We start from the raw sequence: 115343 nt of genomic DNA, 5'->3' as shown, positions 1-115343 counted from the left end.
ACGACGTTAGTACTGGAAGTAAAAGGTCGCAGCGGCGTTGCACCCGGTGGCAGCGGACGAACGGGCGGCGGGCGGGGACGAAAGGCATGCGAACGGTCTTTTCAGCCGAGGCGGGCCAGCAAGCCGTCGCGCACCGAAGGCCATTCGGCCGCGATCACCGAGTATTCGACGGTGTCCCGCACGGTGCCGTCCGGGCGGATCCGGTGCGAGCGCAGCACCCCGTCGCGCTTCGCGCCGAGCCGTTCGATCGCGCGCTGCGACCGCTCGTTGCGGTGGTCGGTCTGCCAGGCGACGCGGATCGCGCCGCGCGCTTCGAACGCGTGCGTCAGCAGGAGCAGTTTCGCCTCCGTGTTGAGCGGTGTGCGCTGCCACCGCTTCCCGAGCCAGGTGTGCCCGATCAGCAGCGCCCTGTGCGCCGGGTCGACCTGGTAGTACGACGTGGTACCGGCGACCTCGCCGGTGGCGGCGTCGACCTGGGCGAACGCCTGGCGGCCCGGCATCGCGAGAATGGTCTTGACCATTGCACGCGTGTCGCCGGGCGTCTCCGGCCGAGTCAGGCTGAGCCAGGCCCAGATCTCCGGGTCGCGGCCCGCTTCGTGCAGGCCCTCGGCGTGGTCCTCGGAAAGCGGCTCGAGGCGCACGTGCGCGCCGGTCAGGGTCGGGTGGTCGGTCCAGTCGGTCACCCGTTCACGGTAGAGCCGGGATTGGCTGCTCGTCATGTCCAATGTGGAAGCATTTCGCCAGGCCACTTCTCCGTTGCCTATGCTTCGCGGGACCAAGGCGAGGAGGACTGGATGGCCGAGGAGCGGGAAGAGCTCACCTGGGAGTTGTTCGGATCGGCCAGCAGGGAACTGGCGCAGGCGATCGCGGACGACGGGTTCGAGCCCGATCTGGTCCTTTCGATCGCGCGAGGCGGCCTGTTCGTGGCGGGCGCGCTCGGGTACGCGCTGGACGTGAAGAACCTGCACGTGATGAACGTCGAGTTCTACACCGGTGTCGACGAGCGGCTCGACCTGCCGGTGATGCTGCCGCCGGTGCCCAACGCGGTCGACCTGACCGGGGCCACCGTGCTGGTCGCCGACGACGTCGCGGACACCGGCGCGACGCTGAAGCTGGTGCGGGACTTCTGCGCCGACCACGTCGCCGAAGTGCGCTGCGCGGTCGTCTACGAAAAGCCGCGGTCCGAGGTCAAGTGCGAGTACGTGTGGCGGCACACCGACCGGTGGATCAACTTCCCGTGGTCGGTGCGGGCGCCGGTGGTGCGCCGCGCGGGGCAGGTGCTCGACGCATGACGGATCCGTTGCGCCCCTTGCTCGAACTCGACGGCGTCGCGGAGGCGGCGAAGTCGGCCCAGGACGCCGTGTTCGCCGTGCACCGGCATCGCGCGAACCTGCGCGACGGCTCGGCGACGGCGGCGGAGGCCTCCGTGCGGGCCGCCCGCGCGTCGGCCGCGATCGACGGCGCGGACCCGGAGATCCCGGCCGAGGGCGCGGTGTCCGATCCCGTGCTCGCCGGTGCGCTCCGCGTCGCCGAAGCGCTGGAAGGGCTGTTGCCGACCTGGCGCCGCGCCCCGTCGCAGGCACTGGCGAAACTGCACGTACTGGCCGCCGCCGACCTGGTCACCGACCCCGACGAGCTGGGCCGCCCGCGCGAGGACACGGGCACGCGCCTGGAACTGCTCGGCCAGCTCGTGACCGGGGCGACCACGGCGCCGGGGCCGGTGCTCACCGCGGTGGTGCACGGCGAACTGCTCGCGCTGCGGCCCTTCGGTACCGCGGGCGGTGTGGTCGCGCGCGCCGCGGCGCGGCTGAGCATGGTCGCGAGCGGTCTCGACCCGAAGGCGCTGACGGTGCCGGAGGTCGCGTGCTTCCGGCGGGTCAAGCAGTACCTCGACGCCGCCGGAGGGTTCGCGAGCGGGGAACCCGAAGGCGTGCGCGCGTGGCTGCTCTTCTGCTGCGACGCACTGGAACGGGGCGCCAAGGAAGCACGGGGGATCGCCGAAGCCGTCGGCTGACGGGTCCCGGGAAGGCCGCCTCCCGAGGCGGAGGCGGCCCCGCCCGTAACGGAGCTATCCGGCCCGGACGTGCAGCGAGTCGAGCGCGTTGCGCACGTGCCCGTCGGTTACGGAGAGCGCGTCCTTGGCCTGCTCGACGCCGACACCGCCGAGCAGGTGCACGAGCGCGACCTTGAGGTCACCGTCGGCCGCTTCGAGCGCGTCGGAGCAGTCCTGCGGGCTCATGCCGGTGGCCTCGCGAAGAATGCGCAGGGTGCGCCCGCGGAGCTTGGCGTTGGTGGCGCGCATGCTCACCATGAGGTTCGAGTAGGTGCGCCCGAGCCGGATCATCGTGGCGGTGGAGAACGCGGTCAGGATGATCTTCTGCGCGGTGCCCGCCTTCATCCTGGTCGACCCCGCGATGGCCTCGGGGCCGGTGTCGACGGCGATGAGCACGTCGACGCCCGCGGGCTTCACCGCGCCGGGGTTGCCGGAGACGAGGCCGGTCCTGGCGCCGAGCCTGCTGGCGGCTTCGAGCGCGCCGAGCACGAACGGGGTGCGGCCGGAGGCGGTCAGCCCGAGCACGAAGTCGCCGGGCTGGATGTGCTCGCGCATCTCGGCGGCGCCCGCCTTGGCGTCGTCCTCGGCGTTTTCGACGGCTTGGCGCAGCGCCCGCGCGCCACCGGCGTGGTGGGCGACGAACCAGTCCGGCGGCACGTTGTAGGTCGGGACGAGCTCGGCGGCGTCGAGGGTGGCGAGCCTGCCGGAGGTGCCCGCGCCGACGTAGTGCACGCGCCCGCCGCCTCGCAGCGCCTCGACGGCGTAGTCGACGGCGCCGGCGATTCTCGGCAGCACCGCGTTGACGGCGTCGGGCACGCGGCGGTCCTCGGCGTTGATCATGCCGAGGATGCCGACGGTCGACATGAGGTCGATGTCGGTGGTGCGCGGGTTTCGTTGCTCTGTCGGCGAATCAACGTGCACGACCTGGCGCGGCACGGTCATCATGCGCCTCACTTTTTCGCTCATTTCCCGGTCTCCCTCGGACGTCGTCTGCCGTCCGGCCTGACCCCGAGCCGGTGTGAGCCGACCGCGTCCCTGGTGGCGTCCAGCGCGCTGACGGCATCGTCCATGTGCCGCTGCGCGACGCCGATGAAGAGGCAGTCGATGACGGTGAGCTGCGCGATCCTGCTCGCGGTGGCGCCGGAGCGGAACGTGGTTTCGCGGGCGGCCGTGGTCAGCACGTGGTCGGAGACCTCGGTGACCGGGGACCGCGGGAAGTTGGTGAGCGACACGGTGATCGCGCCGTGCTCGCGCGCGACGCGCAGCGCCTCGACGGTGTCCGTGGTGGCGCCGGTGTGGGAGATGCCGATCGCGACGTCGCCTGGCCGGAGCACCGCGGCCGAGGTCAGCATGATGTGCGTGTCCGACCACGCGAAGCTGACCCTGCCGATGCGGTGCAGCTTCTGCTGGAGGTCGGCGGCGACGAACGCGCTGGCGCCGACGCCGTAGACGTCGATGCGGCCCGCTTCGGCGAGGGTGTCGATCACCTGCTGCAGGGTGTTCACGTCGAGCTGGTCCGCGGTCTCTTCGACGGCGCGCGCGTCGGCGAAGCTGACCTTGCCGACCACGGACGCGAGGTCGTCGCCGGGGCCGATCTCGCCGCCGAGGTTGCGGGTGGAGCGGGCTTCGGAGCGCGCGGTGTCCGCGGCGAGCGCGATGCGCAGCTGCGGGTAGCCGCCGACGCCGATCGCCTTGCAGAACCGGGTGACGGTCGTCTCGCTGGTGTTCGCGGACTGGGCGACCTCGGTGATGCTGCGACGGGCGACGCTGGACGGGTCTTCGAGCACTACCTTCGCGACGCGCTGCTCGGCCCTGGCGAGTCCCGGCAGCAGCGAGCGGATCTTGACCAGCGGGCTCGAGTCGGCGTCGCGTCCCGGCACGGCGACCGTGGTCACGGTGTCGGGGAGCGTGGCCACGCCGCCAGCTTCGGGCGACGTGGGAAAGTTACTAACCGTCGGCATTTGAGACAAGGTTACCCACATCCTTCGGGATGAATGCAACCCGCCGGGCGCGGGCCACTCTCGACTCAGTTGCCAAGAAAGTCGCCAACCAAGTCGAACTTGTTAACGTCCACTTGTTAACGACTTGGCAACTTAGTGTCGTGTTCGAAGAGTGACCCTTCGTCCTACCTGGTGCTCGGTCGCCAACCGGATGCGGTGAGTGATGACGGATCGTGTTCACCGTCGAGGATCGTCCGGCCGCCACTGGTGACGCGGATCCCATCGACGAGCACGCCGCGGCCGGTGTAGCTCTTGTCCGCCGAGTACCGCCAACGCAGGCTGACCGGCCCGTTCGCGGGAATTTCTCCCCGAACGTGCCACCACGAGCGGTGTCCGTGCCCGGACAGAGCGTTCACGACGCCCTCCGGCGCACCCGGCCCGGAGGCGCGCAACGGCACCGGCTGCCACGCGACGCCGTCGGTGCTCGCCTCGAGCGCGAGCGTGTCCGAGGTCTCGGTGTCGACGAACGCGGAGAAGCTCGCGCGCACCGAATCGTTACGCGGGCGCAGCGGCCCGGTGGTGAGGGTGGCGGTGCCGGTGTTGCCGATATCACTGAACCAGGCGTCGCGACCGGCGCGCGGGCGCACCGCCATCGAGCGCGAAAGCGCCGTCGCCCACGCCTCGCGCGCGTCGTTGATCGAGCCCCAGCCGCGGTTCGGGTGCACGCGGTTGGTGAGCAGGATCGCGACCGACCGCGATTCGGGGTCGAGCACGAACGTGGTGCCGGTGTACCCCGTGTGGCCGCCGGTGACCGGAGAGGACAGGCCGCCCATGTAGAACATCTCGTCGAGCTCGAACCCGAGCCCGTGCACCTCGGGAAGGCCCTCGATGTGATTCGTCAGCATCGCGCGGACGGTGTCCTCGCGCAGGATCCGGTGCCCGGCGTAGGTCCCGCCGTTCAGGATCGCCTGCCCGAGCACGGCCATGTCGCGCGCCGTCGAGAACACCCCGGCGTGCCCCGAGACGCCGCCGAGCGACCACGCGTTCTCGTCGTGCACCTGCCCGCGCACCATGCCGCGCGGCGGGGTCGTCTGGAACTCGGTGGCCGCGATCCGGGCGAGCTTGCCGGCCGGCGGGTTGTACCCGGTGTCGCGCATCCCCAGCGGGCCGGTGATCTTCTCGCGCACCACGGTGTCCAGGGTGGCGCCGGTGAGCTTTTCGACCAGGAAGCCGAGCGTCATCAGGTTCAGGTCGGAGTAGAGGTACCTGCTGCCCGGCGCGAACTTCAGCGGGCTGTCCAGCACCGCCGCGCGCCTGCTCGGGATGTCGGGGTAGCCCTGCCACAGCGGCGGCGACGGGTCCGCGTCGAACCCGGAGGTGTGCGTCAGCAGCTGCTGGACGGTGACCTGGCCCTTGCCGTGCACCGCGAACTCCGGCAGGTACCCCGCCACCGGCGCGGCCAGGTCGAGCTGGTGCCGTTCGACGAGCTGCATGGCCGCGACCGAGGTGAACAGCTTCGAGATCGACGCCATGTCGAAGATCGTGTCCTCGCGCATCGGCACCTGCTCCGACGGCGGCAGCTCGGTGCCGGTGCCGTCGGCGTACCGCAGCGCGCCGCCGACGGCGTGCCGGTCCACCACGACGCCGTCGTGCACATACAGCCCCACCGCGCCGGAGAACAGCGGGTGCCCGCTCGTGCCGGGTTTCGTCCACGCGTCGATGCGCTGCTCGACGGCGCGCAGCGGTGCCGGGTCGAGCCCGGCGTCGGCGGGCGTCCCGTCGCGCAGCACCGTGCGCGCGGGCGCGAACCCGTGCCACGGCCGGTCGAAGCGGCCGCTTCCGTGCTGCTCAGGTGTGGCGATCGCGCTCGCTCCCGCGGTGGTGAAGGCCAGTACGGCCGTCATGGCCGCGACCCCCAGTTTGCCAGCCCGCATCGCCGCTCCTCACCGGTAGATCAGGTACTGCCGCCGTCGATGCGCGAACCGCGCCAGCTCGTCGCGCCAGGCGCCGGTGACCTCCCCGGCGTCCGCGCCCGCGTCCACCATCGTGCGCAGCCGCGCGGATCCGCTGAGCTTGTCGATGAAGTGGTCCGGCCGCCAGCCGAACTTGTCGGGGTGCAGCCGTTTCGCGGTGACGAACATGGTCACCGCGGTGCGGATCGCGTCGAAGGAGCCGGGATCGGTCACGGCGAGCTGCACACCCCCGCACGTTTCGCCCGCGAACTTGCCGAACGTCGGCACGAAGTAGGTTTCGCGGAAGTCCACTCCGGACAGTCCGCTTTCGCCGAGCGCCTCGCGCCACCGCCAGTCGATTCCCGGCGCGCCGATCGTCTCGAACGGGCGCGTGGTGCCGCGGCCCTCGGAGAACACGGTGCCCTCGAACATCCCGGTGCCGGGGTAGACGAGCGCGGTGTCCGGCGTCGGCATGTTCGGGCTCGGCGGTGTCCACTTCAGACCGGTCCGCGCGAACACCGCGTCCCGCCGCCAGCCCCGCACTTGCTCGACGGTCAACTCCAGCGGCGGAACCCCTTCCGCGGGCAGGAACTCCCCGGCGAACAAGCGCGCCAGCTCGCCCGCGGTCATCCCGTGCTGCTGCGCGATCGGCTTGCGCCCCACCCCGGAGGCGAACGCCGGGTCCAGCACCGGCCCGGCCACGCCGCCGCCGAGCGGGTTCGGGCGGTCGAGCACGACGAACGCCGCGCCCGCCTTCGCCGCCGCCACCATCGCGGTGTACAGCGACCAGATGTAGGTGTAGAACCGCGCGCCGACGTCGGCGATGTCGAACACCACGGTGTCCACGCCCGCCTTGGTGAACAGGCTCGCGAGCTTCGGCGCGTCCACTCCGTACGCGTCGTAGACGGCGATCCCGGTGCGCGGGTCCGTGTAGTCGCCTTCGGAGCCGCCAGCCTGCGCGCTGCCGCGGAACCCGTGCTCCGGGCCGAACGCGGCCACCGGTTTCACCCCGGCCGCCACCATCGAATCGACGACGTGGCCGAGGTTCGCGAGCACGCCCGTCGGGTTGGACAGCACGCCGAGCTTGCGCCCGGACAGCGAGCGCCAGCCATCGGCCGCGGCGAAGTCCGCGCCCGTGGTCACCCGGCGCGCCTGCGCTTCCCGCGGTGTTTCCGCCGCCGTGGCGGGGACCGAGCCCGCCGCCAGCAACGGCGTCGCGATCGCCCCGCCGGCGATGAAGCGCCTGCGGTTGACCGTCACCACGAAAGCCCGTGGCCGAACGGGTACAGCACCTTCGCCGGGTCCGCGCCGGTCGGGACGGTCACCGGCAGCTTGCCCATCGGCTTGTTCTGCCCGGTCAGCACCTTCGCGAGCGACTTCATCGTCACGTCGCGCCAGTCGTAGGTGGCCAGCCAGGTCGGCACGTCCGCGAACCCGGGGTCGTAGGGCTCTTGCACGGCCACCGCGACCACCGGTTTCCCGGTCGCCTTCAGCGCTTCCACCAGCGCGCGCTGAGGAGCGCTGGTGCGCAGCCCGTTCGTCAGCACGACGACGGTCTCCGCGCCCTTCGCCGCCGCGACCGCTTCGTCGATCTTCGCCTGCGCGGGCGAGGCGCCGGTCGGCACCGCTTTCGCGCGCGGGCCCAGTGCCTTCGCGAGCGAGGTCACCGGATCCGAGGGGTAACCGGGGTAGGCCGGGTTGTTCCAGCCCGCGACCAGCACGGGACCGTTCCCGCGTAGCGGCAGCGCCTTCTTGTCGTCGCGCAGCAGCGTCGGCGTGCGGTCGGTCAGCTTCTGGATCTGGTCGAGGTTGCGGCGGGTGCCCACCGTCTTGTCCACCGCGGCCTCGTCGGCGAACGGCTTCGCCAGTATCCCGCGCTTGTACTTCAGCTTCAGGATGCGCGTGACGCTCTGGTCGACGCGCTGCTCGGTCAGCCGTCCACTGTGCACCGCGTCCACCACGCCCTTGACGGCGACGGTCAGGTCCGGCGGCATCAGCATCTGGTCCACGCCCGCCTCCAGCGCGAGCACCGGGACCTCCGCGTCGGGGTGCAGCTTCCGCACGCCCTCCATCTGCAGCGAGTCGGTCACCACCACGCCGTCGAAGTGCAGTTCGTCGCGCAGCAGCCCGGTCATGATCGGCTTCGACAGCGTCGCGGGCTCCCCTGACGGGTCGAGGCTGGGCACCGTGATGTGCGCGCTCATGATCACGTCGATACCGGCGTCGACGGCGGCCTGGAACGGCGGCATGTCGATCTTGCGCCACTCCTCGGCCGACCGCTTGATCACCGGCAGCCCGGTGTGGCTGTCCTCCGCCGCGTCACCGTGCCCGGGGAAGTGCTTCGCCGCCGAGGCCACCGTCTCCGTCGGCGCGCCCGAACGCTGGTAGCCGTCGATCTCGGCGGCCACGAGCTTGCTCGCCAGCGCCGGGTCCGCGGAGAACGAGCGCGAGCCGATCACCGGGTTGAGCGGGTTCGAGTTCACGTCCGCGTCCGGCGCGAAGTCCTGGCCGATCCCCATCGCGCGCAGTTCGTGGCCGCTGATCGCCGCCAGCGTGCGCGCGTCGCCCGCGTCGCGGCCCGCGCCGATCGCCATGTTCGACGGGTACTCGGTGGCGGGTGCGCCGATCCTCGTGACGCGCCCGCCCTCCTGGTCCGTCGAGATGATCAGCGGCAGGCGCGCGCCGGTGCCGAGCGCGGCGCGCTGCAACCCGTTCGAGAAGCGCGCGAGCTGGGCCGGGTTGTCCACGTTGTCGGTGCCCGCGTTGTTGAAGTAGATGACGCCGCCGACCCCGTAGCGCCGCACCACCTGCGCCGGTGTGTCGACGCCGTACTTCTTCTGGTTGCCCGCGTTCACCTCGTCCGCCGACTTGCCCCAGACGTCGGCGACGAAGAGCTGCCCGACCTTCTGCTCCAGCGACATCCCGGCGAGCGTCCGCGTGGCGTAGGCGGCGGCCTCGTCCGGCTGCCGCACCGCCTGCGGGGTCACTTCGCCCGCTTCCGGGGCCGAAGCGCAACCGGCGAGTACGACTGCGGCCGCGCAGGCAGCGGTGAGGGCATGTGTCCTCCGGGGACGGAATCCATCAGTGCGCAAGGCGACCTCCCAGTGTCGGGCGGCACGGGAAACTTCTGACCCGAATCCACCGGCACTGGGAAGCTAGTCACCGAACCCCGGCAGGTCAACGACCGGCTGTGCCGTTTGGCCTACTCACCGCTATCGATTCTCTCTTTTGCCCTAGACCCGCCCGTGCGGGCGACAAAAAGCTGGCGGCGCCCGCCGACGATGTCAGCGGGCGCCGCCCACTAGCGCGGACTGCTCAGGTGACCAAGCGTGCAACTCCAGTCGTACCTACCTGGACTCGGCGTCCGGCGTCCCGGTACGCAGTCCCTAGACGACAAGCCTCCCGCGGCGTGCTGCGCGTGGGTGCCTGGAGTCCGCGCACGGAGTTCTCAACGGGGTGGCTCAAGGCTTATCTTCGCCTTGTCCCTGGCCGAGAAGATGTCCGCACCTCACTTTGTACTCAGTGATGGCCGTCACTTCAAGAGCGCAGACGGGTGCACCGGTACAGACGCACCGTTTTGGTGACGGACCGCGTCCGAAGACGTCAGCGAGTGGGCGAAAACCCTGTTATCGCGGGAAAATCGAGGTCGTGCTTACCGCCGTGTGAGTGGCCGGGTGACCTGCCCGGCGACCGTCTGTACTAACTGGATCGTTTCCGGCTCCGCCGGGAAAGCCCGTACCACGTCGCGGCCGCGGCGATCGTCCCGGCGCCGAGGCCGATCGCGACCGCGGGCGCCACCCGCGTCCGCAGCGAGACCGGTTTCGCGAAGGCGAGCACCGGCCAGCCCCGCTCTTCGGCCGCGCGCCGGAGTTCGCGGTCCGGGTTCACCGCGTGCGGGTGACCCACCACCTCCAGCAGGGGGAGGTCCGTGCTCGAGTCGGTGTAGGCGTGGCAGTCGGCGAGGTCGTAGCCGTGCGCGGCGGCGAGCTCGCGCGCCGCGACCGCCTTGTGCTCGCCGTAGCAGTAGAAATCGACCTCGCCCGAGTAGCGGCCGTCCACCACGCGCATCCTGGTGGCGACGCTCCGGGTGGCACCGAGCATCTCCGCGATCGGCGCCACGACTTCCTCCCCGGTCGCCGACAGCACGATCACGTCGTGCCCGTCGGCGCGGTGCCGCGCGATCAGGTCGGCGGCTTCGGCGTAGACGAGCGGGTCGACCACGTCGTGCAGCGCCTCGGCCACGATCGACCGGATCTGCGCCACTTCCCAGCCCGCGCACAGCGCCGAGATCTGCGCCCGCATCCGCTCGGTTTTTCCCGCATCCGCACCGGAAAGCGCGAAGACGAGTTGCGCGTACGCGCTTTTCACCGCCGCCCTGCGGTTGATCAGTCCCTGCCGCAGCAGCGGTTTGCTGAACGCGAGCGCGCTGGACGACGCGATGATCGTCTTGTCGAGATCGAAGAAGGCCGCGACCGGCCTCGTCGGTTTCCGGGGTGCGCCCGGTGCGCTGGGTGTTCGGCTGGGTTCGGCCACCCCGTCAGGATAGGAGGTGCCCCGCCGGAGACCACGCGGCGTCGTCGCGCGAGGGCAAAATTAACGACAGGCAAAGGAAATCGATTGCTTTGTGCTGTTACCGAATTGTGGGTGCGCAGGTGAGCGCCGTTCCGGCCCGAACAGGGTTACAGTTGGGATATCCGGTGTTTCGACCGGCCCGGTTCAGTCCGACCCCCCGGGGCTGAACCCTCGGCGACCCCCGTCCCTCCCCCCTGGCGGGGGTCGCCCCCATAACCCCTTCGCCGTTGGTTTTCCGGGCGCATCCCGCGCGCGTGATCATGCCACCGCGCACCGACGATTCCGTCCCGGCTGCGCGTGTGCCCGCCGAGTTGTCCACAGCACCCCGGTTGTCCACAGGCGAGCCGGATCGCCCTTGTCCGCGTCACCGGATCGGCGCGACGGTGGAAGCCCGGACGCGGTGGCGGACCCACCGGACGGGCAGGCACCGGGCGATGGCGCTGATACGCCGTAACGCCCCGGGTGCCGCGGGAAGCCTTGGGGGAGCACATGACCGGGAACAGACCGCTCGTCGTCGCGAGCGATCCGACACTGCTCGACGAGATCCTGCGCCTCGCCGCCGCCGCGGGGTGCGAAACCGAGTGCGCGCCCGATCTCCTTGCGGCACGGGACAGCTGGGAGTCCGCGCCGCTGGTGCTCGTCGACGAGCGGGCGGCCACCGGCGGGCCGCTGCCGCGGCGGTCGCGGGTCGTGCTGGTGAGCAAGGGCCCGCCGGAACCGTCGACCTGGCAGCACGTTTTCCGCAATGGGGTGGAAAAGGTCGTCTCGCTGCCGGACGACGAGGCGGGGCTGCTCGCCGCGCTCGCCGAAGTCGTGGACGGGCCCGATGTTCCCGGCGGGCGCGTGCTCGCCGTCGCGGGCGGGCGAGGCGGCGCGGGCGCGTCGGTGTTCGCCGCGGCGGTGGCGTTGCGCGCTGCCACCGAGGGCGAGGCGATGCTCGTCGACTGCGATCCGCTCGGCGGCGGGATCGATCTCCTCCTCGGCGCGGAGTTCGGCGCCGGGCTGCGCTGGCCGGAGCTGCGCCTCGGCGCCGGCAGCGTGTCGATGCCCGCGCTGAGCGCGGCCCTGCCGCGCCGCAGGACGGCGCGCGGTGAGCTGCCGTTCGTCTCGTGCGATCACGACGGCCAGGGTCCCGCGGCGCAGGCGGTCGCCACCGTCGTCGAAGCGGGGCGGCGCGCCGGGTACGTCGTGGTGTGCGATCTGCCGAGAAGTCCCGGCGCCGCCGCGATGGCCGTGCTGGACAGGGCGGATCTCGCCGTGCTCGTGGTGCCGATGGAGCTCCGCGCCTGCGTCGCGGCGAAATGCGTGTTGCGGCGATTCGGCCGGTACGCGGGCAAAGTGCGGCTCGTCGTGCGCGGCCCCGCCCCGAGTGACGTGACCGCCGAGCAGGTGGCCGAATCGGTCGGGGCGCCGATGCTCACCACCATGGCCTCGGACCGATGGCTGCCGAAAGCGGTGGAACGGGGCGAGTTCGACCCCCGGCCCCGCAGCGCGCTCGGCAGGGCCGCGCGCACCGTCCTCAGTGAACTGACGACACCGCGCACCGCGGAACGGGTGCCGTTGTGATCGGGCCGGAAACCGCGGCCACCGAACTGGTCCGGCGCGTCCGGCTGCGCCTCGCGGGCTCCGGCACCGGCGACGATCCGGAAGCCGTCGCCGATGCCGTCCGCGCGGAGGCGGGCGGTCCCGTCGGCCACGGCGAGGTGCTGGCGGCGTTGCGGTCGGTGCGCAGGGAGTTCTTCGGCGCCGGTCCGCTCGAGCCGCTGCTGGCGGAGCCGGGCGTCACCGATGTGCTCGTCACCGGTCCCCGCGAAGTGTGGGTGGACGGCGATTCCGGCCTGCGCCGGGCGGACGCCGGGTTCGCGGACGAGGAGTCCGTGCGCAGGCTCGCGCAGCGGCTCGCGTTCGCGGCCGGACGGCGGCTGGACGACGCGCAGCCCTTTGTGGACGGCTGGCTGCCCGGTGACGGCCCGCACGGCAGGGTGCGGCTGCACGCCGTGCTGCCGCCGATCGCGGCCGAGGGCACGTGCGTCTCGTTGCGGGTGCTCCGGCCCGCCGCGCACGACCTGCCCGCGCTGGCCGGGCTCGGCACCTTCGACGGCGACAGCGAGCGCGTCGTCAGAGCGGTCGTCGCCGCCCGCCTCGCGTTCCTGGTCACCGGGGCCACCGGCGCGGGCAAGAGCACCCTGCTCGCCGCGATGCTCGGCGAGGTCCCGGAAGGCCAGCGCATCGTCTGCGTCGAGGACGCCGGAGAGCTTCAGCCGCGGCACCCGCAGTTCGTCCGGCTGACCGCGCGGCCGCCGAACGTCGAGGGCGCGGGCGAGGTCACGCTGCGCGATCTCGTGCGCCAGGCGCTGCGCATGCGCCCGGATCGCCTCGTCGTGGGCGAGGTCCGCGGCACGGAGGTCTGCGAACTGCTGGCGGCGCTCAACACCGGCCACGAAGGCGGCGCCTGCACGCTGCACGCCAACTCCCCGTCCGAGGTGACGGCGAGGCTGGAGGCGCTCGCCGCGCTCGGCGGACTGTCGAGACCCGCCCTGCACAGCCAGTTCGGCGCGGCCGTCCAGGTCGTGCTGCACATGCGGCGGCGCCCAGCCGGGAGGCGGCTCGCCGAGATCGGCATGGTGTCGCGTGTGGACGGTGCGGTCGTCGTCCGTCCGGTGTGGACGGACGGGCGGTGGACGGCGCACCGCGCCCGGTTCGAGCGGCTGCTCGACGCGAAGGGGGTGCGGCCACCGTGGTGAGGCCTTCGCTCCTTCCCGCCGATCGGACGCGTGCCAATTCCGTTGGTGCGCAAGGGTTTTCAAGCGGGGAGTGGTCGTCGTGGTGACCTGCTCGCTGTTGTTGTCCGGCTGCGCGTTGCTCTCCTGGCCCGCGGACGGGTCGGCCGCGCGCCTGCGGGGGTTGTGGGAAGCCAAGCCGCGTTCGTGGCAGGTACCGGCGGGCTGGTGGCGCGTCGCCTCGCCGGTGGCCGTCATCGCGCTCGCCGCGGTGGCGGGCGGCCCGGCCGGCGCGGTCGCGGCGGGGCTGCTCACCGCCGCGGTCCGGTGCCGGTGGCGTGCCGAGCGGCAGGCCCGCGTCCGCCGCGCGCTCGCCGCCGCACTGGCCGACGCGATGCGCGCGATGGTGACCGAACTCCGCGCCGGGGCGCATCCGGCACGGGCCGTCGAGGTCGCGGCGGAGGACTCCCCGCCCGCGCTCGCCGGCGAACTGCGCGAGCTGGCCGGGCACGCGAGGCTCGGGGTGGTTCCCCGTGGCCGCGGCACCGGAGCCACGGACGCCCTGCGCCGTGCGTGGGCACTGGCGGACGAGCACGGCGTCCCGCTGGCCGAGGCCGCCGATTCGGTGCGCCGCGGCGTGGTCGCCGAGGCCGCGTTCGCGGCCCAGTGCGAGGCGCGGATGGCGGGACCGCGTGCCAGCGCGGCGGTACTGGCGCTGCTGCCCGTGTTCGGGGTCGCGCTCGGCGAGGCCATGGGCGCGTCCCCGGTCCGGGTGCTCACCGGCACGGTCGCGGGCCAGCTCCTGGCGGTCGCCGGCTGCGCGCTGCTCTTCGCCGGTGTCGTGTGGAGTTCACGGGTGACCGGACGGGCGGTGACCCGGTGATCGCCCCGGCCCTGCTGGCGTGCTCGCTCGCGCTGCTCGCCGCACCGTCGCCGAGCTTGGCGCGGCACCGCTTCCGGCGGCTGCTCCCCGCCGGGCGAGGCCCTCTGCCTGGTGCGAAAGCCAGGTCGCCCGCGCCTCTGCTGGCCCTGTCCGCCGGTGCCGCGGCGTTCGGCCTCGGCGGCTGGCCCGCGGGCGCGGTGCTCGCGATCCCGTGCGGTGCCGCGGCCTGGCTGCTGATGACCAGGAGACGCGCCAGTAGCCCGGCCGGGCCGCAGCGGCTCGCGGCCACCTGGGACCTCCTCGCCGCGTGCCTGCGCGCCGGGTTGCCGGTGCCGACGGCGGTCGAAGCCGTCGCGGGCGGCGCACCCGGCGAGGTGGCGAACGCGTTGCGCGCCGCGGCGAGGCTGCTCGCGATGGGGGCCGACCCTGCCGAGGCGTGGGCGCCCGCCGCCGAGATCCCGGAGACGGCCGAACTGGCCAGGGCAGCCAGGCGCACCGCGAGATCCGGTGCCGCGCTCGCCTCCGTCGCGGCGGACCTCGCCGCGCGGGCACGGGCACGCCTGTCGGACGAGGCCGAGGCGAGGGCGCAGCGCGCCGGCGTGCTGATCACCGGGCCGCTCGGGCTGTGCTTCCTGCCCGCGTTCCTGTGCCTCGGCGTGGTCCCGGTGGTCATCGGGCTCGCGGGCACGCTCACCATCCCGCGGTGATCATCCGCTGCGAACCATCCACAAAGGACGAACAACGAGGAGTGAACACCATGCGAGGCAACCACCACCGGTCCGACCCGTTCGACCCGTTCGGCCTGTTCGGCGGCGACGACGGCATGAGCACCACCGAGTACGCGATCGGCACGCTCGCCGCGGCGGCGTTCGCGGCCGTGCTGTACGTGATCGTCACCGGGGACGGCATCGTCGACGCGCTGACGGGACTGGTGCGCGATGCGCTCGACTTCAAGCGCTGAGGTCCCGGCGAACGCGCGCGGGGACCCCGAGTCCGGCGCCGTGACGGTCGAGGCGGCGATCGCGGTGTGCGCGCTGGTCTTCGTGCTCGGGCTCGTCCTCGCGGGGTTCGCCGCGGTGTCCGGCCAGCTCCGGTGCACCGACGCGGCGAGCGAGGCGGCCAGGCTCATCGCGCGCGGCCAGCGCCCGCTCGCCGAACGGGCGGTCGCGGAGATCGCCCCGCCGGGTGCGGTGCTGACCACCAGCGGCGAGGCGGGCGGCATCCGGGTCGACGTCCGCGCCACCCCGCTCGGCGGGATGCTGCCCGTCGACCTGCACGGCACCGCCTACGCGGTACTGGAACCGGGCGAGGGCGGCGGCCGTGCGAGCGGGTGACCAGCGTGCCGCCGGGTACGCCACGGTGTGGGCAGCCACGGCGATCGCGGCGCTGCTCGCCATCGCGGCGCTGGTGATCTGCGGCGGCGCGGCGGCGGTCGCCCGGCACCGGGCGAACGGGGCGGCGGACCTCGCGGCCTTGGCCGCGGCGGGACGGGTGGCCGACGGTGAGCAGGCGGCCTGCGCACGGGCGGGCCTGGTGGCGGACCGGATGGGCACCCGGCTGGTGAGCTGCCGCCTGGCGGGCCGGGACGCGCTGGTCGAGGTCGGCTGCGCCCCGCCCCGCCCGCTCGACCGGTTCGGCACCGCCTCGGCGAGGGCGCGGGCGGGACCGGTCGCGAAGGCGGGACGAGCGGTCGCCGGGCGCTGAGGGGCCGCCGGGTGAACCGGTCGTCTGCGCGGCCGCACGATGAACGGTCGGCTTCGCCCGTACGAGTGTGATGCCCGACGCACGAGCAGCGGTTGCCCCTGCGCGGCGAACGGTCAGCGGTCCGCCGGCCGGTGCCTCGCTGTCACGGGCGTGGATACGTTGCGTGTCAACGAAAAGGAGGCCCGGTTCGAGGATACCGGACGGTCCGCTGGTCCAGACCGCTTGCCGCGCCTCGCCGGGCCCGCGCGGTTCGGCGGGGCGAACCCCCGCCGTGCGTTCACCGTCCCGTAACCGCCGGTTGTCGAGCGCCGCTTCCGGCGATCCGCACATTGCCGTTGAGTGAGATCAGACACCAACGGCGCACCACACCCGGCGACAACGGGTTCGGAGCGCCCCCCCCACAGGCGCAGAACCCAGAAAGGCAGAAGCAGGACGATGTTGGACACCGATTGGTCGGACAGCTGGCGTGGCGCGTTCGGGATCGAGCTGCGTGCCGAGGCCATCGGCCTCGCTTCCCGCGGCTGGCCGGTGCTCCCGGGCACCTGCCCGGCGCAGGGCCAGGACACCCCCTGGTTCGGGCCCGTCCCGGCGCACGAGAACTGGCGTGAGCAGCTCGGCGCGCACCCGCACCGGATCGCCGAGTGGTGGACCGGCACCCAGTACAGCCTGCTCGTGGCGACCGGCATCGTGCTCGACGCGGTCGAGGTCGACGCCACGGTCGGCAAGCGGGCGGCCCGGCTGCTCCGCGCGCTCGGCCACCCCGCGCCGATCGTCGCCATGCCAAACGGCCGCTGGCTGTTCCTGACCAAGGTCGCCGAGCGGGTCCCCGCCGAGCTGGTCGCGCACGACGGCGTCCACCTGCACGGCGAGGACGGCTGGATCCCGCTGCCGCCGACCCCGTTCCAGCACGGTGTCGTGCACTGGCGGGTCAAGCCCGAGGTGTGGGGCTGGCAGCTGCCCGAGGCCGACGCCGTGCACGAGGTTCTGGTGCGCGCGCTCGACGAGGAACCCGAAGCGGCCCTGGTGGCCGCGAGCCGGACCGCGGCCTGACCCGCACCACCCATGCAGTGACTACCACTCAGTGACCACCACTCAGTGACCACCAGATCAGTGACCACCAGAGTGGCCGGGCCGGCCGCCGTGCCGACGCAAAGCCCCCAGCACGGCATCCAGTACGGCCACCGCCCCCGCCTTGTCCAGTGGATCGTTGCCGTTCCCGCATTTCGGCGACTGCACACAGGACGGGCAGCCCGCCGGGCACTCGCAGGAGACGATCGCCTCCCGCGTAGCGGCCAGCCACGGGACCAAAGCGGCAAAACCGCGATCGGCGAATCCCGCACCCCCGGGATGGCCGTCATGCACGAACACCGTCGCCTCCCCGGTGTCCGAGTGCAACGCGGTGGACACCCCGCCGATGTCCCAGCGGTCGCACGTAGCGAACAGCGGTAGCAGGCCGATCGCCGCGTGTTCGGCGGCATGCAGGGCGCCGGGGACGCGCGCCGGATCCAGTCCGGCGCCCCCCGGCGTCCTGCCACTCTCCCCGGTCCCCGAAAGCAGCTCGTCCGAGATCGTGTACCAGACCGCGCGGGTGCGCAGAACCTGTTCCGGCAGGTCAAGCGGAACCTGGTCGAGGATCGCCCCGGACGGCAGGCGCCGCAGGTACCCCACCACCTGCTCGGTCACCGCGACCTCGCCGAGGCACACGGTCACCCCGCCGAAGTCCTCCCGCCGCAGCGTGGACAGCACCGAGATGTCCACGACCTCGCGCGGCGAGGTGTTCCAGTCCGGGTCCTCGGCGTGCACGAGCGCCAGCCCGCCGTCGAGGTCGAGCTCGTCGACCACGTAGGACGAACCCTGGTGCAGGTACACCGCGCCGGGATGCACGGCGGTGCACGCCGAACCCGGCGACACCGTGCCGAGCATCCGCGAGGTTTCCGACTCCACCACCGCGATCTGCTCGCCGCCCGAGCCCCGGATGTCCACCTCGCCGTGCGGGCGCTCGCGGGCCGTCCAGTACCAGCCGCTCGCCCGCCTCCGCAGCACCCCGTCCGCGACCAGGCCGTCGAGCACCGCCTTCGCCGCCTCACCGCCGAACGCGTCGAGCTCCGAGACGGTGAGCGGCAGTTCCGCCGCCGCGCAGGCGAGCTGCGGCGCGAGCACGTACGGGTTGCCGGGATCGAGCACCGCCGTCTCCACCGGGCGGTCGAGTATCGCCGCGGGATGGTGCACGAGATAGGTGTCGAGCGGGTCGTCCCGCGCGACGAAGAGCACCAGTGCCTCGTCACCGGAGCGCCCGGCGCGGCCGGCCTGCTGCCAGAACGAGGCCAGCGTGCCGGGGTAGCCCGCGAGCACCACCGCGTCGAGACCCGCGATGTCGACGCCGAGTTCGAGCGCGTTCGTCGTCGCGACCCCGAGCAGTTTTCCGCTCAGCAGGGCCTTTTCCAGTGCCCGCCGTTCCTCCGGCAGGTATCCGGCGCGGTAGGCGGCGACCAGCCCCGGCAGCTCGGAGTCCACTTCGGACAGTATTCGCCGCGCACCGAGCGAGGTGAGCTCGGCGCCGTGGCGCGACCGGACGAACGCGAGCGACCGCGCGCCCTCGATGACGAGTTCGGCGAGGATCCGCGCGGCTTCGGCACCGGCGGAGCGGCGGACCGGCGCGCCGTGCTCGCCGGAGAGGCTGTCGAGCAGCGGCGGCTCCCACAGCGCGACGGTCCGCGCGGCGCGGGGGGACGCGTCGTCCTGCACGGCGGCGCAGCCGACCCCGGTGAGCCTGCTCGCGAACTCGGCGGGGCCGGCCGTGGTCGCGGACGCCAGCACGAACACCGGTGACGAGCCGTACCGCTTCGCCACCCGCTGGAGCCTGCGGAGCAGCAGCGCCACGTGCGAGCCGAAGACGCCGCGGTAGCCGTGGCATTCGTCGACCACCACGTAGGCGAGCCTGCGGAAGAACCGCGCCCACCGCGCGTGCGCGCCGAGAATCCCGAAGTGCAGCATGTCGGGGTTGGTGAAGACCCAGCGGCCGTGCGCGCGGACCCAGTCGCGCTCCGCCATCGCGGTGTCCCCGTCGTAGGCCGCCGCGCGGACGTCGCGCAGGTCCAAAGAGGACACCGAGCGGAGCTGGTCCGCGCCGAGCGCCTTCGTCGGCGACAGGTAGAGGGCGCAGGCCTTGCCGTCCTCGGCGAGCGAGGTGAGCACCGGGAGCTGGTAGGCGAGCGACTTCCCGGACGCGGTGCCGGTCGACACCACGACGTGCTGCCCGCCGTGCGCGAGCGTCGCCGCTTCGACCTGGTGCTCCCACGGCTCGTGCACGCCACTCGCCCGCAGCGCTTCGACGACCTCCGGCGCCGCCCACGACGGCCACTCGGCGGTGCGCGCGAAGCGGGCGGGCTGATCGGCGACGTGGGTCACCGGGTTCTCGTCCGCCGGGATGCCCGCGGTGACCCTGCCCAGCAGGTGCCGTGCCCGTCCGTGCGCCGGAACCGGCGAGCCCTCATCCACCCGCCGAGCTTCGCACAGCGGCACGACAGGCAGCGCACGGCGGAACGGCACGGGAACGGGCGCGGAACGGCGCGGCGGCGCGGTACGACCGTCCGCGACGGCAACGGCACGCGAAAGGCGGTACCGGAGCGGGCCGAGGGCGCTCCGGAAGTCGTTGCGGCACCCCGGAAACCCGTCTCGTGAGCAGTCTCACACCTACTACGCTGCGTGTTCTGGCCGGGACGCCTTGCAGAAGCGGGATGCAGTACCAATACACTCCGGCGAACCACACTCCATGTGGCGAGCGTCATGCCGGATTGCCGGTGAGCTCCGCGGGCGGCCGCGCACACGTGCCGCGGCCCGTGGGCTTTCCGCCGTTCGGGGTGCCGCTCGGTATCCCAGGCCAGCGTTGGCGGGTTCCACGGCCGGCGCCGGCTTCAGGCGACGTTATCCAGGAGGACGGATGTCCCGGCAGTTCCTCGCGGAGGGCTTAGAGCTCTCCGGAGGTGACTACAGCATCGTGGCTGTGGTCGCCGTGGTCGCCCTTGCCGCACTCGTTGTTGGCTACTTCCTGCTGAAGGAGGTGCTGGCCGCCGGCCAGGGCACCTCCAAGATGCAGGAAATCGCCAAGGCGGTGCAGGAAGGCGCGGCCGCCTACCTCAAGCGGCAGCGGAACACACTCGCCATCTTCGGCGTCGTGGTGTTCCTGCTGCTGCTCGCCCTACCGGCCGAAGACGTCGGCGAGCGGATCGGCCGTTCGGTGTTCTTCCTGATCGGGGCGGGTTTCTCGTTCGCGATCGGCTACCTCGGCATGTGGCTGGCCACGCAGGCGAACCTGCGGGTGGCCGCCGCTTCGCGTGAAGAGGGCGGGCGGGAGAAGGCCACGCGCGTGGCCTTCCGCACAGGTGGCGCGGTCGGCATGGCGACCGTCGGTCTCGGGCTATTCGGTGCCGCGATCGTCGTGCTCGCCTACGCGGGCCAGGCGCCGAAGGTGCTCGAAGGCTTCGGGTTCGGTGCCGCGCTGATCGCGATGTTCATGCGTGTCGGCGGCGGTATCTTCACGAAGGCCGCCGACGTCGGCGCCGACCTGGTCGGCAAGGTCGAGCAGGGCATTCCCGAGGACGACCCGCGCAACGCCGCGACGATCGCCGACAACGTCGGCGACAACGTGGGCGACTGCGCCGGGATGGCCGCGGACCTGTTCGAGTCCTACGCGGTGACCCTGGTGGCCGCCCTGATCCTCGGCAGCGTCGCCTTCGGCACGAAGGGCCTGCTGTTCCCGCTGATCGTGCCTGCCATCGGCGTGATCACCGCGGTGATCGGCGTCTACATCACGAAGGCGAAGTCCACCGAGAGCGGACTGACCACGATCAACAAGTCGTTCTACATCTCGGCGCTGATCTCGGCGGTGCTGTGCACGATCGCCGCGTTCGTCTTCCTGCCCGGCTCGTTCGCCGGCTTCGGCGACTCGTTCGCGGGCACCGAGGGCAACCCCGCCGTGATCGCGACCTTCGCGGTGATCATCGGCATCGTGCTGGCCGGCATCATCCTGTGGCTGACCGGCTACTTCACCGGCACCGAGTACAAGCCCGTCAAGGACGTCGGGAAGTCGTCGGAAACCGGTGCGGCGACGGTCATCCTGTCCGGTCTCTCGGTCGGCTTCGAGTCCGCTGTGTACACCGCGATCGTGATCGGCGGCGCGGTGTTCGGCGCCTACCTGCTCGGCGGCACGGTGGCGCTGTTCGCCGTCGCGCTGGCCGGCACCGGCCTGCTCACCACGGTCGGCGTCATCGTCGCGATGGACACCTTCGGCCCGGTCTCGGACAACGCGCAGGGCATCGCGGAGATGTCCGGCGACGTCGACGAAAAGGCCGCGCAGACCCTCACCGAGCTGGACGCGGTCGGCAACACCACCAAGGCCATCACGAAGGGCATCGCGATCGCGACGGCGGTGCTGGCGGCGACCGCGCTGTTCGGCTCCTACCAGGACTCGATCAAGCAGGCGCTGCAGGACGTGTTCGCCAAGGGCGGCGACCCGAACTCGGTGCCGAAGTCGTTCATCGACAACATCGTCACGCCGAACACGCTGGTCGGCGTGCTGCTCGGCGCGGCGGTCGTGTTCCTGTTCTCCGGGCTCGCGATCAACGCGGTCTCCCGCGCCGCGGGCGCGGTGGTCTACGAGGTGCGCCGCCAGTTCCGGGAGATCGCCGGGATCATGGAGGGCACCGCGCGTCCCGAGTACGGCAAGGTCGTCGACATCGTGACCCGCGACTCGCTGCGCGAGCTGGCCACTCCCGGTCTGCTCGCCGTGTTCGCGCCGATCGCGGTCGGCTTCGGCCTCGGCACCGGCGCGCTCGCCGGGTACCTGGCGGGCGCCATCGCCACCGGCACGCTGATGGCGGTGTTCCTCGCCAACTCCGGTGGCGCGTGGGACAACGCGAAGAAGCTGGTCGAGGACGGCAACCACGGCGGCAAGGGCTCGCCGGGCCACGAGGCGACCGTCATCGGTGACACCGTCGGTGACCCGTTCAAGGACACCGCCGGCCCGGCGATCAACCCGCTGATCAAGGTGATGAACCTGGTCTCGCTGCTGATCGCGCCCGCGATCGTGCAGTTCTCGGTGGGACCGGACGCCTCGGCGGGGCTGCGCATCGCCATCGCGGTCGTCGCGGTGCTCGTGATCGCGGTCGCGATCGTGGTGTCCAAGCGCCGCGGCACCCAGATCGCGGACACGCCGAGCGACACCCCGGCCGGAGCGACCGCCTCCTGACCGGACGAACCACCGGAACGGGCCCGTCACGCGTCGTGCGTGCCGGGCCCGTTCCTTTCGTGCCCGCCCTCCTCCGGCGACACCTCGTGACGATCGCTCACGCCCCGTCGAGCCCGGCGACTTGCGTTAGGCCACTTGGCCGGTACCGTCGAGTCCGCTGCGCCCACAACCACGGGAGGTGTTCGCGTGCGGCCGGGAAAGACCGCTCTTGCCGCGCTGGTCTCGGTAATGGGACTTTCCCTTGTCGCCTGCGGGCAGCAGCCGCAAAGAGTTTCGCCGGGCGCCGCACCGGACGGCCCTGGCATTTCCCGTGGTGAAGCCGAGCAGCAGGCACCGACCGTGCGCTGGGCCGACGACTACTGCCTCGCGGTGGGCAAGCTCGTGCAGTCGCTGTCGTCGATGCCGGCGGTGGACCCGTCGAGCACGGAACGCGCGCTGCAGACCTCGAGCAAGCTCCTCGGCAGCATGCTGACCGGCCTCGACGACACGCTGCAGCAGCTCCGGCGGCTGCCGAGGTCTCCGGTGGAGGCGGGCGAAGGCGTGCGCGACACGGCGATCGAGACGTTCAGCGGCGCCCGCGCCAAGGTGGCCGCCGCGCGGCAGCGGGTCGATTCGACGCCGCCGGGCGATCCGTCCGCGAAGGACGCGCTGAGCGCCGCGAGCGGCCCGATCGACGAGGTGTCGAAGATCGAGCTTCTGGACGGGTTCACGAGCGTGCCGGAGCTGTCCACGGCGAGCGCCCAGGCCGTGTCGTGCCAGCAGCTGACGAACCACGGCGGGCCCTCGGCGAGCCTGAGCCGGCCGGGGACGCCCTGACCGCGATCCGCGCTGGCGTGGCGGCAGCCGAAATCGAACGGGTGTTCTATCCTGGCTGCCGTGGAGCAGCTGTCGTTCTTCTCTGCCGAGGCGAGCGGTCCGCGGATCGACGATCTCGCCGGGGTGCTGTGCGGGCACGGGCGGCTGGCCGTGTTCGGCCGGACGGCCGCGCGGCTGTCCGTGCCGATCGGTGACCGGTGGCGGGCCAGGGTGCTGGTCGGCGAGTTCGCGCTGCGCGGGGTGCGGGCCGAGGTCGTCGCGGCCGAGGACGGCCGCCTGCTCGTGCGCACCGCGTTCCGCGCCGATCTGCTGCCGATGTCCGCGGCTTGGGAGCGCGCGGGCGGCTCCGGGGGCCCAGAGGCGTCCGAGAAGGCCGTTCCGCCCGGTTTCCACCTCGATGGCGCGGTGCTGCGCCTGTGGGCGCTGGCGAGCGGCTGGCGGGCCGAGAAGGGGTACGTGCTGCCGCTGGACGAGGAGGCGCCGGAAACGCACGAACCGCTCGCCGCGGCGCTGCGGGGGTCCGGTATCGGCGGCAAGGCGCTCGGGCCGCGCGCGGGTGGCCCCGCGATCCGCGTCTCGGGACGCCGCCGGCTCGCCACGCTCGGCGAGCTGGTCGGCAAGGCCCCGCCGGAAGCAGAACTCGCCTGGCCGGAGGAGATCCCGGCCAGGCGAGCGGAGGCGTCCTGAAGACGTTTAGCGGGCTGAACGTCGCTACGGCTTCGGCAGCGTGCAACCCGGCTTGGCCAGGTCGATGCGGTTGCCGGCGGAAACGCAGTTCACGAACCAGTAGGTCTGCTGACCGTAGGTCAGGCCCTGCTCGTAGGTGACCTTCCCGTTCTGGTCGACCTCGCACGGGTTGTTGAGCGTGCACCGCTGGCCGTCGTCGTTGCCGGTGTTGTTGATGCCGACGACCTTGTTGGTGGCGTCGTCGGTGATCGGCGAGCCCGACGTGCCGTGGATCGTGTCGCACGTCGAGGTGTAGCGGATCGAGTCCTTCCAGGTCCAGGCGTCCTCGCGGAGCTGGTAGACGAACTTGTCGATCGAGCAGGACCAGGTGCGGGTGAAGTACCCGGACTTGATGCTGATCGCGCTGCCCGCGGCCGGCTTCGCGTCGGACAGCGTGAGCGCCTTGCCCTTGATCGAGCTCGCGATCGCGGCGTAGCTCTTGTCCAGCTGGTAGAGCGTCACGTCGGTGTCGGTCATCGTGCTGTAGGCGATCTTGCTGGCGCGCAGCGTGCCGAGGGACCGGCCGTTCTGGCCGAGCAGCGTCATCGTGCGGCTCGACGGCTTGTTCACCTGCACGACGCCGGGACCGGGCATCCCGTTCTCGTTGCAGTGCCCGTTCGTGAGCGCGAGCGCCGGGTCGGAGTCCTGCGACGCGGGGAGCCGCACGAGCGAGCCGGAGCAGTTGCTCAGCTTGATGATGCCGGTGTAGTCGACGGCCGCGGCACCGGGTCCCGGCGCGGCGGGCGCCGCGGCCGCGGTGGCCGGGATCGCGCCCATGGTCATGGCGAGCGCGGCCCCGGCGGTGGCGGTGCCGAGTACCCTGGCGAATCGCCTGGTCATAGTGGCTTCCTTTCGGGTGGTCGGTGCAGTCAGTCAACCGCTGGCCCGGCGGGGCCACCACCTGCGAACGGCGGGTATTCGCCCGGTCACGGCGGGCCCCCGCTGTCCTGGGTCGCTCGGCACGTGCTAGGTGTGGAATAGAAACGCCGTCGCCCTCGTGTTCGATGCGCAGGGAGTAACGCCAGACGGCGTGTTGCGCGACCTGAGCGCAGGACAGCGGCCTGATGAGTGCACACTGACGGGTCGGACAGGCGCCGCGAGGGCGGCGGGGATGAGCGGAGAGCGGGACAGCGTGGCTGGATCGGCACGGACCAACAAGAGCGGTACCGGTGCGAACGGCGCCGGGCGACGTCGGCTGGTCATCGTCGAGTCGCCGACCAAGGCCAAGAAGATCGCGCCCTACCTCGGCCGCAACTACGTCGTGGAGAGCTCGCGCGGGCACATCCGCGACCTGCCGCGCGGCGCGGCCGACGTGCCGGCCAAGTACAAGGGCCAGTCGTGGGCACGCCTCGGCGTCGACGTGGACAACGACTTCGAGCCGCTCTACATCGTCACCCCGGACAAGAAGGCCACGGTCACCGAGCTGAAGTCGCTGCTCAAGGACGTCGACGAGCTCTACCTCGCCACGGACCCCGACCGCGAGGGCGAGGCGATCGCCTGGCACCTGCTGGAGGCGCTCAAGCCGAAGGTGCCGGTACGCCGGATGGTGTTCCACGAGATCACCGAGCAGGCCATCCAGACCGCGGCGGAGACCACCCGCGAGCTCGACGGCGACCTCGTCGACGCGCAGGAGACGCGCCGCATCCTCGACCGGCTCTACGGCTACGAGGTCAGCCCCGTGCTGTGGAAGAAGGTCATGCCGAAGCTCTCGGCCGGCCGTGTGCAGTCGGTGGCGACCAGGATCGTGGTCGAGCGCGAGCGCGAGCGGATGAAGTTCACCTCGGCGTCGTACTGGGACATCGGCGCGACGATGGACGCGGGCGCCGACGCCACCCCGAGGAACTTCCCGGCCAGGCTGGTCTCCGTCGACGGCGCGCGGCTGGCCACCGGCCGCGACTTCGGCTCGGACGGCCAGCTCAAGGCGGCCTCGAGCAAGGCAGAGGTCCGGATCCTGGATGAGGCCGAGGCGAACCGCCTGGCCCAGGCCCTGCGGGCGCGCGACTTCAGCGTCACCAGCGTCGAGGAGAAGCCGTACACCCGGCGGCCCTACGCGCCGTTCATGACCTCGACGCTGCAGCAGGAAGCGGGCCGCAAGATGCGGTTCACCTCCGAGCGGACGATGCGGATCGCGCAGCGGCTGTACGAAAACGGGTACATCACCTATATGCGTACCGACTCGACGACGCTGTCGGAGACGGCGATCTCGGCGGCGCGCAGCCAGGCCACGCAGCTCTACGGCAAGGACTACGTCTCCGACAAGCCGCGCCAGTACACCCGCAAGGTGAAGAACGCGCAGGAAGCCCACGAGGCGATCCGGCCCGCCGGAGAGGTCTTCCGCACGCCCGGCCAGGTCGCGAAGGACCTCGACACCGACGAGTTCCGGCTCTACGAGCTGATCTGGCAGCGCACGATCGCCTCGCAGATGGCGGACGCCAAGGGCACCACGATGTCGGTGCGCATCACCGGAACCGCCACCAGCGGCGAGGAGTGCACGTTCTCCTCGTCCGGTCGCACGATCACCTTCGCCGGGTTCCTGAAGGCCTACGTCGAATCCGTCGACAGCGAGGCCGGCGGCGAAGCCGACGACAAGCAGAGCAGGCTGCCGAACCTGGTCAAGGACCAGGCGCTGACCGCCTCCGAGCTGACCCCGGACGGGCACACCACCTCGCCGCCGCCGCGCTACAGCGAGCCGAGCCTGATCAGCAAGCTCGAAGAGCTGGGCATCGGCCGCCCGTCGACCTACACCTCGATCATCAAGACCATCCAGGACCGCGGCTACGTGTGGAAGAAGGGTTCCGCGCTGGTGCCGTCCTGGATCGCGTTCTCCGTGGTCGGGCTGATGGAGCGGCATTTCGAGCGGCTCGTCGACTACGACTTCACCGCGGGCATGGAGGACGAGCTCGACCGCATCGCGGCGGGCGACGAGCAGCGCACGCAGTGGCTGTCGAAGTTCTACTTCGGCGGCGACATGGGCGTCGACGGGTCCATCGGGCGGCTCGGCGGGCTGAAGAAGCTCGTCGACGGCAGCGTCGAGGGGATCGACGCGCGCGAGATCAACTCGATCCCGATGTTCGCCGACTCCGACGGGCACGCGGTCGTGGTCAGGGTCGGGCGGTACGGGCCGTACCTCGAGCGCGAGGTGGACGGCGCGTCGCAGCGCGCGAACCTGCCGGAGGACCTGCCGCCGGACGAGCTGACCGCCGAGATCGCGGAGAAGCTGTTCGCGACGCCGCAGGAGGGCAGGGTGCTCGGCACCGACCCGGTGAGCGGCCACGAGATCGTCGCGAAGGAGGGGCGCTTCGGGCCGTACGTCACCGAGGTGCTGCCCGAGCAGGAGGAACTGCCGGAGACCGCCACCGCGGCCGAGAAGAAGGCGGCGAAGGCGAAGCGCCCGAAGCCGCGCACGGGCTCGCTGTTCAAGTCCATGGCGATCGAGTCGATGACGCTGGACGACGCGCTGAAGCTGCTCTCGCTGCCGCGCGTGGTGGGCAAGGACCCGGAGTCCGGTGACGAGATCACCGCGCAGAACGGGCGGTACGGGCCGTACCTGAAGAAGGGCACGGATTCGCGGTCGCTCGAGACCGAGCAGCAGATCTTCGACATCACCCTCGAGGACGCCCTGAAGATCTACGCCGAGCCGAAGCGCCGCGGGCGCCAGGCCGCCGCGAAGCCGCCGCTGAAGGAACTCGGCGACGACCCGGTGTCCGGCAAGCCGATGGTGGTCAAGGACGGCCGCTTCGGCCCGTACGTGACCGATGGCGAGTACAACGCGACCCTGCGCAAGGCCGACAGCATCGAGGAGCTGACCGCGGAACGCGGTGCCGAGCTGCTGGCGGAGAAGCGCGCGAAGGGCCCGGCGCCGAAGCGGAAGGCACCGGCCAAGAAGGCGGCCACGGCGAAGAAGGCACCGGCGAAGAAGGCGGCGGCCAAGAAGTAGTCCGCTCGTCCCTTCGGGTGATGCGAACACCTGTTCGACGAGAACTGTCGGTGGGGTGCGGTCTACTGTTCTCGTGGCAGAGAACCCAGTAACCGTGTTCGACCTGTTCGAGGATGCCGTCCGCCCGGTGCTCGAGGCGGTACCCCGGCGCGCCGTGGTGGAAGACTTGTACAACCCCGGAATCCGGGACGAGGACATCGGCAGGCCCGAGGCGGGGTCCGCCGATCCGGCCGATCTCGTCGCGGAGGCGGAGCGCTATCTCGTGCTGGCCGATTCCCTGGCGAGAATGGGCATCGGCGAGCACGGCGTGCTGAACGAAACGGGCCGCCGCGTCTATTCGGTGATGCTCAAGGGGCCGGTCAGGTCGGTGCTCAGCGGGGTGCACGAGAACGCGCCGTCCCCCTTGGACATCAGGGCGTACGCCGACGAAGAGGCGGGCATTCTCTGGTACTGGCGCGGCGACGGCACGGTGTCCATCCGCGGCAGCCTGTTCGAGGAGCTGCCGGACAAGATCGCCGAGCTGCTGCCGGAGCATCCGGCGGGGCACGGCAAGGCGATCCGGATCCGCGCCGGGCGCGAAGGCGTGGTCCCGGCGGCGCAGCGGCGCCAGGCCGACGCCGTGCGGGCGATGCTCGCGCGCCCCCGCACCGGCACGATCCTGCTCGACCTGATGGCGTTCGGCACGGTGTTCGCCGAGTACCCCCGCCACGGGTTCGCGGTGATCGACAACGACCTCGGCCGGTACGCGCTCGCGGTGCACGACACCGAGGGCGAGGGCGGCTCCCCGGACTGCTCGCTCGTGCTGTGCGAGTTCAGCGCCGAGGCGCTCGCGGGCTGGATCGACGTGTGCCTCGAGGTGGCGATGGGAGGTCGTGACGGCGACTGACGGAGTCTTCCGGCGCCGCGGAGCGCAGTGACGGTGATCACTCGTCCGGCCGATCCATTGAGGACAGTCCTGAAGCGACTTTCACGCACTGTCACCGGGTTCCCGCCGAACGGCCCAGTGCCCGCCCTTGCGCAGCGTAACCCCGGTGTTGCCCGATGGGCGGATGCGTCGCGCGGGGAAGTCACTACCCTGGAATACGGCAAAACCCGAGCCCGCAAAAGGTGGTCACCATGAGTCCCGCCAAGGACGCCGGTGAGTTCGGCCCGCTGTTCGACAGCGACGGCACCCAGGAAGCCAAGCCGGACAGGTCGTTCTCCGATCCGCTTGCCGGTCTGGTCTCGTCCAGCCCGGACTTCGGCGACCAGGACCGGTTCGAGCCGATCCAGGTCGCGGCGCCGGTGCAGCCGGACGTGGACGCGGTGAGGGCGATGGTCGATTCGACGCTCGCCGAGGAGACCGGCCGGCTGAGCGCGATCGCGACGGAGACGCCGGGCGAAGCGGCCGAGGACACCGCCGTGCCGCTGCAGGGCCCGGCGCCGCTGCCGGAGCATCCCGCGGGCACCGCGCCGGGCGAACCGCTGGGCATGCTGCCGCAGCAGCGCACCTGGCCGGCCCGCCAGGTGCTGCGGCCGGGCCAGCGCGCCGGCCGGATCGCGAAGTTCAAGCCGAGCGTCGCGCTCAAGGCGCCGAAGCCGTCGGCCGGATCGGCCGGGGTGATACTCGCCGTGGTGCTGCTCATCGTCTTCGGGGTACTCGCCATCCAGATGGTGTCCAGCCTGATCGACAGCATCACCGGCCTGTTCGACTGATCGTTCACCCCGCCGGGCTGCCCCGTTCGGCGTACCCCGCCACCGGTGCGCGGCGCCGGGCAGCGATACCCTGACGGCACGGTCGGCTGGCCTTGCGCGGGTCGCTGGCACGGCGGTGACGAGTGGGGTGGAGCCGATCAGCGAGGGCGTGCCAGGGGGCGCGACCGCCGGCGCGAAGGCGTCGGCGGTGTCCGGTGCGTCCACGATCTACCGGGTGCGCCGCGTGCTCGCCATCCGGTCCTTCCGCCGCCTGTGGGGCGTCACCTACCTCTGCAGCGTCGCCGACTGGCTGACCATCCTCGGCCTGACCGGCATGGTCACCAAGCTGACCCAGAACTACATGGCGCAGAACTTCGCCTTCACCGGCGTGCTGCTCACCGGCATCCTGCCCGGCCTGCTGTTCGCGCCGGTCGGGGGCATCCTCGCGGACCGGTTCGACCGCAGGAAGGTGATGTTCTTCGCCGACCTCGCCCGCTGCGGGCTGCTGCTGTCGATCGCGTTCGTCGGCAGCGGGCTCTGGCTCTACATCGCGAACTTCCTGGCCAGCGCCAGCGCGATCATGTGGATCCCGGCGAAGGACGCGGCGGTGCCCAACCTGCTGCGCAGGCCGGACCAGGTCGAGACGGCGAACCAGCTCGGCATGGTGATGACCTACGGGTTCGCGGTGATCACCGCGGGCGGGCTGTACGGGATCATCACCTACATCGGCCCGACGCTGCACATCTCGCCCGCGCTGCTCGGCCCGCTCGGCTTCGCCAGGGTCGTGGTGATCATCATTTCACTGCTCTACCTGGCCAGCGCGCTCATCGTGATCACCAGGATCCCGGAGCTTTCGCTGCGCGACGTGCACGGCACCGACGCGGCGAAGGCGGCCGAGGCCAAGCCGACCAAGGCCGACAAGAAGGCGGCCAAGGCGGAGAAGGCTGCCTCCGGTGAGAAACCGGGCCTGCGGGGGATGATCGGCGACGCGGCCAGGTTCATCCGCACCACCCCGCTCGTGCGGGGCCTGCTCATCGGCGCGTTCGGCGCGTTCGCGGCGGGCGGCGCGGTGATCGGGTCGGCCAAGCCGTACTCGTCGAGCCTGCTGGCGGGCGACTCCGCGTTCGGCTGGCTCGTGGTGGCGGTGTTCGCCGGGCTGGCGACCGGGATGGCCGGCGCGCCGAAGCTGGCGAGGCGGCTGCCGCACGACCGGCTCTTCGGCGCCGCGATCGTGGTCGCCGGGCTCGCGCTGCTCCTCGTCGCGTTGTCGCCGCACCTCGCGATCTCGCTGGTCACCGTGGCGGTCGTCGGCGCCTGCGCCGGTGCCGCCTTCCTCACCGGGGTCACGATCATCGGCTCGCAGGTCGACGACTCGATCCGCGGCCGCGTCAACGCGATGTACCAGTCGATGATGAAGCTGGTCGTGTTCGGCTCGACCGCGGTGGTCCCGCTGCTGATCGGCCTCGTCCGCCCGCAGGACGTCAACGTGTGGGGCAACGTCATCCGCATCGACGGCACCCGCCCGGTGATGCTCGCCGGCGGCCTGCTCGCCGCGCTGCTCGGCGTGATCGCCTACCGGCAGATGGACTCGCGGCGCACCGAGCCGATCCTCGCCGACCTCCGCAACGCCATCCGCAGGCGGCCGCGCCGCGTGAACGGCCTGCTGATCGCGCTGGAGGGCACCACCGCGACCGATACCGCGACGCAGGCCAGCAGGCTGGCCGAATGGCTGCGCGACGGCCCGCGCACCGTCGTGCTCGCCGCGGATCCCGCGCTCGACGACAAACGGCTCGCGACACTGGTTTCCGGCGCCTCCCTCTCCGGCGCGCGAGCGCAGGCACTGGCTGCCGCCGCGGTGCGCGCCGACATCGTGGAACGCGACATCCAGCCCGCGCTCGACGCCGGGGCCATCGTGGTGATGGAACGCTTCGTCGACTCGCCGCTCGCGCACCTGTCCGCCGTCGCCGGGCTGGACGCCGAGGAGCTCGAGGGCCTCGCCGACTGGGCGACCGGGAGGCTGCGGCCGGACGTCACCGTGCTGCTCGACGCCGAACCCGGCCACGAACCACCCGGCACCCGCACCGCCGACCAGCACTGGCGGGTGCAGCACCTGCTCGCCGAAATGGCGGCGGCCGATCCGGACCGCTACGTCGTCGTCGACGCCGAGGGCACCGACGACGAGGTGGCGGCGCGCGTGCGCACGGCCGTGCGGGCCGTGTTCGCTGGCAGGCGCGGCGGGCTGGTCCCGCCGGAACCGGTGCTGGCCACCGTCGACCGAACCCCCGAGGCGGACTCGAAATGACCGGTCCCACCGTCACCGCGCCCATCCGAGCCGGTGTCTGGTCCCAGCTCGTCGGGCAGGAGCCCGCGGTCGAGATGCTCGCCTCCGCCGCGACCGCGGCCGCGCGCATCGTCGACGGGGAACCCGTGACCGCGGGCGCGATGACGCACGCCTGGCTGCTGACCGGCCCGCCGGGGTCGGGGCGCTCGGTCGCGGCGCGCACGTTCGCCGCCGCGCTGGAGTGCACGACCGGGACCGGCTGCGGTGGCTGCACCGGGTGCCACACCGTGCTCGCCGGCACGCACGCGGACGTCAAGCTCGTGGTGCCGGAAGGGCTGTCGATCTCCGTCGCCGAAATGCGCGCGCTGGTGCAGGCCGCGGCGAGGAAGCCGACCACGGGCCAGTGGCAGGTCGTGATCATCGAGGACGCCGACAGGCTCACCGAAGGCGCCTCGAACGCGCTGCTCAAGGCCGTGGAGGAGCCGCCGGAGCGCACCGTGTTCCTGTTGTGCGCGCCGTCGGACCACCCGGAGGACGTGTCCGTCACGATCCGCTCGCGGTGCCGCCTCGTCACGCTGCGGACCCCGCCCGCCGAAGCGATCGCCCGCGTGCTCGCCGACCGCGACGGCGTCGAACCCCAGCTCGCCGCCTGGGCGGCGTCGGTCTGCGGTGGGCACATCGGCCGCGCCAGGCGGCTCGCGATGGACGAAAGTTCGCGCAAGCGCCGGTCCGCCGTGCTGCGCATCCCGCTCGGCCTCCGGCGCCCCGGTGACGTGTTCACGTGCGCGGAGGAACTGATCTCGGCGGCCGAGGCGGACGCCACCGAGGAGAGCAAGTCCCGCGACGAGAGCGAGCGCTCGGAGCTGCGGACGGCGATGGGCGGCGACGGCACCGGCAAGGGCGTCGCGGGGGCGAAGCGAGCGGCCGAGGCCGCGGTGAAAGCGCTTGAGAAGCGCCAGAAGTCCCGCGCGACCCGAACCCAGCGCGACACCCTGGACCTCGCGCTCGTCGACCTCGCCGGTTTCTACCGCGACGTGCTGGTCGCCTCCAGCGGAGCCAAGGCAGTGCTGAACCACCCGGACCACGCCTCCGAGGTCGCCTCGGCCGCGGCCCAGTGGAGCGCCGAATCCACCCTGCGCCGCCTCGAAGCGGTGCTCGCCTGCCGGGACGCGATCCTCTGGAACGTCAAGCCCCGCATCGCGGTGGAAGCCATGGTCACCGCCCTCCGCCAGGGCTGACCCGCCGACGACGTTTAGCCCGCTGAATGCGGGCCAGGGCCCCGCCCCCCGGCGGCCGCCCCCGAGCGCGTTTAGCCCGCGAACTGTACCGGGCCGAAAGAAGGGTGGCCGCTCGCGAGCTGGTCGCGGGCGGCCACCCTGGGGATATCCGGTTCGGTCAGTCGCGCGGGCGCGGTGACGGCTTGAACGGGCGCTGGGTCACCGGCACCGTGCGGCGACGGCGGCCTGGCATGGCCGCGACGAGTACCACGCCGACGAGCAGCATCGCCGTGCCGGACCAGAACAGCGGCACCGCGGAGTACGCCCCGGCGGTGTAGGCGAGGTTCTTGGGCGCCCCGCCCGGCTGCTCGCCGCCACCGGGCGCGGGCGCCGGGGGCTTGGTGGTGCCGCACTGCACGCCGCCGGTCGGCGCGTACGCCCTGGCCACCTGCTCGCCGAGGGAAAGCTGCGCCAGCGACGAGGGCAGCCCGTCCGCGATGTTCTTCGGCAGCAGGTTCTTGAGCCCGACGGTGGGGAGCACCTGCACGTCGAGCAACCTGGCCGAGGCACCGAGCTGGTAGCCCTTGAAGGGCGTCGTCATGTCGGTGCCCTTCTTGTCGAGGCCGGCCACGCTCAGCCGGAGCACACCGAGGTCGAGCACGAAGTTCTTGGCCGCGTCGGTCAGCGGTTTGACGCCGGCGCCGACCAGGTCGACGAGCCCGTTGACGATCGGCACGTTCTTGAGCTGGTCCGCACCGGCCTTCTGCGCGTCCAGCAGACCGCTGAGCGGCAGCCCGAGCGGGATCTCGGCAGGCTTGCTCGCGTCGAAGGTGAACAGCTCCTTGCCGCCGCTCATCAGCTTCAGCACCGGCGCGGTGTAGTCGACCTTCGACGTCTTCGCGTCACCGGTCGAGGTGACCTTCAGCGTCGGCTGGCTCGCCACCGCGACCGAGAACAGGCCGCCGAGGATGTCGACCTTCACCGCCTGCATGGTCGAGGTCGACTCGACGGCCTTGTTCTTCGTGCCTGGCATGTCGACGAGCTTCACCGTCGAGCGGGACGAAAGCGCGTTCGGCACGTTCACCAGCGAGCCCTGCGCCTGCGTCTGCCCGCCGCCGGAGAGCAGGCCACCGAGCGCGCTGAGCGGGTTCGCCGGGTTGAGGCCCTTCTCGACCTTGGCGCCGGCCGGCAGGTTCAGCTGGTCGAGCGAGAGCCCGCTGAGCGACGGGATGACGTTCAGCAGGGACAGGTTCGCCACCGACGTGCTGGCGTCGGAGATCGTGTCGACGCACGGGCCGAGCGTGTCGCTCCACCGCGCGTGCGCGCTGCCGTTGAGCAGCCCGATGTTCAGCAGCGGGTTCTGCGGCGCGTTGAGGCCGCCGCTGATCGGCTGCGGGTTGTCCGGCAGCGCGGTCTGCGCGAGGCTGCCGGGCGCCTGCGGGCTGTTCCCGGCGACGGAGAGGCCGAACGGGGTCGCCTGCGCGATCGCGCGTTCGTAGGTCAGGTACGACTCCGAGTTCGCTTGCGCGCTGGAGAGGCCGACGCCGCCTTCGAGGGCGGACTGCTTCGGCAGCTGCTCGCCGACGCCGGGCAGGATCGCGCCGGTGGTCACCGCGTTCGGCAGCAGCCGCAGCATGCCGAGCGCCGTGCCCGCCTCGCCGACGGCGTGCCCGAGCGGCTGCGGCTGCGACGGCGACGAAATGGGCGCCTGACTGGGATTCGCGGGCTGCGGGATCGGCGTGGTGGGGATGGTCGTATCGGCGAGCGCCGGTGTGGCGGACAGCGCGAGCATCGCTGCCGTCACGGGGAGAGCCAGCGTGCGGGGCAGGCGTCCGCGCATGGGTGGGGTCCTCCTGGAGACGTGTGCCGGCCTCGGGGTGACCGGCGTCATAGGAGGCTAACGACAATGGGTCCGAGAAGTGACGCGAGGGCCTACCGCTACACTGTTCTCCAACGGCGCGGGCTACCGACGCGCCTCGCCGCCTTAGCTCAGTCGGCCAGAGCGGTTCACTCGTAATGAACAGGTCAGGGGTTCGATTCCCCTAGGCGGCTCCGAAGAAAGGGCCCTCCGCGATTCGCGGAGGGCCCTTTCCCATGCTGGTGTTTTCACCCGATCGGCGCCGCTCAGTCGGGCGGGTCGAGCGCGAGGACGGTCGCGGTCAGGGTGCCGCCGGGGGTCTGGTAGCTGATCTTGTCGCCCTTCGCGCGGCCCTGCAGCGCCTTGCCGAGCGGGCTGTCCGCGGTGAGTTCGCCGTCTTCGCCCGCGACGGTCATCAGGCGCAGCGTCTCTTCGGACCCGTCTTCGTACTTCAGCTTGACGGTGGTGCCGTCGGGGAAGAAGCCGTTGTCCGCGGGGCCGTAGGTGAGCAGTTCGCTGATTTCGGTGATCCGGCGGTCCAGCCACGCCAGGTGCTCCGAGCGCTCCAGCACGTCGGCCTGGTCCGCGCTGTCGCCCGCCATGCCGCGTTCGTCCTGCGGGCTCGCGTTGGAAGCTCGCTGCGCGCGCAGCCGGGTCAGTTCTTCTTCCAGTTCGCGGCGAGCCTGTGCGCTCAGTCGGGATCCCATTCCCCGAGTGTCCGACGACGTGCGGGGCCGCGCCACCGAAGCGCGAGTGATGCGTAGCGCACCTTTAAATCCGTAGCGGTACGGATTGTTCGGTTTGCGCACCGTGTCCATCCTGGCTGGGGGAGTGCGGGCCAACCGAAGCGAGGAGAGAAAGATGCGCAGGAGACGAACACTGCTGGCTGCTTTCGCGGCGCTCGCCCTCGCGGTGACGACCGCCGCCACCGCTCCCGCCGGCGCGCAGCCCGGCGAAGGCAGGACCGTCTACGACGTGCTGGGCACCGCATCCCCCCAGTTGCGCACCGAGGTCGCCGGGTCGGGCGTGGACGTGCTGTCCGCGTCCGACACCGCCACCACGGTGGTCGCGACCGACGCGCAGGCGAACGCCTTGCGCGCACAGGGGTTCCGGCTCCAAGCGCGGGAGAAGGCGGCGCCGTCCTCGGCGGGCCCGTTCACCGCCGCGGCGGACTTTCCCGCCGGTGACGAGGGCTACCACACCTATGCCGAAACCGGTGCGGAGCTGCAGCAGACCGTGCGGGACCACGCCGCGATCACGGCGCTTTCGAGCGCGGGGAAGTCGTACGAAGGCCGCGACCTCCGGGTGCTCAAGATCAGCGACAACGCGGGCACCGACGAGAACGAGCCGGAGGTGCTGTTCACCTGCAACCAGCACGCGCGCGAGCACCTCACCACCGAGATGTGCCTGCGCATCGTGCAGCGGCTGACCGACGGCTACGCCACCGACCCGGCGATCAAGCGGATGGTGGACTCGACGGAGATCTTCGTGCTGCCGAGCGTGAACCCGGACGGCTCGGAGTACGACATCTCCGGCGGCCGCTATCACATGTGGCGCAAGAACCGGCAGGGCCAGGGCACCGACACCAACCGGAACTGGGGCTACAAATGGGGCTGCTGCGGCGGTTCCAGCGGCAGCCCGTCGGGCGAGACCTACCGCGGCACGGCCGCCTTCTCGGCGCCGGAGGCGAAGGCCGTGGCGAACTGGGTCTCGTCGCACAAGGCGGGCGGTGTGCAGCAGATCAAGACGCACATCGACTTCCACACCTACTCGGAACTCGTGCTGTGGCCGTACGGGTACACCTACAACGACACCGCGCCCGGCATGACCGCGGCCGAGGCGCAGCGGTTCGCGAGCCTCGGGAGGCAGATGGCGGGGACGAACGGCTACACGCCGGAGCAGTCGAGCGACCTGTACATCACCGACGGCTCGGTCAACGACTGGATGTGGTTCGAGCACAAGATCCTGAGCTACACCTTCGAGATGTACCCGCGCGGGGCGAACCCCGGCTTCTACCCGCCGGACGAGGTGATCGGCCGTGAGACCACGCGCAACGACAAGGCCGTCGACCTGATCGTCAACGCGGCGATCGGCTGAGCGGACCGGCGTGCGGGCGGCCTAGGGTGCTCGCATGCCGATCTTCTCCTTCGAGGGCCTGCGTCCCTCCGTGCACCCCGATGCCTGGATCGCCCCGACGGCCACGTTGATCGGTGACGTGGTCGTCGAGGCGGGCGCGTCCGTCTGGTACGGCGCCGTGCTGCGCGCGGACTTCGGCCGGATCATCGTGCGCGAGGGCGCGAACATCCAGGACAACTCCGTCGTGCACGTCAACGACGGCGTGTGCGAGATCGGGAAGAACGTCACGGTCGGGCACCAGTGCCTCGTGCACGACTGCACGATCGGCGAGCAGGCGCTGATCGGCAACGGGTCCACGGTGCTGGACAAGGCGCGGATCGGGGCGAAGGCGCTGGTCGCGGCCGGTGCCACGGTGACGCCGGGCGCGGTGGTGCCGGACGGGGTGATCGCGATGGGCAGCCCAGCCAAGAAGCACGTGCCGATGACGGACTCGGCGCGGGTGTGGGTCGAGCACAACGCGGAGGTTTACCAGCACCTCGCCCGGCGGCACGCGGAAGGCGTCGAGCGGCTCGACGTTCCGGAGTGAGCCACGTCACCGTCCGTGCCCGGCTGTGCGACCGCCGGGCACCGGCCGAGATAATCCGGGCATGTCCACTCCCCGCGCCCCTGGCGTGACTGCCGGTACCCGTCCGCTGGACCCGACGACGGAGCCCGGAGCGGTTGCCGAAACGGCCAGGGTGCGGCGGATCTTCACCGAGCTGCCGGTCGCCGTCCTCGCCGCGGCCGTGGTGAGCCTCCTGGTGCAGTTCGCGGTCAGAAAGCTGCATCTGCCGACCGCCTCGTTCCTGCCCTCCGCGCTGTCCGCGTTCAGCATCGCGGCCGCGGCGGCGGTCATCCTGTTCCTCGCCGCGCGTGCGAAGTGGCCGCGATGGGCGACCGTCGCCTCGTGGATCCTGCCGGGCACCGTCGGCACGGTGTGGCTTTCCTTTTCGCTCGCGGGAAGCAAGCTCTACCTCGGCGGGCTCGCCTGGGACCAGACGACGAGGGTGCAGTACCTCGAACGGCTCACCGACTCCGCCTCGCTCGCGGACCTCAACTACGCCGGGCTGCCGCCGTTCTACCCGGCGGGCTGGTTCTGGGTCGGCGGGCGGTTCGCGAACCTCTTCGGCTTCGAAGGCTGGGAGGCATACCAGCCCTTCGCGATCGTGACAATCGCCGCCGCGGCCGCGGCCGCGTTCGTGCTGTGGAGCGCGGTCGTCAGCAGGCGGACCGCGTTGCTGCTGGCGCTGGCCACCACGATCGTCGGGCTGCGCGGCCCGATCTACGAGCCGTACTCGTGGGCGCTGCTGGCGTTGCTGCCGCCGCTGGTGTTCATCGCGTGGGCGCTGTTCAAGGGAGCGGTGCGCGAGCGGGCGGACCGGGCCGAGGTGCTGGTGCCGATGGCCGTGGTCGGCGTGTTCCTCGGCATCGCGGGCGCGGTCTACACGCTGGTGTTCGGCTTCTTCCTGTTCCTGCTGGTGGCGTTCGCGGTGGCCGCCTTCCTCACCGCGCGGACCAGACGGCTGGCTCCCGCCGGGATCACGTTTCGCAGGCTAATCGCGCGCTTGGTGGGGATCGGGTTGTTCGCCCTGCCGTTCGTCGCGGCGGCCTGGGTGCCCTATCTCGTCGCGATGGTGACCCACCAGCCGGAGGGCAGCACCGCGCTGCGCTACCTGCCGGAAAACGGCGCGGAGTTCCCGCTGCCGATGTTCCACGCGTCGATATCGGGCGTGGTCTGCCTGGCCGGCGCGGTCTGGCTGCTGTTCGTGTGGCGCCGTTCGGTGGCCGCGCGCGTCCTCGCCGGGCTCGCTGGCCTCTGCTACGCCTGGTACGCGCTTTCGATGCTGGCGAGCGTGCGCCAGCTGACGCTGCTGCCGTTCCGGATCGAGCCGCTGCTCGAGGTGACGTTGTGGTGCGCGGGCGTGCTCGCCGGCGTCGAACTGCTGCGCTGGGTGCTGCCGCGGTTCGGCCACCTCTTCGACCACGTGCCGACGCCGTCGTGGATGACGCCGAGCCGGGTCACCGGCCGCAACGCGGCCGCGGGCGTGCTGGCGCTGCTGTGCGTGGTGTCCGGCACCCAGACCGCGGACAAGGTCCCGCTGATGCCGGGGTTCCTCTTCTCGGCGTTCGCCGACTACGACCTGACCGGCACCAACGCGCACGGCCACCGCGACCCGGAGAAGGACGGCTACTACCTGCCCAAGCTCGCGAGCACCGTGGAAAGCATGGGCGGGGCGAAGCCGGTGGTCCTCACCGCGTTCAACGACCTGCTCTCGGTGCGCCCGTACTACGGCTTCCAGACCACGATCTCCGGCTGGGCCAACCCGCTCGCGGACTACAACGCGCGCGCTGCGGAGATCGAGGCGTGGACGAAGTCCGGATCGGCGGCCGAGCTGGTCCGCAAGCTGGACGCGAGCAAGTTCCGCGCCCCGGACGTGTTCGTGCTGCGGCGGGACGGCGATTCGCTGATGCTGACGCTGACGTACGACCTGTACCCCGGCATGGAGAACATCGGGTACCGGAACGTGTCGTTCCCGGCGAAGCTGTTCGACGGCCCGAGTTTCCACCGCGAGAACGTCGGCCCGTTCGCGGTGATCGGGCGCGCGCACCCGGCTTGATTCCCGGTGACCGGGCGCACTCGCCACGCGCCCGGTCACCGATACACTCCGGGCGCAGCAGCGACTGGCGCATCGAGGTGGAGCACCACCGGGGAGCGGACGACCAGCCGGCACCGCGCGCCTGGGTGCGGCCGCAACGGCAGGAGCACGTCATGAGCCATCAGCCCGCCATTCCGGCACTCGCCGCCGCCGATCCCGAAGTCGCGGGGCTCGTCGAGGACGAAGCCAAGCGCCAGCACGAAAAGATCCGGCTCATCGCGTCGGAGAACTACGTTTCGCAGGCCGTGCTCGAAGCCACCGGCACCGTGCTCACGAACAAGTACTCCGAGGGCTACGCGGGCAAGCGCTACTACGAGGGCCAGCAGCTCATCGACCAGGTCGAGACGCTCGCGATCGAGCGGGCGAAGTCCGTGTTCGGCGCCGAGCACGCCAACGTGCAGCCGTACTCCGGTTCCCCGGCGAACCTCGCCGCGTACCTGGCGTTCGCCAAGCCGGGCGACACCGTGCTCGGCATGGCGCTGCCCGACGGCGGGCACCTCACGCACGGCTGGAGCGTGTCCGCGACCGGCAAGTGGTTCACGCCGGTGCGCTACGGCGTCGGCAAGGAGACCGGCCGCGTCGATCTCGACCAGGTGCGCGACCTCGCGCGCGAGCACCGGCCGAAGCTGATCTTCGCGGGTGGCACCGCGATCCCGCGCACCATCGACTTCCCGGCCTTCGCGGAGATCGCCCGCGAGGTCGGCGCCGTGCTCGTCGCCGACATCGCGCATATCGCCGGCCTGGTCGCGGGCGGGGCGCACCCGTCGCCGGTGGGGCACGCGCAGGTGATCACCACGACCACGCACAAGACCCTGCGCGGGCCGCGCGGCGCGATGATCCTCTCCGACGCCGAGCACGCGAAGGCCGTCGACAAGGCGGTGTTCCCCGGGCTGCAGGGCGGGCCGCACAACCACACCACCGCGGCGATCGCGGTGGCGCTCGGGGAGGCCGCGAAGCCGTCGTTCGCCGACTACGCGCACGCCATCGTCGCCAACGCGAAGGCGCTCGCCGAGGCACTCGTCGAGCGCGGCTACGACCTGGTGTCCGGTGGCACCGACAACCACCTGCTGCTGATCGACCTGACGAACAAGGGCGTCGCGGGCAAGCCCGCCGCGCAGGCGCTGGACCGCGCCGGGATCGAGCTGAACTACAACACCGTGCCGTTCGACCCGCGCAAGCCGTTCGACCCGTCCGGCATCCGGCTCGGTACCGCGGCGATCACCACGCGCGGGCTGCGGCCGGAACACCAGCCGCAGGTCGCCGAGTGGATCGACCGCACGGTCGCCGCCGTGGCGAAGGACGACGAGGCGGCACTGCCCGCGATCGCCGCCGAGATCCGCGAGCTGCTGGCGTCGTTCCCGATCCCCGGCTACACCGCCTGACGCTCTTCCCGAGACGCCTGCTCTGTCGCGGAGCGGGCTCGGGCTCCGTCCCACCCTGCTCGCTGAGTGCGTTTAGCGGGCTAAACGCACTCAGCGAGAGCAGGGTCACAGGGCAGTTGCTTGCTCGATACAAGCTTTTAGGGAACACTTGCGCTCAACAAGTAGTTGAGTTCTACAAGCAACTACGATGAGACCTCGGAGGGCCCCATGAGCGCAACCACCACGGCGGAGGGAGAAGCCGCTGCGAAAGGCAGGCTCTCCCACCGCCAGATCCTGACCGTGCTGTCCGGGCTGATGCTCGGCATGTTCCTCGCCGCACTCGACCAGACGATCGTGTCGTCGGCGATGAAGACGATCGCCGACGAGCTGCACGGCCAGAGCCTGCAGGCGTGGGCGACGACCGCGTACCTCATCACCGCGACCCTTTCGACGCCGCTGTACGGCAAGCTGTCCGACCTCTACGGCCGCAAACCCATGTACCTGACGGCGATCACGCTGTTCCTGGCCGGTTCGCTGGCCAGCGGGATGGCGGGCTCGATGTACGAGCTGGCCGCGTTCCGCGCGTTCCAGGGCCTCGGTGCCGGTGGCCTGATGTCACTGGCGCTGGCGATCATCAGCGACATCACCGCGCCGCGCGAGCGCAGCAAGTACCAGGGCTACTTCATGGCCGTGTTCGGCATCTCGAGCGTCGCGGGCCCGGTCGTCGGCGGGTTCTTCGCCGGCCTCGACTCCTTCGCCGGCATCACCGGCTGGCGCTGGGTCTTCCTGGTCAACGTGCCGATCGCGCTCGCCGCGCTGGTCGTGGTGAGCAAGGTGCTGAACATCCCGCACACCCGCGTCGCGCAGAAGGTCGACTACTGGGGCGCGGTGACGCTGACCGCCGGGCTCGTCCCGCTGCTGATCGTGGCCGAGCAGGGCCGCGAATGGGGCTGGGGATCGGCCGCCTCGCTGGTCATGTACGCCATCGGCGCGCTGGGTGTCGCCGCGTTCATCTGGCAGGAGCGCCGCATGGGCGACGCCGCGCTGCTGCCGCTCCGGCTGTTCAAGCGGCCGGTGTTCCGGGTGGCCACGATGGTCACGGTCGTGCAGGGCGTCGGGATGTTCGGCGCGATGATGTCGCTGCCGCTGTACCTGCAGATCGTCAAGGGCGCGACCCCGACCGCGGCCGGGCTGCAGATGCTCCCGCTGACGCTGGGCATCATGGTCGCCAGCCTGACCAGCGGCAGGGTGATCTCGCGGACCGGCAGGTACAAGGCGTTCGCGGTGGCGGGCCTCGGCATCATGTCGGCCGCGCTGTTCCTGCTCGCCACGATCGGCGTGGACACCCCGATGGCCGTGGTGATGGCGATCGCGTTCCTGATCGGACTCGGACTCGGCGCCTCGATGCAGACGCTGCAGCTGGCCGCGACGAACGACGTCCCCGCCCGCGACATCGGCGTGGCCACCTCGTCGGCGACGTTCTTCCGGCAGATCGGCGGCACCGCGGGCACCGCGGTCTTCCTGTCGATCCTGTTCGGCGTGGTCGGCGACCGGATCGCGGCCGCGGTCCGCACGGCGATGGCGACCCCGTCCTACGTCGCGGCGCTGGCCGCACACCCGGAGTTCGCGCAGAAGATGGCAGGCGGGATGGACGTCAACGACACGTCGTTCCTGGCCACTCTCGACCCGGTGCTGGCACGCCCGATCCTGGAAGGCTTCGCCAGTTCGATGAGCACCGTCTTCCTGGTCGGCGGGATCGTGCTGGCCGCGGGCTTCGCGCTGGTGTGGCGGCTCAAGGAGAACCCGCTCTCCGACAAGTCCGCGCTGGCGCAGCGCGCCGAGGAAGACGCTGCGGGCGCGGCCAAGCCGGAACCGGCGCTGGCGCACTGACACTGCCCGGAACCGAACGAAGGCCCTTCACCAGCCAGGTGAAGGGCCTTCTTCGCGAGGAGGGGCTCAGTGCTCCGCGGGACCGTCGACGGCCTCCTTGGCCAGCCGGTCCTTCTCGCGCTCGTACGACCGCACGATCTCGGCCTCGGCCTCGGTCCGGCCGACCCAGGCGGAGCCCTCGACGCTCTTCGCGGGCTCGAGATCCTTGTACACCTGGAAGAAGTGCTCGATCTCGAGCTTGTGGAACTCGTTCAGGTGGTGGATGTCGCGCAGGTGCTCCAGGCGCGGGTCGTCCGACGGGACGGCGAGAACCTTGTCGTCAGGGCCCTTCTCGTCGGTCATCCGGAACATCCCGATCGCGCGGCAGCGGATCAGGCACCCGGGGAAGGTCGGCTCCTGCACCAGGACCAGCACGTCCAACGGGTCGCCGTCCTGGCCGAGGGTGTCGTCGATGAACCCGTAGTCGGCCGGGTACTGGGTGGCCGTGAACAGGGTGCGGTCCAGCTTGATGCGCCCCGTCTTGTGGTCCACTTCGTACTTGTTGCGTTCCCCTTTGGGGATTTCGATCGTGACGTCGAATTCCACGCCGTCCTCGCTGCTCTGAAGTCAAGGCGTGCCACGCGTCGCGGGCGGCGCACCGTTTTGCTTGATTTGACTTCACTAGTGTGGACTACGCACCGCGGTGAAGTCGCACGGATGTCGTATTGACCTCACCCCTATCGAGACCCATACCGACCGGGAGGGCGCGTGCCCGAGCAGGAAGAACCGTTGTGGCCGTCCGACGATTCGGACGGTGGCGACGGCGCGCGCGAGGCCGACGGGGCCAGCACAGCTCAGCTTCCCGTGCCGAAGGTCACTTTTTCCGAGTCGCAGACCGCCTGGATCGAAAGGCCGAAGCAGGCAGAGGAGCGCGAGGCGCGGCCCGCGTCGCTGTTCCAGCCCGCCTCGGAACCCCAGCGCCCTGCGGGAACGCTTTTCACTCCCGGTCACGAGCCCGGACCGGCGTCGACGCGAACCCCTCCGTCACTGCCGCCACCGCCGTCACCTCCGGTGCCTTCGCGGCCGCAGCGCGCCGAGCCGCCCCAGGACCAGCAGGACTTCGGGAAGAAGGACTGGTTCGCCTCCGCGCCGCCGCTCCGGCAGGAGCCTCCGGCCCCGTCGCCCGGCCAGCCTGGTGACCGCGCATCGAACCGGCCCCCGGAGCAGCCTTGGCCGCAGCGGGAGCCCGAGCCGCCGCAGGTGCGGCCGAGGCGTCCCGCGTCGCTGAACCCCGACCTCGGTGAAGACGGTGGTCACCCGCGTGGTCACGACGCGCGGCAGGCAGAGCATCCCGAAAGCGATACCCAGCAGCTGCCCGTCGACGGCCGGCCGCGCCAGCCTCAGCAGCAGCCGCAGCAACCGCGACAACAGCCGCAGTACCAGCAGCAACCGGATCAGCCCCGGCCGGTCTGGCAACGGGGCGAGGAGACACCCGGCAGGGCCGAGGGCTTCCCCGAGCACGAGACCCAGCAACTCCCGGTAGGGCCGCCGCCACCGCAGCCGCGTCAGGAAGAGCGGCGCGTCGACGGCCCGCCGCAGCTGCCTCCGGTGCCGCCCGCGCCGCACGCCCTTCCCGTCCGCATCGACCCGTCTGGCGATCTTCGCCCGGCCGAGGCGACGACGGGTGCCGAGCCGCCGTCGCGCACGCCGGTGGACGAATCCTCGCCGGAGCCGCCGCCGAAGAAGCGGAAGCGGCGGGGGCTCCTGATCGGCGCGCTCGCGCTGGTGCTCGTGGTCGCGGTCGGGGTGGCGCTCGCGCTGCCCGCGGTGTCGAACCGGCTCGCCCTGCCTTGGGCGCCGAACGCGCCCAAGGCGGCTGAGCCGTCGCCAGTGCCGGTCGCGCTGCAGCTGAAGGGACCCGACACCAGCAAGGCGGCGCCGACCCCCGCGGCCGTGCAGGCCGCGTTGGCCGGGCCCGCCGGCAACACCGCGCTCGGCACGCTCACCGGCAGCGTGCTCGACCCGGCGACCGGCACCACGCTGTGGGACCGCAACCCCGGTCAGCCGCTGACCCCGGCGTCCACCACGAAGCTGCTCACCACCGCCGCCGCGCTGCTCGCGCTCGACCACGGTGCGCAGATTTCGACGAAGGTCGTGCAGGGGGCCTCGCCGGACACGGCCGTGATCGTCGGTGGCGGGGACGTCACGCTGTCCTCGCTGCCCAAGGGCAAGGACCCCCTCTACCCCGGTGGCGCACATCTCGACGATCTCGTCGAGCAGGTGAAGAACTCGTCCGGCGGGCAGATCAAGAAGGTCCAGATCGATTCGTCGCTCTTCTCCGGGCCCACGACGGCCCCCGGTCTCGCCGCGGGCGACGTGCCGACCTACACCGCGGCGATGGTGCCCGCGATGCTCGACGCGGGCAGGCTCGATCCGAGTGACGACCACTCCGCGCGGACCCCGAACCCGGCCGCCGATCTGACCAGGCAGTTCGCCGAGCGGCTCGGCGCGAACGTGGCTGGCACGATGAACGCCACCGCGCCGCAGGGCGCGAAGGTGCTCGGCGAAGTGAAATCGGCGCCCATCACGGAACTCGTCAGCCAGCTGCTGCAGGCCTCCGACAACACCCTCGCCGACGCGGTGGCGCGCCAGACCGCGATCGCGACCGGTAAGCCGGCCACGTTCGAAGGCGGCGCGGCGGCGACCCTCGATGTGTTGAGGCAGCACAAGTTCGACCTCGGCGGCGTCGAGCTTTCCGACAACAGCGGACTGTCCACTTTGAACAAGGTGCCGTCGAAGGTGCTCGCCGAGATCGTCGGCGCCGCGGCCGCGCCGGAGGGGAAGGACGAGCGCTCCGCGAAGCTGCGGCCGATCCTCGTCGGGCTGCCGGTGGCGGGCGGCACGGGCACGCTCGCCTCCCGCTACGCCGACGGGAACTCGTCCGGGGGCAAGGGCTTGGTGCGCGCCAAGACCGGTTCGCTGTCGGGGGTGAACACGCTCGCCGGTGTCGTGCTCGACAACGACGGCAGGGTCCTGGTGTTCGCGCTGATGTCGAACGGCGGGTCGACCGACCCCAGCCGGAAGGCGCTCGACGCGATCGCCGCCAAACTCAAAACCTGCGGCTGCACCTGACCCACGACGTTTAGCCCGCGAACTGCACTCCAGCCCACCCACGGCCCGGTTCGCTCGCCGACGACGTTTAGCCCGCGAACTGCACTCCGCGACCCACGCCCCCGCCCCCATTTCGCGCGCCTACGGGAGGTCCACTCGCCCGCCTACCCCCCGAGTGCCGCGAGGCCCGCGCCGAAGGCGCGGTCACTCCCAACCAGCCACCCACCCGGCGACCCGGCGCGCCCCGCGCGCCGGGAGCGTGCAAGTCGGTCGCAGGGCCCCCTGGGCCCTCTGAATTTGCGATGGCAGGGCGCCAACGCACCCAACCGGCGGGTCGACCTGGAAGCCGCGCCCTGGCAGCGCAAATTCTGACGACCGATAAACAACACAGACCGATAAAAAAGACAGTACTTTCGAGGGATGAGCACCAAGACCGAGGGCAGGCCGATCGTCGACTGGTCGCTTGCCGCGTCGACTGGAGCGTTCCTCGCGCGTGGCGGGCCGTCGGTGCCGCGTGACGAGGCGGAGCGCGCGGTCGTCGAGCTGCGTGATCTGACCGCCGACGCGGAGGCGCACGTACGGGAGCTGACCGGGCTCGGCGCGGGGTTGCCGTTGTTGCCAGGGACGGTGGTGGACCGGCCCGGCTGGGTGCGGTCGGCGGCGGCGGGGCTGGACGCGCTCACCGGCAAGGCGCTCGGTGACGTGCAGCGCGGGCCGTTCGCGCCGGTGCTCGCGGGTGGCGCCGGGGTGCAGACGGGTGTGGTGCTGGCGTTCCTCGCGTCGCGGGTGCTCGGCCAGTACGACCCGTTCGGGGGTGACGACCGAGAGGGCAGGCTGCTGCTGGTGGCGCCGAACGTGGTGACCGCGGAGCGCGCGATGGACGTGCCCGGGACCGATTTCCGGCTGTGGGTGTGCCTCCACGAGTGCACGCACCGGCTGCAGTTCACCGCGGTCGGCTGGCTGCGGGACTACTTCGCCGACGAGGTGGAGCGACTGGTCGGCGGGCTGACCGGCACTGAAACCGATGGCATCACGGAGCTGGTGACGAACCTGCCGGAGACGCTGCGGCAGGCGAAGCGGGCCAAAGCGGAGGGGTCGCTCGCGCTCGCCGATCTGCTGCAGTCGCCGAAGCAGCGCGAGGTGTTCGACCGCCTGCTGGCGCTGTCGACGCTGCTCGAGGGGCACGCGGACTACGTGATGGACGCCGTCGGCCCGAGCGTGGTGCCGTCGGTCGAGACGATCCGCACGCGGTTCACCGCGCGCCGCAACGGCGGCAGCCTGCTGGACCGGCTGCTGCGGAGCCTGCTCGGCGTCGACGCGAAGATCCGCCAGTACGCACAGGGCGCCGCGTTCACCAGGGAGGTGGTGGACAAGGTCGGCATGAGCGGGTTCAACGCGGTGTGGACCTCGCCCAACACGCTGCCGACCCGCGCCGAGATCTCGGCTCCGGAGAGCTGGGTGCGCCGGGTCCACGGGTGAGCGGCGCACCGCATCCAGCGGTCTCCCGAGTCCGCAAGGCGGTGCGGGACCGGCTGACCGACCCGTCGTGGCCGCCGGGCGAGGTGTTCGTCGCGGTGTCCGGCGGCGCCGATTCGCTCGCGCTCGCGGAGGCAGCCGCCTTCACCGGGCGCCGGCTTCAGCGCGCAGTTCGCGGGCTAATCGTCGACCACGGCCTCCAGGACGGATCGGCCCGAATCGCCGCGACGGCCGCGAAGAAGGCGAAGGAGCTGGGCCTCGACTCGGCGGAGGTGCTGACGGTCGAGGTCGGCGAGGCAGGCGGGCCGGAGGCGGCGGCGAGGAAGGCGCGCTACGCGGCACTGCGGTCGGCCGTACCGCCCGGCGCGCTGATCCTGCTCGGGCACACCCGCGACGACCAGGCCGAAACCGTGTTGCTCGGCCTCGGCCGCGGCTCGGGGCCCCGCTCGGTGTCGGGGATGCGCCCGCTGGATCCGCCGTGGGGGCGCCCGCTCCTCGATGTGCCTCGCGAGACGACGGTCGCGGCGTGCGCGGCACTGGGCGTGACGCCGTGGGAGGACCCGCACAACATCGAAGCCCGGTTCACGCGGGTCCGGCTTCGCCACGAAGTGCTGCCGCTGCTCGAAGACGTCCTCAACGGCGGCGTCGCGGCCGCACTCGCGCGGACGGCGGCGCAGCTACGAGAGGACAGTGAGGCATTGGACACACTCGCGCGGGGGATAATCGCGGAGAACGGCCAGCTCGACGTGGGGGACCTGGAGCCGTTGCCGTCCGCCCTCCGGCGCCGTGCCCTGCGCCGATGGCTCCTGGATGCGGGTGTCCGCGAGCTGACGGACGCGCATCTGCGGTCGGTGGACGCGCTCGTCGGCCGCTGGCGCGGACAGGGGGGTGTGTGGCTGCCGGGCGACTTGGTGGCGCGGCGGGCGCATGGCAGGCTGAGCGTGCTTCCCGCACCCACCACCAAAGGGGACTGACCCGTGTACGAAGGCGAGATCGCCTCCGTGCTCGTTACCGAGCAGCAGATCAACGACAAGATCGCGGAGCTGGCCGCCAAGGTGGCCGCGGACTACCCCGAGGACGGCGGACGTTCGGACCTGCTGCTGGTCGGCGTGCTGAAGGGCGCGGTCATGTTCATGACCGACTTCGCCCGCGCGCTGCCGATGCCGGCGCAGCTCGAGTTCATGGCCGTCTCCTCCTACGGCTCGGCGACCTCGTCCTCGGGCGTGGTGCGGATCCTGAAGGACCTCGACCGCGACATCGCGGGCCGCGACGTCCTGATCGTCGAGGACATCGTCGACTCCGGCCTGACGCTGTCGTGGCTGCTGAAGAACCTGGCGAGCCGGAACCCCGCCTCGCTCGAGGTGTGTTCCCTCCTGCGCAAGCCGGAGGCGGTCAAGGTCGACGTGCCGGTCAAGTACATCGGCTTCGACATCCCGAACGAGTTCGTCGTCGGATACGGCCTCGACTACGCGGAGCGCTACCGGGACCTGCCCTACATCGGCACCCTCGACCCGAAGGTCTACTCGTCCTGAACCTCTGGACGCTCACCGCGGTTCGGGAGAAAATCACTGGTGGCGGGTTTGGCGGCCAGGGAACCGTGACTACGCGGAACGCGTCATAGGCGGGACTTCGGTGCGTTAACCTATGCGAAGAGGGAGCCGCGTGCCCGGCGCGGCGGTACTTGGGGCAGGAGAGGGACAGATGGGGACGAACAGCTCGGCGGACGCCAGTGCGTTCCGTACGGCCGCTCTGAACGGCCAGATCGGCGTCGATCCGGATGCCGCGCAGACCGTGCTGAACAAGATCCGCAGGGGCAAGGACGCCGTGGAGAACCTCCTCAACGGGTCGAGCTCGCTCGCGGAGGCGCCGAAGCTGGGCGCCAACCCGGTCGGCCAGGCCATTTCGGCCAAGTTCTCCCAGCGCGCCGACGGCGGCGGCGACTCCTACAAGCAGGCGCTGCGCAACCTCTACACCCAGTACGACCAGGCCGAGCAGGCGATCGTCGCGGCGATGGGCCACTACAAGCAGATCGACGACGACAGCGCCCGCGCGCTGCGCGGCAAGGCCTGAGACGGCGGGGGGACGGGAAGTCATGGCTAAGCACAGCAGCGAAGAATCCAGCCCGGCACCGGGGTCCGGTGTCCCGCTCGGGGACGGCGGCGACAGCGTCGCGATCGTCCAGAACGCCCGCAACCGGTCCGACGGCTTCGACATCGGCGAGGACCGGGCCATCGGCGCGCTGCCGAACTGGGACTCCCAGGGCAGCACGCAGCTCTACCAGGGCGCGACGGTGAACAACGACCCGTCGACGGCGGAGAGCACCGGGCACGCGTGGACCGGTCACGGCAAGGAACTGCACCAGGCCGCGAACGACCTGTACAACGCGATCTCCGAGCTCGGCTCGGTGTGGGTCGGCCAGGGTGCCGCCGCCGCGCAGGGCACCCTCGTCGGCATCGCGAACTCGAGCTCGCAGGCGGGCGAGGCCGCGCACTCGATGGGCACCAGGCTCGCGCAGCAGGCCGCCGCCGCGGCCGAGGTGAAGAAGATGCCCGCACCGAAGGAGTTCGACCCGCAGGCGTCGATGACCGCGATGCTGGCAGGCGGCCCGGCGGCGATGATCGCCGACCAGAAGGCCCAGTACGACGCGGCGAAGGACGTCAAGGCGCAGCAGGTCGCCTACTTCAACGCCTACACCAAGTCGATGTCCGAAGTGGACAGCACGACGCCGAGCTTCGGCCCGGAGTCGCTCGGCCTCCCGCCGCACCTCGGCGGCGGGCGCGGCAACTCGGCCAACGTCAGCGCCGCTCACGTCACGGGCGCCCACCTCGGTGGCGGTGCGGGCACCGGGGGCGGGGGCACGTTCGCGCAGAACCCGCCGCTCGGCACCGGCGGCGAAGGGCAGTACACCACGCAGGCCGGTTACCAGCCGCCCGCGCCGCACGGCCCCGAGGCAGGCGCCGTCTCCGGCTCCGGTTCGGCGCACGCGCCGGCACCCGCGCCGAACTCCGGCGGCAGCACCGGCCAGCAGCTCGGCCTCGCCGGTATCGGCGGTGGGCTCGGCCTCGCCGCCGGGCGCACGCTCGCCGCGGGCAACCGCAGCGGCAGCACGAAGCAGAAGTCCGGCGACGAGACCTCGGCCTCGGCGGACAACCAGCAGGGCAACAGCGCGACCGCGAACGCCCCGCAGGGCCCCGCCGTGGTCTCGCCGGCGGGCACGATCGGCGGTGGCCAGCAGCAGGGCATGGCGCCGATGTCGCCCGGCATGGGCGCACACGGGGCGCACGCCGAGGATGACGAGGAGCACACGCACGCCTCGTTCTTGATCGAGCCCGACCCCGACGACGCCTTCGGTGCCAACCAAGCGACCCCGCCGCCGGTCATCGGTGCCTGGAGTGACGACGAGGAAGGCTGACGTGGGGCCGGTCTTCCTGACTCCGGTCGAGCTCGACTTCCTCTGGGAGGCGCACGGCGCGGGCGAACTGCCCTACCCGTTCGAGGTGCGCTCGCACGGTGCCACCATCGAGGAGCGGGACGTCCTGCGCCGGGACACCCTCGCCGGGCTCGGCGCCCGCAACCTCACCGACGAGCGCGGCAGGATCGATCCGTACATCGAGGACTCCTTCGGTGTGCTCGCCGCGCCGGACGTGAGCCTCGACGGCGTGCACATCACGGCGCCGAACGCGCGTCCGCTGCTCGCGGTGGCCTCCGCGCTGGGCAGCCAGGGGCTGCTGCTGGTGCAGGACGACCGCGGCTTCCACTTCAACCCGATCCCGCCGGACGGGCTGGCGACCGCGATCATCTCGCTGCTGCCCGGTGTGCCGAGGGGCACCGAGAAGTCGATCACGGTGCCGCTCGAGCAGCTGATGTCCGCGTCCGGCGCGGACTTCCTGCAGCGGCGCGGGCCGGTGCGGCCCGACGGCAGGGCGAGCGCCGACGAGGACCGCAAGGCGCTGGCGCGGCTGCACGCGCAGCCGCGCCTCCGCGGCGGCCAGATCGGCGCCAACGCGCGCAACCGGATGGGCGGCAGGTCGAGGTCGCCGGTGCTGAGCTGGTTCGACACCGACACCGGCCGCTACTTCACGCAGGCGAGCCGGGGCCACGACCGGCGCGACTGGATCACCATCGCACCCGCGGACGCGGCCACGCTGCGCCAGCGGCTCGGCGAAATGCTGTCCGGTGTGGTGAACTCCGCCGCGGCACCGCTGTGACGGATCGGGCATTCCGCCGCTACCGTGACCGGATGGCGATGTTGTTCCCACCGACGGCGAGAGGGGCCCTGGTGTGAGCGCGCAGGAGTTCTTCACGCCCCTGTCGTTCGACTTCCTGTGGGAGGCGATGGGGATCGGTGAGCTGCCCTACCCGCTTTCGGTGCGCTCGCACGGCGCGACCGAGGACGAGCGGTCGATGCTGCGGCAGCGCGCGCACACCGAGTTGAAGGCGCGGGGCGTCCGTGACGCCTACGGGCGGCTCGAACCGCACGTCGAGGACTGGCTGACGGTTCTCGCGCGGCCGGTGCTGAGCATCGACGCGCTGCACATCCCGGAGTTCCAGCAGCCCCCGGTGTCGATACTGGCCGCGACCGACGGCAAGACGGGTGTGGTGGCGATCCAGGACGCCGACGGCATCTGGATCAGGCCGGCCTTCGCCGAAGGGCTCGCGTCGACCGTCGTCGACCTGCTGCCCGCCGGGCCGAGGGGCACCGAGGCGTCCATCACGCTGCCGCTCGAGGAGGCGCTGCACACCGCGCCGATCCGGGTGCCCGCGCGCACGGCCGCCGCGCCGGAGGAGGCGGGCAAGGGCAAGCGCCGGGAGCGTTCCGCGGGCAAAACGCGCCAGTCGCTGACCGACAAGGTCACCGCGAACCCGCGCGAGGCGTACGGGAAGCTCGCCGGCCAGCCGAGGCTGCGGGGCGGTCAGCTCGCCGCGAACAGCCGCAACCCGCTCGGCGGGAAGAAGCGGTCACCGGTGCTCGGCTGGTTCGACACCGCGACCGGCCGCTACCTGAGCCTTTCGAGATCGGGGACCGACGGCCGGGAGTGGGTCACCGTGTCGCCCGCGGACGCCAAGACGCTGCGGACCCGGCTCGGCGAGATGGTCCAGCAGGTGGGCACCGACACGCGGTGAGCTCCGGCACGCCAGCGGCGGGGGCGCCATCAGGCCCGTGACCTGCACCGGGCCGAGCGGGTCCGGATTCCGCCCGACGGCGGTTGACGGCTCGTGGCGGCGGCGGGGAACCTGCATCGGCGACCGACCGTTGACCTGCGGGAGGCTCGGGCAGGTATCCGCTCCACCCGAGCGGTACCCTGGTGGGACGGGTTCGCCCCGCGTCGCCAGTTGTCAACACCATGACGGCGGATGTCACATCTACCGCCTAACCAGGGAGGGTCGAGGCCACACGGCCGAGTCGTATGGACCGGAAGCGCGTGCTCAAGAACCCGCTGCTGTGGATCGTGGCGATTGTGCTGCTGTGGGTCGCGGCCAGCCAGCTCTTCGACAGCGATCGCGGATTCACCCAGGCACCGACCTCGCTGGCGATCCAGCAGATCAAGGCTGGGAACGTCAAGGAAGCGAACATCGAAGACAAGGAGCAGCGGCTCAAGCTGCAGCTCACCAACAAGATCGATGTGGACGGCCAGCAGGCCGACCAGATCATCGCCGAGTTCCCCGCGCTGGCCGCGGACCAGATCTACGGCACGCTCCTCGACGCCAAGAACGGCACCGCGGCGCTGAAGTTCAACACCACCGTCACGCAGTCGAGCTGGCTCAGCCAGATGCTGATCATGGCGATCCCGCTGGGGCTGCTGCTCCTGCTGCTGATGTGGATGATGAACAACGCCCAGGGCGGCGGGAACCGGGTGCTCAACTTCGGCAAGTCGAAGGCCAAGCAGCTCAACAAGGACATGCCGAAGACCACCTTCGGTGACGTCGCGGGCGCGGACGAGGCCGTCGAAGAGCTGTACGAGATCAAGGACTTCCTGCAGAACCCGGCGCGCTACCAGGCGCTCGGCGCGAAGATCCCGAAGGGCGTGCTGCTCTACGGGCCGCCCGGCACCGGTAAGACGCTGCTCGCGCGCGCTGTCGCCGGCGAGGCGGGCGTGCCGTTCTACACGATCTCCGGTTCCGACTTCGTCGAGATGTTCGTCGGTGTCGGCGCCTCCCGGGTGCGCGACCTGTTCGAGCAGGCCAAGCAGAACGCGCCGTGCATCATCTTCGTCGACGAGATCGACGCGGTGGGCCGCCAGCGCGGTGCGGGCCTCGGCGGCGGGCACGACGAGCGAGAGCAGACGCTGAACCAGCTCCTCGTCGAGATGGACGGGTTCGACGCGCGGGGCGGCATCATCCTGATCGCCGCCACCAACCGCCCGGACATCCTCGACCCGGCGCTGCTGCGCCCCGGCCGGTTCGACCGGCAGATCCCGGTGTCCGCGCCGGATATGCGCGGCCGCCAGCGGATCCTCGAGGTGCACGCCAAGGGCAAGCCGATCGCGCAGGGCACGGACCTGTCCGGGCTGGCCAAGCGGACCGTCGGGATGTCCGGCGCGGACCTCGCGAACGTCCTCAACGAGGCGGCGCTGCTCACCGCGCGCCAGAACGGGCACGTGATCACCGACACCGCGCTCGAGGAGTCGGTCGACCGCGTGGTCGGCGGGCCCGCGCGCAAGAGCCGGATCATCTCCGAGAAGGAGAAGAAGATCACCGCCTACCACGAGGGCGGGCACGCGCTCGCCGCGTGGGCGATGCCGGACATCGAGCCGGTCTACAAGCTGACGATCCTGCCGCGCGGCCGCACCGGCGGGCACGCGCTCCTCGTCCCCGAGGACGACAAGGAGCTGATGACCCGCTCCGAGATGATCGGGCGGCTGGTCTTCGCGATGGGTGGCAGGACCGCCGAAGAGCTGGTGTTCCACGAGCCGACCACGGGCGCGTCCTCGGACATCGACCAGGCGACCAAGATCGCCCGCGCGATGGTGACCGAGTACGGCATGAGCGCGCGGCTCGGCGCGGTGAAGTACGGCCAGGAACAGGGCGACCCGTTCCTCGGGCGTTCGGCCGGCCGTCAGGCGGACTACTCGCACGAGGTCGCGCACGAGATCGACGAGGAGGTGCGCAAGCTCATCGAGACCGCGCACACCGAAGCGTGGCAGGTGCTCAACACCTACCGCGACGTCCTCGACGAACTGGTCATCGAGCTGCTGGAGAAGGAAACGCTCACCCGCAAGGATCTCGAGCGGATCTTCGCCTCGGTCGAAAAGCGGCCGCACATCACCGTGTTCAACGAGTTCGGTGAGCGCACCCCGTCGAACAAGCCGCCGATCAAGACGCCCGGCGAACTGGCGATGGAGCGCGGCGAGCCGTGGCCCCCGCCGTCGGAGGAGAAGCCGGTCCTGCGGCCGGAACCGACCCCGGTCGGCACCGCGCCCGGCGCGGGCGACCTGCCAGGCGGGCCACCGCACAGTGCGAACCCGGAGCCTCCCGGCAACCCTTACGCGCCGCCCCCCGGTGGTGGCTACCCGCCGAACGGCCGCCCCAACGGCGGCGGCCCGAACGGCGGTGGCCCCAACGGCACGGGGCGCTGGCCGCAGAACTACGGCAGCCCGCAGCAGGGCCAGGGCGGCCCGCCGAACTACGGCGCACCTCCCGGGTGGCGCCCGGCGACTTCGCCGGGGTCGCGGCCGGGGCAGCAGCAGCCGTGGCGTCCCGAGGGCGAGCAGCAGCAGCCGCCGCCCGGCGGGCCGGGCTGGTTCGCCGAGGGCCAGGAAGACCGTCGTCGCGAAGGCGGCAAGGACGACCAGGACGGCAGCCATCGCCAGTAGCGGCCCGGTCCCCGATCCGGGGCCGGTGTTCGATCAGGACAGGGCCGAGAAGGCGGTGCGTGAACTGCTGCTCGCGGTCGGGGAGGACCCCGACCGCACCGGGCTGCGGGACACGCCCGCCAGGGTCGCCCGCGCCTACCGCGAGATGTTCGCGGGGCTGTACGAAGAGCCGGACCACGTGCTGGACCGGACCTTCGACGAGTCGCACCAGGAACTGGTGCTGGTCACCGACATCCCGCTGTACAGCTGCTGCGAACACCACCTGGTGCCGTTCCACGGGGTGGCGCACGTCGGGTACATCCCGAACAGCCAGGGCCGCGTCACCGGGTTGTCGAAGCTCGCCAGGCTCGTAGACCTCTACGCCAAGCGCCCGCAGGTGCAGGAACGGCTGACCTCGCAGGTGGCGGACGCGTTGATGCGCAAGCTGCAGCCGCGCGGCGCGATCGTGGTGATCGAGGCCGAGCACCTGTGCATGGCGATGCGCGGCATCCGCAAGCCGGGCGCCCGCACCACGACCTCGGCGGTGCGCGGGATGCTCCAGACGTCGGCGACCTCGCGCGCGGAAGCGATCGAGCTGATCAGGAGCCGTCGGTGACCTCCGCGCTGCCGTCACCGGGGCGCTGCGTCGTGATGGGCGTGCTCAACGTCACCCCGGACTCCTTTTCGGACGGTGGCAGGTATCTCGACTTCGGCGACGCGCTCGCGCACGCGCGCCGGATGTGCGCGCGCGGCGCGGACATGATCGACGTCGGCGGCGAATCGACGCGGCCCGGAGCGTCCCGTGTGGACGCACGCGTCGAGCTGGAGCGGGTGCTCCCGGTGATCAGGGAGCTGTCCGCGGAGGGCATCGCGCTGTCCGTCGACACCACCAGGGCCGAGGTCGCCGCGGCCGCGCTCGACGCGGGCGCCCGCGTGATCAACGACGTGTCCGGCGGGCTGGCCGACCCGGACATGGCGAAGGTGGCCGCCGCGGCGGGCGTGCCGTGGGTGCTGATGCACTGGCGGGGGCACAGCAAGGACATGAACGCGCTCGCCGCCTACCGCGACGTCGTGCGCGACGTGCGCGCGGAACTGGGCGCGCGGGTGGACGCGGCGATGGCGGCCGGCGTCGAAGCGGACGCGATCGTGCTCGACCCCGGGCTGGGGTTCGCGAAGCGCGCCGAGCACGACTGGGCGCTGCTGCACGGGCTGGACTCCTTGCTGGAACTCGGCTTCCCGGTGCTCGTCGGCGCGTCCCGCAAACGCTTCCTCGGCCGCCTGTTGTCCGATGTAGACGGTAACCCGCGTGAGCCGGACGGGCGCGAGACGGCCACCGCCGCGGTGTCCGCGCTCGCCGCGGCCGCGGGCGCCTGGGGTGTCCGCGTGCACGAGGTCGGCGCGTCACTCGACGCCGTCGCGGTGGCGTCGGCATGGGAACGGGGAGCACCATGAGCGGAATCGAAGACACCAGCGGGGATCGGATCACGCTGACCGGGCTGCGCGTGTTCGGGCGGCACGGCGTCTTCGAGCACGAGAAGCGCGACGGCCAGGTCTTCGTCATCGACGTCACGGTGTGGCTCGACCTGACCGCGGCCGCGGAAACCGACGACCTGCACCAGACCCTGCACTACGGCGAACTGGCCGAGACGACCGCCGGGATCGTCTCCGGGAAGCCGTTCGACCTGATCGAGTCCGTCGCGGGCGCGGTCGCGGTGAAGGTGCTCGAAGACGAGCGCGTGCGCGCGGTCGAGGTGACGGTGCACAAGCCGTCGGCGCCCATCCCGCTCACCTTCGACGACGTCGCCGTCACGGTCCGGCGCGAGCGGTGACGCGCGCGGTCCTGTCGCTCGGCTCGAACCTCGGGGACCGGCTCGGGTTCCTGCGCTCGGTGGTCGACGGCCTCGGTGCCCACCTGGCCGCGGTTTCGAGCGTCTACGAAACCGCGCCGTGGGGCGTGGAAGACCAGCCGGACTTCCTGAACGCGGTGTGCGTCGTCGACGACCCCGCCCGCGACGAGTGGGCGTGGCTGCGCACCGGCCAGGCGTTCGAGCGGGCCGCGGAACGGGTCCGGGAGCGGCGCTGGGGCCCGCGCACCCTCGATGTCGACATAGTGACCGTCGAAGGGGTGCGCTCGGCCGACCCCGCGCTGCTGCTGCCCCATCCCGGCACCCCGGACCGGGCGAGCGTGCTCGTCCCCTGGCTCGAGATCGAACCGGAGGCAGAGCTGCCCGGCCACGGCCCGGTCGCCGCCCTGCTGGCCGCGCGCCCGGAAGCCGACCTGGCAAGCGTGCGGCGAACCACCCTGACCCTCCGCTGACCCACCCGTCCCGCCTGCCCGGGCCGCCGGGCGCGTTTAGCCCGCTAAACGCGACCGGCGACGCGAACCGGCGCCGAGGTGCCGTCGCGCGCAGTTAGCGGGCTAAACGCGCTCAGCGGCCACCGGGGAGCCGGTGGGGCCGACGGCTCGCGGGCGCGGCCGGGTGGCGGCGAATCCGGCCGGACATGGCGAGCGTCACACGCATACGGTGGGGCCATGCATTTCACGCGGCCCCGGGAGCTGCTCGTGGCGGGCGTGCTCGGCCTTGTGGTCGGGTACCTGCTCTTCCAAACGGCCTACGGGTCCCTGCCTCGAATGCCGCTCGCGGCCGGGGCGGCGCTCTTCGTGCTCGCACTGGTCGAGGTCGTGCTGGCCTTCTCGATCCGGGCGCGGATCAAGGCCGGACGTGTGATGGGCGCCATCGCGATCGCCCGCTCGGTCGCGCTCGCGAAGGCGTCTTCGCTGCTCGGAGCGCTCATGCTCGGCGGGTGGCTCGGTGCCATCGCCTACCTGCTGCCCAAGCGGTCGCACCTCGCCGCGGCCGCGTCCGACACCACCAGCGCCCTGCTCGGCGCACTCGGCGGGCTGCTGCTGGGGGCCGCGGCGCTCTGGCTCGAACACTGCTGCCGTACACCCGACCGGGGTGATAGTGATCGCCCCGGTGGGGTGACCGGTTAACGCGGAGAAACCACCGCTCGAAGTACCGACTAGGTCTCAGACGGGTTACTAGAAGGTACGGTGTTGGGCATGACTGGCGTGGGTGACGACTCGCGCGGCCGCCTTACGGGTAGGTCGTGGCTTGTCGCCGGATTGCTCCTCGCCGTCGGCTCCACGCTCGCCCTCGTGCTCAGTGACGACGCGCGCCTGCTCAGGCTCGGCATCGTCGCCGCACTGTGGGCCGCACTGCTCGGCGCCTTTCTCGCCGTCAGGTACCGCAAGCACGCGAGTGCCAGCGAGGACGCCGTCGCGCAGGCGCAGGAACTGTACGAACTGGAGCTCGAACGCGAGATCGCCGCGAGGCGTGAGTTCGAGCTCGAAGTCGAGGCCGAAGCGCGTGAGCGTGCGGATGACGACGCTCGCGAGGAGCTCGACGCGCTCCGCGTCGAGGTGAGCGCGCTGCGCGAGAGCCTGCAGACGCTCTTCGGCGGCGAAGTGCTGTACGAGCGCGTCGCGCTGACCGCGCAGGCGACCCGCATGCGCTCCCTGGAAAAGCAGCGTGTCGTGCAAGGTGCGAATGGCAAGCAGATCGCCGCGTCCAGCCACACGCCCAGCCAGAACGGCCACGGCGAGCAGAACGGCGCCGAGGTGCCGGACCGGCCGACCGAGCTGATCGACCGCGTCATCGAGCGCGCGAACGGGATGGAACAGCGCCGCCCGCCGAAGCCCGCCGAGAAGCCGAAGCAGAAGCCGTCCAGGCCGGAGCCCGAGGCCGACGCCGGACCGCCGACGCGGCGAGTCCCGAAGCCCGTGCGCGTCACCCCGAGCACGCCGCCGAAACCCGCTCAGCAGCCCGCACGGGCCGAGCCCGCGCCGCGCAAGCCGGAGCCCGCACCCGCCGAGCCCGAGTTGACCAGGCCCGCGCTCGATCACATCGAGCGCGGGAAGCCTGCCGCACGGCCGTCCCGCGCGCCGGAGCGCCAGGCGCCCGCGGCGAACTCCGAACCGGCGAGGCCGAAGGCGGCCGATCTGGTCAAGGGCCTCGAGGCCGAATGGACCCCGTCCTGGGAGTCGAAGGACCGTCCGGTGAACGACCTGTCCGCCGCCTTCCCGGCGAGGGGGGCCGAGTTCGGGCCCGCCACGAGGCGTTCCCATCCCAACGGCGCCGGGAACGGTTTGCCCGCTAAAAGCGCCGAGGCCCCCAGCGGGACCGGGGCGTTCGCGACCGGGGAGCCCAGCGGGCGTGACCTGCCCCCGGCACGGCAGGGAAGGCACCTGCCCGCCGAGGCGTCCAAGCCCGCGATGCCGCCCGCCCGGCCGAACCCGCCCAAACCCGAACCGGCCAGGCAGGAACGCCAGGAGCCCGCACGGCAGGCACCGGCGCAGCAGCCCGAGCCGATGCCCTCGGGCCGTTTCGAGCAGCCGCGCCGGCCCGAACCCGAGCCCGCGCCGTCGAGGCCGTCCCGGCACGGGTCGCACACCGCCGAGCCCGCCGCCGCGAGCGCGGCGGAGGAACCGAGGCCGAACCCGACGCTGCCGCCTTCGGCCCGCGAGATCCAGGAGAGCCGGTCCGGCGGGCGCAGGCGCCGCGCGGAGGACGACGACGTGCAGGCGGCCGGCTCCGCCGCCGAGAACACCGGGGGCAGGCGCCGCCGTCCCGACGGTGAGCCACCCGCCTGGGAGGCCCCGGACACCAACGGGTCCCGTCACTCGGGCAGCCACGCCAAACCGGACGACGCGAACGGCTCCGGCCGCCGCCGCGCCGCCGAAACGCACGGCAGTGGTCACACCCCGCAACCGGAGTCCTCCGGCTCGCACGGTTCGGGCGCCGGTCGTTCGGTCACGGAGTTGCTCGCCGCGCACGGTTCCGGCGAAACGGCCCCGCGGCGCAGGCGCCGCGCCGAAGACTGAACCGGGTGCACGTAGGGTTACCGGGCGTGAGGGGATCCGACGTGCAATTCGGGAACACACGACGACCGCGCCGCATCACCGTCCTGCTGCCCTTGCTGGGCCTGGTCGTGCTGGCGGTGTGCGGGCTGCTGCTGCTCGGCCTCGCCACCGTCCGGGTCGGCGTCGGCCCGGCGATGATCGGGGTCGTCGCGGCGCTGGTACCGGTCGCGGTCGTGGTGCCGGCGCTGCTGTGGGTGGACCGGTGGGAGCCGGAGCCCGCGAAGCTTCTTCTGCTGGCGTTCGCCTGGGGCGCCTGCTTCGCCACGATCACCGCGCTGCTGATCAACAACACCGCCGAGGCCGTCGGTGACCTGCTGCTCGGCAGCGGCAACGGCAGCAAGTTCAGCGCGGTGGTGTCCGCGCCGCTGGTCGAAGAGGCCGCGAAGGGCGCCTTCGTGCTGTTGGTGCTGTGGCGGCGCGCGGGCGAGTTCGACGGCGTGATCGACGGGATCGTCTACGCCGGGTTCAGCGCCACCGGCTTCGCCTTCACCGAGAACATCTACTACTTCGGCCGCGCGTTCGCCGAGAACGGCTTCGGCGACGGGTCGAACCCCGGGGTGCTCGCCGCGTTCGTCCTGCGCGGCGTGCTTTCCCCGTTCACGCATCCCCTGTTCGCGGTCGTCTTCGGCATCGGGATCGGCGTCGCGGCGCGCACCAAGAGCCCGGTCGTGCGCTGGCTCGCGTCGCTCGGGGGCTACCTCGGCGCGGTCGCGCTGCACGCGCTGTGGAATTCGGCCGCGGTGCTCGGCGGCGCGAAGACGTTCCTGAACGTGTACTTCCTGATCATGGTCCCGATGTTCATCGGGGTGGTGATGCTGATCATGCTCAACCGGCGCCGCGAGCAGCGGATCGTCGAAGCGGCGCTGCCGGGCATGGCGGACGCGCGGTGGATCGCGCGGTCCGAGATGGGGCTGTTCGCGAGCCTCGCCGGTCGCCGGAAGTGGCGGCAGCAGGCGCGGAAGCAGTCGGGTCCGGCGGCGGCGAAGGCGGTCGCGGCCTACCAGTCCGCCGTCACCGAGCTCGCTTTCCTGCTGCGCGGCGACGTCCCGAAGCCGGACAGCGAGCAGCGGCGCGGTGAGCTGCTGGACACGCTGCGCGCTTCCCGCGCCGAAGCGGTTCGCCTTGCGTCCGCGAACGGTGACTCCCCGCGCAGGGGGTCCCAGGACGGGTGAAGCTGGTCATAAACCCCCTCCCCTCGTGCGCGGACGGGAGCTACTCTCGCGCCGTCGTCCGGTACCCACGACGAGCGGGACTGGAACGAGTAGGGAGTTCGCAATCATGAGCGATCACGCCGGCCCCGCGATGTTGCGCCCGGCGCGGCTGGCCGTCGGCGTGGTGTCGGCAGGCAGGGTGGGCAGCGTCTTCGGCGCCGCGCTGGCCCGTGCCGGGCACACCGTGGTCGCCGCATCCGGGATCTCGGCGGCGTCACTGGCCCGCGCCGAACGAATGCTCCCCGACGTGCCGCTGCTGCCGCCGGACGAGGTCGTGCGGCTCGCGGACCTGGTGCTCCTCGCGGTCCCCGACGACGCGCTCGAAGGGCTCGTCCGCGGTCTCGTCGCGACGGGCTCGATCCGCGCGGGCCAGATCGTGGCGCACACCTCCGGCGCGCACGGCATCGCGGTGCTGGCGCCGGTGGCCGAGGCGGGCGCGCTGCCGCTCGCCCTGCACCCCGTGATGACGTTCACCGGCCGCCAGGAGGACCTGGAGCGGATCGCCGCGTGCAGCGTCGGCATCACCGCGGCCGACGGCGACGAAGCGGCCTGGAACGTCGGCGAAGCGCTGACGATGGAGATGAGCGCCGAGCCGGTCCGCGTGCCGGAGCAGGCGCGCGGCCTCTACCACGCGGCACTCGCCCACGGCGCGAACCACCTGGTCACCCTGATCGCGGACTGCGCGGACGTGCTGCGCCGCGCCGGTGTCGCGAACGCCGAGCGCGTGCTGGGGCCGCTGCTGTCGGCCGCTCTGGACAACGTGCTGCGCCACGGCGACCGCGCGCTGACCGGCCCGGTGGCCCGCGGGGACGAGGGCACCGTCCGCAAGCACCTTGCCGTGCTGGCCGAGAACGCGCCCGAGGTCGCGCCGTCGTACCGCACGCTCGCCGGGCGGACGGTGGCGCGCGCGACCGCGTCCGGGATGCTCGGCGCCGGCGCCGCGAACGAGATTTCCCAGCTGCTCGGCGAAACCCGCCATGACCACTGAAGGACGATCATGACCCCGCCGACCCCCCAGCGCATGTCGACCGCGCCGAAGTTCACCCGCGGCACGCTCAACACCTACCGCGCGCCAGCCGACCTGACGAGGGTGACGGCCGCGCTGCACAAGGTGGGCCGGAAGGTCGCGCTGGTGCCCACCATGGGCGCGCTGCACGCCGGGCACCGCGAGCTGCTGCGGCGCGCCAAGCGGCTGCCGAACACGGTCGTCGGCGCGTCGATCTTCGTGAACCCCCTCCAGTTCGGGGAGGGCGAGGACTTCGAGGCGTACCCGCGTCCGCTGGAGGCGGATCTCGACGTGCTCGGCGAGACCGGTGCCGAGTACGCGTTCGTCCCTTCGGCCGAGGCCCTCTACCCCGAAGGCGCGGCGGTGACCGTGCACCCGGGCCCACTCGGCGACGAACTGGAAGGAACAGTGCGGCCGGGGCATTTTTCGGGAATGCTCACGGTGGTCGCGAAGTTGCTCAACATCGTGCGCCCCGACTACGCCTTCTTCGGGGAGAAGGACTACCAGCAGCTCGTGCTGGTGAAGCGGATGGTGCGCGACCTGAACCTGGACACGCGGGTGATCGGCGTGCCGACGGTGCGGGAGTCCGACGGGCTGGCGTTGTCCTCGCGCAACGTCTACCTGACCGGGGAGGAACGGCAGGACGCGGTGGTGCTCTCGGCGGCGCTGGCGGCGGGAGTGCACGCCGGCCGGCACGGAACGGGTGAAGTGCTGGCCGCTGCCGGGCGGGTACTGGCGGCACGCCCCAAAGTGGAGCTCGACTATCTCCAGGTCAGGGGAACCGATCTGGGGCCGGCGCCCGTCGAGGGTGAGGCACGGTTGCTGATCGCGGCCAGGGTGGGGCGAACCCGGCTGATCGACAACGTTCCGCTGCTGCTCGGCCAGGCGGCCGTGCAGGGTGTGGAGCGGTCCGAACACCAGGACGCAGGGGCATGAGAGGGAGTCCGAGATGTACCGCACGATGCTGAAGTCGAAGATCCATCGGGCCACCGTGACGCAGGCCGACCTGCACTACGTCGGCTCGGTGACGGTCGACGAGACGCTCATGGAGGCGGCCGACCTGCTGCCGGGTGAGCAGGTGTCCATTGTGGATGTCACGAACGGCGCGCGGCTCGAGACCTACGTGATCGCGGGCGAGCGCGACAGCGGCGTGCTCGGCATCAACGGCGCCGCGGCACACCTGGTGCACCCCGGCGACCTGGTCATCCTCATCTCGTACGGGCAGATGGACACCGCGGAGGCGGCCGCGTACCAGCCGCGCATCGTGTTCGTCGACGCCGACAACCGCGTCGCCGACTCCGGCACCGACCCCGCGCACGCGCCGGACGGATCCGGGCTGATCAGCGGCACCGTGACCCTGCCCGCGATCGAGGGCGACACCGCGTACCCGGTCGCCGAGACCGTCGACGCGGCACGCCTCGACGCGCTCCTCCACGCGGAGGGCTGAGCGAGCCCGGAAGGGGTTAGATGCTCCTCACGATCGACGTCGGCAACACGAACATCGTGCTCGGCCTCTACGAAGGCCGAGGTGACTCGGCGAAGCTCCGCCACGACTGGCGGATGCGCACGGACGCCCAGATCACCGCCGACGAACTCGCGTTGACGATGCGCGGGCTGCTCGGCGAGTACGCCGGAAAGGTCACCGGGATCAGTGCGCTGTCGACGGTGCCGGCGGTGCTGCGCGAACTGCGCGTGCTGCTCGGCCGGTACTACGCCGACGTGCCGAAGGTGGTGGTGGAGCCCGGCGTCCGCACCGGGGTGCCGCTGCTGGTGGACAACCCGAAGGAGGTCGGCGCCGACCGGCTGGCCAACACCCTCGCCGCGCACCATCTGCACCCGACCGCCTGCGTGGTGGTCGACTTCGGCACCTCGACGAACATCGACGCGATCTCCGCGAAGGGCGAGTTCCTCGGCGGCGCGTTCGCACCCGGCATCGAAATCTCCGTGGACGCCCTCGCCGACAAGGCCGCCGCGCTGCGGAAGGTGGAGCTGGTGCCGCCGAGGTCGGTGATCGGCAAGAGCACCGTGGAATGCCTGCAGTCCGGCATCGTCTACGGGTTCGCGGGCCAGGTCGACGGCCTGGTGAAGCGGATCGTCGCCGAGCTGACCGGCGGCGCCGACGTGCCGGTCGCGGTGCTCGCGACCGGTGGGCTGGCGCCGCTCGTACTGTCCGAATCGGACACCATCACCGAGCACGTGCCCGATCTGACCCTGCTCGGCCTCAGGCTGGTGTACGAGCGGCACATCCGCGGTTAGTGCAGGACCTTGAGTCCCACCACGCCGGCGACGATGAGCACCAGACAGGTGATCCGGCCTGCCGAAACCGGGTCGCCGAGCGCGACCATGCCGTACACGGCGGTGCCGATGGCGCCGATGCCGACCCACACCGCGTACCCGGTGCCGATCGGAATGGTCCGCATGGCGTAGGCGAGACCGCCCATGCTCAGTACCAGCGCACCGCCGAACAGCAGCGTCGGCGACAGTTTGGAGAAACCCTTCGACGCGCTCAGCGCGGCGGCCCACACGGTTTCGAGCACACCGGAGAGAACGAGAACGAGCCACGACATGACGAGCCTTTCGCAGTACCCGCCGGCACGGGGATCGTGCCGGTGTGTGCTGCGCCGTCTTGTCCTGACCGGGTACGACGCGCTCGTCCGGGGCGGAACGCCACCACTTCCGAAGGTAGCACCGGGGAGGCGGGGAAACGGGTGATGTTCCTTACCGGCGCTCCGCGCGAATGACCGTCGTCACCAGCGGCAGCTCGAATTCGCCGTCCGCGGTCTCGGGGGTGTCGCGGAGGAATTCCCGGACCTTCGCCAGCGCGGCCGCGCGCTCGGCACCGGTGGCGACGAGAAAGCGCGAATGCGTGGCGACGGTGGCCGTGAGTGTTTCCGCTGTGCGGCGGTGCGCGTGCGGAAACCGGGCGCGGTCGAACGGGTGGAATCCGGGATGCTCCGGAAGCGGGCGGCTCGCGTCGGCCCATCCCCTGCTGACCCCGGTACGGACGAGTGCGGAGAATGCGGCGACCCACGGCACGGATTCGTCGTCGTGGTTCCACAACGCGGCCACCGTGCCACCCGGTCGCAGTATCCGGGCGATCTCGGTGAGTGCGGAGGAGACGTCGAACCAGTGAAATGCCTGGCCCGCGAAAACCGCGTCGACACTGTTGTCCGGGAGCGGAATCCGTTCGGCCGTACCCGGGTACGCCTCGACGGCGGGCAGCCGCCTGGACAGTTCGGCCCGCATTCCGTCGTCCGGTTCGACCGCGATGACGGTTACCCCGCCGAGCGATAGCAGGTTCCCGGTAAGTTTTCCGGTTCCGGCGGCGAGATCGAGAATTCTTCCGCGGCCGCCCCCTGGCAGTCCCCACTCGAGAGCGGCGACGGGGTAATCGGGACGGTGCTCGGCGTAAGCGGCGGCTTCGGCGCCGAAGGAACGGGAACGCGCCGCGCGCAGTTCCGCCGCTGAATCCGGTATGGACTCGGTCACGTCTTGATCGTAGTTCAACGCGAATGGCGGCCTTGTGAACCGGCGCGGGCATGGGTAAAACGGGCTTGGGTAATCCGGTTGCCACACCTACCGGGGTGGTTCGTACCCTGTGCGCATGACCGAGAATCCCGCCGCTGACGGCGCGCCGACCGATGACCTGCCGGAACAGATGCGGGTGCGGCGGGAAAAGCGCGACCGGATCCTCGCCGAGGGTATCGATCCCTACCCGGTCGAGGTGGCGAGGACGCACACGCTCGCCGAAGTCCGCGCGGCCAACGACGGCCTGCCCGCGGACACCGCGACCGGTGAGCGGGTCGGGGTCACCGGGCGCGTGATGTTCCTGCGCAACACCGGGAAGCTGTGCTTCGCCAGCCTGCGCGAGGGCGACGGCACCGAGCTGCAGGCCATGATCAGCCTGGCGAAGGTCGGCGAGGACGCGCTGACCGCGTGGAAGTCCGATGTCGACCTCGGCGACCACGTTTTCGTGCACGGCGAGGTCATCACGTCCAAGCGCGGCGAACTGTCCGTGATGGCGGACGGCTGGCGCCTCACCTCGAAGTCGCTGCGGCCGCTGCCGGTGATGTACAAGGAACTGGCCGAGGAAACCCGGATCCGCCAGCGCTACGTCGACCTGATCGTCCGGCCGCGGGCCCGTGACGTCGTGCGGACCAGGGCCGCGGTGATGCGCTCGCTGCGCGACTCGTTCCACCGCCGCGGTTTCACCGAGGTCGAGACCCCGATGCTGCAGACCCTGCACGGCGGCGCGGCGGCCAGGCCGTTCATGACCCATTCGAACGCCTTCGATCTCGACCTTTACCTGCGGATCGCACCGGAGCTCTACCTCAAGCGGTGCGTGGTCGGCGGGATCGAGAAGGTCTTCGAGATCAACCGGAACTTCCGGAACGAAGGAAGTGACTCGTCACATTCGCCCGAGTTCGCCATGCTGGAGTTCTACGAGGCGTATGGGACTTATGACACGGCCGCGGTCATGACGAGGGAACTCGTGCAGGAGGCCGCCGACGCCGCGTTCGGCACCCAGATCGTCACTCTCGCCGACGGAACCGAGTACGACCTGTCCGGCGAATGGACGACGCTGAAGATGTACGAGTCCCTATCGGAAGCCCTCGGTGAAGAAGTCACACCGGAGACTTCCGCGGCGAAGCTGCACGGCTTCGCGCAGGCCCGTGCACTCGAGGTCGACCCGAAGCTCACCCACGGCAAACTGGTCGAGGAACTATGGGAACACCTCGTCGGTGACCATCTGTCCGAGCCGACATTTGTCCGTGATTTTCCGATCGAGACCTCCCCGCTGACCAGGCAACACCGCAGTCAGGAGGGGGTGGCCGAGAAGTGGGATCTCTACGTGCGGGGATTCGAACTCGGCACCGGCTACTCGGAGCTGATCGACCCCGTTGTCGAGCGGCAAAGGCTCACCGAGCAGTCCCGCCTCGCGGCGGCCGGTGATAGCGAAGCGATGCGCCTTGACGAAGATTTTCTCCGGGCTCTGGAGTATGGAATGCCGCCCAGTGGCGGGGTCGGAATGGGTATCGACCGCTTGCTGATGGCGCTGACCGGGCTCGGTATCCGGGAGACGATCCTCTTCCCACAGGTTCGGCCCGAATAACCCCGAAGAGTGAGCATCGGGCTTTCGTGACGCGGGTAAACCCAATCGAGATTTGCGTTTAGTCGCGATGGCGGGTATCAATGTCCCCAGACAATGACTTCTTGTCGGGGGCTCACCGCCCCTGCCTGATCATTCGCCAGGCCTATGCAGGAGGAAACTGATGGCACAGAAGGTGCTCGTCTCACTCGTCGACGACCTCGACGGTTCCGAGGCGGAAGAGACCGTTGAGTTCGGTTTGGATGGCGTGAGCTACCAGATCGATCTCTCGTCGGACAACGCGGAAGAATTGCGCGACGCGCTGGCCCAGTATGTCGAGCACGCGCGCCGCGCCGGTGGCCGCAAGCGCTCCGGTGCGCGCCCCTCGGCGAAGGCCGTCGCCCGCCCCGCCACGGTCGATCGTGAGCAGAACCAGGCCATTCGCGCCTGGGCGCGCAAGAACGGCTTTGCCGTCTCCGACCGCGGGCGCATCCCGTCGGAGGTCGTGGACGCCTACCACAAGAAGAACTGACCGCGGTCTCGCTTACCGCCCGCACGGCCGTTTGTTCGAACAAAGGTGCCTTGTCGAACAAAGCGGCGGCGCCGGCGGGTACTGGCTTGACGGCTTGGGTTTGGGACGGCCTGCTTTGTGAAGGCTTGCGTTGTGATGGCTTGCGTTGTGATGACACAGGGCCGCCGGGAGATCCTCCCGGCGGCCCTTGTCGTTAGCGCGTCCCCGGTGCGGGCGGGGAGAACCCGAAGTCGCCGACGAAATGAGCTTGATCGGTGTAGCCGAGTTCGGCGGCCAGCAGGCCGAAGTCCCGGTTCTCGTCCATCGCCGCCCGTCGTGCGGCATCGGTGAGCCGGTACGCCCTGATCGCCCACTTAGGACTCGTGCCGACGTGTTCGGAGAACAGCCGCTGCAGCGTGCGCACGGTCACCCTGGTCGCCGCGCTCAGCTGGTCCACTCTGGTGATCGACGGGGTGCCCGCGATGGTTTCCACGATGCGCACCGCGCGGCGCGCCTGCCTCGTGAGCGGGGGCACGCTCCGCCGGAGCAGCCGGTCCACCGCCGTCACCATTTCCTCGTCGGTGCCCGCCCGCTGGACTTCGGCGGCCGTGCCCTCCGCCTCGTCACCGAACACGGCCGAGAGCGGGATCGCGTGGTCGGCGAGCTCCGAGACGGGGCCGGGCAGGTAGGCGCGGAAGGTGCCGGGCCGGAAGCGCACCGCGAGCCCCTGCCCCGAGCCGGTCAGCAGGTGCGAGAGCGTGCCGTGCGAAGGGCCGACCACTCCGGTGTTGCCGGCGAAGAAGCTCGCGTAGACCGCGATGGTCGGCAGGGCGTGCTGAGCCTGCGGCTCCTGGCCGCGCAGGTTCCAGCGCACCAGCCAGTAGTACTCGACGAACTCCCGCAACTCGGCGGCGGGCAGCTTGCGGGCGACGGCCACGTTCGCCGTCCCCAGCGCCTCGCCGGTCGCTCCCCTGGTGATCCGCACCCGTCAAAGGTTATGAGCGGAAGCACTGGTCTGAGCCAGTTGTAATCGTGCCGTCACCTGGGAACCCGTGGTCCGCACTCTCCGGATCCGGTGCCGTACCGACGGTGCGTTCCGGCGGGCTCAGCGCCGTCGGCGGATGCGCGGGCAGGCCTCGCATTCGGCTTCGCCCGGCAGAAGGTAGGAGAAGCAACAGCTTTCGCGGCGGCGAGTCCACTCGCGATGCCCGTCGGCCCCCTCGTGCGTTTCGAGCGTCGACGCGGATGTCAACGGGGCGTACCGGTTCGCCAGTACGAGCGCCGCGTCGGCGACGCCCGCGCCTTCGTCGCCGCCCTGTTTGCCCGCCCACCAGAGCGAGTTGTCGAGCGCGTCCGTAGCGGCGGCCCACAGCGTCCGCTTGCCGAACGGGCCGACCGCGGAGTACACGCGGATGAACTGGGCGGCGTGCGCGATGTAGCGGGTGCGCAGCGCGGCGGCCAGCGCGTGCTCGTCGGCGACGGCCGTGGCGCCGGGCAGGTCGCACCCCGGGTCCGACGGCAGGCAGTAGAAGTCGTCGCCGCCCAGTGCCATGCCCTCGGGATGCGGCCGGTCGTCGCCGAGCGAGAACGCGAGCTCCGCGGGGCGCAGCGTCGGCACGCGGCGCTCGTGGTGCATCAGCAGCGCGCCGAGGTAGGCGGGCACGTGCAGGTACCAGGACATGACGTAGGAGGCCGTGGTCCGCTCCGGCGCCTCCCCGAAGCGCGGCCGGAGCCAGCCGTCGAGCTCCTTGCGCCAGCGGTCGAAGCCGGCGGGGTCGTCGAGCAGGTCGGAGCAGCGGAGCCAGCCCGCGGGGGCTTCGCGGCGGAGATCGGCCCTGGACTGGAGCGTGGCGACCCTGGCCAGCGACGCCGCGAGGCCGCTCGCCGGGGCGCGTTTAGACCGCGAAACGTTCACGCGGGCCTCTCTGCTCCATTCGGGCGATTAGGTCTGCCTAACCTTACCGTGGATGACACGAGCGCGCGATCCGGCCACCGATCGGGGGAAACTCGGCGCGTGGGCTGTTCGCGGTGAGCGGACAAGGGCGCCTGCCGGAATCCGGCAGTGCCGTCCTGCGTTGACGAAGGTGTACGCAACCAGCGAATACGTGCCACGGAACGGGGTGCGTGACTAGCTGTGTGTGACTCAATCCGCCGTAGTGGTAGGCCAGCGCGACCGCATGGCTACTACAGTGGTCTCACGGTGCTGAAGTCATCGGGTGCTTCCCGATGGAATCGGGCCGCCGGCGCAGCAGTCGAGGGAGTGCAAATGTTCGAGAGGTTTACCGACCGCGCGAGGCGGGTGGTCGTCCTGGCCCAAGAAGAGGCCAGGATGCTCAACCACAACTACATCGGCACCGAGCACATCCTCCTGGGTCTGATCCACGAGGGTGAAGGTGTCGCCGCCAAGGCGCTGGAGTCGCTGGGTATCGCGCTGGAGGGTGTCCGCCAGCAGGTCGAGGAGATCATCGGCCAGGGGCAGCAGGCCCCGAGCGGGCACATCCCCTTCACCCCGCGTGCCAAGAAGGTGCTGGAGCTGTCCCTGCGCGAAGCGCTGCAGCTCGGCCACAACTACATCGGCACCGAGCACATCCTGCTCGGGCTCATCCGCGAGGGCGAGGGCGTGGCCGCGCAGGTGCTGGTCAAGCTCGGCGCCGACCTCAACCGGGTGCGCCAGCAGGTCCTGCAGCTGCTGTCCGGCTACCAGGGCAAGGAGCCCCAGGAAGCCGGTGGCGGCCGTGGCGAGGGCACGCCGTCCTCGTCGCTGGTGCTGGACCAGTTCGGCCGCAACCTGACCGTCTCCGCCCGCGAGGGCAAGCTCGACCCGGTGATCGGGCGCGGCAAGGAGATCGAGCGGGTCATGCAGGTGCTGTCGCGGCGCACCAAGAACAACCCGGTCCTGATCGGTGAGCCCGGCGTCGGCAAGACGGCCGTCGTGGAGGGCCTCGCCCAGAACATCGTCAAGGGCGAGGTGCCCGAGACGCTGAAGGACAAGCAGCTCTACACGCTCGACCTCGGGTCGCTCGTGGCGGGCTCGCGCTACCGCGGTGACTTCGAAGAGCGCCTCAAGAAGGTGCTCAAGGAGATCAAGACGCGCGGCGACATCATCCTGTTCATCGACGAGCTGCACACGCTCGTCGGCGCGGGTGCCGCCGAGGGCGCGATCGACGCCGCGTCGATCCTGAAGCCGATGCTCGCCCGCGGTGAGCTGCAGACGATCGGCGCCACCACGCTCGAGGAGTACCGCAAGTACATCGAGAAGGACGCCGCGCTGGAGCGCCGGTTCCAGCCGATCCAGGTCGGCGAGCCGTCGCTCGAGCACACGATCGAGATCCTCAAGGGCCTGCGCGATCGGTACGAGGCGCACCACCGCGTCTCCATCACCGACTCCGCGCTGGTCGCGGCGGCCACGCTCGCCGATCGCTACATCAACGACCGGTTCCTGCCGGACAAGGCGATCGACCTCATCGACGAGGCGGGCGCGCGGATGCGCATCCGCCGGATGACCGCGCCGCCGGACCTGCGCGAGTTCGACGAGAAGATCGCCGACGTGCGCCGGGACAAGGAGTCCGCGATCGACGCGCAGGACTTCGAGCGGGCCGCGCGCCTGCGGGACGAGGAGAAGACCCTCCTCGGCCAGAAGTCCGAGCGGGAGAAGCAGTGGAAGGACGGCGACCTCGACGTCGTCGCCGAGGTCGACGACGAGCAGATCGCCGAGGTGCTCGCCAACTGGACCGGGATCCCGGTGTTCAAGCTCACCGAGGAGGAGACCACGCGTCTGCTCCGCATGGAGGACGAGCTGCACAAGCGGATTATCGGCCAGGAGGACGCCGTCAAGGCCGTCTCGCAGGCGATCCGCCGTACTCGGGCCGGCCTGAAGGACCCGAAGCGCCCGTCCGGCTCGTTCATCTTCGCCGGCCCGTCCGGTGTCGGTAAGACCGAGCTGTCCAAGGCGCTGGCCTCCTTCCTGTTCGGCGAGGACGACGCGCTCATCCAGATCGACATGGGCGAGTTCCACGACCGGTACACCGCTTCGCGGCTCTTCGGTGCCCCTCCGGGTTACGTCGGCTACGAAGAGGGCGGCCAGCTGACCGAGAAGGTGCGGCGCAAGCCGTTCTCGGTGGTGCTGTTCGACGAGATCGAGAAGGCGCACCAGGAGATCTACAACACGCTCCTGCAGGTGCTGGAGGACGGCCGCCTGACCGATGGGCAGGGCCGTACCGTCGACTTCAAGAACACGGTGCTGATCTTCACCTCGAACCTGGGCACTTCGGACATCTCGAAGTCCGTGTCTCTCGGCTTCTCGGCGGGCAACGACGTCGAGACGAAGTACGAGAAGATGAAGCAAAAGGTCAACGAGGAGATGAAGAAGCACTTCCGGCCGGAGTTCCTGAACCGGATCGACGACATCATCGTCTTCCACCAGCTGACCAAGGACCAGATCATCGAGATGGTCGACCTGATGATCACCAGGGTCGAGGGCCAGCTCAAGGTCAAGGACATGGCGCTCGAACTGACCGACAAGGCGAAGGCCCTGCTCGCCAAGCGCGGATTCGACCCCGTGCTCGGTGCCAGGCCGCTGCGTCGCACGATCCAGCGCGAGATCGAGGACCAGCTGTCGGAGAAGATCCTGTTCGGCGAGATCCAGCCGGGCCAGATCATCATCGTCGACGTCGAGGACTGGGACGGCGAGGAGAACGAGCGGGACGACAAGGCGCACTTCACCTTCCGCGGTGAGCCCAAGCCGTCCGACGTGCCGGACGCACCCCCGGTGAGCATCGGCGCCTCCAGCGGCGACGACGCCGAGTCGGCGGAGAACGACTGACACGAGCAGCATCCGAAGCGGCCCCCGGAACCATCCGGGGGCCGCTTCCTTTTCCCCGGCGGACGGCGACGTTTAGCGGGCTAAATGTCGTCCGCGGGATCGAGGCCGGGCGGGCCGCCGGGAGCGGTACGGTCACCCGCGCAGCTGGGTGTTGAGCCGTGCGGCCTGTCGCGTGAGGTGGTCGCGTTCGGGGACGTTGGGCGCGGCCCGCGCGGCTTCGGCGTAGAGCCGTGCCGCGGTCACCGGATCACCGTCGCGCTCGTGCAGATACGCCGCGACGGCGGCGTAGCGGGGCAGGGCGGGGTCGAGTTCCGCCAGCGCGGCCAGGCCGGCCTGCGGGCCGACGGCCTCGCCTACCGCGACGGCCCGGTTGAGCCGGGCCACCGGGCTGCCGGTGAGGCGCACGAGTTCGTCGTACCACTCGACGATCTGCCCCCAGTCGGTCTCCTCGGCCGTCCGAGCGTCGGCGTGGAGCGCGGCGATGGCGGCCTGGGCCTGGAACTCGCCGAGGCGGTCGCGGGTGAGGGCCGCCTGGATCACGTCGACGCCCTCGGTGATCAGGCGGGTGCTCCACAGGCCGCGGTCCTGCTCCGCGAGGGGAACGAGGCTGCCGTCGGGGCCGGTCCGCGCCGCCCGCCGCGCGTGGTGGAGCAGCATGAGCGCGAGCAGGCCCGCGACCTCCTCGTGGTGGGTCTTCACCGCCAGTTGGCGGGTCAGCCGGATCGCCTCGCCGGCGAGGTCGACGTCGCCGGAATAGCCTTCGTTGAAGACCAGGTAGAGCACGCGCAGCACCGTGGCGACGTCACCGGGCTGAGTGAACCGCACGCCCGAGACGGTCCGCTTGGCCCTGCTGATCCGCTGGGCCATGGTCGCCTCCGGCACCAGGTAGGCCTGCGCGATCTGCCGCGTGGTCAGGCCGCCGACGGCGCGCAGCGTGAGCGCGACGGCCGAGGCCGGTGTCAGGGACGGGTGCGCGCACAGGAAGTAGAGCTGGAGCGTGTCGTCCACGACCTCGCTCTGGCCGGGCTCTGGCTCGTCCTCGACGCGTTCCTCGCGGTTCCGCCGGGACGTGTCGGCGCGGGTGGCGTCGAGGAACTTGCGCCAGGCCGCGGTGACCAGCCAGCCCTTGGGATCCCGCGGCGGGGTGCCCGGCCACACGCGCAGCGCTTCGACCAGTGCGTCTTGCACGGCGTCCTCGGCGGCCGCGAAGTCGGCTCCGCGACGGACGAGGATGCCGATCACGGTGGGGGTGAGTGTCCGCAGCAGGGCCTCGTCCACCATGCCTCAGTCCGTGATGGTCGAGTGCTCGGCCAGGAAGGGGCGAAGCTCGAGCCACTCGTGGATCGGCTTCCCGTCCGCGCCCGGAGCCGCGGACAGCTCACCCGCCAGTTCGATCGCCCGCTCCTGGGTCTCGACGTCGATCACTATCCAGCCCGCGATCAGGTCCTTGGTCTCCGCGAACGGGCCGTCGGTGACCGGAGGCCGCCCCTCGCCGTCGGAGCGGACGAACATGCCCTCCTGGGAGAGCCCCTGGGAGTCGACGAACTCGCCGGTGTCCCTGACCCGGGTGATGAAGTCCTGCATGTACTGGATGTGGGCCGAAACCTCGTCCGGCGTCCACTGGTCCATCGGCACGTCGTTGTGGGACGCCGGTGCGCCTCGGTAATGCTTGAGCAGCAGGTACTTGGCCATGACGTTCTCCTTGGTGCGGTCTGCCGCATTGTGGCGCGGCCGATTCGGGGGCGAAGCCGCTTTCGGGATTCTGGGCACTCCGCCGGGACATTTCCCGGCGACACCCCGCCGCGGCGCTCAGACGTGCTGACGCTCCTGCTGCCGCTTGATCAGCTCCTCGACCGCGCTCGGCAGCGTGGCCTCGAAGTCGATCAGCTTCGCCCAGGTCGGCGTCACGACGATCCGGACCATGCCGTCGTAGAGCGCGTGGACGTTGGCCTCCCACTCGACCCGCTGTTCCGGCGTCATCTCGTAGCTGCCGTTCATCTCGAGGTACTCGGACGGGATGCCCTCGACGACGTCGAGTTCGGCACGACCGCGGATGAGCAGAATCTTGGGCGGGTGCACCTCGGTGTCGATCGTCAGCGCGACCATCGGGTTCTTTCGCAGGCTCGGTAGCTTCGGCGCGTTCGTCGCGGTGCACATGACGATCTCCGTGCCGTTCCAGTGGAACCCGATCGGGATGGTGCGGGGTGTGCCGTCCTTGGCGACGTAGGCCAAGCGGGTCAGGTCGCGGGCCAGCAGCTCCTGGCTGAGCGGCCGGTTCAGCACTTCGGTGATTTCGTTCGTTCGCACAGTTAGCCCTCTTATCGTCCTCGGGGGGTCGCCCAGCTCAGTGCTGGCCGTCTTCACCCCGGGGACGACGCTGTGCGCGGGTTCTCGACATCAGGAGCACGGTAACTTTCCGGGCGTCGGCGGCTGAGCGCGTTTAGCCCGCTAAATGCAGGCCAGGAGGACGCCGCCGGATCGGGGCGCCGGGGTCAGCCGGGGGCCCGCTCGGCATCGGGCGACGAGCAGGCCCAGTAGAGCCCCGCGCCGAGCAGCACCGTCGGGATCGCCACGCGGAACCAGCCGAACTGCGGCGTCACCGCGAAGGCCATCGCGCTCAGCACCACGAGCGCCGTGGCCACCAGCACGAGCGGCCCTCGCCGCCGGGCCAGCGCGGGGGCCAGCAGTGCGAACAGGAGCGCGACGCCGGGCACACTGAGCGCCAGTGTGATCGCCAGCGACAGCAGCCTGCCGAGGCCGCACCACGCCATCGGGTCCGCGTGGTCGCAGGCCGCGATGTTCGCCCCGTCGACGCACTGCCACAGCGCACCGCACACGCCGCCGGTCACGACCCCGGCGACGCCCAAGGAAACCGGTCTTCGCCCCATGGCGGTCACGAGGACGCCTGCCCGGCGGTGCACCCGCCGGGCAGGCGAGATCGCTACGGCTTCAGCGGGCCGGGGTAGAGGTACTGGTCCGCGGGCTTCGCGTTGCCGTAGAACCAGGCGTCGAAGAAGCCCTGCAGGCGCTGACCCGAGATCCGCTCGACGAACCGCTGGAACTCTGGCAGGTTCGCGTTCCCGTCCCGGTGCAGGGTCGGCCAGAACCGCAGCACGGTGTCGAACGCGCGGTCGCCGACGGTCCGCCGCAACGCGTGCAACGCCATCGGGCCCTTGCTGTACACCGACGTGAACTCCTTGCCGGGGCCCATGTCGTAGAGCTTGCCCGCCCAGAAGTTCGGAGTGGCCTTCTTCACCGCGTCCAGGTAGCGCGCGTCCATGGGCTTGTTCGACTTCGCCTCGCTCCACATCCATTCGGCGTAGCTGGCGAAGCATTCGTTCAGGCACACGTCCTTCCAGTCGTCCACCGCGACCGAGTCGCCGTACCACTGGTGCGCGTTCTCGTGGACGATAGTGGGGAGATCGGCCCAGCCCGCGTAGACCGGCCTGCTCATCGTTTCGAGCGAGAACCCGATCTGCTCGGTGAGGAAGATGCCGCCCGCGGCGTCGATGGGGTACGGCCCGAACTTCGACGACAGGAAGTCGATGACCTCCGGCAGCCGCCCTTCCGCCTGCTTCACCCCGTCGGGCACGCCCTGCGCGAACGCGCTCACCACCGGGGTGCCATCGCGCAGCCGCGATCGCTGGAAGTCCCATTTCCCGATGGCGACGGTCGTCATGTACGGGACCGTGGGGGTTTCCTCCGCCCACACGTGCGTGGTGCCCTGCGGTGTTTTGCGGGTGCCGCGCTCCTGGCCGTTGGCGATCACGCCCCATTCGTCCGGGACCGTGATCGACAGGTGGAAGGTCGCCTTGTCCTTCGGGGTGTCGTTCACCGGGTACCAGGTGGCCGCGGAATGCGGCTCGCCGGCGACGAACGCGCCGCCGCTCTCGGAGTACTGCCACCCGTTGGCGCCGAGCGACGGGTCGCTGATCGCGGTCGGCTTGCCGTGGTAGGCGATTTCGGCGACGAACGGCTGGCCGCGGCGCAGCGCGCGGGCCGGGGTGATGACCAGTTCGTGCTCGCCGGCCTGCTTGAACGTCGCCTGCTTGCCGTTGACCTTCACCGAGTCGACGCCGAGCTTGTACAGGTCGAGGTTGAACGAGCTGAGGTCCTGCGTCGCGCGCGCGGTGACGCGCTGGTTCCCGGTCAGGTCGTGCGATGCCGGGTCGTAGGTCGTCGAGAGTGTGTAGTCGGCGACGTCGTATCCGCCGTTGCCGTCGGTGGGGTAGTAGGTGTCGCCGGCGCCGTCGCTGCCCGGCGTCGGGTGGCCGGACGCTTCCGCTACCCCGGCACCGAGGGTGAGCCCGGTGAGCACGGCGACGGTCGCGGCCACGGCCGGACGGCGCCAGCGGGTGCTTCCACTCATGAACACTCCCGTTGATCCAAGAATTCGTGTCGGGCGAACGTATCGTGAACCTGTCGCGCGCCCGCGAAGCTAGTCCGTTTTGTCTGGATAATCCCCACGTCGGTCGGTAGGTCCGCACGGGCCGTTCCGCGTTCTGGAAAGCTGGACAGGTGCGCATCGCCCTGCTCGGCCCCGTCCGGGCGCTTGCCGACGACGGTGCTCCGATCGACATCGGCGGCGCTCGCGTCCGCATGCTCCTCGCCAGGTTGGCGCTCGACACCGGGAAGCCGGTGTCGGTCGACTCGCTCGTGGACGGCCTCTGGGGAACGGACCTGCCGAGCGGCGCCGCGAACGCGCTGCAGTCGCTGGTGTCGAGGTTGCGCCGGGCGCTGCGCGGTGCGGCGGCCGTCGAATCCTCGGGCGGCGGGTACGTGCTCGATCTCCCTCGCGATGCCGTAGACGCGCACCTGTTCGGCGAACTCGTCGCGCGCGGCAGCCGGGAGCTGGCGGCCGGACGCCACGAGCAGGCGGCCGCGGAGTTGTCGAAGGCACTCGCCCTGTGGCGGGGTGAGCCGCTGTCCGACGTGCAGGAGGCGCCGTTCGCCCGGGTTTCGGCCGCGAGGTTCGCCGAGTTGCGCGTCGCCGCCGCGGAGGATCGTTTCGACGCCGAGATCGCGCTCGGGCATCATGCGGCCGTGCTCGCGGACCTCGAAGAAGCCAGTGAACGCGAGCCGCTGCGCGAGCGCCTGCTCGGGCTGAGGATCCGCGCGCTGTGCGCGGTGGGGCGGCAGTCCGAGGCGCTCGGCCTGTACGAACGGCTGCGGGCCGCGCTCGCCGACGACCTCGGGGTCGACCCGTCGCCGGAACTCCGCGAGATCCACCTGGCCGCCGTCCGGGGACAGTTAGCGGGCAAAACGTCGCCGAGGAAACAGGCCGACGATCACCTGCCGGTGCGGCTGACCAGCTTCGTCGGCAGGGACGACGAGCTGCGGTCGATCGGCGCCCAACTCGCCGCCGCGCGGCTGGTCAGCCTCATCGGGCCGGGCGGAGCGGGCAAGACGAGGCTCGCCACGGAAGCCGCGGCGCGCCATCCGTGCTACGAGCGCGGGCGGGTCTGGTTCGTACCGCTCGCCGGCATCCGGGACGCGGACGCGCTGCCCGCCGCGGTGCTGAGCGCACTCGGCGTCTGGGACATCCGCCTTCGCGAGCAGACGGTCCAGCCGGTCGACGCGCTGGACCGGATCACCGACCAGCTCGCGATCGGTGACGCGCTGCTGGTGCTGGACAACTGCGAGCACCTCATCGACGCGGCCGCCGCGTTCACCCACGACCTGCTCAGCCGTGTTCCGGGCTTGCGGGTGCTCGTGACGAGCAGGGAGCCGCTCGCGATCACCGGTGAGGCGCTGTGCCAGGTCGGACCGCTCGGCCTGCCGTCGGAGGGCGTCCCCGTCGCCGAGGCCCCCGCGGTTCGGCTGTTCACCGACCGGGCGGCCACCGTGCGCCCGGAGTTCGTCCTCGACGAGTCGACCGCCGACGCCGTCGTGGAGATCTGCCGCCGGCTCGACGGGATGCCGCTCGCGCTCGAACTCGCCGCGGCGCGCCTGCGGTCGATGACGCCTGGCCAGATCGCGAAGCGGCTCGACGACCGGTTCCGCCTGCTCACCTCGGGCAGCAGGGTCGCGCTGCCGCGCCAGCGGACGCTGCGCGCGGTCGTCGAGTGGAGCTGGGAACTGCTCACCGAGCACGAGGCGATGGTCGCGCGCCGGTTCTCCGTCTTCGCCGCCGGTGCCACCGCGACCGCCGTCGAAGCGGTCTGCGCCTGCGACGTTCTGCCCGCGGAAGACGTCGTGTACGTCCTCGGCTCGCTCGTCGAGAAGTCGATCGTGGACTCCACCGTCGACGAAGCGGGCGAGCCCCGGTACCGCATGCTCGAAACCATTCGCGCCTACGCCATGGAGCGGCTCGAAGAGTCCGGCGAAAAGGCTCGGGCACAGGCGTCGTTCGGCGAGTACTTCCGCGATCTGCTCGAGGAGATCGAACCGACGCTGCGCACCGCGGATCAGCTGCACGCGATGGACATCCTGGACACCGAGTACGGCAACCTGATCACCACCCTGCGGCACGCGATCGATTCGGGGGACATCGACACCGCGCACCGGGTCCTCGGTGGCCTGTTCTGGTACTGGGTGATCCGGGGCGTCAACGACCAGCTCGTGGAATTCACCGGCAGCGTGCTCGACATGGACGGCGACCTCCCGCCGAGCACGCGAACCGCGCTCCGCGCCGTCCAGCTCGTGATCAATGCCTTCCCCGGTGGCATCGACATCGCCGCGGCGACCGAGATCGCCGAGGAGTCCCTCCGCACCGGTGCCATCGGGCGCTATCCGGGGCTGATGATGGCCATTCCGATGCTCGCGTTCTTCGCCAGGGAGCTTGCGCTCGCGGAGACGGTGGTCGACGCGATCGAGCAGCTCGACGACCCGTGGTGCCAGGCCTGCGCCGCGTGGGTACGGAGCTTTCTGCTGACAGAACGCGGTGAACTGGAACGCGGCGAAGACATGCGGAACCACGCGCTACGGCTGTTCGAGCAGGTCGGCGACCGCTGGGGGATCGCGATCACGCTCGGCATGAAGGCGGAGGGCAGGTCGCTGCGGGGAGATCACGCCGCGGCCATCAGCACCTACCAGCGAGGACTGGAACTCGCGCTCGAGCTGTCTTCGGACGAGGACGTGGTGCAGCACCTGGTGCGGCTCGCCGAAGAACGCATCCGCAGCGGCGATCTGGACGGCGCGGCCGAGGACATGCGCCGCGTGGAAGAGCTCGCCGACCGCAACGGCAGCGCCGAACTCAAGGCGATGTCCCAACTCGCCCGGGTCAAGCTGATCCGGGCACAGGGCCGGTTCGCCGAAGGGCACCGGCTGCTCGACAAGCTGGACGAAACCACCCATGCCCTGCCGATGCCGTCCTGGATCTACACGGAGTTGCTCGCGAGAGCGCGGGTCACGCTCTTCCTCGCCGACGGAAAGCCCGCGGAAGCGAGGGCGGCGCTGCAAGCCAGCACCGTGGCCGTCGATGCCCGCCAGGACATGCCGGACGCCGCGGTCGATGCCACTTTGGCCGCGAACCTGCTGCGGCAGGAGGGGAATCCGGAAGCGGCCGCGAAGGCGGTCGGGTTGAGCCACGCGTTGCGCGGGATGCTCGACCTCGGCGATCCCGAGCTGCGCGAGCTGATCGGGAAGCTGGAACAGGAACTCGGTGGCGAAGGCTATGAACGCGCCTTCGCCACCGGCCGTGCCCTGTCCAAAGAGGACGCCATGATCACGTTGCGGAAGCTGTTTTCCTGAACGGGGTTCCGGCGAAGTCCCCGAGCACGGCCGCGAGCGGAACCAGGTCCGGGAAATGTGCCTGCCCAGGCAGCCCGGCGAGGAGTCCGGACGGAACGAGGTCCGCGAGCCATCGGCAGTCTTCCCGTCCGTTCAGGTCGCTCGCGTCGCCGTAGAGCAGCAACGCGGGAACCGCCAGCTCGGCCCATCGTTCGGGCCGCGGTTCGGCCGAGACCATGCACTCCAGGTCCGAGACCACACCGGCGGCGCGTGCGCCGAGGATGATGCTGAGCTGGGTGAGGTCTTCGCCGGGCGGCATGGCGTCGACCGCGCCGAGGAACTCGGCCACTACCGCGGCTTCGTTGTGCTCCGACAGCAGGTCCCGTGCCCGCGCCAGCATGGGGAGCAGCCTCGGTCCGAGCGCGTGCAACGGCGGTTCGTACAGTGCGAGCGCGCTGATCCGCGTACCGGCGGCACGGGCGGACTCGAGCGCGACGATCGCGCCGAACGAGTGCCCGAAGACGAGCGCGGGCTCGCCGATCCAGTCGAGCACCGCGACGATGTCCTCCACGTGGTACCGCATCCGGCACGGCCGGGAACCGTTTTCGCCGTAACCGCGACGTTCCAGCAGCACGACTCGATGCCGCTTCGACAGCGCCGCCATCAGCGGGCGGTAGATCTGCGGTGGCGTGAGCGACCCCGGCACGATCAGGATCGGCGTGCCCTCGCCCGCGGTTTCGACCGCGAGCGGCACACCGTCGGCGGCGATGACGGTCGCACTGGCCGGCATCAGCTGGCCTTCTTGCGGTAGCTCATCATCGCGAGCGGGAAGAACACCGCGACCGCGCCCGCCATCCAGGCGAGCGTGCCCAGCAGCGAACTCGTGACCATGCCGCCGTTCATCAGGCCCCGCAGCGTGTCCGTGAGCAGGCTCACCGGATTGATGTCGGCCCACGCCTTCAGCCAGCCCGGCATCTTGTCGGTGCCCACGAACACGTTGCTGCCGAACGTCAGCGGCATGATGAACACGAACATCAGGCCCTGCACCGCGCCGGGGCTCTTCATCAGCGTGCCGACGAAGACCGCGATCCAGCAGAAGCACAGCCCGAACGCGACGGCGAGTGCGACCGCGATGAGCAGGTTGCCGGGGTTGGTGCCGAGCCGGTAGCCCATCAGCATGGCGACCACGAACAGCACTACCATGCACACCAGGTACCGCACCACGTCCGCGAGCACCGCGCCGACCAGCGGTGCCGACCTGGCGATCGGCATGCTCCGGAACCGGTCGAACACGCCCTTGCTCATGTCGGTGTTGAGCTGCACGCCGATCGTCATGCTCGCCTGGAGGATGTTCATCGCCATCACACCTGGCACGACCATCTGCAGGTAGGCGCCGGTGTTCCCGGCCAGCGCACCGCCGAAGAGGTACACGAACATCACCAGGAAGATGATCGGCATCAGGGTGACGTCGAGCAGTTGCTCGGGGTTCTTCTTGATCTTCAGGATGCCGCGCCAGGCCAGCGACAGCCCGTGCTGGACGGCCAGCGCGGGGCTCACCCGGTTGGGCGCTGTGGTCATCGTGGTCATGCCATGCTCTTCTCGTACTCGACGTCCGAAGTGGACGCTGCGGACTCGGATGCGGGTTTCCCGGTCAGCGAAAGGAAAACCTCGTCAAGACTGGGCAGGCGCAAGGCCAGCTCGTCGGCGACGATCCCCGCGTCGTCGAGCCTGCGGACCAAAGTGGACAGCAGGACCGGGTCCGACACCGGTGCGGTGAGCAGCCCGTTGTCGTCGTCCCGCGACGGCCTGGTCCCGACCAGCTCGCCGAGGATGCGCTCGACGGCGTCGAGATCTGCCGCCGTACTGGGCCGGACCTGCAGGGTCTGCCCGCCGACGCGGCGCTTCAGTTCGTCGGAACGCCCGTTGGCCACGACGCGGCCGTGGTCGATCACCGTGATGGTGTCCGCGAGCTGGTCCGCCTCTTCCAGGTACTGCGTGGTGAGCAGCACCGTCGACCCGTCCGCGACCAGGCCGCGCACCACCTGCCACACCTCGTTGCGGGCGTGCGGGTCGAGCCCGGTCGTCGGTTCGTCGAGGTAGATCACCTCGGGACGGCCGACCAGGCTCGCCGCCAGGTCGAGGCGCCTGCGCATCCCGCCCGAGTAGGTCTTGATCGACCGGCTCGCCGCGTTCGTCAGTTCGAACCGCTCCAGCAGTTCCGCCGCACGTGCGCGTGCGTCGCGCCGCGACAGGCCGAGCAGCCTGCCGATGAGCACCAGGTTCTCGGTGCCCGACAGGTCTTCGTCGACCGATGCGTACTGGCCGGTGAGCCCGATCAGGCTCCGCACCCGCACCGGTTCCTTCACCACGTCGAACCCGCCGACCGTGGCGTGCCCCTCGTCGGGGCGCAGCAGCGTCGCGAGGATTCGCACCGCCGTCGTCTTCCCCGCGCCGTTCGGGCCGAGCACGCCGACCACCTTGCCGGTGGGTACTTCCAGATCGACCCCGTCGAGCGCGGTCGTCGCCCCGAATCGCTTCACCAGGCCTTCGGCCCTGATCGCGAGCGTCATGGATCCTCCCTCGTCGCTTGGGGCCAGCATGCGTGCGCGCCCTGACAGGCCGCGCACAGCGCGCTGTCAGGGGCTGGCACTTGCTGGTGGAAGACTGGGCACATGGCGGAGGCGGCGCTCGAAACCAGGCGGCTCGCGGGATGGGGGCGGCGGTTGACCAGTGCGGTGCTCGTCGTGCTCGCGGCGGCGTTCGTGTTCGCCTCGCTGCTGCGGCTGCTCGGCATCGACGGCAACCGCTACACCGCGGCCGTGGTCGCGCTGACCCCGTACGTGACGGTCGCCGGTGTCGTGCTCGGTGTCGTCGCGCTCGTGCTGCGACGGTGGTGGACGGGCGGGGTCGTGCTCCTGCTGGCCGCAGCCCTCGTCGCCCTGATCGTGCCGAGGGCGGTTGCCGACGATCAGCCCGCTAAAGGCGGCCGCCCGCTCCGGATCCTCTCGGCGAACCTCTACTTCGGCCAGGCGGACGCGAAGGCGGTGGTCGGCATGGTGCGCGACCACGACGTCGAAGTGCTCAGCCTGCTCGAGCTGACCTCGAATGCGGTCGCCGCACTGGACGCCGCCGGGCTGTTCACGCTGCTGCCGAACCGAGTACTGCACGCCATGCCGGGAGGAGCCGGATCGGGCCTTGCGTCGAAGTACCCGCTGAGCGAACTTTCGCTGGCTAATCGTTCCAAGCTCGCGCAGCCGAGCGCGCGCGTCGACCTGGGTGACGGCGCCGCGGTCGAGGTGGTCGCCGTGCACCCGGTGCCGCCGACCAGTTCGTCCACCGACTGGCGGGCCGATCTGGACAAGCTCCCGATGGCGACCGCCGACCTGCCGGTGCGCCTGCTGGCAGGCGACTTCAATGCCACGCTCGACCACGCCGCGCTACGACGGTTCCTCGACGGCGGCTATGCCGACGCGGCGGCTCGCACCGGGAACGGGCTCAAGCCGACCTGGCCGGACGGCATCTTTCCGCCGCCGGTCACGATCGACCACGTGCTGGTCGACGACAGGGTCGCGGTCAACGACTACCAGGTGCTCGACATCCCCGGCTCGGACCACTCCGCGATCTTTAGCGGGCTAATCGTCCCGGTGTGAGCCAGGGCTACCCGGCCAGGAGAGCGGAGATGGCATCCAGCGCCGCGAGCGGCAGCGAGACGCCCCGCCCGTGCCGAACCTCGGGTTCCCTCGTGTTGATCCGGATCAGCGCGCCCGTCGCGGCCGAAGCCAGCTCCGCGTAGCGGCGCACCGTGGGGACCGCCGTTCCCGCGCCGATCTCCACCACCACGAGGCCGCGGCGGCGTCGCCGCCAGGCCGTCAGCTCGTCCAGCTGCTCCCGGCTGCGACCCGGTGTCCAGGCGAAGTCGTCGAACATCAGGATGTTCGGCCGGGCGAGGCCGCCGCACCGAGGGCACGCGGGAAGCGGCGGCACCGCGCGCATGGTGTCCTCGTCCACCGGGACGTCGTGCTCGTCGGCGGGCCAGATCTCGTCGGCGCAGCGGCCGACGCACTGCAGGTGATGGATCGACCCGTGTGCCTCGGCGACCTGGGAGAACCCGGCGCGTTGGAACTGCCCATCCACATTGGACGTGAACACGCGGAAGCCACCGTCGAGGCGCTCGCCCCACGCGAGCAGCAGACGGAACCCGTCGTGCGGCACTGTGCTCCGGTAAAGCCGCAGGCGGTGACCGTAGAAACCCCACGCGAGCTCCGGATCGTCCTCGAAGTGCCGTGGCGTGGCGACGTCGACGAAACTCAGCCCGAGCCGCGCGTAGGGCGGGTAGGCGCGCCAGAAGCCGTGGTCACCCCGGAAATCCGGCAGGCCTGAGTCGACGCCCATTCCGGCGCCCGCGCAGACCAGGAGCGCCTCCGCGTCCGCGATCAGTTCGGCGGCACGTTCGAGTTCGCTCACGCCTCGCGTGGCGAGGCGCTCTGCACCACCTCGAACTCGAGGAGGCTGGAACCGGTGCCGACCGGTTTGGCGCGCTCGCCCGAGTGCGCCTGCTTCGCGGAGCCGTTCATCCATGCCTGGAAGTGTTCGTCGGACTCCCAATGGGTGCAGACGAAATACCGTGTCTCGCCCGCGACGGGGCGGAGCAACTCGAAGCCAAGGAAACCCGGCTCACCGTCGACAGCGCCGAGCCTGGCCGCGAACCGCTTCTCGAGCTCGGGCCCCGCGCCTTCGGGAACTTCGATTGCGTTGATCTTCACAACTGCCATGGCCGCCAGCCTACTGACCCGCCTGCCTCCCAGTCGTCGACGAGTGCCACCCCACCCCGCATTCCAGCTGCCTTGCCGTGGAGCGCGTTTAGCCCGCGAACTGTGCGACGACGACGAGGTCACCGGTTGACTAGCCCGCCCGGGTGAGCTGTGCCACGCTGGCAGCAATGGGGCACATGAGCGGGGACACCACGGAAGAAATGGAATCGGCGCGGCGGTTCGCCGCGGATCTGAAGAAGATCGTCAGCACGACGGCCGCCACACTGGACGCGGGCAGCCCGGCGGCCGCGCTGATCGACAAGGTGACGCGGCATCTCGGGGTGCCGTTGAGTTCGGTCTTGCTGGTCGCACAGCAGCTGGAGGACTGGGAGCACGCGACACTGCAGCGCGGAGTCGACGTGTACCTGGCCGAACGCGGCGATGACGCCGAATGGTTCGGCATCTCCGGTGCGAGCCGTGGCCACGAAGACCTGGTCGGCATGCTGGCCGGTGCCAGCAGGCATGGCCAGTTCGAGCTGGGTGCGGTCGACTTCACCACTGCCGCCGTCGGCCCGGACGAGGTGACCGAGGTCGTCCAGCTCGGCTTGGTGGCGACGACGGCGCCGGACGGCACACCGGTCATCGTGGGCGTTCGCGGTTCGATGCCCCAGTACGGTGCGCCGTTCTGCCGCTTCGAGGTCCTTTCGGCCGTACGGGAAGCAGCGACCGCGGTCCGCGACCGGATCGACGAGTTGCGCCGCGAGCACGACGTGTTGCGCGGGCAGGTGCTGGCGTTCGGCGTCAGTGAGCATCGTGGCAACGAACTCCTCACGTTCCTGCCGCGACCGGAGCTCGATGAGGACCAGGTGGTGCTGCCGGAGGGTGTGCTGCCGACGATCGAACGGCATGTCGTGAGCATCGCCGAACACGCGGAGCGGCTGCTCGCCTCCGGCCAGCACCTGAAGCGCGGGTTGCTCCTCCATGGGCCACCGGGAACGGGCAAGACCCACACCGTCCGATATCTGATGGGCAGGCTTCCCGAAACCACCGTGGTAGTGCTGACCGGGACGGTGATGCGGTTCATCAGCAAGGCGGCCGCCCTGGCCAGGCGCCTGCAACCGTGCATGGTGGTGCTGGAGGACGTGGATCTCGTCGCCCAGGACAGGTCGGCGACGCCGATGGGCAACCCGCTGTTGTTCAGCCTGCTGGACGCGATGGACGGGATCGGCAGCGACGCGGATGTGACCTTCGTGCTCACCACGAACCGGGCGAAGGACTTGGAGAACGCGCTCGCCGATCGTCCTGGCCGGGTCGACCTCGCGCTGGAGATCCCCAAACCGGACGCCGAAGGGCGCGAGCGCTTGTTCCACCTCTACGGACGAGGTGTCAACCTCACCGCGGACCTGGCTCCGGTGGTCGCCGGAACAGATGGCGTGACCGCGTCCTTCATCAAGGAACTGCTGCGCCGCGCGACGTTGCGCGGCCTCGATGTGCGACCGGACCAGGACCCGGTGACGGTGGACGACGAGGCGCTGTCCACCGCGCTCACCGAGATGCAGGACGCGCGCAACGCGCTGACTCGATCGCTGCTGGGGACCTGACCGCGATGCGCGTGCTGATGGCGACGACCGCGGGCTCCGGCCACTTCGGGCCGATGGTGCCGTTCGCCGCGGCGTGCCTGCGGGGCGGCCATGAAGTCCTGGTCGCCGCGCCCGAGTCGCTCGGCGACGCGGTTACTTGCGCCGGGCTGCCGTATTGGCCGTGCGCCGACATCGAACCCGACGCGTGCGCCAGGATCATGGCGGCCGGACGCCATCCTTCGCGAGATCGGTGAGACCGGGTCGCGGGTGGCCGGTGACCTCCGTGGTGTGCCACAGGTGCAGGTCCTCGTCGGCTTGGACAAGTTCGTGGATTTCCCGGTCCCGCTCGCGTCGGGCGCGCTGGCATGACGGCGCCGGGTGATTCCGCATGCCGTCCGTCAGCCTCTTTCCCGGTCGATCGAGGAACCGGGCAGCGACCGCGAATTCATCGCTATCGCGAGCCGGACGCGCGGTTGCCACGGCTTTGCCGGACTGATGGCCCGGCACGAGAACCCCTTGTGCTACTCGACTTTCGGAACGGTGTCGGGCTCGCTCCCGTTCGCCGCTTCGGCGTTCCATCCGGCAACGTTGTGCGGTCGAACTGGAACCTGTCGATCGCGATCGTGCTGAGATAACTGGCGATGGGGGGCGGCTCACGCCAGTTCGAACTCCGGCTTCTTGGCGACTTTCGCGGGCAGATCGTCGACCTCCACGGAGGTGACGTTCAGCCCGCGAAAGTCGAGATTGAACCGGCTCAGATCGCTGGTGGCAACGGCCGTCATCGTGCTGTCGCCATCGAGATGCCTTGTCGGCGGGTCGTAGCTGACTTTCACGTGGTAGTCCTGCGCGTCATACCCGCCGTTGCCGTCGTTCGGGTAGCACGGCCCGCCAGCGCCGGGCGCGCCCGCGATCGGATGCGATGGCGGTGGTGGTGGCACCGGCACGCTGGTGGGCGGCGGCTGCCCGTCCGTCGGGCAACCGATAATGAGCGACGGAACGAGGCCGAGCACTAGTGCGGCGCCCCGGCGGTGCATGAGAGGAGCACAGGTGGCCATCTCGCGGGCGGGAGTGGTGGATTTCGGCGGCGAGGGCCCACCGATCCTGCTGTTGCACGGGCTGATGGGCCGCGCGACCACCTGGTGGAGAGCGGCTCGATGGCTGGCCAGGTACGGCCACGTCGTAGGCCTCGACGCCGCTGGGCACGGCCGGGGCGCGACCGAGGGGCCGTGGCACACCGAACGTTTCGTCGAGGACGCGGCCGGACTGCTGCGGGAACTCGACGAAGGGCCCGCGGTCGTGATCGGCCACTCGATGGGCGGGCTGCACGGCTGGGTGCTCGCGGCAACGCACCCCGACCTCGTACGTGCTGTCGTCGTGGAGGACATGGCACCCGACCAACGTGGCAGAACGGTCGACGAGTGGCGCGGGTACTTCGATTCCTGGCCCGTGCCGTTTCGCTCGCTCGCTCAGGTCCGTGACTTCTTCGGCAGCACGGGCGACTACTTCACCGAATGCGTCGCGGAACGGGACGACGGCTACCACCTGCTGGCGGATCTGGAGAACCTGTACGAGATCGCGGCCGAATGGGGGCGCCGGGACTACTGGTCCTTCGTAGACGGCATCAAGTGCCCGCTGCTGGTCATCGAGGCCGAGCACACCGCGATGCCCGCCGGGCAGCAAGCCGTCCTCGCGGCCAGAGCGCCAGGTGGTGGTACCCATCTGCTCGTCCGAGGCGCGGGCCACGTGGTCCACGAAAGCAATCCGCTCGAATACCGAGGCGCCGTGGAAGCCTTCCTGGCCGACGTCTTGGATCGCTGACTCCGGGACGTTTAGCACGCTAAACGTCCCGGAATTCCCGGAATGGCGCCAACTGTGGACAACTGGGGCCGGTGTGGACAACTCAGGCCTGCGCTGGCCTGACGGACGAGCGTTGTCGGGGTCACCGGCGACGGTGGCCGGGTGTTGATCCATACAGACAAAGCAAGCAAGAACAGAGCCACGAGCCCTAGCCTGGCGAGGCTGCCCGAGGTGTTCCGCGGGTCAGTCGCGCGTCGGATGGGCCTGATCACGGCAGGACAGCTGCGCGGCCCGGCAGTCCGGCGGTTGTTCCAGGACGCCTATGCCCGCGCCGACGTCGAGGTCACCCACGAGCTGCGGTGTCGTGCGGCGGCGCTGATCGTGCCTGCCGAAGCCGTCCTCACCGGACGTTCGGCGGCGACCGTGCACGGCGTGGCGCTGGCGAGACCGTACGACCCGGTCGAGTTCGTGGTGCCGGAGAAGCATCGCTTCGGCCCCATCAGCGGGATCGACGTCCGCCGCACCGCGGTCACGCCCACCGAATCCCGTCCGTGGCAAGGAATTCGCATCGCGCGGCCGGCGCGCGTCGCGCTCGACCTCCTTCTCCGCCTGTCGCCCCGGAAGCGCGGATGGGTACGGCGCTTGAGACAAGGCGTGCCCGATCTCGACGCCTACCTCAGATCCGGGCGCGTCCGGAGCCGTGCGTTGGAGACGTTGTTCCACCGTCGCCGAAATCGGGGTATTCGCCTCGCCCGCCAGGCACTCGGGCTGGCCGATCCCCTCGCCGAGTCGCTGCGGGAGTCGGAGGTGCGCGTCGTTCTCCGCGCGGCTGGCTACCACCCCACCTCACAGTTCGTCGTCCGCAGCAGGCGCCGCCGGTTCCGCGCCCGGCTCGATCTCGCGCTCGAGGAAGACAAAGTCGGCATCGAATACGACGGGGCCTGGCACAACACCCCGGCACAACGGGCCCATGACCGTCGAAGACGTGAGCGGCTCGAGGACGACGGCTGGACGATCATCGTGATCACCGCCGACCAACTGGCCGGAGACCACAACCGGATCCTTGAGCGCGTTCACCAGGCGACACGGCTCCGGCGTCAGAGTGTGGCGAGCAGTTCCTTCCAGGTCTGAGTTGTCAGGATCTGCGGCCGGGTACGGGTGGCGTCGGTCAGGACTCCGGCGGCACGGGCGGCTTCGTTGCCGGCACCCGGCCGGATCGGCTGGGTCAGCACGGGCCAGATATCGGCCCCGAGGAAGCCCGTTTCATCGGCATGGGCGTTGCCGTAGCAGAGGTGCGGTGCGATGCCTTTCGCGTTGGCGAGCGCGGCGACGGCGTCGCGTGTGGAGGTTCCGAAGACCCCGTCCGCTGGCACGCTGCGAGCGCCTTGGTTGCGCAGGAGGTGTTGGGCCACAAGGACTTTTTGGCCCGTGTCGCCCGGCTTCAGCAGGGGCCACTCGGCGATCTGCCTGACCGTGAGCCCGAGCGCGCTGCCTACCGCGGTCCGTAGTTCGGGCAGCCGGTTGTACAGAATTTGCCCGGGGCATTCCGTCGAGTTGAAGTCGCGGTGGCCCTTGATGAACTCGGGGGTGATGCCGTATTGGCTCGCGATGTAGGCGACCAGCTTGACCAGCGAGTCCCAGAGCGCCTGCGGGACGTCGACGGTGCTGTAGAGGCCCTCGTTCTCGATACCGATGACCTCGCTGTTGTGGTTCCCGACGTTCGCGCCCTGCACGTGCTGAGTGCCGCCGCGAAGGATTTCGAGACTGCGGTGCCTGCCTTCGGTGACGAACCCGCCTCGGCTGTTCGTGAACTGCTGGCCGGTGTCGATCCAGCCCCGCGTGTCCATGTGGAAGTTCTGGATGGCACGGGAGATCTCGAAGGCGTGTTCCTTCGTGTAGACCTCGTTGTTGCCAGGGTCGACGGTGTGGTGCACGACGATGTAGGTGGGCTTGTGGTTTTCCACGACGATCGCACCGGTGGCGGGCCGGGCACCCCAGTCCGTAGTGCTGAAGATTTCCGGTGCGGGCGCTTTCGCGGTCGCGGCTCTCGCGGTCGCAGTTCCCAGCACCCCCAAGGCGCCCACGGCCGTCACGGTGAGACTGCCTTTCAACAGGGCACGACGGCCGAAGCCGGATTCCGTGGCCATTCTCGATCTCCCTCGACAGGGGGCGCGGCCGGTGTGCAGGGCGACCGGGCCCAGATCGGTCTATTCGGTTATGCGCAGTTGTGCATCAGCAGGGTTGATACCGGCAGACGCTAACCCCTCGAACCGGGCCAGACAACCGCTAACGAACTGATCCAGTAATTCGTTGGCGATCGGCAATGGCGCTGGATGTAGCGTATTGCGCTGTTTGGTCTAATGCTCGCCGGGCAGGGCGAACAGGCCTTCGGTGGTTTGTTCGATCAGACCGTCGACCAGCAGCGAGTCGAGGCAGCGGTCGCGCTGGCCCGCTTCGTGCCAGACGATGTCGAGCTTGCCCTTCGGCACCGGGCCTTCGGTGCCGCGCAGCACGTCCAGCAGCAGACCTCGCACCTGACGGTCCGTGCCCGCGAACCGCTGAACCTGCTTCGCTGGTCCCGCGTACGCGGGGCGCCCGGCATGCTGCCATGCGCAGTCGGCGTGCAGCGGGCAGTCGGCGCAGCGTGGTGACCTCGCGGTGCAGACCAGCGCGCCCAGTTCCATCAACGCCGCGGAGAACCGTGCCGCGCGGGCATCTTCGTCCGGGAGCAGCGCTTCCACGTCGGCCATGTCGCGTTTCGTCGACGGCGGGCCGGCGTCCCCGGCGCCGTGCACGGCGCGCGCGACGACGCGTCGTACGTTCGTGTCGACGACTGGCGCTCGCCTGCCGTAGGCGAACGCCGCGACCGCGCGAGCGGTGTAGGCCCCGATACCGGGCAGCGCGAGCAGGATGTCGACTTCCGCGGGCACAACGTCGCCGTGCTCACGCGCGATGGCGGACGCGGCTTCGTGCAGGCGCAGGGCACGACGCGGGTAACCGAGCTTGCCCCAGGCCCGCACCACCTCGCCCTGCGTGGCTCCGGCCAGCGCGGAGGGCGTCGGCCAGCGTGTCATCCATTCCAGCCAGATCGGCAGGACGCGTGCCACCGGAGTTTGCTGCAGCATGATCTCGCTGACCAGCACACCCCACGCGGTGCAGTCCGGTCCGCGCCACGGCAGATCGCGTCCAACGGTGCCGAACCAGTCGATGAGGACGTCGGGATCGATCGGAGAGGGACTGTGCACGACCATGATGACGTCCATTGTCCTCATGGCCCGGCAGCCGGGTTACTCCACCTCACTGAGCACGCCCGAGCGCACGTCGTAGACGAAGCCGCGGATCACGTCCCGGTGTGGGAGGAAGTCGCTTCGCCTCACGCGTTCGACCGATCGGCGGACGCTGTCTTCGACCTTCTTGAACGCCTCGACCGACCAGGTCGGCCGGAGGCCGGTGGCCGCTTCGAGTTCGTCCTTGAAGTCGTCCTCCGTCACCAGGGACAGGCCGCAGTCGGTGTGCTGGACGATCAGCACCTCCTGGGTGCCGAGCTTGCGCTGGCTCAGCGCGAGTGACCGGATCATGTCATCGGTGACCACTCCGCCCGCGTTGCGGAGCACGTGCGATTCCCCCTGGATGAGCCCGAAGATCTCGAACACCCGCACCCGGGCGTCCATGCAGGTCAGGATCGCCACCCGGAGCGAGGGCTCTGGTGAAGAGCGGTCACCGGGCACCACGTTTCCCAGTGTCGCGTTGCGGGCGAGCAACAGGTCGATCGACGTCGTCATGGCCACCTTCCGGCACAGCTGGGTCCGCGCTCATTTGACCTGGCCACCATCCCAGGGTCAATCGACCAACGACCAGCTCAAGACACCCCGTTCGCCTGCTCGGTCGCTGGGCGCGTTTTGCCCGCTAAACGCGCGCCGGGACGACGGCAGGGGTCAGGGGCCGAACCAGGGCTGTTCGATGGTGCGTGGCGGTCCCGACGTGCTGCCGACCCGCAGCTCCGTCTTCAGGGTGATGATCTTCGGGGCGAGCCGGTCCGCCGAGCCGAGCAGGAGCTTGCCCGCCGCCTTGCCCTTCTCGAGCACGGGCTGGTGCACGGTGGTCAGCCCGGCCCGCTCGGCCTCGGCGATGCCGTCGAAGCCGGTGACGGTGAGGTCGGCCGGTACTCGCAGGCCGCGACGGCTGGCTTCGGCCATCGCGCCCAGCGCCAGGATGTCCGAGGTGCAGATCAGGGCCGTGACCTGCGGGTGCGCGTCGAGCAGCTGCCGCGCGGCGGAAGCACCGTCGTCGACGGTGTGGTCGAACCGCTCGACCACCGGCACGGTCGACCAGTCGACCCCGGCCGCGGAGAACGCGGTGGCCAGCGCTTCGAGGCGGATGCGCTGCACGTGGAAGTGCGCCGAGCTCTGCCGCTCGGGGGGCACGAAGTCGTCGTTGCGTTCGCGGGCGAGCCGCATGCACAGCACGCCGACCTGCCGATGGCCGAGCGACACGATGTGCTGGGCGATCTCGGTCGTCGCCGCGGCGTCATCGGGGCCGACGCGGTCGATGCCTTCGATGCGAGGCTGGTCGACGATCACGGTCGGCACGGGCCGCTGCATTACGGCCGCTAAATGCGGATCGTCGTCCGGGACCGAGTAGACCACGAAACCGTCGACACCGGCCCGGTGCACGGCGGCCACGTCCTCCCGGCCAGGGCTGGCGGGAACGAGGTGCAACCCGACGCCCGCGTCCTCGCAGGCCAGCGCGAGCCCTTCGAGCACGCCCACGGCCGCGGGGTCGCGGAACGCGTAGGAGAGGTTCTCGGTGAGCAGCAGGCCGACCGCGCCGGCCTTGCGCGTGCGCAGCGATCTGGCCACCGGGTCCGGCCCCGGGTACCCGAGCCGCCTCGCGGTCTCCAGCACTCGCCGCCGGAGCTCGGGGGAGAGCTGGTCCGGCCGGTTGTAGGCGTTGGACACCGTGGTCCTGGACACCCCCAGCTCAGCGGCGAGTGACGCGAGCGTCGCTTGCCGCCGTGCGCGTAAAGGCCGACCCATGAGCAAACCGTAACGGTTCAGAACGCATTGCAGAAGCGACACCCCTGCAGACGTGACGCAACCACCTGTTCAGTCCCCCGTAACTGGATTGGGGATCTGTCATCCGGATGGGGTAAAGTGAATTCGACAACGGTTTCCATTACCTACACGGTCCGTCCCCGCAGGAGTCTTTCGATGAGTTCCCGTCGCAGTCCCCGCCTGCTCACCGCTGCCAAGAGCGTGACGATCGTCGCCGCGTTCGCGCTCGGTGCTGCGGCTTGTGGTTCAGGTGGTACCGGCAGCACGGCATCGGGTCAGGCGGGCGGCAAGATCAAGGTCGCGGCGTCCACCAATGTGTGGGGCAGCGTTGCGGCCGCGGTCGGCGGTGACAAGGTCGAAGTCACCTCGATCATCAACAAGCCCGACGCCGACCCGCACTCGTACGAGACCACGCCGCAGGACGCGCTCGCGGTGCAGGACGCCAAGCTGCTGCTGTCCAACGGCGGCGGCTACGACGACTTCTTCGCGAAGCTGAGCGACCAGGCCAAGGACGCGCGCAAGCTCGTCGCCTACGACATCGGCAAGACCGGCGACGAGAACGAGCACGTCTGGTACAGCCTGCCCACCGTCGACAAGGTCGCCGACCAGGTCGCGAGCCAGCTCGGTGAGCTGGACTCCGCCTCGAAGCAGGTCTTCGCCGACAACGCGAAGGCCTTCAAGTCGAAGGTCGACGGCGTCGAGAAGAAGGCCGAACAGATCGGCACCGCCCGCCCGGGGAGCCAGGTCGTCGCCACCGAGCCCGTCGCGCACTACCTCCTGGACGCGGCGAAGGTCACCGACGCCACGCCTAAGGAGTTCTCCGAAGCGATCGAGCAGGAGACCGACGTGCCCGCGGCCACCATCGAGCAGGTCAAGCAGCTGGTCTCGGGCAAGAAGGTCAAGGCGGTGGTCAACAACGCCCAGACCACGACGCCGGTCACGGAACAGGTCATCGGCGCGGCCAAGGCAGCCGGTGTCGCGGTCGTCGACGTGACCGAAACGCTCCCGGCGGGCGTGACGGACTACATTGCCTGGATGACCTCTGAACTCGACAAGCTGGCGGGAGCGCTGAACTCCTGATGGCCGTTTCCCCCGTCGAGATTCGCGCAGGGGTGCTTGCCTTCGGCAATCGCACGCTGTGGTCCGGGCTCGATCTGGAGGTCGAGCCCGGTGAGTTCCTGGCCGTACTCGGCCCGAACGGATCGGGCAAGACCAGCCTGCTGAAGGTGCTGCTCGGCCTTCAGCGGCTTTCCGGTGGCTCGGTGCGGATCGTCGGCAGGGCACCTGGCTCGGCGAACGCCCGCATCGGCTACATCCCGCAGCAGCGCGCCATGCAGGACGGGTTGATGTTGCGCGGCGTCGACCTGGTCGGCCTCGGTTTGGACGGGCATCGCTGGGGGACCGGGCTCTTCGGGATCCGCGAGCGCAGGCGCCGTGTCGCCGAAGCGATCGAAGCGGTCGGCGCCGGGGCTTACGCGAACGCACCGGTGGGCAGGCTCTCCGGTGGTGAGCAGCAACGACTGCGCGTGGCGCAGGCTCTGGTGGGCGAGCCGGATGTGCTGTTCTGCGACGAGCCGCTGCTGTCGCTCGACATCGCGCATCAGCGTGCGGTGAGCGAGCTCATCGACCGGCGCCGTCGTGAGGCCGGGACGGCGGTCCTCTTCGTCACCCACGAGCTCAACCCCGTCCTGTCCTACGTCGACAGGGTGCTCTACCTGGTCAACGGGCAGTTCCGGATCGGGAAGCCCGACGACGTGATGAACTCGAAGACCCTCTCGGAGCTGTACCGGGCCAAGGTCGAAGTGCTGCGGATCGGCGGTCAGATCCACATCGCGGGTGCGCGGAGCGCCGTCTGCGAGGACGAGCCCCACCACCTCGACGACCACGAGTACCAGCACCAGCGCGTGTAGCCAAGATTCAGGAAACGGATTCCAGACAGTGTTCGATTTCGCGCTCACCGGGAAGCTGCTCGGGTTCGACTTCGTCCAGACCGCGCTGCTCGCCGCCGGCGTGCTCGGGCTCGTGGCGGGCTTGCTCGGCCCGCTGATCGTGGCGCGCCGCATGTCCTTCGCCGTGCACGGGACCGCCGAACTCGCTTTCACCGGTGCGGCCGGTGCCCTGCTCGTCGGCGTCACCGTCGGCTACGGCGCACTCGCTGGTGCGGTGATCGCCGCGCTGCTGCTCGGCGTCCTCGGCGGGCGGGAGTCCGACCGCGACTCGGTGATCGGCGTGATCCTGTCGTTCGGCCTCGGTGTCGGGGTACTGCTCCTGACCTTCTACGACGGGCGGACGGCGAACAAGTTCGGCCTGCTCATCGGGCAGATCGTCGCGATCGATCCCGGTGACCTGACCGTGCTCATCATCGCCTCGGTCGTGGTGATCGTGGCACTCGCGCTCATCTACCGGCCGCTGCTGTTCGCGAGCGTCGATCCGGTCGTGGCGGTCGCCCGCGGCGTGCCGACCCGGTTGCTCACCCTGGTGTTCGCGGTGCTGGTGGGTATCGCGACCGCGCTCGGCGTGCAGATCGTGGGCTCGCTGCTGGTGGTGGCGTTGATGGTCACCCCCGCCGCGGCGGCCGCGAGGGTGACCGCGAGCCCGTGGAAGGCAACTGTGCTCGCCGTCGTGTTCGCTGAGGTCGCCGCGCTCGGCGGCATCGTCCTGTCGCTGGCGCCGGGGAAACCCGTGAGCGCGTTCGTCACGGCGATCTCGTTCGCGATTTACGTAGTTTGCAGGCTAATCGCGTTCATGCGGGACCGGGGCCGGAAGGTCAGCGCAGCGGATGCTGCGCCAGTGCCGTCTTGACCGAGTTGAGGTAGGAGTCCTCCAGGAACGGCAGCGAACCGCCCGAGACGGTGCGCTCGACCGCCTCCACCACGACGACCTCGGACTTCACCATCTCGTTGAGCGCGACGTTCAGGTCGCCCGGCCTGGTGTACGACGTCAGCAGGCGAAGGTCGGAGAACCCCGCGCAGAGGTAGTGCGCCGAGTTGTAGGTGAACGAGTCGCCGAAGAACAGGGTCCGCTGGTTGATGGTCTGCGGAAGCGCGGGGCCCTGCCGGTAGGACGGCGCGTTGAAGTCCTTGATCGGGTCGCCGACGCGGTCGGCAGCACCGTCGGGGCTCAGCGAGTACTCGGTGTTCGTCTTCGTGTCCTTGCGACCGAGCAGCGGCGGGAGATCGGCGCCGATCGTGTACTGCCGTATCGGCTTGGCGACCCACGGCGCGCTGACCCCGGGTTTCAGCGACTCCGCGACGGCGCGGGTCATCTCGATCGCGCCTTCGTCCGACCAATGGGTGTCGTTCGGCGAGTAGACCGGGTGCCCCACGCGCTGTTCCGCGGCACGCAGGTCCGGGCGCATGTCGAGTGCCTTGCCCTGCTCGGCGAACTGCCGCCACTGCGGATCGGACGCGGCCTGTGCGCACGTCTTGTGCGGATAGCTCGACGGGAGGTGCTGCGGCACCATCGTCGACTTGTCGGGCGCGACCACGAACACGAACTTCCTGCCGGACGCCTCGACGGCTTGGCGCAGCGTGTTCATCCGGTTCAGGGTCTCGGTGAGCGGCTTGGTCGGCTCACACTTCAGGTCGGCGTCCGCGCCGAAGTACAGCCACCCGTCCTTGCCTTCGATGACTTGGCGAGAACCCGCTTCGCTTTCGGTGCTGCCCGCGTCGGCGGGGTGCTGGTTCGTGCCGCCGACCGGCGGCGGGCTGCCGGGCAGCGGGCCCGCGGCGGGGCCACTGCCCTGGTCCCGGGGCGCCGACTCGCCGAAGAGCCCGCGGCTGATTCCGTCGGCGAGTTCGATGGCGCCCGTCCGGAAGGCCAGCTGATCGGTGCCCCAGCCGGGAAGGCCGGTGAAGAACCCCCAGCCCGCGGCCAGGCTGGGGAACCCGGTGAGGCGGTGGTTCTCGATCTCGCCAGGGCGCACCCCGAACACCCACAGCAGCGTCGGCGTCGCGAAGAACACGAGCGCGCAGATCAGGGCGGTGAGCTGTCGGCCACCGTGGCGGGGGCGGTGCAGCGCGTGCTCGCGGGGGAGCCACGCCTCGTGCACGGCAGGCAGCTGCTGGGGGTCGGTGGCCACGCGCCTACGTTAATCCGTCCGGGTGGTCCTTCGCGGGAAGTGCCCGTCGAAAGTGCCTCCAGACCCCGCAGGAGGCAGATATCGCGCGGGACATTTAGCCCGCGAAACGCGCCGGGCGGCCTGCGCCGGGCGCTGGGGACGTTTAGCCCGCGAAACGTCCCCAGCCGGGTCAGTGGAGCATGAGGAGGACTTGCAGTTCGCCGACGAGGAAGCCGATCACGCCGCCCACCGCGATCAGCTTCCATTCGTCCTGGCGGAAGGCGGGCCGCAACAGGCCCTCGTACTCGATGGGGGTCAGCGCGAGCATGCGTTCTTCGACCATGTTGGCGACGTCCATAGCGGCGGTGAGGTAGCCCTCGGCGTGCCGCATGGTGTCGGGCAGCCGCCGCACGGCTTCTTCCGCGGCGGCGTGCTTGATCTCCCGGAGCCGCTCTCCGCCGACGGTCGCGGCGACTACGGGTTTCGCGAGGCTGGTCTGTTCGTCGACCACCTTCGCGACGGTTCGCTGGACCATCGCGAGCAGCCGGTCCGATCGCGGTCCGCGCAGGATCGAGTCGATCAGGTTGGGGACGGTGAGGACGTCGGTGGCGATGATCTCGCCGTACTGTCGCGCGACCTCGGCACGGCGGCGCTGGAACTTGCCCTGCAGCGTGAACCGGTGGAACACCCGGATCGGCTCCCGCGGCACGAAGATCATCTTGATCGCGAGCCAGTCGGTGAGCAGGCCGATGCACCCGCCGAAGATGGGCAGCACGAGCGGTTCCTTCGTGAGCGCCCACACGACGGCCTGGACGACGCCGAGTGCGAAACCGAAGTAGATCCCCGCGCGGGCGATGAACGCCATCTCCGGCCGCGAGGTCTCGCGGATCAGGCGCACCAGCAGTGCCTTGTCGCCGGTCAGGTTCTGCACGGTCATCTGCTTGACGTCGAGCACTTCGTCGAGGTTGTCCCTGATCTCGTTCATCAGGTCGCGCACGACGCCGGGGCTGGACGCCTGGACCTGCTTGATGATCAGGTCCTGCGCCATCGTCGGCAGCATTTCCCACAGCCGGGGGTGGTACTCCTGCAGCACGTCGCGCGCGATGTCGTCGACGGCGCGCAGCAGCGGCTGCTCGATCTCGCGGGTGATCCGGTCGGGGTCGATCCTGGAAAAGATCTCCTTGAGGTCGATCAGGTTCGAGGTGAGGAGGTCGGTGGCGACGGCGGCCATCCGGCCACCGTGCTTGGGCACGACGCCCTGCCAGCCGAGGAACGGTTTGACCCCGACGAACTCGAGCGGCCGGAACATCATCTCGATCGCGACGCGCTTGGTCGCGTAGCCGATCAACGCGGCGATGAACGGGATCGCGGCGTACAGCGGCCAGTGCCGGGCGAGGTCTTCGAGCACGCCGTCCATGCCTCGGCCTCCCTCGCGATCGCCTACCGAACGGTATCGGTTTGGTGGCTCAGTGCAGCAGCAGGAGTACCTGTAGCTCACCGACGAGGCCGCCGATGACCGCGCCGACCGCGATGAGCTTCCATTCGTCCTGCCGGAAGGCGGGCCGGAGCAGCTGTTCGAACTCGAGCGGGGTGAGCTTGCGCATCCGGTCCACGACGGTGTTGCGGACGTCGAGCGCGTTGATCGCGTACCCCTCCGCGTGCCGGATCGTCTCGGGGACGCGCTCGGCCGCCTTCTTCGCCGCGGTCTGCTTCATCTCCTGGAACTTCCGCGAGCCGACGGCCACGGCGACGAACGGTTTCACGATGCTGGCCTGAGCGTCGATGGTGCGCTGCACCTCGCGGGTGATCATCTGGAACAACCGGTCGGACTTGGGGCCGCGCAGCACTTCCTCGAGGAGGTTCGGGATGGTGATGATCTCGCGCGCGATCATGTCGCCGTAGTCCGCGGCGACCTGGTTCCGGCGCTTCTGGAACACGCCCTGCCAGGTGTAGAAGCCGAAGAACTGGCGTGGCTCCCGGGGCAGGAAGATCATCTTCAGGGCGAGCCAGTCGGTGAGCCAGCCGATCCCGATCCCGAAGAGCGGGAGCACGATGGGCGACTTCGTCAGCGCCCACACGAGGAGCTGCACGCAGCCGAGGTAGAAGCCGAACACGATCCCGGACCTGGCGATGAACCGCATCTCCGGCCGGGAGATGTCCCGGATGAGCCGGTTGAGCAGTGCCTTGTCCCGCACCAGGTTCGTGACGACCATGTGCTTGAGGTCGAGCACGTCGTCGATGTTGCCCGCGATGTCGCGCATGATCTTCGCGATCGCCTTCGGCGCCTCGGTCTGCACGCGCCTGAGCAGCAGCTGCTGCGCGCCGTTCGGCAGCACTTCCCACAGTCTGGGCTGGTACTGCTCCATCACCTCACGGGTGACGTCCTCGACGACGCGCAGCAGCGGCTCTTCGATTTCCTTCGCGAGCTGCTCCGGGTCGAGCCGCGAGAAGATCTCCTTCGGATCGACCAGGTTGGTCGTCAGCATGTCGGTGGCAGTGGTGGCCATCCGCTCGGCATTCGCGGGCAAAACGCCCTGCCAGCCGAGGAAGGGCTTGATGCCGACGAACTCGACGGGCTGGAACATCATCTCGATCGCGACGCGCTTGGTGACGTACCCGATCAGGGCGGCGATGACCGGCATGGTCGCGTACACCTGCCAGTGCGCGGCAAGATCCGCGATCAGACCCTGCACTCCGCCTCCCGCACGTCCGCGACATCCCGCCGCGCACCGTATCGCCCGGCGGTCAGCCCAGCGTGCGCGCCATGCGGGCGAGTTGTTCGATGTCACCCTCCCCGGGATCGAGCACTGCGAAGCCGAGGTGACGGTGGAACGCGATCGAGTTGGTGTTGCGAGGGGACGTGACCGCGCGCACGACGGTGCGATCGGCGGCGCGGACGGTGGCGAAGAAGTCCTCGTAGAGCTTGCGCGCGAGACCGTGGCCGCGAAGATCGGGGCGCACGCCGACGAAGTGGATGTAGGCCGCGTCGGTGTGGTCCTGGGAAAGGAAACCGACCAGGAACCCGGCGAGCCCGTCGCTGTCGGTCACGATCGTGCTCGTGCCCGAGAAGTGTTCGAGGAACACCCGCGGGATCATCAGCGACAGCTCGCGAGCCTGTTCGGGGGTGCGGGAGTCGCGCCACCACGTCTGGATGGCTTCGGAGATCTTCGGGTGATCGGCCGGTGAGGCCCGGCGAAACTCCGTGCTCATCTCCCGCACCCTACCGAGCTAGACGGTCGTCTTCGCCACCTCCTGCAGGCTTGCGTCTTCGGCGATCGCCCGCTCGGTTTCCTCCGGCAGCTTCAGGAATCGGACCAGCACGGCGGCCACCAGGTACAGCGCGGCGAAGATGATGACCACGCCCGCGGCACCCGCCGGGCCGAGGAAGAGGCTGACGATCGCGGGCCCGACGAACGCGGCCGCGCCGGCGCCGAGGTTGAGCAGCGCCATCGCACCACCCTTGTGCTCGGGCGCGAGCGACGGAAGCAATGCCGAGATCGGCACGAACCCGGCGAGCGTCGCACCGTAGAGCGCGCCGACGAGCAGTGCGAGCCAGTAGTAGTCCGCGCCCATCGCGAGCGGCACGAAGTAGAGCAGCACGATCGAGATCGCACAGCCGATGGCGCCGAACCAGAAGATCGTGGTGCGCCAGCCGATCCGGTCGCTGAGCATGCCGAAGATGAGGTTGAAGAAGATGTTCGTGCCGTAGATGACCGACACGAGCAGCAGCCACCTGCTTTCCCCGAACCCGATCTGGTTGATGAAGATCGTCGGGAAGAACACGAGCATGCCGAACTCGGGTGCGGTGTTGATGACGCGCACGATCATGCCGATGCCGACCCGGGGTTTCTTCCACGCGATGGACACGCTGGACATCAGGCCCTGCACCGGTTTGACCTCGGGTGGCGCGAGCCGCTGGAAGCCGGTGCGCTGGCGGACGCCGAGAATCGCGATCAGCCCGCCGAGCAGCAGCAGCGCGACGGAGATCCACAGCGTGCCGTAGTGGCCCATGATCGGGTTCGTGACGCTGGCGACGAGCGCGCCGAGGGTCGGCAGGCCACCGGTGAAGGCGAAGTAGAACCAGCCGACGGCCGCACCGAGCCTCGCGACCGGGGCGACGGCGGTGATCCAGACGAGGAAGCCGAACGCGAACATCGGGTAGCCGAAGCCGCGGATGCCGTAGAACACCAGCATGAGCGCGTAGTTGTGCCCGCCGACGGCGACCGCGAGGAACAGGATGTCGAACACGACCCAGATGGCGAGGCCGATCATCATCACCCGGCGCGGCCCCCACAGGTCGGACAGCGCTCCGGACAGCCAGGACGCGAGCATCACCGCGACGCCGTACACGGTGATCACGTAGGAAGCCTTGATCTCGGTGCCCGCGCCGTTGCTGGCCATGTACGGCGCGATGAAGCCGGACTCGACCCCGTCGCCGATCATGAACAGCAGCAGGCCCAGATAGCCGAGGAACAGCGGCGCGGGCAGGCCCCAGCCGTTCAGCCGCTTAGCGAACGGGCTCTGCCCGGACAACCGCGATGTTGTCGTGTCGTTCATGCACGCCTCCATGACGTCTACCTCGACGTATCATGGACCGTGTTAACTTCACGCGCAAGATGTGATGTGAAAGTCGGCGGATGTTACGAGTACGCGATGTCGACGCGCGTCCGGCCGCGCAGCTCTTCGACCAGCGTCTTCGGCACGTCCGAGTCGACGACGAGCCGTTCGTAGTCGGCCAGTGGCGCCAGCCGGTGCAGTGCGGGCCGCGGCATCTTGCTGGAGTCCATCAGGAGGACCTTGGTCTCCGCGCTGGCCAGCATGGCCCGCTTGACCATCACGATCTCGGGTTCCTGGTGGTAGGTGAGGTCGACGTTCATCGCGGAGGTGGACACGAAGGTCATGTCGACGCTGAGCCGTTCGACGGCTTCGAGGCACGGCATGCCGAGGAACGAGTCGTGGGTGCTCGAGTAGTCGCCGCCGATGCAGATCAGGCGGATGCCCTCGACGTTCTTGAGCACCTCGATGGTGCGCAAGTAGTTCGTGGCCACGGTCAGCGGGGCCAGTTCGGGCAGCAGCTTGGCCAGCGCCAGTGCGCTCGTCGAGTCGTCGAGCAGCAGCGACATCCCGGGTTCGACCAGCTCGACCGCCTTCTTCGCGATCGCGGCCTTCGCGTCGACGTGGGCGTTCAGGCGGTATTCGGCGTTGCTCTCGAACACCGTGGACGGCTGGGCGGACACGCCGCCCCGGAACTTCCGCAGCAGGCCCCGGCGGACCAGTTCGTCGACGTCGCGGTGCACGGTCATGTGGCTGACCCCGGTGAAGTCCACCAGGTCGGTCATCGAAGCGGAACCCCGTGCGACGACGAAGTCGGCGATCTTCTGCTGCCGCTCGCCGCGCGACCTCGCGCTGCCGGGGGCCGATGTCTCGCTCGTCATGGTTCAAGTATTGCGCGTGGTGGGCTGGTTGAACCGCACCATGCCGGTGTGCTCGCCGCGGACGACGAGTTCGGTGAGCGCGGCGTTCTCCAGGCGCGGGAACACCGTGCGGTAGGTGCGTGGCGGGATGCCGAGCAGGCGGCACAGGGTGAGCCGGATGAGCGTGTTGTGCGCGACCACCAGCACGGGGCCGTCGTGCTCGGCCGCGGCGATCTCGCGCAGCGCGGCGGCGCCGCGGTCCGCGGCTTCCTCGGGCGGCTCGGCGTCGGGGAACGCGCCGCTCACCGGGTCCGCGAGAAAGGCGTCGACGAGTTCCGGCCGCTCGGCGCGGACCTCGTCGAGCGTGCGCCCCTCGGCGAGTCCGAAGTGGACCTCGCGCAGGCCCGGCACGATTCGCGGGGTGAGTCCGAGCAGGTCGGCGGCGGGTGCGGCGGTGCGGCGGGCGCGATCCTGCGGCGAGCAGTAGAGCGCGACCGGGCGGCGCGGCAGCTTCGCCACGTGCTCGGCGAGCGCGCGCGCCTGGTCGACGCCGGTCGGCGTCAACGCTACCTCGCTCGTGCCGGCGTACCTGTTCTCCGCGTGCCACTCGGTCTGGCCGTGCCTGGTCACCAACAGTCGCGTTCCCACGGTGCCTCCCTGATCGGAGCAATCTTCTCACGAGCCCGCTGACATATCGCGTCGACCGTGTTAACTTAACATCAACGATGTGAAAGGGGATGTCATGGCGCTCGCCGCGGTCGTGTTCGATCTGGACGGGGTACTCGTCGAGAGCGAGCACCTCTGGGAAGAGAACTGGGTCGCGTACGCGGCAAGGCACCAGGTCGAGTGGACCGCCGGGGACACCTCGACGGTGCAGGGCATGAGCGCCCCCGAATGGGCCGCCTACCTCGCCGATCGCAGTGGTACGAGCGAGACCGTCGAGGAGGTCGAGCGCGCCGTGGTCGACGGCATGATCGCTGCCATTGAGGCGGGCGAAGCCCCGTTGCTCCCCGGTGCGGGCCCGATGGTGCGCGAGGTCAGCGCCAAGGTGCCGGTCGCGCTCGCGTCCTCGGCGGCGCGCCGCGTGATCGACGCGGTGCTCGCGACGCACGATCTCACCGGCGAGTTCAGCGCCACGGTCTCGAGTGCCGAGGTCGCGAAGGGCAAGCCGAGCCCCGATGTCTACCTCGAGGCCGCCTCCCGCCTCGGTTTCGGCGGCGAGCAGTGCCTCGGTGTCGAGGACTCCAGCAACGGGATCAGGGCCGCCGCCGCCGCGGGGCTGACCGTGATCGCACTGCCCAACCCCACCTACCCGCCGAAGCCGGATGCCCTCGAGCTGGCCGCCGCCGTCGCCGAAGACAACGACGACGTCCGCCGCAAGCTCCTCGGCTACCTGGCGGGTGAACCGGCGGAGGCGGCCCGATGACCACACTGGGCACGGCCGAGACCTTCAAGCGCGACTGGGTGGACGGCTTCGTGACCGCGTACGGGCGCACGGTCCGCAAGGTGCCGGACGCGTACGGCGTGATCGCCCGCGAAGCCCCGCGCGCGGGGAAGGTCGCCGTGGTCATCGGCGGTGGCTGCGGGCATTACCCGGCCTTCGCCGGGCTCGTCGGGCCGGGGCTCGCCACGGGTGCCGTGGTGGGTGACGTGTTCACCAGCCCCAGCGCGGAGCAGGTCTACCGCACCGCGCGCGCCGCGGAAGGCGGCGCCGGTGTCCTCTTCGGTTACGGCAACTACCAGGGCGACGTGCTGCACTTCGGCCTCGCCGCGCGCAGGCTCGCCGCCGAAGGCATCGAGAGCCGCACGATCCTGGTCACCGACGACATCGCGAGCGGCCCGGCCGAGAACCCGGAGCGCAGGCGCGGCGTCGCGGGCGACTTCCTGGTCTTCAAGATCGCCGGCGCGGCCGCCGAACGCGGTGACGATCTCGCGGCAGTGCACGCGGCGGCCGCGAAGGCGAACGCGGCCACCAGGACGTTCGGCGTGGCCTTCGGTGGTTGCACGCTGCCCGGTGCGCCGGAGCCGCTGTTCACCGTCGGCGACGGTGAGATGGAACTCGGCCTCGGCATCCACGGCGAGCCCGGCGTCCGCACGGTCGAGCGGCTCTCCGCCACCGAACTGGCCGACGCGCTGGTCGACGGCCTGCTGCCCGAACTGCCCGCGGGCGACGGCCGGATCGCGGTGCTGCTCAACGGCTTGGGCCGGACCAAGTACGAGGAAATGTTCGTCACCTACACCCGGGTTCACGAGCGGCTCGCCGCCGCCGGTCTCAGCCCGCTGCACACCGAGGTGGGCGAGTTCGTCACCTCGCTGGACATGGCGGGCGTTTCGCTGTCGGTGCTGGTGCTCGACGACGAGCTGGCCGAGCTGTACGCGGCACCGTGCGACACACCCGGGTACCGGAGCACCGGCGCGCCGCTGCGGCAGGTCGAGCTGGAGTCCACTGTGGATGAACTGCTGGCGGAGATCCCGCCGGGCGACGGAATCGTGGACAAGGCACTGACCGCCGCGCTCGAGAGCGTCGAGGAGAACGAAGCCGAACTCGGCAGGCTCGACGCCGTCGCGGCCGACGGTGACCACGGCCTCGGGATCACCCGCGGCATGCGCGCCGCGGTCTCGGCAGCGCGGGCGGCGGAACGCGACGGCGAAGGGGTTTCCGCGACCTTGCTCGCCGCAGGTACCGCACTCGCGGACGCGGCGGGCGGGGCTTCCGGTGCCCTCTACGGCGTGCTGCTGGCCGAAACCGGTGCGGGCCTGCGCAGGCTCGACACCATCACGCTGCCCGCGTTCGCGGACGCCGTCGACGGTGCGGCGCGCGCCTTCGTCGAACTCGGCAAGGCCGAGCCGGGCGACAAGACCATGCTCGACGCGATCGAGCCGTTCCGCGGTGCGCTGCGAGAGCAGGCCGAGGCGGGCGCGAGCGTCGCGGACGGCTGGCGCGCTGCCGCGAAGGTCGCCACGGCGGCCGCGCAGGACACCGCGAACCTGGTGCCTGCCAAGGGAAGGGCGGCGCGGCTCGCGGAGCGGAGCAAGGGGCACGCCGATCCGGGCGCGACTTCGTTCGCGCTCATCGTGACGGCGATCGGTGAAGCACTCGGAAAGGAATCGGCCTGATGCGGATCGTGGTTGCCGCGGACAACGCGGGAGTGGACCTCAAGAACCAGGTGCGTGACCTGCTGAAGGCGGACGAGCGGGTCACCGAGGTGACCGATCTCGGTGTCGCCGACGCCGGGGACGACCGCGCCTACCCGGTGCTCGGACTCGCCGCCGCCGAGCAGATCGCGCGGGGCGAAGCCGATCGCGGCGTGCTCGTGTGCGGAACCGGGATCGGCGTCGCGATCTCCGCGAACAAGGTGCCCGGCGTCCGCGCGACCGTCGCGCACGACTCGTACTCGGCGGAACGGTCCGTCAAGTCGAACAACTGCCAGATCATCACCTTCGGCGCCCGGGTGATCGGACCGGAGCTGGCGAAGAAGATCGTGACCGAATGGCTCGGGTACGAGTTCGACCCGGAGTCCGCGAGCGCGTCCAAGGTCGCGCACATCACCGACTACGAACAGACTCACTTGGCCAGCTAGTTCAGAGAGGAACTGGAGTGCGGGTACTCGCTGCGGGAGACGAATTCGTCGGGACCGAGCTGCTGAAGAAGGAGGTGGCGGCGCAGGTGCCCGGCGCGGAGTTCGCCGAGCTCGCGCTGCCGTGGCCGGTGGAGCCGTTCGGGCCGGTGGCAGGCGTGCACGAGGCCAGCGGCACCGAGCAGCAGGTGATCGACGCGATCGTGGGCGCCGAAGTGGCGGTGACCCAGATGGCGCCGTTCACCAAGGCCGTGTTCGCGGCCGCGCCCGGGCTGAAGCTGGTGTCGGTGTGCCGCGGCGGGCCGGTGAACGTCGACCTCGCCGCCGCGACCGAAGCGGGCGTCACGGTCACCTACGCGCCAGGCCGCAACGCGACCGCCGCCGCCGAGTTCGCGATCGGCATGATCCTCGCGTCGATGCGGCGCATCTCCACCTCGTCCGCCGAACTGCTGGCAGGCACCTGGCGCGGCGACTACTACGCTTACGCGCAGACCGGGGTCGAGCTGGACGGCACCACGGTCGGCCTGGTCGGCTACGGCGCGATCGGCGCGAAGGTGTCGAAGGTCTTGCACGCGTTCGGGGCCGAGGTGCTGGTGTCCGACCCGTTCGCCGACCCCGCGCGCATCGCCGCCGACGGCGCCGAACTCGTCGAACTGGACGAGCTGATGCGCCGCAGCTTCGTCGTCAGCCTGCACGCCAGGCTCACCGAAGAGACCAAGCACCTGATCAACGCGGACAAGCTCGCCCTGTTGCCGCACGGCGCGGTGCTGGTGAACTCGGCGCGCGGCGGCCTCCTCGACTACGCGCCGCTGCCGGATCTGCTGCGCTCCGGGCGGCTCGGCGCGCTCGCGCTGGACGTGTACGACATCGAGCCGCCGCCCGCGGACTGGGCGCTGCGCGATGCGCCGAACGTGATCGCCACCCCGCACCTCGCGGGCGCCAGCCGCCAGACCGCGGAGCGCGCCGCCCGGATCGTCGCCGCCGAGGTGGGCCGGTACGCCCGCGGCGAGCAGCTGGCGAACGTGGCGAACCCATGATCATCGGCGTCGACATCGGGACCTCGCTGACGAAGGCGGTCGTCTTCGACTCCGCGGGCGTATCGATCGCGCAGGCCTGCACGCCGTCCGAGGTCCACCACCTGCCGGGCGGGCTGGTCGAGCAGGATCTCGACCAGGTGATGGACACCGTCACCACCGTGGTGCGCGAGGTGGCGAGCCAGCTCGACCGGCCGGTCACCGCGCTCGCGCTCACCGGCCAGGGTGACGGCGTGTGGTTGCGCGATGCCGAGGGAGGCGCCGTCCGTCCGGCGATCTCGTGGCTCGACGGCAGGGCGAATTCACTGCTCGCCAAGTGGCAGGCCGACGGGGTCGCCAGGGAAGTGTTCCGCCGCACCGGGTCGGGCATGTTCCCCGGGTGCGCGGCGGCCATTCTGTCCTTTTTGGACAAGAATGAGCCGGAGGCGCTGGACCGGGCCGCCGTCGCGGGCTACTGCGTCGACGCGGTCGTCCAGCGGCTCACCGGTGAGATCACGGTCGACGTGTCCGACGCGTCGTTGCCCTTCCTCGATCCGGCCACCCGCCGGTACGACGAGGACGCGATCGAGGCGTGCGGGCTCGGGCACCGGCGCTCGCTGTTCGCCGAGCCGTCGCCGCCGAAAGCAGTGTTCCGGCTGGACAAGAGCGGTGCGGCGCTGCTCGGCCTTCCCGAGGGCCTGCCGGTCACCGCGGGGCCGTTCGACCTCCCGGCGAGCGCGATCGGCGCCGGCGTGCGCCGCCCCGGCGACGGGATACTCACCGCGGGCACCACGCTCGCGTGCCAGGTGCTCACCCGCAGCCCCGAGTTCGACCGCGAAGGCGAGCCGGCCGGGATGTTCCTGTGCACGCCGGCCGAGGGCGAGTTCCTGCGCGCCATGCCCGCGATGGTCGGCACGGCGAGCATCGACTGGGCGTGCAAGCTGCTCGGCATCGGGGTCGCCGAAATCGGGCCGCTGCTCGCGTCGAGCGAACCCGGCGCCGGGGGTGTCCGCGCGTTGCCGTTCCTGTCCAACTCCGGTGAGCGCGCGCCGTTCGTCGACGCGTCCGCGCGGGCCCAGTTTTCCGGGCTGAGCTTGGAAAGCGACCGCGCCGAGCTGGTTCGGGCGCTGTGCGAGTCGATCGCTTACGCGGCGAGGCACTGCTTCGAAGCAGCCGGTCTCGACGGCACGCTGTACGCCTGTGGCGGTGGTGTCCGCTCGGCCGAATGGACCCAGATCTTCGCCGACGTGCTCGGCACCCCGATCGTGATCCCCAGTGATCCCGGCGTCGGTGCGCGCGGGGCCGTCCTCGTCGCCGCGGAGGCACTCGGGGCTCCGTTCGACGCAGCGGAATGGGCGAGTCATGCGCGTACTGTCGAGGTGGTACCGGAGAACGCCGAGTTCTATCGGCGGCAGGGGTACGCGGACTACCAGGCGTCGCTCGCCGCGGCGCGCGGACTGTGGAGGTTGTAGGTGCTGCTGGGCGAGGAGCGCGCGGCCGTCTGCGAGTACGCGCGACGGATGACCTCGGACGGCCTCGTGGTGGGCACGTCGGGGAATGTGTCGGCGCGGGCAGGCGAACTGGTCGCGATGACGCCGAGCGGTGTCGACTACGCCGACCTCGCCCCGGAGGACATCCCGGTGGTGTCCCTCGACGGGTCCCTTGTGGACGGTGTACTGAAACCGACCAGCGAGATGCCGATGCACCTCGCCCTCTACCGGGACGCCAGCGACCCGGACGGGGCGCCGGTGTCCGCCGTGGTGCACACGCATTCGGTGCACGCCACCGCGGTGTCCACTGTGGTCGACGAAGTGCCGCCGGTGCACTACATGCTCGCCACGATCGGACCGTCAGCGCGGGTGGCGAGGTATGCCACCTTCGGCACCGACGACTTGGCGACTTCGATGCTGGAAGCGATCGAGGGCCGCCGGGGCTGCCTGTTGGCGAACCACGGGACGGTGACCTACGGCGCCGACCTCGGCGCGGCCTATTCGCGGGCGCAGCAGCTCGAATGGCTCTGCCAGCTGTGGCTGCTGGCGCGGTCGGCGGGTGTGCCGAACCTGCTGCCGCCCGCCGAGATCGAACTGGTGGTGGACAAGCTGAAGTCCTACGGTCAGCGGAAGTGACTCGAACAGCACTGGTCACCGGCGTCAGCGGGCGCAAGGGCATCGGGGCCGCGATTGCGCGCCGCCTGCTCAGCGACAAGCACCGCGTCTTCGCCCGGTCGTGGTCGCCCTACGACGAGACCGAGCCTTGGGGCGCCGACCCGATCGACGAGGTACTCGCCGATCTCGTGCGGCGGGCCGTATCGGCTTTCGGTCCGCTCGACACGCTCGTAGCTCGGTGGCGACCCTCCCCGAACTGACCGCGCCGGAACTCGACCTGGTCTGGGCGGTCAACGTGCGAGCGACGTTGTTGCTGGTGCAAGCGTTTGCGAAGCAGTATCGTCCTGGCGCTCCGCCGGGCCGAGTCGTGCTGTTCACCTCGGCCAGCACCTCGCGCCGATGGCGGGGGAAATCCCGTACGCCACGAGTAAGGGCGCGCTCCACCAGCTCACGCTGACCCTCTCCGACGCGCTGGCCGAGCAGGGTCACGGTCAACTGCGTGAATCCCGGCCCGACCGACACCGGGTGGGCGAGCGACGGCCTCATCCGGAGCGTCGGCCGCGCCCTGCCACGGGGCCTGGAACTCGCCCGCCGAAGCCGCCGGTGTCGTCGCGCTGCTGCTCAGCGACGACGCGGCCACCATCACCGGCCGCGTGATCGACGCCGAAGCCGGTTTCCGCCGCTGGAAGACGTAAGCAGCCGGCGACGTTTAGCCCGCTAAATGTCCCCCGCCGGGTAAGGGGTCGCGCGGGCGATCGTGATGATCTCCGGGCTCGTGGCGGTGAGTGGTCCCCGGTTCCAGTCGCCGAACTGCTCGTCGATCCGCAGGCCTGCCTCGGCGAAGGCGTCGGCCAGCGAGTCCGCGTCCAGGAACCGCAGGGTGCTCTCGCTCCGCCGTGGCCCGGCCCACTTCGGCGAGCTGAATGTCGTAGTGAACCGGACCAGGTCGCCCCACCGGGCCTGCACCTGGTGCGCCGCGCGCACCGTGGTTCCGTCGGCCGTGACCACCTCGACGGCGTTCCCGGGAACCCACCCCTCCCAGGCCCGCGCGGCCGGATTGCGCGTTTCGCAGGCAAAACGTCCTCCCGCGATCAGGGCGCGGCGGATCTTCGCGAGCGCACCGGCCAGGTCCCGATCGGTCAGGAACACCTGCAGTGCGTGCCCCGTCATGACCACGAGGTCGAACGCACGCTCCCAGGAGACGGAAGAGAGATCACCGAGCACCCACTCGATATCGGCACGGTTCCGCGCCCGGGCGAGCATGCCGTCGGCGGGGTCGAGCCCGCACAACCGCCCGGAATGCCCGGCCTCCCTCGCACGGTGAAGCAACGCGCCCGTGCCACAACCGACGTCGAGCACCGCGCTCGCTTCCAGTACGAGCGGCAGGTAGAAGGCCAGGTCGTCGCGGCTGTACCACGGGTGGAGCGAGTCGTAGACCTCGGCGAGTCCGGGGTCGGAAAAGGCTTGGTCGACCATCGCGACACCGTGCCAGGGCCGCCGGGGACGCGCGATCGAATTGCCGCGTTGACCGAGGGTGGGCCTGGACCCACCCTGGTGTGGGGCAGGGAGCAGTGCGCCGCCAGCCCGGCACGGCCAGAGTGGGGCGAACCGGAAAAAGGGGGTGGCATGACCGTCTGGGTGTATCCGCTGGCCATGGTCCGTGCGGCCGCGCAGTTCGTGCTGGCATTCGCCGGCTTCATCCTGCTGGTGGTCTCGGTGCTCTGCGTCCTGCTCACCGGGCCGTTGCTCGGGATCCCGGCCATCCTGACGAGGCGCTGGTGGCCGGACCTCACCCGCCGGTTCGCTTCCTGGTCGGGGGTGCGCATCGACCGCCCGTACCGGCAGCTGCGCGAATCGGCCGGCTTCCGTGCGTTGTGGAAGTGGCTCATCAGCGATCCCGCGACCTACCGGGATTCCGCGTGGATGCTGCTCGAACCGCTCGTCGGCGGGGTCATTCTCCTTCCCGCCGTGCTGACCCCGGTGGCACTGGCCGGTGCCGTGATCCCGGTCAGCGGCTGGTGGTTCGGGATAGCCGGCTGGGGTTTACGAGTGTTGCTGGTGGCGGCCTGCTTCGTGGTGGCGGCGGTGGGCATCGCGACCGCACCCGCGTTGCTGCGGGTGCACGCGAAGTGGACCAAGGTGCTGCTGTCCCCGACGAGGACGACAGTGCGCCTTCACCAGCTCGAGGAGACCAGGTCCGAGGCACTCGAATCGGAGGCGCGGGAGGTGCGCCGGATCGAGCGGGACCTGCACGACGGTGCGCAGGCCAGGCTGATCGGCGTCGGCATGACGATCGGTGCCGCCGAACGGGCATTCGACCGCGATCCGGATCGCGCCAAGGAACTGCTGCTCAAAGCTCGCGAGTCCACGGCGCTGGCAGTGCGGGAACTGCGGGACCTCGTCCACGGGATCCTCCCGCCGGTGCTGTCCGAACGCGGCCTCGGCGACGCGGTGCGGGCGCTCGTCCTCGAACAACGATTAGCCCGCGAAACGCAGATAGACCTGCCAGGACGGGTGGCGGCCGCGGTCGAGTCGGCCGCCTACTTCGCGATCGCCGAGCTGCTGACGAACGTCACCAAGCACGCGGGCGCGACCAAGGTGTGGGTAGACCTGGCGTTCGCGCGGGAGCGCTTGCGGATCGTCGTGCTGGACGACGGGTGCGGCGGGGCGGACGTGGCCGCGGGTTCCGGTCTGCGCGGGATCGAACGGAGACTCGCCGCCTTCGACGGTAGTTTCACGCTGACCAGCCCGCCGGGCGGCCCGACCATGGTGACGATGGAGATTCCGTGCGCGTTGTCCTCGCCGAGGACCTGTACCTCCTCCGAGAAGGCCTGACCCTTCTGCTGGAGGAACACGGCTTCGAGATCGCCGCCGCCGTCGCGAGCGGTCCCGAGCTCGCGAACGCACTCGCCGAGCGGAACCCGGACCTGGCCGTGGTCGACGTGCGGCTGCCACCCACTTTTACCGACGAAGGCCTCAAGGTCGCACTCGCCGCGCGACGGGAGCGGCCGGGGCTGCCGGTGCTCGTGCTCTCGCAACACGTCGAACAGCTTTATGCCCGCGAACTGCTGGCCGACGGGGTCGGGGCGGTGGGGTATCTGCTGAAGGACCGCGTGTTCAACGCCGAGCAGTTCGTGGACGCGGCGCGCAGGGTCGCCGGCGGCGGCACGGCGATGGACCCGAAGGTGATCGCGACCCTGCTGGCGGACACCCGGCGAGACGACCCGCTCGCTTCGCTGACCGAGCGCGAGCGGGAAGTGCTGGGCCTGATGGCGCAGGGCCTGTCGAACGCCGCGGTCGCGCAGCGCCTTTCGCTCAGCGAGGGCGCGATCAGCAAGCACACCACGAGCCTGTTCGGCAAGCTCGCGATCGAAGCGGGCGCGGACACGAACCGCCGCGTCCTCGCGGTACTCGCCTACCTCCACAACCGCTGAGGCGACACCGTTTCCGAACCGGGACCCGGCACGGCGTAACTCGAAAGAGCCCGACCTCCGCAGGAAAGCAAATGCTGCCGGACGGAGACGCGACATGTCCCTGCTCAAGAAGAAGACGGCCGAAGAGCTGAAAGCCGACGCGGAACGCCAGGCAGTTCTGCGGCGCGAGGCGGAGGCGCGAAAACGCGCGGCCGAGGAACAGAAGGAACGCGAACGCGTCGAACAGGAGCGCAGAGCCTTCGAAATGTCGCCGGCCGGTCGTGCCCGTGCCGCCTTCGCCAGGAAGGATCACGTGTTCCAGCAAGCCATCATCGTCATGATGGTGGGCGGTACCACCACCCAGAGCACGAGCGATCCCCTGGACATCCTCAACTCGGTGTGCAGGGAGGGCTGGGACCTCGTCAACGGCTCGTTCGTGTTCGTCGAACAGGGCCAGGAAAGCCGCGACAAATCCATGCCCTCGGGGCAGAACGTCGCGATCAAGGGAAAAACGGTCGGCTACTACCTGTTCAAACGTTTTCCCGCCAACAGACATCCGTGAACTGATAACGCCGATCAGAACTGGTAGTACAGGAATGGGCTGAAAGTGCCGTTCGCGATCAGGACGGCGGCGTAGAGCAGGCCCGCCGTCATCACGCCGATCCGCAGCCCGTTCGCCTGCCGCGTGCGCGAGGATTCCAGCATCGGCCCGGTCACCGGGTGCGCGGGCAGGAAGAACACGACCAGTGCGGCCAGGAGGAAGATGAGGCGCTGGTTGGTCAGCGCCGTCTCGACGACGTCGGTCAGCCCGGAGAAGTCCGGCAGCAGCATGTGCCCGATCATCGCGAGCGCGCGCGGCAGGTCGGCGGACTTGAAGATCACCCAGCCGAACACGACCAGCACCAGGGTGAGCACGCGACGCGCGATGCGGGCGTACTGGCCCGCCGGGTCCCGGTCGTGGCCGAAGGCGCGTTCGATGATCAGCAGCGCGCCGTGGAAGAGGCCCCACACCAGGTAGGTCCAGTTCGCGCCGTGCCAGAACCCGGTCAGCACGAACACGATGCACAGGTTCCGGTAGGTCTTGCCGACGCCGTTCCGGTTGCCGCCGAGCGGGATGTAGACGTAGTCCCGGAACCAGCGCGAAAGCGACATGTGCCAGCGCCGCCAGAACTCGGTGATGGTGATCGACGAGTACGGCCGCGCGAAGTTCTCCGGCAGCCGGAAGCCGAGCATGCGGCCGAGCCCGATCGCCATGTCGGAGTAGCCGGAGAAGTCGAAGAACAGCTGCAGCGTGTAGCCGACGGCGCCGAGCCAGGCGACGCCGAAGGTCATCTCGTTCGACGGGGTCGCGAAACAGGCGTCGACCATCGGCGCCAGCGTGTCGGCGATGATCGTCTTCTTGCACAGCCCGAGCGCGAACCGCGGGAAACCGGCGGCGATGTCGTCGAGCCGGTGCGACCGCTGCTGCGGGAGCTGGTCGGCGATCTCGCGGTACCGCACGATGGGGCCCGCGACGAGCTGCGGGAACATCGCGATGTAGGTCGCGAACGACACCGGGTTGCGCAGCGCGCGCCGTTCGCCGCGGTAGATGTCCACCACGTACGAAATGTGGTGGAAGGTGTAGAACGAGATCCCGATCGGCAGCGCGAGGTGTGTGATCGGGAAGTCACCGCCGAGCAGGTGTGCGAAAGCGGCGATCTGCTGCGTGGCGAACCCGGCGTACTTCCAGATCACCAGCACGCCGACGTCGACGGCGATGACCCCGATCAGCAGCCCGCGCTTGCGCCCCGGCCGGGTGTCCCAGTCGTTGGGTTCGAGCGCCATCCCGGCCGCGAAGTTGACGACCATGCAGCCCAGCAGGAGCAGCGTGAACGCGCCGGCGCCGATCGCGTAGAACAACAGGCTCGCGATCGCGATGATGCCGTTGCGCCAGCTCCGCGGGCACACCAGCACGGCGAACAGCACCGCGGGCATGAAGTACCACAGGAACAGTGGCGAGATGAACGACATCGCTTGCTGGCCCCCCGGGTTCCGATCGGAAAGACCCTAACCCGGGGAGCGTTCCGGCCGGGCCAAGACTCCTAGACCCGGCCGGCGGCGCGACGGCGCCTGGCGACCTCGGCGAGCAGCACACCGGCCGCGACCGAGGCGTTCAGCGACTCGACACCGGCCGACATCGGGATCGAAACGGTGGCGTCGCAGGTTTCGCGGACGAGCCTGGACAGGCCGCGCCCCTCGGAGCCGAGCACGATGACCAGCGGGTCGGTGGCCAGGTCGAGCGAGTCGATGTCGACGGAGCCGTCGGCGTCGAGGCCGACGATCATCAGGCCCTCGGCCGCCCACGCCTTGAGCTGGCGGGTGAGGTTGGTGGCCATCGCCACG

Annotated in this window: 105 protein-coding genes, 1 tRNA gene, 1 pseudogene and 1 riboswitch (1 of these 108 running past the window's edge); of the genes and pseudogenes, 66 read left to right on the top strand and 41 right to left on the bottom strand. The window is 70.5% G+C overall.

Features of this window, described 5'->3' with window-relative positions; all coding sequences use genetic code 11:
- Positions 1–101: 101 nt before the first annotated feature.
- The gene (locus ABD256_RS03675) at positions 102–683 is read right to left on the bottom strand and encodes a GNAT family N-acetyltransferase (protein ID WP_344413342.1); all 582 of its coding nucleotides are present in this window, start codon (positions 681–683) and stop codon (positions 102–104) included.
- 111 nt (positions 684–794) lie between these two features.
- Here ABD256_RS03675 and ABD256_RS03670 point away from each other — a divergent pair, with 111 nt between their 5' ends.
- On the top strand, positions 795–1292 hold the full coding sequence (locus tag ABD256_RS03670; RefSeq protein ID WP_344413340.1) for a phosphoribosyltransferase: 498 nt from the start codon (positions 795–797) through the stop codon (positions 1290–1292).
- Entirely contained in the window at positions 1289–2014 is a 726-nt protein-coding gene (locus ABD256_RS03665) for an oxidoreductase (protein ID WP_344413337.1), read from the top strand. Before ABD256_RS03670 ends, ABD256_RS03665 begins: the two co-directional genes overlap by 4 nt.
- A gap of 54 nt (positions 2015–2068) precedes the next feature.
- Here ABD256_RS03665 and ABD256_RS03660 read toward each other — a convergent pair whose 3' ends face one another.
- From ABD256_RS03660 to ABD256_RS03635, 6 genes are all read right to left on the bottom strand, one after another.
- Complete coding sequence (locus ABD256_RS03660; protein ID WP_344413501.1) at positions 2069–2998, bottom strand: N-acetylmuramic acid 6-phosphate etherase; 930 nt, start codon at positions 2996–2998, stop codon at positions 2069–2071.
- A gap of 17 nt (positions 2999–3015) precedes the next feature.
- Positions 3016–4014, bottom strand: a complete 999-nt coding sequence (locus ABD256_RS03655) for a MurR/RpiR family transcriptional regulator (protein WP_344413335.1) — start codon at positions 4012–4014, stop codon at positions 3016–3018.
- A gap of 164 nt (positions 4015–4178) precedes the next feature.
- Positions 4179–5927, bottom strand: coding sequence for a serine hydrolase domain-containing protein (locus ABD256_RS03650; RefSeq protein ID WP_344413333.1), 1749 nt, complete (start codon positions 5925–5927; stop codon positions 4179–4181).
- 9 nt (positions 5928–5936) lie between these two features.
- On the bottom strand, positions 5937–7205 hold the full coding sequence (locus ABD256_RS03645; RefSeq protein WP_344413499.1) for an exo-beta-N-acetylmuramidase NamZ family protein: 1269 nt from the start codon (positions 7203–7205) through the stop codon (positions 5937–5939).
- Positions 7202–9037, bottom strand: coding sequence for a glycoside hydrolase family 3 protein (locus ABD256_RS03640; RefSeq protein ID WP_425546370.1), 1836 nt, complete (start codon positions 9035–9037; stop codon positions 7202–7204). Before ABD256_RS03640 ends, ABD256_RS03645 begins: the two co-directional genes overlap by 4 nt.
- A 607-nt stretch (positions 9038–9644) precedes the next feature.
- Positions 9645–10478: an HAD family hydrolase gene (locus ABD256_RS03635; protein WP_344413329.1), complete on the bottom strand. Its 834-nt coding sequence runs from the start codon at positions 10476–10478 to the stop codon at positions 9645–9647.
- A 528-nt stretch (positions 10479–11006) separates the two neighbouring features.
- Here ABD256_RS03635 and ssd point away from each other — a divergent pair.
- The 8 genes from ssd to ABD256_RS03595 all read left to right on the top strand — a co-directional run bounded on the left by ssd (position 11007) and on the right by ABD256_RS03595 (position 16874).
- Positions 11007–12083, top strand: a complete 1077-nt coding sequence (gene ssd, locus ABD256_RS03630; RefSeq protein ID WP_344413327.1) for a septum site-determining protein Ssd — start codon at positions 11007–11009, stop codon at positions 12081–12083.
- Positions 12080–13261, top strand: coding sequence for a TadA family conjugal transfer-associated ATPase (locus ABD256_RS03625; protein WP_344413325.1), 1182 nt, complete (start codon positions 12080–12082; stop codon positions 13259–13261). The genes ssd and ABD256_RS03625 overlap by 4 nt, the downstream gene beginning before the upstream one ends.
- 79 nt (positions 13262–13340) lie before the next feature.
- Positions 13341–14120: a type II secretion system F family protein gene (locus ABD256_RS03620; RefSeq protein ID WP_344413322.1), complete on the top strand. Its 780-nt coding sequence runs from the start codon at positions 13341–13343 to the stop codon at positions 14118–14120.
- A complete protein-coding gene (locus ABD256_RS03615) occupies positions 14117–14827 on the top strand; it encodes a type II secretion system F family protein (RefSeq protein ID WP_344413320.1) in 711 nt (236 codons plus the stop codon). Before ABD256_RS03620 ends, ABD256_RS03615 begins: the two co-directional genes overlap by 4 nt.
- Before the next feature lie 50 nt (positions 14828–14877).
- Positions 14878–15081 (top strand): DUF4244 domain-containing protein, encoded by a 204-nt coding sequence (locus ABD256_RS03610; RefSeq protein WP_344413318.1) that lies wholly within the window; start codon positions 14878–14880, stop codon positions 15079–15081.
- On the top strand, positions 15059–15454 hold the full coding sequence (locus ABD256_RS03605) for a TadE family type IV pilus minor pilin (protein WP_344413316.1): 396 nt from the start codon (positions 15059–15061) through the stop codon (positions 15452–15454). Before ABD256_RS03610 ends, ABD256_RS03605 begins: the two co-directional genes overlap by 23 nt.
- The gene (locus tag ABD256_RS03600; RefSeq protein ID WP_344413314.1) at positions 15441–15824 is read left to right on the top strand and encodes an Rv3654c family TadE-like protein; all 384 of its coding nucleotides are present in this window, start codon (positions 15441–15443) and stop codon (positions 15822–15824) included. Before ABD256_RS03605 ends, ABD256_RS03600 begins: the two co-directional genes overlap by 14 nt.
- Positions 15825–16259: 435 nt before the next feature.
- The gene (locus tag ABD256_RS03595) at positions 16260–16874 is read left to right on the top strand and encodes a bifunctional DNA primase/polymerase (RefSeq protein WP_344413312.1); all 615 of its coding nucleotides are present in this window, start codon (positions 16260–16262) and stop codon (positions 16872–16874) included.
- Positions 16875–16931: 57 nt separating this feature from the next.
- On the opposite strand, the gene ABD256_RS03590 is transcribed toward ABD256_RS03595, so the two are convergent.
- The gene (locus tag ABD256_RS03590) at positions 16932–19322 is read right to left on the bottom strand and encodes a DEAD/DEAH box helicase (protein ID WP_344413310.1); all 2391 of its coding nucleotides are present in this window, start codon (positions 19320–19322) and stop codon (positions 16932–16934) included.
- A 442-nt stretch (positions 19323–19764) separates the two neighbouring features.
- Here ABD256_RS03590 and ABD256_RS03585 point away from each other — a divergent pair, with 442 nt between their 5' ends.
- From ABD256_RS03585 to ABD256_RS03575, 3 genes are all read left to right on the top strand, one after another.
- Positions 19765–22071, top strand: a complete 2307-nt coding sequence (locus ABD256_RS03585) for a sodium-translocating pyrophosphatase (protein ID WP_344413308.1) — start codon at positions 19765–19767, stop codon at positions 22069–22071.
- 186 nt (positions 22072–22257) lie between these two features.
- Positions 22258–22887 (top strand): hypothetical protein, encoded by a 630-nt coding sequence (locus tag ABD256_RS03580; protein ID WP_344413306.1) that lies wholly within the window; start codon positions 22258–22260, stop codon positions 22885–22887.
- A gap of 60 nt (positions 22888–22947) precedes the next feature.
- Positions 22948–23574 carry a hypothetical protein gene (locus ABD256_RS03575; RefSeq protein ID WP_344413304.1) on the top strand — a complete coding sequence of 209 codons (627 nt, stop codon included), beginning with the start codon at positions 22948–22950 and terminating at the stop codon, positions 23572–23574.
- Positions 23575–23598: 24 nt separating this feature from the next.
- On the opposite strand, the gene ABD256_RS03570 is transcribed toward ABD256_RS03575, so the two are convergent.
- Entirely contained in the window at positions 23599–24453 is an 855-nt protein-coding gene (locus ABD256_RS03570; protein WP_344413302.1) for a trypsin-like serine peptidase, read from the bottom strand.
- A 271-nt stretch (positions 24454–24724) separates the two neighbouring features.
- Between ABD256_RS03570 and topA the strand changes: the two genes are divergently transcribed.
- The 5 genes from topA to ABD256_RS03545 all read left to right on the top strand — a co-directional run bounded on the left by topA (position 24725) and on the right by ABD256_RS03545 (position 32743).
- Positions 24725–27550 carry a type I DNA topoisomerase gene (topA, locus tag ABD256_RS03565; RefSeq protein WP_344413300.1) on the top strand — a complete coding sequence of 942 codons (2826 nt, stop codon included), beginning with the start codon at positions 24725–24727 and terminating at the stop codon, positions 27548–27550.
- 73 nt (positions 27551–27623) lie between these two features.
- Complete coding sequence (locus ABD256_RS03560; RefSeq protein WP_344413298.1) at positions 27624–28436, top strand: ESX secretion-associated protein EspG; 813 nt, start codon at positions 27624–27626, stop codon at positions 28434–28436.
- A gap of 230 nt (positions 28437–28666) precedes the next feature.
- Positions 28667–29245 (top strand): hypothetical protein, encoded by a 579-nt coding sequence (locus tag ABD256_RS03555; RefSeq protein ID WP_344413296.1) that lies wholly within the window; start codon positions 28667–28669, stop codon positions 29243–29245.
- A gap of 148 nt (positions 29246–29393) precedes the next feature.
- Positions 29394–31526: an MFS transporter gene (locus tag ABD256_RS03550; protein WP_344413497.1), complete on the top strand. Its 2133-nt coding sequence runs from the start codon at positions 29394–29396 to the stop codon at positions 31524–31526.
- Positions 31523–32743 carry a DNA polymerase III subunit delta' gene (locus ABD256_RS03545; RefSeq protein ID WP_344413294.1) on the top strand — a complete coding sequence of 407 codons (1221 nt, stop codon included), beginning with the start codon at positions 31523–31525 and terminating at the stop codon, positions 32741–32743. Before ABD256_RS03550 ends, ABD256_RS03545 begins: the two co-directional genes overlap by 4 nt.
- 157 nt (positions 32744–32900) lie before the next feature.
- Here ABD256_RS03545 and ABD256_RS03540 read toward each other — a convergent pair whose 3' ends face one another.
- On the bottom strand, positions 32901–34562 hold the full coding sequence (locus ABD256_RS03540) for a hypothetical protein (protein WP_344413292.1): 1662 nt from the start codon (positions 34560–34562) through the stop codon (positions 32901–32903).
- Between the two features lie 138 nt (positions 34563–34700).
- Between ABD256_RS03540 and ABD256_RS03535 the strand changes: the two genes are divergently transcribed.
- Positions 34701–34774, top strand: a tRNA-Thr gene (locus ABD256_RS03535).
- Between the two features lie 72 nt (positions 34775–34846).
- Here the strand turns inward: ABD256_RS03535 and ABD256_RS03530 are convergent.
- Positions 34847–35287: a GreA/GreB family elongation factor gene (locus ABD256_RS03530; protein ID WP_344413290.1), complete on the bottom strand. Its 441-nt coding sequence runs from the start codon at positions 35285–35287 to the stop codon at positions 34847–34849.
- Between the two features lie 154 nt (positions 35288–35441).
- Between ABD256_RS03530 and ABD256_RS03525 the strand changes: the two genes are divergently transcribed.
- The 5 genes from ABD256_RS03525 to ABD256_RS03505 all read left to right on the top strand — a co-directional run bounded on the left by ABD256_RS03525 (position 35442) and on the right by ABD256_RS03505 (position 42603).
- On the top strand, positions 35442–36677 hold the full coding sequence (locus ABD256_RS03525; protein ID WP_344413288.1) for a M14 family metallopeptidase: 1236 nt from the start codon (positions 35442–35444) through the stop codon (positions 36675–36677).
- 34 nt (positions 36678–36711) lie between these two features.
- A complete protein-coding gene (locus ABD256_RS03520; RefSeq protein WP_344413286.1) occupies positions 36712–37242 on the top strand; it encodes a gamma carbonic anhydrase family protein in 531 nt (176 codons plus the stop codon).
- A gap of 61 nt (positions 37243–37303) precedes the next feature.
- On the top strand, positions 37304–39313 hold the full coding sequence (locus tag ABD256_RS03515) for an arabinofuranosyltransferase (protein ID WP_344413284.1): 2010 nt from the start codon (positions 37304–37306) through the stop codon (positions 39311–39313).
- Positions 39314–39465: 152 nt separating this feature from the next.
- Positions 39466–40734: a serine hydroxymethyltransferase gene (locus ABD256_RS03510; protein ID WP_344413282.1), complete on the top strand. Its 1269-nt coding sequence runs from the start codon at positions 39466–39468 to the stop codon at positions 40732–40734.
- A gap of 207 nt (positions 40735–40941) precedes the next feature.
- Positions 40942–42603, top strand: a complete 1662-nt coding sequence (locus ABD256_RS03505) for an MDR family MFS transporter (RefSeq protein WP_344413280.1) — start codon at positions 40942–40944, stop codon at positions 42601–42603.
- A gap of 66 nt (positions 42604–42669) precedes the next feature.
- Here the strand turns inward: ABD256_RS03505 and ABD256_RS03500 are convergent, their stop codons facing one another.
- Positions 42670–43188, bottom strand: coding sequence for an inorganic diphosphatase (locus ABD256_RS03500; protein WP_344413277.1), 519 nt, complete (start codon positions 43186–43188; stop codon positions 42670–42672).
- Positions 43189–43350: 162 nt separating this feature from the next.
- On the opposite strand from ABD256_RS03500, the gene dacB reads away from it, so the two are divergent.
- From dacB to ABD256_RS03400, 20 genes are all read left to right on the top strand, one after another.
- Positions 43351–45714 carry a D-alanyl-D-alanine carboxypeptidase/D-alanyl-D-alanine endopeptidase gene (gene dacB, locus ABD256_RS03495; RefSeq protein ID WP_344413275.1) on the top strand — a complete coding sequence of 788 codons (2364 nt, stop codon included), beginning with the start codon at positions 43351–43353 and terminating at the stop codon, positions 45712–45714.
- Between the two features lie 399 nt (positions 45715–46113).
- Positions 46114–47172 (top strand): zinc-dependent metalloprotease, encoded by a 1059-nt coding sequence (locus ABD256_RS03490; protein WP_344413273.1) that lies wholly within the window; start codon positions 46114–46116, stop codon positions 47170–47172.
- Complete coding sequence (tilS, locus tag ABD256_RS03485) at positions 47169–48143, top strand: tRNA lysidine(34) synthetase TilS (protein WP_344413271.1); 975 nt, start codon at positions 47169–47171, stop codon at positions 48141–48143. Before ABD256_RS03490 ends, tilS begins: the two co-directional genes overlap by 4 nt.
- Before the next feature lie 3 nt (positions 48144–48146).
- Positions 48147–48701, top strand: a complete 555-nt coding sequence (gene hpt, locus ABD256_RS03480) for a hypoxanthine phosphoribosyltransferase (protein ID WP_344413269.1) — start codon at positions 48147–48149, stop codon at positions 48699–48701.
- A gap of 169 nt (positions 48702–48870) precedes the next feature.
- Positions 48871–49239: a hypothetical protein gene (locus ABD256_RS03475; RefSeq protein ID WP_344413267.1), complete on the top strand. Its 369-nt coding sequence runs from the start codon at positions 48871–48873 to the stop codon at positions 49237–49239.
- A gap of 22 nt (positions 49240–49261) precedes the next feature.
- The gene (locus ABD256_RS03470) at positions 49262–50581 is read left to right on the top strand and encodes a hypothetical protein (RefSeq protein ID WP_344413265.1); all 1320 of its coding nucleotides are present in this window, start codon (positions 49262–49264) and stop codon (positions 50579–50581) included.
- A 1-nt stretch (position 50582) separates the two neighbouring features.
- Positions 50583–51377: an ESX secretion-associated protein EspG gene (locus ABD256_RS03465; protein ID WP_344413263.1), complete on the top strand. Its 795-nt coding sequence runs from the start codon at positions 50583–50585 to the stop codon at positions 51375–51377.
- Between the two features lie 73 nt (positions 51378–51450).
- Positions 51451–52293 (top strand): ESX secretion-associated protein EspG, encoded by an 843-nt coding sequence (locus ABD256_RS03460; protein WP_344413261.1) that lies wholly within the window; start codon positions 51451–51453, stop codon positions 52291–52293.
- A gap of 284 nt (positions 52294–52577) precedes the next feature.
- Positions 52578–54983, top strand: coding sequence for an ATP-dependent zinc metalloprotease FtsH (gene ftsH / locus ABD256_RS03455; RefSeq protein ID WP_344413259.1), 2406 nt, complete (start codon positions 52578–52580; stop codon positions 54981–54983).
- Positions 54973–55578 (top strand): GTP cyclohydrolase I FolE, encoded by a 606-nt coding sequence (folE, locus tag ABD256_RS03450; RefSeq protein WP_344413495.1) that lies wholly within the window; start codon positions 54973–54975, stop codon positions 55576–55578. The genes ftsH and folE overlap by 11 nt, the downstream gene beginning before the upstream one ends.
- Positions 55579–55613: 35 nt before the next feature.
- Entirely contained in the window at positions 55614–56414 is an 801-nt protein-coding gene (gene folP / locus ABD256_RS03445; protein ID WP_344413493.1) for a dihydropteroate synthase, read from the top strand.
- Positions 56411–56791: a dihydroneopterin aldolase gene (gene folB, locus ABD256_RS03440; RefSeq protein WP_344413257.1), complete on the top strand. Its 381-nt coding sequence runs from the start codon at positions 56411–56413 to the stop codon at positions 56789–56791. Before folP ends, folB begins: the two co-directional genes overlap by 4 nt.
- Positions 56788–57279 carry a 2-amino-4-hydroxy-6-hydroxymethyldihydropteridine diphosphokinase gene (gene folK, locus ABD256_RS03435; protein ID WP_344413255.1) on the top strand — a complete coding sequence of 164 codons (492 nt, stop codon included), beginning with the start codon at positions 56788–56790 and terminating at the stop codon, positions 57277–57279. Before folB ends, folK begins: the two co-directional genes overlap by 4 nt.
- Positions 57280–57495: 216 nt before the next feature.
- Positions 57496–57957, top strand: coding sequence for a DUF3180 domain-containing protein (locus tag ABD256_RS03430; RefSeq protein ID WP_344413253.1), 462 nt, complete (start codon positions 57496–57498; stop codon positions 57955–57957).
- A gap of 69 nt (positions 57958–58026) precedes the next feature.
- Positions 58027–59847 (top strand): DUF6779 domain-containing protein, encoded by a 1821-nt coding sequence (locus ABD256_RS03425; protein ID WP_344413251.1) that lies wholly within the window; start codon positions 58027–58029, stop codon positions 59845–59847.
- A 41-nt stretch (positions 59848–59888) separates the two neighbouring features.
- The gene (locus ABD256_RS03420; RefSeq protein ID WP_344413249.1) at positions 59889–61058 is read left to right on the top strand and encodes a PrsW family glutamic-type intramembrane protease; all 1170 of its coding nucleotides are present in this window, start codon (positions 59889–59891) and stop codon (positions 61056–61058) included.
- A 130-nt stretch (positions 61059–61188) separates the two neighbouring features.
- Entirely contained in the window at positions 61189–62085 is an 897-nt protein-coding gene (locus tag ABD256_RS03415; protein WP_344413491.1) for a Rossmann-like and DUF2520 domain-containing protein, read from the top strand.
- Between the two features lie 9 nt (positions 62086–62094).
- Positions 62095–63039, top strand: a complete 945-nt coding sequence (panC, locus tag ABD256_RS03410) for a pantoate--beta-alanine ligase (RefSeq protein ID WP_344413247.1) — start codon at positions 62095–62097, stop codon at positions 63037–63039.
- Between the two features lie 13 nt (positions 63040–63052).
- Positions 63053–63550, top strand: a complete 498-nt coding sequence (gene panD / locus ABD256_RS03405; protein ID WP_344413245.1) for an aspartate 1-decarboxylase — start codon at positions 63053–63055, stop codon at positions 63548–63550.
- A 20-nt stretch (positions 63551–63570) separates the two neighbouring features.
- Complete coding sequence (locus ABD256_RS03400; RefSeq protein WP_344413243.1) at positions 63571–64359, top strand: type III pantothenate kinase; 789 nt, start codon at positions 63571–63573, stop codon at positions 64357–64359.
- Here the strand turns inward: ABD256_RS03400 and ABD256_RS03395 are convergent.
- Positions 64356–64670: a DMT family transporter gene (locus tag ABD256_RS03395; protein WP_344413241.1), complete on the bottom strand. Its 315-nt coding sequence runs from the start codon at positions 64668–64670 to the stop codon at positions 64356–64358. The genes ABD256_RS03400 and ABD256_RS03395 overlap by 4 nt on opposite strands.
- A gap of 48 nt (positions 64671–64718) precedes the next feature.
- Positions 64719–64780, bottom strand: a riboswitch (guanidine-III (ykkC-III) riboswitch).
- A 41-nt stretch (positions 64781–64821) separates the two neighbouring features.
- Positions 64822–65592, bottom strand: a complete 771-nt coding sequence (locus ABD256_RS03390) for a class I SAM-dependent methyltransferase (RefSeq protein ID WP_344413238.1) — start codon at positions 65590–65592, stop codon at positions 64822–64824.
- Between the two features lie 115 nt (positions 65593–65707).
- Here ABD256_RS03390 and lysS point away from each other — a divergent pair, with 115 nt between their 5' ends.
- Both lysS and ABD256_RS03380 read left to right on the top strand, forming a co-directional pair.
- Positions 65708–67216, top strand: a complete 1509-nt coding sequence (gene lysS, locus ABD256_RS03385) for a lysine--tRNA ligase (RefSeq protein WP_344413236.1) — start codon at positions 65708–65710, stop codon at positions 67214–67216.
- Between the two features lie 160 nt (positions 67217–67376).
- Complete coding sequence (locus tag ABD256_RS03380; RefSeq protein ID WP_344413234.1) at positions 67377–67724, top strand: histone-like nucleoid-structuring protein Lsr2; 348 nt, start codon at positions 67377–67379, stop codon at positions 67722–67724.
- A 193-nt stretch (positions 67725–67917) separates the two neighbouring features.
- Here ABD256_RS03380 and ABD256_RS03375 read toward each other — a convergent pair whose 3' ends face one another.
- Positions 67918–68688, bottom strand: a complete 771-nt coding sequence (locus ABD256_RS03375) for a DUF6597 domain-containing transcriptional factor (RefSeq protein ID WP_344413232.1) — start codon at positions 68686–68688, stop codon at positions 67918–67920.
- Between the two features lie 120 nt (positions 68689–68808).
- Entirely contained in the window at positions 68809–69618 is an 810-nt protein-coding gene (locus tag ABD256_RS03370) for a (2Fe-2S)-binding protein (RefSeq protein WP_344413230.1), read from the bottom strand.
- A gap of 351 nt (positions 69619–69969) precedes the next feature.
- Between ABD256_RS03370 and ABD256_RS03365 the strand changes: the two genes are divergently transcribed.
- Entirely contained in the window at positions 69970–72525 is a 2556-nt protein-coding gene (locus tag ABD256_RS03365; protein ID WP_344413228.1) for an ATP-dependent Clp protease ATP-binding subunit, read from the top strand.
- 132 nt (positions 72526–72657) lie between these two features.
- Here the strand turns inward: ABD256_RS03365 and ABD256_RS03360 are convergent, their stop codons facing one another.
- From ABD256_RS03360 to ABD256_RS03340, 5 genes are all read right to left on the bottom strand, one after another.
- Positions 72658–73803 carry an RNA polymerase sigma factor gene (locus tag ABD256_RS03360; protein WP_344413489.1) on the bottom strand — a complete coding sequence of 382 codons (1146 nt, stop codon included), beginning with the start codon at positions 73801–73803 and terminating at the stop codon, positions 72658–72660.
- Positions 73804–73809: 6 nt separating this feature from the next.
- On the bottom strand, positions 73810–74217 hold the full coding sequence (locus ABD256_RS03355; protein ID WP_344413226.1) for a YciI family protein: 408 nt from the start codon (positions 74215–74217) through the stop codon (positions 73810–73812).
- A gap of 117 nt (positions 74218–74334) precedes the next feature.
- Positions 74335–74832, bottom strand: coding sequence for a pyridoxamine 5'-phosphate oxidase family protein (locus ABD256_RS03350; RefSeq protein WP_344413223.1), 498 nt, complete (start codon positions 74830–74832; stop codon positions 74335–74337).
- A gap of 185 nt (positions 74833–75017) precedes the next feature.
- Positions 75018–75422, bottom strand: coding sequence for a hypothetical protein (locus ABD256_RS03345; RefSeq protein WP_344413221.1), 405 nt, complete (start codon positions 75420–75422; stop codon positions 75018–75020).
- 44 nt (positions 75423–75466) lie between these two features.
- The gene (locus tag ABD256_RS03340) at positions 75467–76894 is read right to left on the bottom strand and encodes a M1 family metallopeptidase (RefSeq protein ID WP_344413219.1); all 1428 of its coding nucleotides are present in this window, start codon (positions 76892–76894) and stop codon (positions 75467–75469) included.
- A gap of 149 nt (positions 76895–77043) precedes the next feature.
- On the opposite strand from ABD256_RS03340, the gene ABD256_RS03335 reads away from it, so the two are divergent.
- On the top strand, positions 77044–80217 hold the full coding sequence (locus tag ABD256_RS03335) for an AfsR/SARP family transcriptional regulator (RefSeq protein ID WP_344413217.1): 3174 nt from the start codon (positions 77044–77046) through the stop codon (positions 80215–80217).
- Here the strand turns inward: ABD256_RS03335 and ABD256_RS03330 are convergent.
- Genes ABD256_RS03330 through ABD256_RS03320 form a run of 3 tightly spaced genes read right to left on the bottom strand, consistent with a single transcriptional unit; the run spans position 80192 to position 82766 of the window.
- Positions 80192–80986 (bottom strand): alpha/beta fold hydrolase, encoded by a 795-nt coding sequence (locus ABD256_RS03330; RefSeq protein WP_344413215.1) that lies wholly within the window; start codon positions 80984–80986, stop codon positions 80192–80194. The two genes, ABD256_RS03335 and ABD256_RS03330, sit on opposite strands and share 26 nt — an antisense overlap.
- Complete coding sequence (locus ABD256_RS03325; protein ID WP_344413213.1) at positions 80986–81783, bottom strand: ABC transporter permease; 798 nt, start codon at positions 81781–81783, stop codon at positions 80986–80988. Before ABD256_RS03325 ends, ABD256_RS03330 begins: the two co-directional genes overlap by 1 nt.
- Complete coding sequence (locus ABD256_RS03320; RefSeq protein WP_344413211.1) at positions 81780–82766, bottom strand: ATP-binding cassette domain-containing protein; 987 nt, start codon at positions 82764–82766, stop codon at positions 81780–81782. Before ABD256_RS03320 ends, ABD256_RS03325 begins: the two co-directional genes overlap by 4 nt.
- Positions 82767–82868: 102 nt before the next feature.
- On the opposite strand from ABD256_RS03320, the gene ABD256_RS03315 reads away from it, so the two are divergent.
- Positions 82869–83846 carry an endonuclease/exonuclease/phosphatase family protein gene (locus tag ABD256_RS03315; protein ID WP_344413209.1) on the top strand — a complete coding sequence of 326 codons (978 nt, stop codon included), beginning with the start codon at positions 82869–82871 and terminating at the stop codon, positions 83844–83846.
- A 7-nt stretch (positions 83847–83853) separates the two neighbouring features.
- On the opposite strand, the gene ABD256_RS03310 is transcribed toward ABD256_RS03315, so the two are convergent.
- Together ABD256_RS03310 and ABD256_RS03305 are read right to left on the bottom strand one after the other, a co-directional pair.
- Complete coding sequence (locus tag ABD256_RS03310) at positions 83854–84660, bottom strand: SIR2 family NAD-dependent protein deacylase (RefSeq protein WP_344413207.1); 807 nt, start codon at positions 84658–84660, stop codon at positions 83854–83856.
- The gene (locus ABD256_RS03305; protein WP_215549533.1) at positions 84657–84968 is read right to left on the bottom strand and encodes an antibiotic biosynthesis monooxygenase family protein; all 312 of its coding nucleotides are present in this window, start codon (positions 84966–84968) and stop codon (positions 84657–84659) included. Before ABD256_RS03305 ends, ABD256_RS03310 begins: the two co-directional genes overlap by 4 nt.
- A gap of 167 nt (positions 84969–85135) precedes the next feature.
- On the opposite strand from ABD256_RS03305, the gene ABD256_RS03300 reads away from it, so the two are divergent.
- Both ABD256_RS03300 and ABD256_RS03295 read left to right on the top strand, forming a co-directional pair.
- Complete coding sequence (locus ABD256_RS03300) at positions 85136–86548, top strand: AAA family ATPase (protein ID WP_344413203.1); 1413 nt, start codon at positions 85136–85138, stop codon at positions 86546–86548.
- A 5-nt stretch (positions 86549–86553) separates the two neighbouring features.
- On the top strand, positions 86554–86781 hold the full coding sequence (locus tag ABD256_RS03295) for a hypothetical protein (protein WP_344413201.1): 228 nt from the start codon (positions 86554–86556) through the stop codon (positions 86779–86781).
- Positions 86782–87180: 399 nt separating this feature from the next.
- Here ABD256_RS03295 and ABD256_RS03290 read toward each other — a convergent pair whose 3' ends face one another.
- Complete coding sequence (locus ABD256_RS03290; protein WP_344413199.1) at positions 87181–87537, bottom strand: hypothetical protein; 357 nt, start codon at positions 87535–87537, stop codon at positions 87181–87183.
- Between the two features lie 37 nt (positions 87538–87574).
- Here ABD256_RS03290 and ABD256_RS03285 point away from each other — a divergent pair, with 37 nt between their 5' ends.
- Positions 87575–88345, top strand: a complete 771-nt coding sequence (locus ABD256_RS03285; protein ID WP_425546369.1) for an alpha/beta fold hydrolase — start codon at positions 87575–87577, stop codon at positions 88343–88345.
- A 237-nt stretch (positions 88346–88582) separates the two neighbouring features.
- The gene (locus tag ABD256_RS03280) at positions 88583–89455 is read left to right on the top strand and encodes a DUF559 domain-containing protein (RefSeq protein WP_344413487.1); all 873 of its coding nucleotides are present in this window, start codon (positions 88583–88585) and stop codon (positions 89453–89455) included.
- Here the strand turns inward: ABD256_RS03280 and ABD256_RS03275 are convergent.
- The 4 genes from ABD256_RS03275 to ABD256_RS03260 form a co-directional block, all read right to left on the bottom strand.
- On the bottom strand, positions 89422–90471 hold the full coding sequence (locus tag ABD256_RS03275; protein ID WP_344413195.1) for a peptidoglycan recognition protein family protein: 1050 nt from the start codon (positions 90469–90471) through the stop codon (positions 89422–89424). The two genes, ABD256_RS03280 and ABD256_RS03275, sit on opposite strands and share 34 nt — an antisense overlap.
- Positions 90472–90681: 210 nt before the next feature.
- Complete coding sequence (locus tag ABD256_RS03270; protein ID WP_344413193.1) at positions 90682–91575, bottom strand: HhH-GPD family protein; 894 nt, start codon at positions 91573–91575, stop codon at positions 90682–90684.
- Between the two features lie 36 nt (positions 91576–91611).
- Positions 91612–92106 carry a beta-class carbonic anhydrase gene (locus ABD256_RS03265; protein ID WP_344413191.1) on the bottom strand — a complete coding sequence of 165 codons (495 nt, stop codon included), beginning with the start codon at positions 92104–92106 and terminating at the stop codon, positions 91612–91614.
- Between the two features lie 153 nt (positions 92107–92259).
- Positions 92260–93360 (bottom strand): LacI family DNA-binding transcriptional regulator, encoded by a 1101-nt coding sequence (locus tag ABD256_RS03260; RefSeq protein ID WP_344413188.1) that lies wholly within the window; start codon positions 93358–93360, stop codon positions 92260–92262.
- Between the two features lie 174 nt (positions 93361–93534).
- Between ABD256_RS03260 and ABD256_RS03255 the strand changes: the two genes are divergently transcribed.
- The 3 genes from ABD256_RS03255 to ABD256_RS03245 are packed head-to-tail and all read left to right on the top strand — an operon-like array spanning position 93535 to position 96180.
- Positions 93535–94458 (top strand): metal ABC transporter solute-binding protein, Zn/Mn family, encoded by a 924-nt coding sequence (locus ABD256_RS03255; RefSeq protein WP_344413186.1) that lies wholly within the window; start codon positions 93535–93537, stop codon positions 94456–94458.
- Positions 94458–95288 (top strand): metal ABC transporter ATP-binding protein, encoded by an 831-nt coding sequence (locus tag ABD256_RS03250; RefSeq protein WP_344413184.1) that lies wholly within the window; start codon positions 94458–94460, stop codon positions 95286–95288. The genes ABD256_RS03255 and ABD256_RS03250 overlap by 1 nt, the downstream gene beginning before the upstream one ends.
- Before the next feature lie 28 nt (positions 95289–95316).
- Positions 95317–96180 carry a metal ABC transporter permease gene (locus ABD256_RS03245; protein ID WP_344413182.1) on the top strand — a complete coding sequence of 288 codons (864 nt, stop codon included), beginning with the start codon at positions 95317–95319 and terminating at the stop codon, positions 96178–96180.
- Here the strand turns inward: ABD256_RS03245 and ABD256_RS03240 are convergent.
- The 7 genes from ABD256_RS03240 to ABD256_RS03210 all read right to left on the bottom strand — a co-directional run bounded on the left by ABD256_RS03240 (position 96146) and on the right by ABD256_RS03210 (position 103500).
- Positions 96146–97459 (bottom strand): alginate O-acetyltransferase AlgX-related protein, encoded by a 1314-nt coding sequence (locus tag ABD256_RS03240; protein ID WP_344413180.1) that lies wholly within the window; start codon positions 97457–97459, stop codon positions 96146–96148. The genes ABD256_RS03245 and ABD256_RS03240 overlap by 35 nt on opposite strands.
- Positions 97460–97628: 169 nt before the next feature.
- Entirely contained in the window at positions 97629–98855 is a 1227-nt protein-coding gene (locus tag ABD256_RS03235; protein ID WP_344413178.1) for a DUF445 domain-containing protein, read from the bottom strand.
- Between the two features lie 49 nt (positions 98856–98904).
- Complete coding sequence (locus tag ABD256_RS03230; protein ID WP_425546368.1) at positions 98905–100131, bottom strand: DUF445 family protein; 1227 nt, start codon at positions 100129–100131, stop codon at positions 98905–98907.
- Between the two features lie 52 nt (positions 100132–100183).
- Complete coding sequence (locus ABD256_RS03225; RefSeq protein WP_344413176.1) at positions 100184–100648, bottom strand: GNAT family N-acetyltransferase; 465 nt, start codon at positions 100646–100648, stop codon at positions 100184–100186.
- An 18-nt stretch (positions 100649–100666) separates the two neighbouring features.
- A complete protein-coding gene (locus ABD256_RS03220) occupies positions 100667–101995 on the bottom strand; it encodes an MFS transporter (protein ID WP_344413174.1) in 1329 nt (442 codons plus the stop codon).
- A gap of 83 nt (positions 101996–102078) precedes the next feature.
- The gene (locus tag ABD256_RS03215; RefSeq protein ID WP_344413172.1) at positions 102079–102873 is read right to left on the bottom strand and encodes a DeoR/GlpR family DNA-binding transcription regulator; all 795 of its coding nucleotides are present in this window, start codon (positions 102871–102873) and stop codon (positions 102079–102081) included.
- A gap of 3 nt (positions 102874–102876) precedes the next feature.
- The gene (locus ABD256_RS03210; RefSeq protein WP_344413170.1) at positions 102877–103500 is read right to left on the bottom strand and encodes a histidine phosphatase family protein; all 624 of its coding nucleotides are present in this window, start codon (positions 103498–103500) and stop codon (positions 102877–102879) included.
- A 94-nt stretch (positions 103501–103594) separates the two neighbouring features.
- On the opposite strand from ABD256_RS03210, the gene ABD256_RS03205 reads away from it, so the two are divergent.
- The 7 genes and pseudogenes from ABD256_RS03205 (at position 103595) to ABD256_RS03175 (ending at position 110243) form a co-directional block, all read left to right on the top strand.
- Positions 103595–104278, top strand: coding sequence for an HAD family hydrolase (locus ABD256_RS03205; protein WP_344413483.1), 684 nt, complete (start codon positions 103595–103597; stop codon positions 104276–104278).
- Positions 104275–105969, top strand: a complete 1695-nt coding sequence (locus tag ABD256_RS03200) for a dihydroxyacetone kinase family protein (RefSeq protein ID WP_344413168.1) — start codon at positions 104275–104277, stop codon at positions 105967–105969. The genes ABD256_RS03205 and ABD256_RS03200 overlap by 4 nt, the downstream gene beginning before the upstream one ends.
- On the top strand, positions 105969–106433 hold the full coding sequence (locus ABD256_RS03195) for a ribose-5-phosphate isomerase (RefSeq protein ID WP_344413166.1): 465 nt from the start codon (positions 105969–105971) through the stop codon (positions 106431–106433). The genes ABD256_RS03200 and ABD256_RS03195 overlap by 1 nt, the downstream gene beginning before the upstream one ends.
- A 17-nt stretch (positions 106434–106450) precedes the next feature.
- The gene (locus ABD256_RS03190) at positions 106451–107467 is read left to right on the top strand and encodes a 2-hydroxyacid dehydrogenase (RefSeq protein WP_344413164.1); all 1017 of its coding nucleotides are present in this window, start codon (positions 106451–106453) and stop codon (positions 107465–107467) included.
- Positions 107464–108915 carry an FGGY family carbohydrate kinase gene (locus ABD256_RS03185; protein ID WP_344413162.1) on the top strand — a complete coding sequence of 484 codons (1452 nt, stop codon included), beginning with the start codon at positions 107464–107466 and terminating at the stop codon, positions 108913–108915. The genes ABD256_RS03190 and ABD256_RS03185 overlap by 4 nt, the downstream gene beginning before the upstream one ends.
- Positions 108916–109569 (top strand): class II aldolase/adducin family protein, encoded by a 654-nt coding sequence (locus ABD256_RS03180; protein WP_344413160.1) that lies wholly within the window; start codon positions 108916–108918, stop codon positions 109567–109569.
- Positions 109566–110243, top strand: a pseudogene (locus ABD256_RS03175) (SDR family oxidoreductase). The gene ABD256_RS03180 and the pseudogene ABD256_RS03175 overlap by 4 nt, the downstream one beginning before the upstream one ends.
- 22 nt (positions 110244–110265) lie before the next feature.
- On the opposite strand, the gene ABD256_RS03170 reads toward ABD256_RS03175, so the two are convergent.
- Complete coding sequence (locus tag ABD256_RS03170) at positions 110266–111024, bottom strand: class I SAM-dependent methyltransferase (protein WP_344413158.1); 759 nt, start codon at positions 111022–111024, stop codon at positions 110266–110268.
- 150 nt (positions 111025–111174) lie between these two features.
- On the opposite strand from ABD256_RS03170, the gene ABD256_RS03165 reads away from it, so the two are divergent.
- The 3 genes from ABD256_RS03165 to ABD256_RS03155 all read left to right on the top strand — a co-directional run bounded on the left by ABD256_RS03165 (position 111175) and on the right by ABD256_RS03155 (position 113523).
- Positions 111175–112383, top strand: a complete 1209-nt coding sequence (locus ABD256_RS03165) for a sensor histidine kinase (protein WP_344413156.1) — start codon at positions 111175–111177, stop codon at positions 112381–112383.
- The gene (locus ABD256_RS03160) at positions 112335–112982 is read left to right on the top strand and encodes a response regulator transcription factor (RefSeq protein WP_344413154.1); all 648 of its coding nucleotides are present in this window, start codon (positions 112335–112337) and stop codon (positions 112980–112982) included. The genes ABD256_RS03165 and ABD256_RS03160 overlap by 49 nt, the downstream gene beginning before the upstream one ends.
- 94 nt (positions 112983–113076) lie before the next feature.
- Positions 113077–113523, top strand: a complete 447-nt coding sequence (locus ABD256_RS03155) for a hypothetical protein (RefSeq protein WP_344413152.1) — start codon at positions 113077–113079, stop codon at positions 113521–113523.
- Between the two features lie 14 nt (positions 113524–113537).
- On the opposite strand, the gene ABD256_RS03150 is transcribed toward ABD256_RS03155, so the two are convergent.
- The gene (locus ABD256_RS03150) at positions 113538–114971 is read right to left on the bottom strand and encodes an MBOAT family O-acyltransferase (protein WP_344413150.1); all 1434 of its coding nucleotides are present in this window, start codon (positions 114969–114971) and stop codon (positions 113538–113540) included.
- A gap of 71 nt (positions 114972–115042) precedes the next feature.
- Positions 115043–115343: the end of a 23S rRNA (guanosine(2251)-2'-O)-methyltransferase RlmB gene (rlmB, locus tag ABD256_RS03145; protein WP_344413148.1), read on the bottom strand. 659 nt of this gene lie beyond the right edge of the window; 301 of the gene's 960 nt are visible here — the last part of the coding sequence; its start codon lies beyond the right edge, outside the window; its stop codon occupies positions 115043–115045.

The organism is Amycolatopsis minnesotensis, from assembly GCF_039529815.1.
Taxonomy (GTDB): domain Bacteria; phylum Actinomycetota; class Actinomycetes; order Mycobacteriales; family Pseudonocardiaceae; genus Amycolatopsis; species Amycolatopsis minnesotensis.
Note: the sequence above shows the minus strand (reverse complement) of the source record. Positions and strands in the feature narration are given on the sequence as shown.

Coding starts and splice junctions, on each gene's coding strand:
- ABD256_RS03670 (WP_344413340.1), top strand. CDS start 795: ATGGCCGAGGAGCGGGAAGAGCTCACCTGGGAGTTGTTCGGATCGGCC.
- ABD256_RS03665 (WP_344413337.1), top strand. CDS start 1,289: ATGACGGATCCGTTGCGCCCCTTGCTCGAACTCGACGGCGTCGCGGAG.
- ABD256_RS03660 (WP_344413501.1), bottom strand. CDS start 2,998: ATGATGACCGTGCCGCGCCAGGTCGTGCACGTTGATTCGCCGACAGAG.
- ABD256_RS03655 (WP_344413335.1), bottom strand. CDS start 4,014: ATGCCGACGGTTAGTAACTTTCCCACGTCGCCCGAAGCTGGCGGCGTG.
- ABD256_RS03650 (WP_344413333.1), bottom strand. CDS start 5,927: ATGCGGGCTGGCAAACTGGGGGTCGCGGCCATGACGGCCGTACTGGCC.
- ssd (WP_344413327.1), top strand. CDS start 11,007: ATGACCGGGAACAGACCGCTCGTCGTCGCGAGCGATCCGACACTGCTC.
- ABD256_RS03610 (WP_344413318.1), top strand. CDS start 14,878: ATGCGAGGCAACCACCACCGGTCCGACCCGTTCGACCCGTTCGGCCTG.
- ABD256_RS03605 (WP_344413316.1), top strand. CDS start 15,059: ATGCGCTCGACTTCAAGCGCTGAGGTCCCGGCGAACGCGCGCGGGGAC.
- ABD256_RS03595 (WP_344413312.1), top strand. CDS start 16,260: ATGTTGGACACCGATTGGTCGGACAGCTGGCGTGGCGCGTTCGGGATC.
- ABD256_RS03585 (WP_344413308.1), top strand. CDS start 19,765: ATGTCCCGGCAGTTCCTCGCGGAGGGCTTAGAGCTCTCCGGAGGTGAC.
- ABD256_RS03570 (WP_344413302.1), bottom strand. CDS start 24,453: ATGACCAGGCGATTCGCCAGGGTACTCGGCACCGCCACCGCCGGGGCC.
- topA (WP_344413300.1), top strand. CDS start 24,725: ATGAGCGGAGAGCGGGACAGCGTGGCTGGATCGGCACGGACCAACAAG.
- ABD256_RS03555 (WP_344413296.1), top strand. CDS start 28,667: ATGAGTCCCGCCAAGGACGCCGGTGAGTTCGGCCCGCTGTTCGACAGC.
- ABD256_RS03545 (WP_344413294.1), top strand. CDS start 31,523: ATGACCGGTCCCACCGTCACCGCGCCCATCCGAGCCGGTGTCTGGTCC.
- ABD256_RS03540 (WP_344413292.1), bottom strand. CDS start 34,562: ATGCGCGGACGCCTGCCCCGCACGCTGGCTCTCCCCGTGACGGCAGCG.
- ABD256_RS03530 (WP_344413290.1), bottom strand. CDS start 35,287: ATGGGATCCCGACTGAGCGCACAGGCTCGCCGCGAACTGGAAGAAGAA.
- ABD256_RS03525 (WP_344413288.1), top strand. CDS start 35,442: ATGCGCAGGAGACGAACACTGCTGGCTGCTTTCGCGGCGCTCGCCCTC.
- ABD256_RS03520 (WP_344413286.1), top strand. CDS start 36,712: ATGCCGATCTTCTCCTTCGAGGGCCTGCGTCCCTCCGTGCACCCCGAT.
- ABD256_RS03515 (WP_344413284.1), top strand. CDS start 37,304: ATGTCCACTCCCCGCGCCCCTGGCGTGACTGCCGGTACCCGTCCGCTG.
- ABD256_RS03510 (WP_344413282.1), top strand. CDS start 39,466: ATGAGCCATCAGCCCGCCATTCCGGCACTCGCCGCCGCCGATCCCGAA.
- ABD256_RS03505 (WP_344413280.1), top strand. CDS start 40,942: ATGAGCGCAACCACCACGGCGGAGGGAGAAGCCGCTGCGAAAGGCAGG.
- ABD256_RS03490 (WP_344413273.1), top strand. CDS start 46,114: ATGAGCACCAAGACCGAGGGCAGGCCGATCGTCGACTGGTCGCTTGCC.
- ABD256_RS03475 (WP_344413267.1), top strand. CDS start 48,871: ATGGGGACGAACAGCTCGGCGGACGCCAGTGCGTTCCGTACGGCCGCT.
- ABD256_RS03470 (WP_344413265.1), top strand. CDS start 49,262: ATGGCTAAGCACAGCAGCGAAGAATCCAGCCCGGCACCGGGGTCCGGT.
- ftsH (WP_344413259.1), top strand. CDS start 52,578: ATGGACCGGAAGCGCGTGCTCAAGAACCCGCTGCTGTGGATCGTGGCG.
- folP (WP_344413493.1), top strand. CDS start 55,614: ATGGGCGTGCTCAACGTCACCCCGGACTCCTTTTCGGACGGTGGCAGG.
- folB (WP_344413257.1), top strand. CDS start 56,411: ATGAGCGGAATCGAAGACACCAGCGGGGATCGGATCACGCTGACCGGG.
- ABD256_RS03430 (WP_344413253.1), top strand. CDS start 57,496: ATGCATTTCACGCGGCCCCGGGAGCTGCTCGTGGCGGGCGTGCTCGGC.
- ABD256_RS03425 (WP_344413251.1), top strand. CDS start 58,027: ATGACTGGCGTGGGTGACGACTCGCGCGGCCGCCTTACGGGTAGGTCG.
- ABD256_RS03415 (WP_344413491.1), top strand. CDS start 61,189: ATGTTGCGCCCGGCGCGGCTGGCCGTCGGCGTGGTGTCGGCAGGCAGG.
- panC (WP_344413247.1), top strand. CDS start 62,095: ATGACCCCGCCGACCCCCCAGCGCATGTCGACCGCGCCGAAGTTCACC.
- panD (WP_344413245.1), top strand. CDS start 63,053: ATGTACCGCACGATGCTGAAGTCGAAGATCCATCGGGCCACCGTGACG.
- ABD256_RS03400 (WP_344413243.1), top strand. CDS start 63,571: ATGCTCCTCACGATCGACGTCGGCAACACGAACATCGTGCTCGGCCTC.
- ABD256_RS03395 (WP_344413241.1), bottom strand. CDS start 64,670: ATGTCGTGGCTCGTTCTCGTTCTCTCCGGTGTGCTCGAAACCGTGTGG.
- lysS (WP_344413236.1), top strand. CDS start 65,708: ATGACCGAGAATCCCGCCGCTGACGGCGCGCCGACCGATGACCTGCCG.
- ABD256_RS03380 (WP_344413234.1), top strand. CDS start 67,377: ATGGCACAGAAGGTGCTCGTCTCACTCGTCGACGACCTCGACGGTTCC.
- ABD256_RS03365 (WP_344413228.1), top strand. CDS start 69,970: ATGTTCGAGAGGTTTACCGACCGCGCGAGGCGGGTGGTCGTCCTGGCC.
- ABD256_RS03355 (WP_344413226.1), bottom strand. CDS start 74,217: ATGGCCAAGTACCTGCTGCTCAAGCATTACCGAGGCGCACCGGCGTCC.
- ABD256_RS03340 (WP_344413219.1), bottom strand. CDS start 76,894: ATGAGTGGAAGCACCCGCTGGCGCCGTCCGGCCGTGGCCGCGACCGTC.
- ABD256_RS03330 (WP_344413215.1), bottom strand. CDS start 80,986: ATGCCGGCCAGTGCGACCGTCATCGCCGCCGACGGTGTGCCGCTCGCG.
- ABD256_RS03325 (WP_344413213.1), bottom strand. CDS start 81,783: ATGACCACGATGACCACAGCGCCCAACCGGGTGAGCCCCGCGCTGGCC.
- ABD256_RS03320 (WP_344413211.1), bottom strand. CDS start 82,766: ATGACGCTCGCGATCAGGGCCGAAGGCCTGGTGAAGCGATTCGGGGCG.
- ABD256_RS03315 (WP_344413209.1), top strand. CDS start 82,869: ATGGCGGAGGCGGCGCTCGAAACCAGGCGGCTCGCGGGATGGGGGCGG.
- ABD256_RS03305 (WP_215549533.1), bottom strand. CDS start 84,968: ATGGCAGTTGTGAAGATCAACGCAATCGAAGTTCCCGAAGGCGCGGGG.
- ABD256_RS03300 (WP_344413203.1), top strand. CDS start 85,136: ATGGGGCACATGAGCGGGGACACCACGGAAGAAATGGAATCGGCGCGG.
- ABD256_RS03295 (WP_344413201.1), top strand. CDS start 86,554: ATGCGCGTGCTGATGGCGACGACCGCGGGCTCCGGCCACTTCGGGCCG.
- ABD256_RS03280 (WP_344413487.1), top strand. CDS start 88,583: ATGGGCCTGATCACGGCAGGACAGCTGCGCGGCCCGGCAGTCCGGCGG.
- ABD256_RS03275 (WP_344413195.1), bottom strand. CDS start 90,471: ATGGCCACGGAATCCGGCTTCGGCCGTCGTGCCCTGTTGAAAGGCAGT.
- ABD256_RS03270 (WP_344413193.1), bottom strand. CDS start 91,575: ATGGTCGTGCACAGTCCCTCTCCGATCGATCCCGACGTCCTCATCGAC.
- ABD256_RS03265 (WP_344413191.1), bottom strand. CDS start 92,106: ATGACGACGTCGATCGACCTGTTGCTCGCCCGCAACGCGACACTGGGA.
- ABD256_RS03260 (WP_344413188.1), bottom strand. CDS start 93,360: ATGGGTCGGCCTTTACGCGCACGGCGGCAAGCGACGCTCGCGTCACTC.
- ABD256_RS03255 (WP_344413186.1), top strand. CDS start 93,535: ATGAGTTCCCGTCGCAGTCCCCGCCTGCTCACCGCTGCCAAGAGCGTG.
- ABD256_RS03250 (WP_344413184.1), top strand. CDS start 94,458: ATGGCCGTTTCCCCCGTCGAGATTCGCGCAGGGGTGCTTGCCTTCGGC.
- ABD256_RS03235 (WP_344413178.1), bottom strand. CDS start 98,855: ATGGACGGCGTGCTCGAAGACCTCGCCCGGCACTGGCCGCTGTACGCC.
- ABD256_RS03225 (WP_344413176.1), bottom strand. CDS start 100,648: ATGAGCACGGAGTTTCGCCGGGCCTCACCGGCCGATCACCCGAAGATC.
- ABD256_RS03220 (WP_344413174.1), bottom strand. CDS start 101,995: ATGAACGACACGACAACATCGCGGTTGTCCGGGCAGAGCCCGTTCGCT.
- ABD256_RS03215 (WP_344413172.1), bottom strand. CDS start 102,873: ATGACGAGCGAGACATCGGCCCCCGGCAGCGCGAGGTCGCGCGGCGAG.
- ABD256_RS03205 (WP_344413483.1), top strand. CDS start 103,595: ATGGCGCTCGCCGCGGTCGTGTTCGATCTGGACGGGGTACTCGTCGAG.
- ABD256_RS03200 (WP_344413168.1), top strand. CDS start 104,275: ATGACCACACTGGGCACGGCCGAGACCTTCAAGCGCGACTGGGTGGAC.
- ABD256_RS03195 (WP_344413166.1), top strand. CDS start 105,969: ATGCGGATCGTGGTTGCCGCGGACAACGCGGGAGTGGACCTCAAGAAC.
- ABD256_RS03185 (WP_344413162.1), top strand. CDS start 107,464: ATGATCATCGGCGTCGACATCGGGACCTCGCTGACGAAGGCGGTCGTC.
- ABD256_RS03170 (WP_344413158.1), bottom strand. CDS start 111,024: ATGGTCGACCAAGCCTTTTCCGACCCCGGACTCGCCGAGGTCTACGAC.
- ABD256_RS03165 (WP_344413156.1), top strand. CDS start 111,175: ATGACCGTCTGGGTGTATCCGCTGGCCATGGTCCGTGCGGCCGCGCAG.
- ABD256_RS03155 (WP_344413152.1), top strand. CDS start 113,077: ATGTCCCTGCTCAAGAAGAAGACGGCCGAAGAGCTGAAAGCCGACGCG.
- ABD256_RS03150 (WP_344413150.1), bottom strand. CDS start 114,971: ATGTCGTTCATCTCGCCACTGTTCCTGTGGTACTTCATGCCCGCGGTG.